This window comes from Kitasatospora sp. NPDC048298 (assembly GCF_043201465.1).
GTDB lineage: Bacteria > Actinomycetota > Actinomycetes > Streptomycetales > Streptomycetaceae > Kitasatospora.
On sequence record NZ_JBICYZ010000031.1, the window covers coordinates 1 to 101,780 of the forward strand.

Consider the following 101,780-nt stretch of genomic DNA (forward strand, 5'->3'; position numbering starts at 1 on the left):
TCTCAACACCCCACCGCCAGGGTTGGCAGTCTGAAAATCATCCAGCCCCCGGAGCACCCCCCCCCGGAGCCGCCCCGGCCCCCCACCCTCCCGAAAGCCCCCGTCCACCCCCAGCACCCCAGCACCCCCCGTTGCCCACCCCACCCCCAGGGCGCAGGCTGGAACACAGGGAGGTGCACCGCACCATGAGCACCCTTGAGGAACAGATCGACATCGCCGTCCCCGTCCTCGCCGCCTGGGAGCAGCTGCACCGGGTGCACGAGTACCCCCAGTTCGTCGACGGCATCCGCAGCGCCCACCCGCACGGCCGGAACCTCGCGCACCTCGGGGTGGAGATCGACGGCGACGAGCGCTCGGTCGACGCCGAGATCACCGACCGCGGGCGGGGCCGGGTGATGTCCTGGCGGACCACGGACGCCCCCCGGCTGCGTGGCACCTTCGCGCTGCTGCCGCTCGACGCCGAACACACCCGGGTGCAGATCCGGGTGGAGTACGACCCGGACGCGGTGCACCGGGAGTTCGGCGGGCCGCGCGGCTTCGCCCAGGCCGGGGCGATCGAGCGGGCGGTGCGCGAGGATCTGGACCACTTCCGGGAGCTGGTCGAGGCGCGGGTGAACGAGGCCGAGGCCCACCCGGAACCGTCGGGCACCCCCGCCCCAGCCCCCGACCACCACCGCCCGTAAGCGCTGCATAAGCCCAGCTCAGGACGGGTGGTGAGGCTCTTCACAGCTCACCACCCGGCAGACCGTTCCAGTTTCAACCTGTGGCAGACTCGGGTCCCATGGACATCGGCCCGGCCACCAGGACGCTCCGCGCGGCGGTCTTCGCCGCGCTGGTCGTGCTGCTCGCCGGGCTCGGCCAGGTGCTGGTGACCGGCCGTGCGCTGCCGGTCGGCCCGATGCTGCCGGCCTTCGCCGGCGTCTTCGCGGTGGCCTTCGCGCTGGCCGGCCGCGAGCGCGGCTACCCGGCGATCGCGGCGGTGTTCCTGCCGCTGCAGCTGGGCACCGGCGCGCTGTTCGACCTCGCGCAGAGCACCTGTCCCTCGCTGCCGCCCGGTGCCGGGCACGGCCTGCGGCCGCTGCTGTGCGGCGGCGGCTCGCTCGGCGGGTTCCTGCTCGGCCACGGCGCCTCCGCGCAGACCGGCGTACTGCTGCTCCTGCTCGTGCTGCACACGGTGATCGCGCTGGCCGGCGCCTACTGGCTGCGCCGCGCGGACGCCGCGCTGTGCTGCCTGGCCGGTGCCGTCCGGATGCTGGGCGAGTTCCTGCACCGCCACCTGCCCGCCGCCGCCCGCTGGCTGCGGCTGCTGTTCGCCCCGCTGCCGGCCCGTCCGCCGGCGCGGGTGCCGTTTCCCCGGGCCAGCCGCACGCTGGTCCCCGCCGAGGACGTCGTCGTCCGTCCGGCCGTCCGGCGCGGTCCGCCGGTGTTCGCCCTGGCCGCCTGAGCGACGGCGCTCCCGCCCGCTCGACCGGCTGTTCTCTCCCCTCCACGCGGTCCCCGACCGACCGCGTGCCTCCCCGTACGCCCGAGAGCACAGGACGACACCCCATGAGCAACACCCGCAAGGCCGACAAGAAGGCCTCCGCCACCGACCGCATGCGCGCCGCCCGGGCCCAGGCCGAGCGCTCCGACCGGATCCGCCGCCGGGTGGTGGTCGGCGGCGCCTGCGCCGCCGTGCTCGCCCTGGCGGCGGGCGTGGCCTTCGCCGTCGGCGGCTCCTCCGGCTCCGGCTCGGGCGCCGCGAACGGCCCGCTGGTCGTGCCGGCCAACGCGAGCGGCACCGGCGGCACCGTGATCACCTACGGCAAGGCCGACGCCCCGCACACCCTGGAGGTCTACGAGGACTTCCGCTGCCCGTTCTGCGAGCAGCTGGAGACGACCACCGGCAAGGCGATCCAGCAGCTCGCCGACGAGGGCACCTACAAGGTCGAGTACCACCTGGCGACGTTCCTGGACAACAACCTCGGCGGCAAGGGCTCGCGTACCGCGCTGGCCGCCGCCGGCGCCGCGCTGAACGAGGGCGTGGACAAGTTCAAGGCCTTCCACGACGTGCTGTACGCCAACCAGCCGGACGAGCGCAGCGACGCCTTCGGCGACGTCAACCACATCCTGGACCTGGCGGGCCAGGTGCCCGGTCTGAAGACCGACGCCTTCGTGAAGGCGGTCACCGACCAGACCTACGCCCCGTGGGCGGCCAAGGTCAACGAGGAGTTCAACAAGAGCGACGTGACCGGCACCCCGACCGTCAAGCTGGACGGCAGGAAGCTGGATGTCCTCAGCAACGGCAAGGCCGTCTCCCCCGAGCAGTTCACCGCGATGGTCAAGCAGGTGACCGGATGACGGCCGGCTCCCCCGCCGTACGGCCCACGTACGGCGCGAGCCGCCCGTTCGCCTGGCTGCTGCTGATCGGCGGCGCGGTCGGCCTGTTCGCCTCGACGGTCCTCACGCTGGACAAGATCCGGCTGCTGGAGGACCCGTCGTACGTCCCCAACTGCAACATCAACCCGATCATCAGCTGCGGTTCGATCATGCGCAGCGAGCAGGCGGAGGCCTTCGGCTTCCCCAACTCGCTGATCGGGCTGGTCGCCTTCGGGGTGGTCGTCGCGGTCGGTGCCGGGCTGCTCTCGGGCGCGGCGTTCCGGCGCTGGTTCTGGCTGGGCCTGCAGGCCGGGACGGTGTTCGGGGTCGGCTTCGTGACCTGGCTGATGTACCAGGCGCTGTACCGGATCGGCGCGCTCTGCCCGTACTGCATGGTGGTGTGGGCCGCGGTGATCCCGCTGTTCTGGTACACCACGCTGCACAACCTGCGTTCGGGTGTGCTCCCGGTGGGCCCGCGGCTGCGGGTGGCCGTCCGGGAGGCGGCCCGCTACCACTGGGTCGTCCCGGCGCTCTGGTACGCGGTGATCGCGCTGCTGGTCCTCAACCGGTTCTGGTACTACTGGAGCACCCTGATCTGATCCCCGTCCGCCGCCCTGCCCGCTCCGGCGGGAGGGCGGCGGACCGTCCTCCCCGTGGGGTGCCATGCGTCGCAGGATCGTTCTCTTCGTCTCCGTGTCGGTCGACGGCTACTTCGAGGGCCCGGATCACGACCTCGGCTGGAACCTCGTCGACGACGAGGTGCACACCCACTTCAACCGGGTGCTCGCCCGGATGGGTGGTTTCGTCTCCGGCCGGGTGACGCACGAGCTGATGGCCTCCGTCTGGCCCACCGCCGACCAGGACCCGGACGCCGACGCCGTGACGGCCGAGTTCGCGGGCATCTGGCGCGACATGCCGAAGACCGTCTTCTCCCGCACCCTCGACCACGCCGACTGGAACACCACCGTCGTCCGCGAGGTCACCCCGGAGTCGGTCGCCGCCCTCACCGCCGGTCCCGGCGGCGACCTCGCCCTCAGCGGCGCGAACCTGGCGGCGTCCTTCCTGGCCCAGGACCTCGTCGACGAGTTCCGCTGCTACGTCCACCCCGTCGTTCTCGGCCGCGGCACCCTCTTCTTCCGCCCCGCCGACCACCCCGTCCCGCTCACCTTCAAGGACACCCACCGCTTCACCAACGGCGTCACCCTGCTCCACTACGAGCGCGGCGGCCCGTCCCCGCTGGACGGGTGACGGGCCGCCGCTGCGCTCGGGTCAGAAGGTGTACGCCTCGACCTCGGCGAGGAGTTCGGCGCGGCGCTCCTCGCTGATGAAGGAGGCGCGGAAGGAGTTCGCGGCCAGGCGGCGCTGGGCCTCCTGGTCGAGGCCGAGGGCCTCGCGGACGGCGCGGAAGTTGTCCTCGACGTAGCCGCCGAAGTAGGCCGGGTCGTCGGAGTTGACGGTGACCAGCAGGCCGGCGTCCAGCATCTCGCCCAGCGGGTGGTCGGCGAGGGTGTCGACGCAGCGCAGCCGGACGTTGGAGAGCGGGCAGACGGTCAGCGGGATCTGCTCGCGCACCAGGCGGGCGACCAGCTCGCCGTCCTCCAGGCAGCGCAGCCCGTGGTCGATCCGCTCGACGCCGAGGACGTCCAGCGCCTCGGTGATGTACGCGGCCGGGCCCTCCTCGCCCGCGTGGGCGACCCGGCGCAGCCCGGCCTCTGCGGCCCGGCGGTACACCTCGCGGAACTTCACCGGCGGGTGGCCGACCTCGGCGGAGTCCAGGCCGATGCCGGCGATCCGGTCGAAGTAGGGGCGGGCGGCCTCGAAGGTCTCCAGCGCGGACTCGGCGGACTCGTCCCGCAGGAAGCACATGATCAGCTGGGTGCTGACGCCGTGCCGTTCCTCGCTGCGCTCCAGTGCCCGGGTCAGGCCGTCCACCACCACGCCCAGCGGGACGCCTCGGGCGGTGTGCGCCTGCGGGTCGAAGAAGATCTCCGCGTGGCGCACGCCCTGCTCGGCGGCGCGGGCGAGGTAGGCGTCGGCGAGGTCGGCGAAGTCGTCCTCGGTGCGCAGCACGGCCATCAGCGCGTAGTAGAGGTCCAGGAAGGACTGGAGGTCGCTGAAGGAGTACGCCTCGCGCAGCGCCTCGGTGTCGGCGTACGGCAGCTCGACGCCGTTGCGGGCGGCGAGCTCGAAGGCGAGCTCGGGCTCCAGGGTGCCTTCGATGTGCAGGTGGAGTTCGGCCTTGGGAAGCGGCATGTGCGATCTGTCCAGCGGTAGCGGGTGGACCCGGAGGTGACGGAAGGATCATCCTATGAGCTTGTCGACGTTGGGGCTCGGCGGGCGGCCCGCCCGGACCTGCCCGGCCGGACCCGACCGGGTGCACCGGCCACGCTCCGCGGGCACCCTGTAGGAGGGGACTTCCGCCGAGGAGGCACCGAGATGCGGCACGCCGAAGACCCGCACATCCGGCCCGCGGGCATCTCTCCGCACGCCCTGGGCAACGACACGCTCCTGCACGAGCTGGAACAGCTGCACCGCACCCGCCACGAGACCTTCCTGTACGGCTCGGAGGACGCGCTGAAGCGGCACACGCTGCGCACCGGCGAGCTGGAGGCCGAGTACCTGCACCGCTTCCCCAACCGGCAGGTCACCGCGGCCCGGACCAGGGCCGGGGCCAGGGCCAGGGAGGCGGCCGCCCGGGTGGAGTCGCTGCCGGAGTGACCGGAGCGGGCCGCGCGCCCGCCGGGACACGCCGGGCGCGCGGTGGTGTGCCCGGAGCCGGGCCGTCGGAGAGGGTGTGAGGGCAGACGCACCGGACCCGAACCTCCTGGGAGCCCCGCATGCCCATCGCCAGCGTCAACCCCGCGACCGGCGAGACCGTCCAGACCTTCGAGCCGCTCGACGCGGCCGGCATCGAACGGCGGCTGGCCCGCGCCGAGGCCGCCTTCCACAGCTACCGCGGCACCTCCTTCGCGGCCCGCGCCGAACTGCTGCGCCGCGCCGCCGACCTGCTGGACCAGGAGCAGGAGGCGGTCGCCCGCACCATGACCGAGGAGATGGGCAAGCCGCTCGCCGGGGCCCGCGCCGAGACCGCCAAGTGCGCCAAGGCGATGCGCTGGTACGCGGACAACGCCGAGGCGCTGCTCGCCGACGAGCACCCGGCCCCGGCCGACGTCGCCGACTCCGGCGCCGCCCACGCCTACGTCCGCTACCGCCCGCTCGGCCCCGTGCTGGCCGTGATGCCGTGGAACTTCCCGCTGTGGCAGGTCGTCCGGTTCGCCGCACCGGCGCTGATGGCGGGCAACGTCGGCCTGCTCAAGCACGCCTCCAACGTGCCGCGCACCGCGCTGGTGATCGAGGAGCTGTTCCAGCGGGCCGGCTTCCCCGAGGGCTGCTTCCAGACGCTGCTGATCGGCTCGGGCGCGGTCGAGGGCGTGATCCGGGACCCCAGGGTCGCCGCCGTCACCCTCACCGGCAGCGAGCCGGCCGGGCGGGCGGTCGCGGCCACCGCGGCGGACGTGGTGAAGAAGGCCGTGCTGGAGCTGGGCGGCAGCGACCCGTTCGTCGTCCTGCCGAGCGCCGACGTGGACGAGGCGGCGCGCACCGCCGTCCGGGCCCGGGTGCAGAACAACGGCCAGTCCTGCATCGCCGCCAAGCGCTTCATCGTGCACACCGACGTGTACGACCGCTTCACCTCCGCCTTCACCGAGGCGATGCGCGCGCTGAAGGTCGGCGACCCGATGGACGAGGGCACCGACGTCGGCCCGCTGGCCAGCCGCCAGGGCCGGGACGACCTGGAGGAACTGGTCGAGGACGCCCGCACCCGGGGCGCCCGGGTGGAGTGCGGCGGCGGGCGGCCGACCGGCTGGGACTCCGGCTGGTTCTTCGAGCCGACGGTGCTCACCGGCATCACCCCGGCGATGCGGATCCACCACGAGGAGACCTTCGGCCCGGTCGCCACCGTCTACCGGGTGGCCGACCTGGACGAGGCGGTGGCCGTCGCCAACGACACCCCGTTCGGGCTCAGCGCCAACGTCTGGACCACCGACGAGGCCGAGCGGGAGCGCTTCGTGCGGGACATCCAGGCCGGCGGGGTGTTCTTCAACGGGATGACGGCCTCCCACCCGGCGCTGCCGTTCGGCGGGGTCAAGCGTTCCGGGTTCGGGCGGGAGCTGTCCGGGCACGGGATCCGGGAGTTCTGCAACGTCACCACGGTGTGGATCGGCTGAGCCCTCCCGGGCCCGCGCCCGCCCCGGGCCGGTCAGGATGCCACGCGGTGGCGGCCCGGCCCGGGGGTCATCCAGCGGGCGATCACGCCGCCCAGCGCGATGAGCGTCAGCCCCCAGAAGATCGCCATCGGTATCAGCACCGGCAGCAGGCTCACCTGGACGGCCACCATGCAGAGGCCGATCGAGAGCGCGACCATGAACGTCACCACGGTGGGGCTGAGGCTGAGCAGCCAGTGCCAGGCGCGGTGCCCGAAGCCCCGGTTCCGCTGGGCTTCGGGCTCGGCCTGTTCCTTGGCGTCGAATTCCTGGTAGGTCAGCAGGTCCATCGGGATCGCCTCCAATGCTGGACGGCTGGACGGGAGGAACGCCTGGCCCGGGAGGGTCAGGAGGCCTTGCGGGGAGCCGAGGACTTCCGAGCGGTGGTCTTCTTCGCGGCCGGACCCTTCGCCGAGCCCTTCGCCGAACCCCCTGCGGAGCCGCCGGTGGTGGTCTTCGCGGTCGCCTTCGGGGCGGCGTTCGGGGCCGACTTCGCGCCGGTCCGCTTCGCCGGGGCGCGCCTGCGCGGCGCCGGCTCCTCCCCCTCGGCGTCCTCGGCGCCGCCCGGCCCACCGCCCCGCCCGCCCTTGGCCTGCTTGAGGCTGCTGCGCAGCGCCTCCATCAGGTCGATCACGTTGTCCGGCGCCTCGCCCGGCTCCTCCTCGTGCGGGACCTCCACACCCTCCAGCCGCGCGGTGATCACCTGCTGCAGCGCCTGCTGGTAGTCGTCGTGCAGCTGGGAGAGGTCGAAGTCCTCGGAGAGGGTGTCCATCAGCGACCGCGCCATCTTGAGCTCCTGCGGCCGGACGGTGACGTCCCCCTCCGGCGCGATGCCGGCCGCCGGGCGGACCTCGTCGGGCCAGATGCAGGTCTGGAGCACCAGGGTGTTGTCGTGCACCCGCAGCACCGCGGGCGACTCCCGGGTGCGCAGCGCGATCTTGGTGACGGCGATCTGCCCGGACTCGGTGAGCGCGTCGCGCAGCAGCGCGTACGGCTTGGCGGCGGCCTTGTCGGCGACGCCGACGTAGTAGGCCTTGGAGAACATCAGCGGGTCGATCTCGTTCTCGTCCACGAAGGCCAGTACGTCGATGATCTTCTTGCTGGGCAGCGGCAGGTCGGCGAGGTCCTCGTCGGAGAGCGTGACGGTCCGCCCGTCGGGGGACTCGTACCCCTTGGCGATCTCCGCGTACGGGATCTCCTTCTCCTCCCGCTCGCAGTACCGCTTCATCCGCACCCGGCCGCCGTCCTTCTCGTGCACCTGGTGCAGCGGGACGTCGTGCTCCTGGGTCGCGGAGTACAGGTGGACGGGGATGCTGACCAGCCCGAAGCTGATCGTCCCCTTCCAGGTGGTCTGCATGGGGTCGCTCCTGACCGGCGCCGGGAGCCGGCCGGCGCCGCGAACGCTCGGGATGCTCCTGCGGCATGCCCCGAGAGTCCCACTGTGCCTGGATTTGCGAGGATCGGCCACACCGCGCCGACAATGGGCCGAGGAGGTCGATGCGGATGACCGCCCGTAGCCGGGAGGACCGGCAGGACCGGGCCGGGCCGCCCCCACCGGAGCGGTACGGCTACCTGGTGACGTACGCGGTGCGGGGCGAGCCCGGCACCCGGCGCGCGGAGGTGGCCGTCCTGCCCGGATACTCACAGGAGGAGGACATCCCCCGGATCCTGGCCGCCCGGCTGACCGGGCGACCGGCGGACGAGACCTCGATCACCGTCCTCGACGTGCGGCCGATCTGACCGCCCACCCACGGGCGATTTGAGCCCCAACAGAGCTTGGAAACCTCTCAAAAGGCTGACGAGGCGTCAGATTTGAGGTTTTCATGCCACCTTTCCACCCACCCCGACCAGGTCTTTTGCGTTCGTTGAGCGAACAGTTACCAAAAAATTGTTCCGATCATCGGTGCGTAGAAGTTAGGTTGCGACGCAATGCGCGGGCAAGTCCCCCACCCTCCGGCACGACGAGTCGAGGGTCACACCGCGCTGGAAAGGCACAGGGTCCCGAGATGAGTGCGGACACCACCAGGCCCACCACGGCCACCAAGCTCCCCCAGCAGACCGGTCCGGTCGGACACGGCGGCGACGGCCACCTGAAGGCCGGGCTCAAGAACCGCCATCTGTCGATGATCGCCATCGGCGGCGTGATCGGCGCCGGCCTGTTCGTCGGCTCCGGCGCGGGCATCGCGACCACCGGCCCCGGCATCCTGCTCTCCTACGCCCTGGCCGGCGCGCTGGTCGTGCTGGTGATGCGGATGCTCGGCGAGATGGCCGCGGCCGACCCGCAGAGCGGCTCGTTCTCGGCGTACGCGGACCGCGCGCTGGGCCGCTGGGCCGGCTTCTCCATCGGCTGGCTGTACTGGTTCTTCTGGGTCGTGGTTCTCGCGGTCGAGGCGACGGCCGGTGCGAAGATCCTCAACAACTGGGTGCCCGGCGTGCCGCAGTGGGGGTGGGCGCTGATAGTGATGGCGGTGCTGACCGCCACCAACCTCTTCTCCGTGGCCTCCTACGGCGAGTTCGAGTTCTGGTTCGCCGGGATCAAGGTGGTCGCGATCGCCGCATTCCTGGTGATCGGCACCCTCGCCGCCTTCGGCCTGCTGCCCGGCACCCACGCGGTCGGCGCCAGCAACCTCACCGGCCACGGCGGCTTCCTGCCGCACGGGGTGGGCGCGGTGTTCACCGGAATGCTCACCGTGGTCTTCGCCTTCATGGGCAGCGAGATCGTCACCCTGGCCGCCGGAGAGTCGGAGGACCCGGAGAAGGCGGTCAGCAAGGCCACCAACAGCGTCATCTGGCGCATCGGGATCTTCTACCTGGGCTCGATCCTGCTCGTGGTCACCCTGCTGCCGTGGGACTCCGCCGACGTCAAGGCGAGCCCGTACGTGGCGGTGCTGGACCACATCGGCATCCCGGGCGCCGGCCAGGTGATGGACGTGATCGTGCTGACGGCGGTGCTGTCCTGCCTCAACTCCGGGATGTACACGGCCTCCCGGATGGCCTTCTCGCTGGGCCAGCGCGGGGACGCGCCCAAGGCCTTCGCCACGGTGACCTCGCGCGGCGTGCCGCGGGTGGCGATCCTCTCCTCGGTGGTCTTCGGCTTCGTCGCGGTCTTCTTCAACTACACCTCGCCGGACACCGTGTTCGCCTTCCTGCTCAACTCCTCCGGCGCCGTCGCGCTCTTCGTCTGGCTGGTGATCTGCGCCACCCAGCTGCGGATGCGGAAGATCATCGAGCGTGAGATGCCCGAGCGGCACACCGTCCGGATGTGGCTGTACCCGTACCTGACCTGGACGGCCATGGGCATGATCGGGTTCGTCATGGCGTACATGTTCACCGACGCCGACGGGCGCAAGCAGATGTACCTGTCGCTGGTCGCCGCAGCCATCGTGCTGACGGCCTCGGCCGTGGTGGGCCGACGGCGGCGGGCCGCGGTGGCGGCGGGCTCCTGACCCGCCCGCCCCGTGCGGGAACGCCGGGCCCGGGAGCCGATGTGGAGGCTCCCGGGCCCGGTGCCGTTTCTCCGGCGCCGTCCCGCCGGGCGTCCCGTTGGCCGGTCGGCTCGACGCCCCGCCGGGCGTCCCGCTCGCCGCCCCGTTCGCCCTCCCTGTTCGCCCTCCCCAGTTTGACCAAGGCACGTCAAGGGGGATACCTGGGCCAGCGCTCCCCCACGAGCACTTCCCGACCCTCACCGGGAGACCCCGTGCCGATCCCGCCCGCCCCCACGCCGCCCTCCCCGCCACCGCCCCGTGCGGAACCCGAGTCCGCACGCCTGCGCTTCGGCCGTCGGCTGCGCCACTGGCGCGAAGCCCGCGGCCTCAGCCAGGCCGAGCTCGGCCGGCTGCTCGGCTACCACGACTCGCTGATCAGCCGGGTGGAGAACGCCCGCCGCTGGCCGCCGCCGGGGATGCCCGACCGGGCCGACGAACTCCTCCTCGCCGACGGCGAGCTGGCACAGCTGTGGCAGGCCCTCCAACGGGAACGCCGACGCCTCGGCGAACTCGCCGCCGCCGCCCGGAAACCGCTCGCCGCCGACACCGCCCCACCGGACGCCGCCACCGTCGAGGTGCTCGCCCAACTGCTCGCCGTCTACCGCGCCGCCGTCGGCCGGATCGGCGGCGAGGAGCTGGCCGCCGTCCTGGAGCACCACGCCCGCACCCTGGCCGGCCGGCCACGCACCGGCCCGCGCGAGAGCCCCGCCGCCGACCGTTCGCTCGCCGCCCAGTACGCCGAGCTCGCCGGCTGGGCCCACTTCGAGGGAGACCGCCACGCCCACGCGCTCGGCTGGTACGCCACCGGGCTGGAGTGGGCCCGCGCGAGCGACGACCGGGCCACCACGGCCGCCCTGCTCGCCCGCCAGAGCACCCTGTACTGGTGGCACGGGGACGCGGCCACCGCGCTCACCCTGGCGGAGGCCGCCCGGAGCACCGCCCCTCCCCTGCCGGAGCTGTGGGCCTGGGCCGCCGTCGTCCAGGCCCACGCCCACGCACTGGCCGGACAGGCACCGCAGGTCCACCGAACCCTGGCGGACGCCCGGCGGCTGACCGGCGCCGCACTGCGCTCCGGCGCGCCGACGCCCTGGACGGAGCGCGCCGAGCTGGTCCTGGCCGTCGCCCATGGCACCTGCCACCGGGACCTCGCCCTCCACACCGGCCGCACCGCCCACGCCCACGCCGCGGCGGACCGGCTGGAGGCGGCCCTGCGACTACTCGACCGGGCCGCCCGCCCGCGCGACCACGCCCTGATCACCGCCCGCCTCGCCGGCGCCCGCGCCCTCGCCGGTCACCCCGACGCCGCGGCCGCTCTGCTCTCCCGGCTGCCCCCGAACACCACCGGCCGCATCGCCCGCGAGCAGCGGCGGGCCGGGGAGTGGCTGCGCCGGTGAACGCCCGGACTCCGCGGCCCCGGCCCGGACTCCGCGGCCCCGGCCCGGATGCCGCCGCCGGTGAAAGCCAGGACGCCGCGCGGGCGCCCGGACGCACGGCAGCGGGGCCGGCCACCACCTGCGGGAGTGGTGGCCGGCCCCGCCGGACCGGTCCGGCGGCCCCTGCGGGTCGGCTCAGAGGCCGGCCGCCGCCGAGGCGATGGCCGCCGCGTACGTGCTCACCTGGGAGTAGACGCCCGGGTAGCCCGCGCGGGCACAGCCGTTGCCCCAGCTGACGATGCCGACCTGGACCCAGCGGCCCACCGCGTCCTGGCGGACCATCGGGCCGCCCGAGTCACCCTGGCAGGTGTCGACGCCGCCCTGGGAGACGTAGCCCGCGCAGAGCGAGCCGGCCTTGTTCAGGCCCGGGTAGGCGCCGGCGCAGGTGGCGTCGTCGACGAACGGCACGGTGGCCTTGAGCAGGTACCGCTGCTGGGCGCCGCCCTCGCTCGCGGCGCCCCAGCCCATGATGGTGAAGGTGCCGTTGTCGTAGGCGGTGGAGGTGGCGATCGGCAGGGTGCTGACCAGGCTGCCGCTGATCGGCGAGGCCAGCTTGATCAGCGCCCAGTCGTCGCCGTTCTCGGCGCCGGTGAAGGCGGGCGCCTGGTAGACGTACGAGGAACGGACCTTGATCGCGGTGCCGCTGCGCAGGTCGACCGCTCCCGCGGTGACGGTGATGCTGCTGTCGGCGCCGGTGCCGTCGACGCAGTGGGCGGCGGTGAGCACGATCTGCGAGGTGTAGAGCGCGCCGCCGCAGCCCATCGAGAGCCGCACCATGAACGGGAACTCGCCCTGCGCGGCCCGCGTGCCGCCGACCACGCTCGGCGACGGCGCGGGCGAGGCGGCGGCGGGCAGCACGAGTGTGCCGACGCCGAGCACCAGACCGACCAACAGGCTCATCAGCCTGCCTAGTTGACGCTTCATCGGACTCCTCCTTGCAGGTGGGGGAAGACCGAGAGTGGCCCGGCGGGCGGCGCTACAGGAGGGGGGCGCCCTTGCCGGTCGAAACTGGCAGGAACACGGCAATGCGAGGTTCCGGGCCGGGAGGCCCTAGGGTGATCGCCCATGCGGGATCTTGTGGCGGGGATGAAGTACCTGGTCGAGGGCCAGAGATGGGTGGGCCGGCACGGCCGCTGGTGGGGCTTCGGGATGCTGCCGGCCCTGCTCACACTGGTCGGCTACGTCATCGCGCTCGCCTTCCTCGGCGCCTGGGCCAAGGACCTCGCGGACTGGGCCACCCCGTTCGCCGACCACTGGGGCTCACCCTGGCGGGAACTGCTGCGCGACGCGCTCGCGGCGATCGTCTTCGGCGGCGGACTGCTGCTCTCCCTGCTCACCTTCACCGCGGTCACCCTGGTGGTCGGGCAGCCCTTCTACGAGGCGCTCTGCGCCGAGGTCGACGAGACCGAGGGCGACGCGCCCGCCGCACCGGACACCGCGCTCTGGCGCGAGCTGCTGACCGCGGTGCGCGACAGCCTGTACGTGCTGGTGCGGGTGGCCGCGTTCGGCGTGGTGCTGTTCGCCTGCGGGTTCATCCCGGTGGTCGGGCAGACGGTGGTCCCGGCGCTCGGCTTCCTGGTGTCCGGCTTCTTCATGACCGTCGAGCTGACGGCCGTCGCCCTGCAGCGGCGCCGGGTGCCGCAGCCCGAGCGAATCCGGCTGCTGCGCGCCCGGCTCGGGCTGGCGCTGGGTTTCGGCACACCGCTGATACTGGCCTTCCTGGTGCCACTGGTCACGGTGCTCGCCATGCCGGGGGCCGTCGCCGGCGCCACTCTGCTGGCCCGCGACCTCGTCCCGACCGCACCGCAGGAGGAGCGGGAGAGGCCGGCCCCCGACGTCTCCGCCCCCGACGTCCCCACCCCCACCGGGTCGCCCGTCCCGGGCAATCCGTACGCGACCCCCTGAGGCCGTGACCCTCCGCTCACGCTGCGCCGACATCGGGTGGGTAAACGTGTGAGCCCGCCCACAGGGGGATCGCCATCCACGATCCCCGATAGTGGACGCGCGCCCCGGTGCCCCCATCCCGACGCCGTCGAGGCGCCCCGGGCGGACCGTCCACGACCGCGCTCCGCCTGAAGAACACAGGCCACCGTCGGTGTCGACGCTGCGATCCCTCACCGCCTCCCGGGCTCTGCCGTCGGATGGGCAATTCGGGCAAATACTCACAAACCAACCGCCGATCCTCGCCACGCCGACTCCGCAGCCACGATCCGGCGTAGTAGAGAACGCCTTTGCCACCCGTCCTCGGCCCTGCCAAGAATGGCCCGTCGCCAGGCAGCGCAGCCTCACCTCCTCCGCCGCCGCGCTGCCCGCCCGCCCCCGCCTCTCCGGCCGGGGCGCAACGGCCGTCCAGGGCGGCCGCAGCAGGCCCCGCTCACCCGGAGCCCGCGCGATGCCCCGCCCCCGGTGCCCACCGGCACGGCCCCCGACGGAGAAGGATCGTCCGCCCGATGCAGCTCAGCCAGCTCAGCCATGCCCGCCGCAACTCCCTGATCACCGGTGTCGCCACCCTCGTGGTCGCGAGCGCCGCCACCGCCGCCCTCGCCATCCCGCAGGCCGGGAACAACACCGAGGCCGCCCCGGTGGCCGCCGTGTCGGCGGACGGCCGGCCGGTCACCGAGCCGGGCCAGGCCGACACCGCTGCCGCTGCCGCTGCCGCCGACGCGCAGGCCGCCCAGGAGGCCCAGGCCAAGGCCGAGGCGGACGCCGCCGCCCAGGCCGAGGCCCAGGCGCAGGCGCAGGCCGACGCCAAGGCCAAGGCCGACGCCGAGGCCGCCGCCTCCCGCTCCCAGGAGCGCCAGAACCTCGACAGCGCGCCGGCCGCCTACTCCGGCACCCCGCAGCAGATCGCCGCGCAGATCGTCCCGGCCGGCCAGCTCCAGTGCTTCAGCAACATCGTGTTCCGCGAGAGCAGCTGGAACCCGCTCGCGGTCAACGCCTCCTCCGGCGCGTACGGTCTGGTCCAGGCCCTGCCCGGCTCCAAGATGGCCTCCGCGGGCGCCGACTGGCGCACCAACCCGGCCACCCAGATCAAGTGGGGCCTGAACTACATGAACACCCGCTACGGCAGCCCCTGCGCCGCCTGGTCGTTCTGGCAGGCCCACCACTGGTACTAAGCCGGACCCGTTCGGCCCACCGGGGCCCGCGACGCACCTCGCGTCGCGGGCCCCGGCGCACATCGCCGCAGGTCGGGACGGGCGTGGACACGTCCGGCAGGCGGCGTGAAGATATGGCGCACGCTCGTACGATTTGCCACCGATTGCTCGGAATTACGGACCGTCAGGGCTTTGCCACGGTCCGCAGGCCCACTTACGCTCCGGCGTCATGCCCTCACCCCTGATCAGCGTCGTGGTCCCCGCCTACGACCAGCACGGACAGCTCGCCGACTGCCTGGACTCGCTGCTCGCGCAGTCCCTGGCCGACATCGAGGTGATCGTGGTCGCCGACCGCTCCCCCGAGACCGCGGGTGGGCTCGCCGACGCGTACGCCGCCCGGCACCCGCGGGTGTCGGTGCTGCACCTGAACGCGGCGGTCGGGGTCGGGGCGAGCCGGAACGCGGGGGCGGCGCGGGCGGCCGGCGAGTACCTGCTGTTCCTGGACGCCGACCACCTGCTGCCCCGGGACGCCCTGCGGACGCTCGCCGACCGGCTCAAGCAGACCGGGCCGGTGGACGTGCTGCTGTTCGGCCACTCCCGCCGCCACCAGGACCGGGACTGGCCGGGCGGGGCCGAGGCGCTGCTCGCCGAGGCCGGCCCCGAGCCGTTCGCGCCCTTCGACCGGCCCGAGCTGTTCGGCGCGCCGCCGCTGATCTGGGACCGGCTGCTCCGCCGCGGCCACTGGGCCGAGCTGGGCCTGGCCTTCCCGCCCGGCCGCTACGAGGAGGTCCCGGTGGCGCACGCGGCGCTGCTCGGCGCCCGGAGCGCCGCCGTGCTGGCGCGCGAGTGCGTCCAGCTGCGACGCCGGGAGACCGTCCACCCGGCGGGCGGGCCCGGCAGCAGCGTCTTCGACCTGTTCGAACAGTACGAGCGCAGCTTCGCCCTGCTGGAGGACCAGCCGCACCTGTACGCGGTGCGCGACGCGCTGTTCGTCCGGATGATCCGGCACTACCTGTTCGTCTTCGACCTGGCCGGCTGCGTCCCCCGCACCGAGCGGCCGCAGTTCTTCCACCGCGCCGCCGAGCACCACCGGCGCTTCCAGCCGCCCGGCCACCGCCGGCCCGGCGGCCGCGAGGGGATCAAGTTCTCGCTGCTGGCGGGCGGCGCCTACCCGGCGTTCGAGGTGGCCAAGCTCTCCCACATCGCGCGCGGCACGCTCACCGGGCGGAAATAGCTCAGCGGGCGTGCGCGGTGCCGCCCTCGGCGGCCATCGCCACCGCGATCCGGCGGGCCCGCTCGGCCCTCACCCCGGCGGGCTGCGGCGGCAGCACGTCCATCCACAGGGGCAGAGTCGAGCCGCGCAGCTGGGCCACCCCCTCGGGGCGGGCGAGCAACCACAGGTGCAGGTGCGCCGAGCCGTCGCCCCAGCGGTTGACGTGGACCCGGCCGACGCCGCCGAGCGACCGTACCGCCCGCTCCACCCTCTGCAGCATCGGGCCCAGCTGCGCGGACAGTCCGGCCGGCAGGTCCAGCAGGTCGTGGTGGGCGCGCGGCCAGAGGAGCAGGGTGGCGGGCAGGCCGTCCGGCTCGTCGGTGGTGCCGAGCCGCCAGTGCTCGTCCGTCCACAGGAAGTCGGCGTCCGGGCGGGCGCAGTCCGGGCAGCTCTCCGGGCCGTCCTCGCCGTTGCGGGGCGGCTCCGGCAGCTCGGGCGCGCGCAGTTCCCGGACGGTCAGCTCGCCCTCGTACGGGAAGATCTCCCAGGACGGCGCGCCGTCCGCCGGGAAGGGCAGCGGCTCGCCGATCGGGAGGTGGGCGAGGTAGGCCTCGGGGCCGGCCGGGTCAACGGGCACGGGTTCGTCGATCATGACCGCCGAGGGTGCCACATGACACCCCGTCGGCGGTACCCCCGTCGTGCCCGGTACCGGTCCGGCCGGGTGCCTGCGATCATCGGCGGAGCCGTCGCCACACCCGCCCGGGAGGTCCCTGGTGAGCCGTCCGTCCGCCGTACCCGGGGCCGCGCTGGCCCGTGAGCTGGCCGCCGTGCTGCGCGGCGAGGTCCGCTTCGGCGCCGCCGAGCGCACCGTCTACAGTCAGGACGCCTCCAACTACCGGCAGTTGCCGCTGGGCGTGGTCAAACCCGCCGACCTCGACGACGTGCGCACGGCACTGGCGCTGTGCCGAGAGCACCGGGTGCCGGTGGTGGCGCGCGGGGCCGGGACCAGCATCGGCGGGCAGGCGATCGGCCCGGGCGCGGTGGTGCTGGACTTCCGCCGCCACCTCGGCGCGGTGCTGGAGCTCGACCCGCAGGCCCGCACCGCGCGCGTCCAGCCCGGCACCGTACTGGACGACCTCCAGCGCGCCGCCGGACCGTACGGGCTGCGCTTCGGCCCCGACCCGTCCACGCACAGCCGCTGCACCATCGGCGGCATGATCGGCAACGACTCCTGCGGCTCGCACTCGCTCGCCTGGGGGCGCACCGCCGACAACGTCGAGCGGCTGGAGCTGCTGCTCGCGGACGGCACCGAGCTGACCGTCGGCGGACGGCTCACCTCCCGGGAGCGCGCCGCGCTCGCCGCGCGACCCGGAAGGGTCGGTCGACTCCATGCCGAGCTGCAGGATTTCACCGACCGCAACCTCGCCGTCATCCGGCAGGGCATGCCACAGCTGCCCCGCCGAACCTCCGGCTACCCGCTGGACGCGCTGCTGCCCGAGCACGGCCACAACCTGGCCCGGGCGCTCACCGGCACCGAGGGCACCTGCGCGCTGCTGCTCGGCGCCACCGTCCGACTGGTCGAGGACCCGCCCGCGCGGGCCCTGGTGGTGGCCGGCTACCCCGACGAGGGCGCCGCCGCCGACGCCGTCCCGGCGCTGCTGCCCCACGGCCCGCTGACCGCCGAGGGCATGGCGGCCGACCTGATCGCCGCGCTGCTCGCCGCCGGGCCCCGCCCGCCCGCACTGGACCGGCTGCCCGCCGGCGAGTGCTGGCTGTTCCTGGAGACCGGCGGCGACACCCCGCTGGCCGCCTACCAGGCCGCCCGCCGACTCGCCGACGAGGTGCGCCGCGAACGCTCGGCCACCGTCGCGCTGGTCACCGACCCGGTCGAGCAGCGCCAGCTGTGGGCCGTCCGGGAGGCGGGCGCGGGGATCGTCACCCGGCTGCCCGGAGGCGGCGAGGCCTGGCCCGGCTGGGAGGACTCCGCCGTCCCGCCCGAGCGGCTCGGCGACTACCTCCGGGACCTGCGCGCCCTGCTGCGCCGGCACAGCCTGCGCGGTGTCCCGTACGGGCACTTCGGCGACGGCTGCGTGCACCTGCGGATCGACTTCCCGCTCGACGAGCCCCAAGGGGTGCTGGTCTTCCGGGAGTTCCTGGAGCAGGCGGCCGACCTGGCGGTCTCGTACGGCGGTTCGCTCTCCGGCGAGCACGGCGACGGGCAGGCCAGGGCGGAGCTGCTGCCGCGCATGTACCCGCCCGAAGTCATCGGCCTGTTCGGCGAGTTCAAGCGGATCTGGGACCCGGAGAAACTGCTCAACCCGGGCGCCCTGGTCGACCCCCGCCCGCTCGACGCCGACCTGCGCTTCGTCACCGCCCCGCGCCGCACACTGCCGCTGGCGCTCCCGTACGAGCAGGACGGCGGCAGCCTGGTCAAAGCGGTGCACCGCTGCGTGGGCGTGGCCAAGTGCGTGGCCCCGGGCAGCGGGGTGATGTGCCCGAGCTACCTGGCCACCGGCGAGGAGCGGCACTCCACCCGGGGGCGGGCCCGGCTGCTCGCCGAGATGCTGCGGGGGGACGCGGTCGCGGACGGCTGGCGCTCGCAGGAGGTCCGCGAGGCGCTGGACCTCTGCCTGAGCTGCAAGGGCTGCGCGAGCGACTGCCCGGTGCACGTCGATATGGCAACGTACAAGTCCGAGTTCCTGTACCAGCACTACCGGCACCGGCCGCGTCCGCTCGCGCACTACTCGATGGGCTGGCTGCCGCTCTGGCTGCGGGCCGTCGCGCTCGCGCCAGGGGCCGCCAACACGCTCGCCCGCTCCCGGGCCGGCGCTCTGCTCAAGCGGCTCGGCGGGATCGACCGGCGCCGGGTGCTGCCGGTCTTCCCGCCGGAGACCTTCACCGCCTGGTACCGGCGGCACCGCGCCGGCGGCGGCGCCCCGGACCGGCCGGCCCCGGCGGACGCCCGGCCGGTGCTGCTGTGGCCGGACACCTTCTCCGAGCACCTCCAGCCGAACGTGCTGCGCTCGGCCGTCGAGGTGCTGGAGCACCTGGGCTTCGACGTCCGACTGCCCTCGGGCCCGGTCTGCTGCGGGCTCACCTGGTACTCCACCGGCCAACTCGACACCGCCCGATGGGTGTTGCGGCGCAGCCTGCGGACGCTGGACGGAACCGGGCTCCCGGCCGACACCCCCGTGGTCGGCCTGGACCCGAGCTGCACCGCGACCCTGCGCGAGGACCTGCCCCGACTGCTCGGCACGGAGGGCCGCCCGCTCGCCGACCGCACCCGCACCTTCGCCGAGTTCCTCGACGAGTACGCCCCCGACGCCCCGCTCCCCCGGATCCGGCTGGACGCCCTCACCCAGACCCACTGCCACCAGCACGCGGTGCTCGGCAGCGCCGCCGACCGCCGGGTGGAGGCCCGGCTCGGGCTGAACAACCGGGTGCTGGAGGCCGGTTGCTGCGGGCTGGCGGGCAACTTCGGCTTCGAGCAAGGGCACTTCGAGGTGTCCGAGGCGATCGCGGAGCGGGTGCTGCTGCCCGAGGTCCGCGCCGCCGGGCCGGAGACGGTGGTGCTGGCGGACGGCTTCAGCTGCCGAACCCAGATCGCCCAACTCGCCGACGGGCGGCAGGCCCTGCACCTGGCGGAGCTGATCGCCCGGGAGCTGCGCCGCTAACGCGCGTGCCCGGCGAGGAAGGCCCCGGCGTGTGCCGCGGCCTCCTCCCGGGTCCGGTGGCCGGTGGCCGCCTCGCCGGCCGCGCCGTCGGCGCCGGTGGCGGTCCAGCGCCAGCCGTCGGAACCCTCCACCAACTCGGCTTCACCACCGAAGAGTTCCAGCGACCCCGGCCGCGTCGCCGGACGACTGACGGCCTCCGGCCACTTCTTCCGGGCGCCCTGCCGGGTGATGCCCCAGACGGCACCGAGCTGCTCGTAGCTGGCACCGTAGGAGCCCGCGGTGGCGGCCGCGCCCGCGGTGAGCCGCTTGACCTCGGCGTCCACCAGCTTCCAGGCGGACAGCACGGAGAGGGCCACCTCGACCGGCTCGGCGTTCCACATCCGCTCCGCGGGCAGGCCGGTCGCGCGGGCGCGCACGGCGGCGGCAAGGGGGTCGAGGGCATCGAGAAGGGCCTTGGCCAGCTCGGCCCGTTCCTCATGGGTGATCTCCGCGATCGTCATGGCGACAACTTTAGTTACCGGATCCGATTTCGACAACAAAAGTTACCGACGAAGCCGATCCCCGAGTGACGGGCTCGAACCCCGCCGCTCCGGCGCGAAAGGGATCCCCGAGGAGAGCCCCCGCCGGCCGACCACCAGGGCCTCCCCCAGGAAGCCCACGCCGATCGACAGCTGGACCGGCCGGGCGTCCGCAGCCAGGCCGAAGTGCGCGGCGAGCGCGGCGAAGCCGGCCATCAGGGCCAGCGACAGCGCCGCCACGAGGAAGGTCCACCCGGTGTAGCGCTGCCAGAGCACTCCCTCCCGCCCGTAGACCCGTACGGTCGCGCCGCGCGCCGCCCCCAGCGCGACGCCGAGCGCGGCGCCCGCCACGATCCATCCGTAGTCGGCAGCCCGGAGCTGATGATCTTCGCGATGGGCGAGCTGGCCCACCGGATCGAGGCCCGCATCCGCGTCCACGCCGCCGCCCTGCTCGACCCTGCCGCCGCCGGGACCGACCGGCGCGAGCGGACCGTCCGACTGCTCGCCGAGACCCTCCCGCTGGACGCCGAGCGCCGGGAGGAGTCCGCACTCTGGCTCTCCTTCGTCACCGCCGCCCGCACCCGGCCCGGCCTGCGACCCCGCGCCGCCGAACTGCAGGCCGGACTCGACGACTTGGTCAGCCGCATCCTCGCCGAGTCCGCACGCGCCGGCGGCCTGGCCCCCGGCCTCGACCTCGACCTCGAGACCCGCCGACTCTCCGCCCTGCTGGACGGCCTCGCCCTCCAGGCCGTCCAGCACCCCGACCTGGTCGGCCCGGACGAACTGCGCGGGGTGCTGCGCCGCCACCTCGACACCCTTGCCGCGCCGCACTCCTGACGGAACGTCGACTCCCCCGGCACAATGGCGCGATGACCCTCACCACCGCCGACGCGGACAAGCTGTTGACCGAGCACTTCGCCCCCTGGGTGCGGGACCTGGGGCTGTCGACCGTCGAGACCGGCGAGCGCCACGCCGTACTGCGGCTGCCCTGGACCGACCGGCTCGCCCGCGAGGGCGGCGCGCTGTCCGGCCAGGCGCTGATGGCCGCCGCCGACACGGCCTGCGTGATCGCCCTCTCGGCGGCCCGCGGCGGCTTCGGCCCGATGACCACCGTCCAGCAGTCCACCACCTTCCAGCGGGCCGTGCTCGCCCAGGACGTCCTGGTGCACGCCCGGATCACCAAGCTCGGCCGCCGGATCGCCTTCCTCGACATCACCCTCATCCCCGAGGGCGCCGAAAGCCCCGAGGACACCGGCGACCCGGCCGCCCACGCCACCGCCGTCTACGCCCTGGGGTGACCCGACCACCACCCGGGTGTCACACCGCCGTGCCCGCCGGTGTCCTCATGCCGCCAGGTCATCGGGACCCCGTCATCGGACACAGTGGAGCGCACACATGAGCAAGGTCTGGTTCGTCACCGGTTCCTCCCGCGGCCTCGGCCGCGCCTTCGTCGAGGCGGCCCTGTCCCGCGGCGACAAGGTGGCCGCGACCGCCCGCGACACCTCACGGCTCGCCGACCTGGTCGCCGCCCACGGGGACGCGGTGCTCCCGCTCCCGCTGGACGTCGCCGACCGGGACGCCGTCCACCGCGCCGTCCAGCGGGCCCACCGGCACTTCGGCCGGCTCGACGTCCTCGTGAACAACGCCGGCTACGGCCTGTCCGGCGCCGTCGAGGAACTCTCCGAGGAGCAGCTGCGCGACCAGCTGGACACCAACCTGTTCGGCCCGCTGCGGGTCGTCCAGGCCGCACTGCCCCTGCTGCGCGCCCAGGGCTCCGGGCACATCGTCCAGATCTCCTCGGTCGCCGGCGTCGCCGCGTTCCCGCTCGGCGGCGGGTACTGCGCCTCCAAGTGGGCCCTGGAGGGCCTGAGCGAGACGCTCGCCCAGGAGGTCGCCGGGTTCGGCGTCAAGGTGACCGTGGTCGAGCCGGGCAGCTACGCCACCGACGCGGTCGCCTCCGCCGTACGCGCCGAGGCCGACCGGCACTACGACGGGCTGCGCGCGGCCTTCGCCGCCCACGCCGCCTCACTCGATGTCGGCGACCCGGCCGCGGCGGGCCGGGCCCTGCTCCGGCTCGTCGACGCCGAGCGGCCGCCGCTGCGGGTGTTCTTCGGCACCCAGGGCCGACCGATGCTCCAGCAGGTCTACGCCGACCGGCTGGCCGGCTGGGCCGAGTGGGCCGAACTCTCCGTCGAGGCGCACGGCCCCGCCGCCCCGGCCGCCTGACCGGCACGACCGCGACCGTGGCTCCACCCCGGCGGGGGCCGGGGCGGGGCCACGGCCCACGTTTGCACGACGGTGTCAGCCCTGGGCGATCAGCCCTGGGCGGCCCCCGCGGGCGCCTCCTCCGCGCAGACCGCCGCCACGAACTCGGCCACCCGCGCCTGCGGCAGACCGCGTGCGATGTCCGCCTCGCTGATCATGCCGACCAGCTTGTGCTCCGGGTGGTTGATCACCGGCAGCCGGCGCACCTGGTACTGCTCCATCACCCGCAGCACCTGCTCGCAGTCCTCGTCCGCCTCCACCGTCATCGGCCGCCCCTGAGCCAGTTCGCCCGCCGTCACCGACGCCGGGTCGCGACCCTCGGCGACGCAGCGCAGCACGATGTCCCGGTCGGTCAAGATCCCCAACAGCTTGTCGCCCGGCCCGCAGATGGGCAGGGCGCCCACATGGCGTTCCCGCATGATCCGGGCGGCAGCCGCGAGCGTCTCGTGCTCGCGGATGCACTCCGCGCCCGGGTGCATGATGTCGCTGGCTATGGTCATGGTCCGCCTCCTGACCTGGCTTCCCTTCCCACGTCCATCGTGGTCCGGGTGGATCGCCGACGCCACCGGGGCCGTCCCGCCCGTCCCGCCCGGGCGGTGTGCTCAGCCCCCTCCGCCCGGCCCGGTGGCCTCGTCCGGCTCGACCCGACCGTCCGGCGACTCCGTACGGTTCAGCGGCGAGCGATCCAGCACCTCCTCCAGCGGCGGGAGTTCGTGCCGGGGCTGGTCCGGTTCGAGCTCCTCCTCCGGGACCTCGCCGCTCTCCACCGCGTCCTCCGCGGCCTTCGCCCCGGCCGCGGCCGCGGCGGCCGTGAGCAGGTTCCGCTGCTGGACCTCCGTCGCGCTGTCCAGGAAGCGCAGCAGCTCCACCGGGAAGGGCAGCACCAGCGTCGAGTTCTTCTCCGCGGCCACCTCCACCACGGTCTGCAACAGCCGCAGTTGGAGCGCGGTCGGGGTCGCGCTCATCACCGCGGCGGCCTCCGACAGCCGCTCCGAGGCCTGGTACTCGCCGTCCGCGGTGATGATCCGGGCCCGCCGCTCCCGCTCGGCCTCCGCCTGCCGGGCGATCGAACGCTTCATCGACTCCGGCAGCGCGACGTCCTTGATCTCCACCCGGTCGATCTCGATGCCCCAGCCCAGCGCCGGGCTGTCGATCATCAACTCCAGCCCCTGGTTGATCGGTTCCCGGTTGGCCAGCAGGTCGTCCAGCTCGCTCTTGCCGATGATCGAGCGCAGCGAGGTCTGCGCGACCTGGGAGATCGCGAAGTTGTAGTCCTGCACGTTGACGGTGGCCTTCACCGGGTCCACCACCCGGAAGTAGACCACCGCGTCCACCCGCACGGTCACGTTGTCCCGGGTGATGCCCTCCTGCGCCGGGATCGGCATCGTCACGATCTGCACGTTCACCCTGTGCAGCCGGTCCGCGACCGGCATCAGCGCCACCAGCCCGGGATCGCGCACCTCGTCGCGCACCTTCCCGAAGCGGAACACCACGCCCTTCTGGAACTGCTGGACGACCCTGATGCTCGTGATCGCCCAGATCGCCCCCAGCCCGGCGAGCCCCGCGAGGGCACCCAGCACCGAATCGACGATCATCGCGGCCTCCTTGCGGCCTGCGCGCACACCGGCACGTCCGGCCGCCGCCGACCCGGACCGGCCGGGGACCGCCGGAGCAACTGATTCCACGCTACGCCTGCCCGGCCGGGGCCGGAACGAACGTCCGGGAGCCCCTAGGATCTCGGCCATGCCGACCGTGGCCGCACCCTCCTCCCCCGCCGACGACCCCGACGACCCCCGGCACCCCGCCGAGGCGGCCGCCCGGGCCGGCACGCTCGCCGCGATGGACCGCGTCGTCACCGGCTGCCGGGCCTGCCCGCGCCTGGTCGAGTGGCGCGAGGAGACCGCCCGCACCAAGCGCCGCGCCTACCAGGACTGGGACTACTGGGCCCGCCCCATCCCCGGCTTCGGCCCCCCGGACGCCCCGCTCGTCCTGGTCGGCCTCGCCCCCGCCGCCCACGGCGCCAACCGCACCGGCCGGATCTTCACCGGCGACCCCTCCGGCGACCTGCTCTACGCCGCCCTGTACGAGCTCGGGTTCGCCAACCGCGCCGAGTCCGTCCGCCACGGCGACGGACTGGAGCTGTCCGGCGTCCGGATCACCGACCCGGTCCGCTGCGCCCCGCCGGACAACAAGCCCAGCACCGCGGAACGCGACACCTGCCGGCCCTGGATCAGCCGGGAGCTGGAGCTGATGCGCCCCACCGTGCGCACCGTCGTCGCCCTCGGCGGCTTCGCCTGGCAGGCGATGCTGCCGGTGATCGCGGACGCCGGCTGGCAGGTCCCGCGGCCCCGCCCCGCCTTCGGCCACGCCGCCCTGGCCACCTTCCCGGCCCGCGACGGCGGCCCGGAGCTGCGGATGTACGGCTGCTACCACGTGAGCCCCCGCAACACGAACACCGGTCGGCTGACCACCACGATGCTCCGCGACCTGCTGCGCGAGGCGGCCCGCTCGGCCGGGCTCGACCCCCGGTAGCCCCAAGCGCCGCCGCGCCCGCAGGTGCACCCGGGCGCCGACCGACCACGACACCGCAAGGCGCGCCTGTGCCCCGGGGCACGCCGCCCGGGCGGTCCCACGCCGCCCGGGCGCTAGCCGAACCGGGCCAGCTTGCGCTTGCCCGCCCGCCGCCAGACGTCCGGCAGCCGTCGCCGGGCGGCTTCCTCGGTGGCCAGCTGGCGGCCGTACAGGACCCCGTATCCGAACGGCTCGCCGCTGCCCGCCGCGCGGGCGGCGAGCGCGCCGGCGGCGACCACCGCGTCCTGGTGCTCGCCCAGGACGTCCTGGACGGCCTTCATCCGCCGCGCGTAGCGCTCGGCCCGGGCGCCGATCGCCGCGGCGGCGGTCTCACCGGCGTAGCGGGCGCGCTTGGCCGCCTTGCGGGCCTCGTGGAGGGCGACGGCCCGGTCCGCGGGCGCGGCGGCGAGGGCGGTGCGGACGCGCTCGGCGGTGCGGTGCTGCTCGCGGGCGGCGATCCGGGAGAGCTCCGGGACTGCGCTGCGGGCGGCGCGCGGTTGCAGCGGCGGGTCGGCGAGCAGGGTGGTGAGGGCCTCGCCGAGGGCGCGGCGGCGGGGGCTGTCGAGGGCGGCGACCACCTCGGGCCACACCTCGCGGTACTCGGCCCGGCCCCACCGCTCCAGCGCGGCGGCGACCCGCTGCGGCTCGCACTCGGCGGGCAGCTCGCGGGCCTCGGCGGCCAGGCGCTCGGCCAGCACCTCGCGGTCCCGCGCCGCGCCGAGGGCGGCGGCGAGCCAGCGCAGGTCGGCGACCAGCTCGTCGGTGGCACCGGGGGTGAAAAGCCGTCGGAAGGTCCGCAGGGCGCTGCGCAGCCGGCGGCAGGCGACCCGCATCCGGTGCACGGCGTCCGGCTCGTCCGCCCGGACGGCGTCGTCCAGGCCGGCCAGCTCCGCCGTCTGCGCCTCGATGCGGGCCAGCAGCACCTCCCCCACCGTGGGCTCGGGTCTCGCCATGCGTGCTCGCCCCCTCGTCGGGTCAGCGGGAACGTCTTCCAGGCTAATCCGCGGACGGCCGCTGTCGACCGGGCGGCAGCCCGGCGAGTGACCCCCGGCCGAACTCGTGGCCGACCTCGCAGGCTACTGAGCGCGCGTCAGCCGCACCAGGGACCTACGGGCCCTCGTGCCGGGTACGGACCCCATGACATACTCCGGAGCGTGACGACCTCCTCCCCCACGACCAGGGCCCTGCGGGCCGCGGTGTTCACCGCGCTCGCCGTGCCCATGGCCGCGCTGGGCCAGGTCGTCATCACGGGCCGCCCGCTGCCGCTGACGCTGGTGGCCTCGGCCGGTGCCGTCGTCTTCCTGGTCGCCGCCGTGCTGGCCGGCGGGGAGCGGCGGATGCTGCACATCTCCGGCGTGATGGTGCCGGTCGAGCTGCTGCTCAACACCACGTTCAACCTGGGCCAGGCCGGCTGTTCGCCGGTGCTGACCGGTCAGGTGCCCGCACGCGGGGTGAACCTGCTGGTCTGTGGCGGCGGTTCGGTGGACGGCTCACTGCTGGCAGGCCCGCTGGGCCACGCCGGGCAGCTGGCCCCCGCCGCGACCCAGCTGCTGCTCCTGCTGGTGCACGTGGTGATCGCCCTGGCCGCCTCGGCCTGGCTGCGGATGGGCGACGCCGCCCTGTCGGGTCTGGCCCGGGCGCTGTGCGCACTGCGCCAGTCGCTGGCCGCCCCGCTGCACGCCCTGGTCGTCCTGCTGGTCCCGGCTCCGGTGCGTCCGGTGCTGCGGGTGCCGCTGCCGGAGTCGGACCGTACCCGGCCGCGCCGCGAGGACGTGGTGCTGAGCCCGGCGCCCCGGCGTGGCCCGCCCGCCTTCGCGCCTGCCTGCTGATCACCTCTCCCGGCTGATCCCCTCTCCGGGCTGATCACCCCCGTACCCGGCCGAACGGCCCCGGTACGCCCGCAGGCAGTGCGCACGACTCCCGCGTTCACCGACCCCGCCGCACCCGGTGCGGCTCCCCGCGCGCACCCGCGCGCCGCGTACAGGAGTTGACTTCCCCATGTCGCAGGACAAGAACAAGAAGCGCGTCAGTGCCCGTGAGCGGATCCAGGAGGCGCAGCGCCGCGAGAAGCAGGCCGCCAAGCGCCGTCAGCGGATCGTGGTGACGGTCTCCGCCGTCGTCGTCCTGGCCCTCGCGGGCGGCGTGGCCGTCGCGATCGGCTCGGCCTCGGACAAGAACGACAAGTCCTCCGCGGCCGCCTCGGCTCCGCTGGTCGTGCCCGCCAACGCCTCCGGCCCGAACGGCACGGTGATCACCTACGGCAAGGCGGACGCCCCGCACACCATGGAGATCTACGAGGACTTCCGCTGCCCGGTCTGCAAGCACTTCGAGGCGGCGAACGGCGAGACCGTCAAGAAGCTCACCGAGGACGGTCAGATCAAGGTGAACTTCCACCTGGCGGCCTTCCTGGACAAGAACCTCGGCGGCAAGGGTTCGCGCACCGCGCTGGCCGCCGTCGGCGCCGCGCTGAACGAGGGCGTGGACCAGTTCAAGGCGTTCCACGACGTGCTGTACGCCAACCAGCCGGACGAGCGCGAGGACGGCTTCGGCGACGTCAACCACATCCTGGACCTGGCCGGCCAGGTGCCGGGCCTGAAGACGGACGCCTTCGTGAAGGCGGTCACCGACCGGACCTACGCCCCGTGGGCGGCCAAGGTCTCCGACGCGTTCAACGACAGCGGGGTGACCGGCACGCCGACCGTCAAGGTCGACGGCAAGCAGATCAACCTGTTCGCCGGCAACGCGTCGGTCTCGCCCGAGCAGTTCACCGCGCAGGTGAAGCAGGCCGCCGGCCTCCAGTAGGCCGCGGCCCCGCACGTACGGCACCACCTGGCCCGGCCGAACTCCCGGCCGGGCCGGCTCCTCCCAGCCAGCCACCGGAGTGTGCTGCCATGTCCGCCGCTACCACCGTGCACCCGCCCCGCTCCGCCCCTGACGACGCCCGCCGGGCCCCGGTCGCCGCCGGCCGGGCCTACGCCTTCCTGCTGTTCCTCGGCGGGCTGGTCGGGCTGGCCGCCTCGGCCGTCCTGACCTTCGACAAGCTCCGCCTCCTGGAGAACCCCTCCTACGTCCCCAACTGCAACATCAACCCGATCATCAGTTGCGGTTCGGTGATGCGCACCGAGCAGGCGGAGGTCTTCGGCTTCCCGAACCCGCTGCTCGGGCTGGCCGCCTTCGGCGCGCTGGCGGCGATCGGCGCGGGGCTGGTCGCCGGTGCCGCGTACCGTCGCTGGTTCTGGCTGGGGCTGAACGCGGGCACCGCGGTGGGCGTGGTGTTCGCGCACTGGCTGATCTACCAGGCGCTGTACGACATCGGCGCGCTCTGCCCGTACTGCATGGTGGTGTGGGCGACGGTGGTGGTGGTGTTCTGGTACACCACGCTGCACAACCTGCGCTCGGGCGTGATTCCGGTGGGCCCGGGGCTGCGGGCGGCCGTCCGGGAGGCGGCCCGGTACCACTGGGCGCTGCCGGTGCTGTGGGCGGCGGTGATCGCGCTGCTGGTCCTCAACCGGTTCTGGTACTACTGGAGCACCCTCCTCTGACCGGCCCTCACCCGACGTACCCGTGCGAGTGCAGCAGCGCGGCGGCGCCGGTCCGCCGGGCCTCCAGGGCCCCGGTGAGCCGGCGCGCCGCACCGGGCTGCAGCAGGACGGCCGCCTGGGCCGGGGTGAAGTACCCGTGGTCGGCGATCTCCTCGGCCTGGGCCCGGATCACCGCGCCGGCCGCGACCGTTCCGCCGTCGAACATGAACTGCACGGCGGGGTGGGCGTGTTCGCCCTGGTCCGGGATCGCGTCGCGCCACTCCACGACGAGCAGCCGCAGCGGACCGGCCAACAGGCCCGTCTCCTCGTACAGTTCGCGGGCCGCACACTCGGCGGGCCCCTCCCCCGGATCCATCCCGCCGCCGGGGAACTGCCACTGGTCGCGGTAACTGGCCTTCAGCAGCAGGACCTTGCCAGCCTCGTCGGTGAGCAGCACACTGCACCCGACATAGGCGCGCACCAGCCCGGCGAGCCACTCCTGCTCCGAGAGTGCCCAGGTGTCCGTCATCGCGCCTCCTCCGCCGGCTGCCGCCCTCGGAGGACAATCTGCCGCAATCCCCCTCCACGAAACGGCGGTTCGCGCCGAATCCACCCGAATGAGTGCCGCCGGCTTGCCTCGGACGCGCGTCAGCCGAACACGGCCCGCCGGAAGGCGTTGCGCAGTTCGGTGAGCCGCTCGGTGCCCCGGTCGTAGTGCACCTTGTTGGTGAGCAGCAGGGCCCAGCGGCCGAGCCGCCGGGAGACCCAGAAGCCGGTGCCGGTGAAGCCGTAGTGGACGAAGGTGCCCTCGGCCGGGTCGGTGCCGGGGGCGTACAGCCAGGACAGGCCGCGGGCGGGGAGCAGGCCGCCGGTCTGCTCGCGCAGCGACTCGTCGATCCACGCCCCGCCCCAGCGGAGCCCGGGCGGCGGGGCGAGCACCGCGGCGAGGAAGCGGGCGAGGTCGCGGGCGGTGGAGAAGGCCCCGGCGTTGCCGGAGACCCCGCCGAGCAGCCGGGCGGAGGGGTCGTGGACGACGCCGCACAGGTGGGTGCCGGCCGCCTCCTGGTACTCGGTGGGCGCGGTACGAACGGCGAGCGCCGCGTCGAGCGGGCCGTAGCGGGTGTCGGCCATGCCGAGCGGCACCCAGACCAGGCGCGCGGCGAGCTCGTCCAGCGGCGCGCCGCCGAGATCCTCCACCAGGTGGGTGAGCAGGACGGCGGCCCGGTCGGTGTACTCGACAGCCGTGCCCGGCGTCCGGTGCAGCGGCGCGGCGAGGACCCCGGCCCGGATCGCCGCGGGCTCCCGCCCGTAGAGCTGCTCGAAGCGGGTGTACGGGAGCATTCCCGCGGTGTGGGCGAGGAGTTGACGGGCCGTCACAACCCCGGCGGGGCGCCCGGCGGCCGGCGGCCACCAGCGGCCGAGCGGTTCGTCCAGCGGAAGTCGGCCGGACTGCCACAGCACCCCGGCGCAGGGCCAGAGCGCGACGACCTTGGTGAGGCTGGCGAGGTCGTACAGCGTGTCCGGCCCGGGCCGCAGCCGCGCGTACGGGCCCTGCCCGAGCACGCCGTGGGCACCCCCGCCGAGCGTGCCGCCGGCATCGCCGACGGCCCAGACGGCGCCCGCGCCGACGGTGCGGGCGCCGTCCCCGACCAGCCGGTCCAGCTCCCCGCCGGGCGCGGCCAGGCCGGGGAGCCGGTCCGCTCCGGGCGCCTTGGGTCCAGGTGCTCGCTGACTCATCCGTCCCCTCCTCGGCCCGGGCCGAGGGAAGCCTTCCCCACGCGGCGGCGGCTCAGACCGCCGGAGTCAGCTCCTTGCCGAGGCAGATGCTCTGCGGGTGGTCCTTGTAGATGCCGAACTTCCGGATCGCGGCGTAGCCCTCGGACTGGTAGAGCGCGACGGCCTCGGGCTGCTCGGTGCCGGTCTCCAGGACGAAACGGCCCCGCCCGGCCTCGATCGCGGTCCGCTCCAGGCGGCGCAGCACCGCGCGGGCCAGGCCGCGGCCGCGGGCCTCGGGGATCACGAACATCCGCTTCACCTCGGCGTCACCGTCGCGCAGGTCGTCCGGGCCGGCCTGCTTGGCCCGCCAGCCGCCGCAGGCGACCGGGCGGCCGTCCAGGTAGGCGATCATGAACAGTCCGGCCGGCGCCTCGAAGTCCTCGGGGTGCATGACGGTCTCGTCCGGGTCGCCGTAGCGGCGCACGTACTCCTGCTGCACCTCCGCCGACAGGGCCTGGGCGTCGGGGTGGGCGTAGCCGGTGATGCGGAACTCGACGGTGCCGATGTCCCGGGTGGTGCTGGTGCTCATGGTCGAAGAGCCTACGGTCCCCGCTCAGCCGACCTCGAACCGGGCGACCAGGTCGTCCTTGCCGAACATCCGCGCGGTGTCCACGGCGCTCGGGGCACCGGCCCGCGGGTCGGCGCCGCCGGCCAGCAGGACGTCGAGCACGTCCGTGGCGCCCTTGAAGACGGCGCCGGCCAGCGGGGTCTGGCCGTGGTCGTTGGCGAGGTTCGGGTCGGCGCCGTGCCGGAGCAGCTCCGCCACGGTGGCGGCGTGGCCGTGGTAGGCGGCCAGCATGAGCAGGGTGTCGCCGCGGCCGTTGGTCAGGTCGGCCGGGGCGCCGGCGTCCAGGTAGGCGGACAGCGTGTCGGTCTCCCCGGCCCGGGCGGCGTCGAAGAGCTTCCCGGCGAGCGCGATCACCTCGGCGTCGGGGGCGTCGGCGGGCTGCTGGCTGGCGGCGTCGGTCATGGCGGCGGCCTTTCCGGTCGGGTCGTCGGACGGTTCGGGACTGCGCCCAGGGCACGGTAACGGCCGGCGCCGGGGCGGACCAGCGGGCGTCCGGAATCCGGATGACGGCCCGCGACCGCCACGACACGCGGCCGCGCGCGTTGCGCAGCCATTCGAGCGAACTTCCCGGACCCCCCGGAAACTTCCCGCCCGCCGCCCGGGAATGTCTCGGCACACCGAATCCCCGCGACGCCCGGCCCCCACCCCGGCCGGTCCGCATACCGCCGCCCGGCCGCCGGAACGGTATTGAACGGCAGAACCACCCATTTGCACCGTTCCATCATCTATTACTTTTTGTCACGATTAGTGCACTTTCCGTAACACCCCCGCTTGTCCCCCCTTCCTGAGGAGCGGAACGTGATCCTCTCGATTTCCGGCATCGTCCTGTTCGGCACCATCGCCTTTCTCTTCTTCCGCCGGGACGGACTAAAGGTCTCCCACGCCATCGTCTGCTCCCTCCTCGGCTTCTACATCGCCGGCTCCTCGATCGCGCCGAGCATCACCGCGGGCGGCGCCAGCCTCGCCAGCCTGCTCAGCGGCATCAAGTTCTAGCCCCGTCCTCCCCCGTACCGGCCCGGGCGCGGATCCCACCGCCCCGGGCCCCGTCGGTCCCCACCCGCGCCACCCCACCCGTCCCACCGCCCGGGGAGTCAAGGAATGCCGCTCCACCGCAACTTCAGCAAGGGCCGCGCGATCGCCCGGACCGCCGGGGACCACGCCTCCGACATGTTCGCCCCGCTCTCCGTCATCGGCCGCGGCCTGCGCCACCACGTCGACTGGGCCAAGGCCCGCTGGCAGGACACCCCGAAGGATCGCCGCGGCCCGACGCTGTTCCTGACCGCCGCCATGCTGATCGGCGTCTACCTGCTGCCGCACGGCCTGCTGTTCGCCCTGATCGCCCTGATGGCCAGCGCCGCCTGGGCCGGCCGGGCCCCCAAGGCGGCGCCCGCACCGCCCGCACCGAACGTCGCCGACGTCAAGCTCGCGGCCCTCTACGCGGCGCTCACCCCGTACCTGTGCGGCCCCGAGGACGCCAACCCGCTGTACCACTTCGCGGGCAGCCACAAGAACGCCTTCAGCGCGTGGGAGTTCGACGGCGAGGGCCGGCTCGCCCGGCTGGACATGAGCTACCCGGCCTACTTCACCGACACCGAGCCGACCGCCCGGGCCCGGATCGAGCAGGTGGTCCAGGGGAAGGCCGGCCGGGCCCGCGAGTACCGCTTCGACTGGGACGAGGAGTCCAACCGGCTGCGGATCGCCGCGCTCGCCCCGCTCCCGGCCGACATCGCCGCCCAGCGCTTCGTGGCCGCGCCCGGCGAGATCGTGCTGGGCTTCACCGACGAGGACGGCACCGCCCGGACCATCCCGGTCATCCGGCGCGGTGCCACCGTCCAGCAGCCGCCGGTGGTCTGGCGCACCGGCCCGCGCTCCTCCGAGCCGCACCTGCTGGTGCTCGGCGTCACCGGCTACGGCACCTCCAGCCTGCTGCGCTCGGTCGCGCTCCAGGCCCTCCCGTACGCCGACCTGGTGGTGGTCGACGGTGCGGGCACCGGCGAGCACGCCTGCCTGGTGAACCGGCCCGGCGTGCACACCGTGGAGACCAGCCTGCACGGCGCGCTGGCCGCCCTGGACTGGGCCGTCGGCGAGACCGAGCGCCGGCTGGCCGCGCTCAACGCCGCCCGGCACGCGGGCAGCGCCCCGCCCGAGGACGCCACCCGGCCGCTGTGGCTGCTGCTGGACCACCCGACCGAGCTGAGCGAGCTCGCCCGGGCCGAGGGACGCCCCGACCCGCAGGACCTGCTGGAGCTCCCGCTGCGGCACGGCCGGGCCGCCCGGGTCACCGTGGTGGTCGCCGACGACCTCGACGCCCGGGACCGGATCACCGCCACCGTCCGCGCCACCACCCGGGCCCGGGTGGTGCTCGGCCCGGCCGGCCCCGACGAGGCGCACGACGCGCTCGGCGCGCCACTGGACATCGCACCCGCCGCCCACGCCCCGATCGGCCGCGGCTACGCCCGGATCGGCAACGGCGCCCCCGTCCGGCTCCAGGTGCCCGCCACCATCGACCCACTGGACGACGAGGCCCCGGCCCCGCTGCGGGACGCGGTGATCGCCCTGCTGCCGCACCGGGACACCCGCACCGAGGCCGCCGCCGTGCCGCCCCGCCCGGAGCACCCGCCGACGGTCCCCGCGGTCGACCCGGCCGCCGCGGCCCACCCGGTCGAGCTGGCCAAGGGCGAGCCGATGATCCGCTCACGGCCGATCTCCTGACCGCCGGGCCGACCCGCCTCCCGGAGCCGGTTCTCCGGCCTCCGCCCGGGGGGCGGCCCTCGCCGTCGAATCCCGGCCCGGTAGGCTCGTCACGGAAAGCCCGCACGATCACCAGATGTGAAATAGGTGACACCTAGGGTGATATCACCGGCCAGATGTGACAAATCGGGCGCAGGTGGGTACAAACAGGGGCGGCACTACAGACGACGCATGTCCCGGGACGGGAATCTTCGTCGGAAGCCGAGCGTTGACCGAACGACGAAGAACAGCGACCACTAGTCCTGTGGGCCATAAGCCCGGGAGGCACGATTCATGAGCGAGCGAGCTCTCCGCGGCACGCGACTCGGGGCCACTAGCTACGAGACCGACCGTGGTATCGATCTGGCTCCCCGCCAGACCGTCGAGTACGCATGTCAGAACGGACACCGTTTCGAGGTTCCTTTCTCGGTCGAGGCGGAGATCCCCGCGACCTGGGAATGTCGCTTCTGTGGCCAGGAGGCGGCGCTTCTCGACGGCGACGAGCCGGAAGAGAAGAAGATCAAGCCGACGCGCACCCATTGGGACATGCTGATGGAGCGCCGGACGCGCGAGGAGCTGGAGGAGGTGCTGGCCGAACGGCTGGCCGTGCTCCGCTCCGGTGGGATGAACCTCGCGGTGCACCCGCGGGACACCCGTAAGAGCGCCTGACACCTCGCTCCCGCCCCGAGCGGGAGGACGCGAAAAGGGACCCTGGTCACCAGGGTCCCTTTCGCGTTGTCCGACCGGTCCGCTGGCCGGTCCCGGTCCGTTGTCCGACCGGTCGGCTGCCCGGCACGGGCCGGGAGCCGTCGCCGGGCGAAGGACGGGCCGCCCGGGGCGGCGTGCGCCCCGGGCGGCCCGGTGGGAACGGTCGGATCAGCCCGAGATCGGCGGGCGGTAGGTGGTGTCCGGGCCCTGCGGGCCGCGCGGGCCGGAGTCCTGGTCCACGACCTCGCCCTGGATCACCTTGCCGTCCGGGCGGTGGATGCGCAGCTGCTCCTGGAGCCGCATCGCGTCCGCGAGCGGGTCGGTGCCGGCCGGCGGGGCGCTGCGCAGCGCCTTGTCCGCGACCCGGCGCCCGACCGCCCGCCACAGCGCCCGGGTGGGCGGGAAGAGCAGGGTCAGGGCGACCAGGTCCGACAGGAAGCCGGGGACGATCAGCAGCACGCCGGCCAGCACCGTCATGCTGGTGCCGGTCTGCGGCTGCTCGGACTGCGGGTTCTTGCTCTGCTCGACCGCCGCCGAGAACGCCTTCAGACCGGCCCGCTTGATCAGCGAGCCGCCGATCAGGGCGCCCCCGATGAGCAGCAGCAGGACGGTGAAGCCGCCCAGCCACGAGCCGACCTGGACCAGCAGCCAGATCTCCAGCACCAGCCAGGCGGTGATCAGCAGCGGCAGCACCCGGCGGAGCCTGCTACGCGGGGCCGGACGGGTGGGGGTAGCTTGCTGGGTCACGGTACGAATCCACTCCAGGCGGTGCTCTGCGCGCCGCACGGGAGGTCCGGGCCGGCTACGGCACCACCTGGTCCAACGATTCCTACTCGGCCGGTGTTCCGGCAGCGTCCTTCTTGCGGCGGCCGATGAGCACGGCCGCGCCGCAGGCCAGCAGGCCTCCGAGGGCCAGCGTCCACTCCGGGGCGGCACCGACCCGGTCGGCCACCGTGGTGCCGTCGCGCAGCGGGACGGTGGCCGACAGCTCGGCCGCCGTCAGCTCCTCGGTGCGCTGCTGGACGCTGCCGTCCGGAGCGATCACCGCGCTGATGCCGCTGGTGGCGGCGATCAGCACCGCCCGGCCGTGCTCGACGGCCCGCAGCCGGCTCATCGCCAGCTGCTGCTCGGGCTGGCCGGTCTTGGCGTACGTCGCGTTGTTGGTCTGGACGACCAGCACCCGGGCGCCGCTGTCCACGGTGTCGCGGACGATCTCGTCGTACGCGACCTCGAAGCAGATCACGTCGCCGATCCGGGCCGGACCGAGCTGCATCACGCCGTTGTGGTCGCCGGGGTAGAAGTCCCGGGCGACCCGCTGGAGGCGGGTGATCACCGTCATCAGCTGGGCGCGGAAGGGGACGTACTCGCCGAACGGGACGGGGTGCTGCTTGGTGTAGGAGGCGCCGGGGCCGGTGACCGGGTCCCAGACGATGCCCTCGTTCTGGACGTGCTGCGCGTCCGGTCCGTCCACCAGGGTGCCGACCAGGGTGGGCACGCCGATCGCCTTGACCGCCTCGTCGATCCGCTGGCGGGCCAGCGGGTCGCTGAACGGGTCGAGGTCGGAGGAGTTCTCCGGCCAGATCACGATGTCGGGGCGCTCGACCTTGCCGGCCCTGATGTCGGCGGCGAGCCGCTCGGTGGCCGAGGCGTGGTTGTTGAGGACCATCATCGGGCGGCCCAGGAAGTCCATGCCCGGGTTGGGCACGTTGCCCTGGACGATGGCGACCTTGACGGTGTCGGCGGCGGCCGTGGGCACCGGGACGAGGTAGCCGGCCAGCAGCGCGGCCACCGCGCCGAGCGCCGCCAGCGCGGCGGCCTTCGGGGCCTTCGCCGGCCCGCGCAGGCGCAGCGCGGCCCAGGCCAGCAGGGCGCCGGACAGGGCGACCGCGAAGGTCACCAGCGGGGCGCCGCCGAGCGCGGCCAGCGGGGTGTACGGGGTGGCGGTGTTGGCGAAGGCGAGCCGGCCCCAGGGGAACCCGCCGAGCGGCAGCCGGTCGCGGGCCCACTCCTGGGTGATCCACAGGCAGGCCGCCCAGAGCGGCCAGCCGGGCAGCCGGGAGGTGACGGCCAGCGCGCCGCCGAGCAGGGCCAGGAACAGCGCCTCCACGACGGACAGGCCGATCGTGGCGTCCCAGCCGACCACCCGCAGCCAGCTGAGCAGCATCAGGAAGAACGGCAGGCCGAACGTGAAGCCGGTCCACAGCCCCTGGCGGAAGGTGCGGCCCCGGGTGAGCAGCGAGAGCGCGGCGACGCCGAGCAGCGACAGCGGCCACAGGTCGTACGGCGGGAAGGCGAGGGCCAGCAGCAGGCCGGCCAGCGCGGCGAGGCCGGTGCGGGGCAGCCCTGCGCGGACCTTGGCGAGCGCGCGGGCTCCGCGGCTCGGTCGGGGCGCCGGCTCCTGCGGCTCGGGGACGGCCTCGGACCGTTCCTGGGTGACGGGAGTGGCCACCGGCGCACCATCTTCCTGGGGCTTGCTGTTCGGACGCTGTGCGAAGAAGGTACCCCGGAACGTCGGTGGCCCGTGAGGTGAGGGTGGTAGGGCCGTCCCACCGGTCGGCTCGGACCCGGGAGCCCGGTGGTACGGCACCCGGGGTCAGCGCGGGGCGTAGCGGAACTCCCGTAGGGGCCACCGGGTGGTGAGCCAGTCGGAGACGGCGCGGTACAGCGGCGCGTCCAGGTGGGCGCGGTCGGCCCGGACCCAGGAGCTGACGGAGACCGCGGACGGGTCCTCGCGGTCCGGGTAGACGTAGACGCAGCCGATCACCTCGTCGCGGTCGGGTTCCAGGACGGTGTAGGTGAAGCCGGTGCGGGCCTCGAAGTCGGCGGCGTGTCGGCGCAGGTCGGCGAGGTTCCGCTCCAGGTGCATCCCGGCGGCGGGCGGCCAGTGGCGGCCGGCCCAGCCGGGGGTGGCGCGGATGTGCTCCACACTCCCCGTCCAGGCGGCGTGGTCGGAGGCGTTGTGCCGCTCGCCCAGGGGTTCCAGGCGGAACTCCGGGGCGAGCAGCTCGCGCGGGACGGTGAAGTCGGCGGGCACCGGTTCGGTCATGGCGGTCAACCTGGGGCCTGTCTCTTGGGTCCTTACCGGGTCCGCGACGCCGGGGCACGCACCTCGCCGCGTTGTCGTCGGTCGCCAATGCTCCGCAGTGGCTCCCTCCTCCGCCTTGCGATGCACGCACCCCAACGCCGCGCCCTGATCCGACAAAACCCAAGAGACAGGCCCCAGGGCGCGGCGGCCCGCCGCTCCACGGGGTTTACCGCTGGTGCACCGTGCGGCCGCGGACCACGGTGCGCAGGCAGGTCGGCAGCGGGTGGCCCGGGGTGAGGTCGGGCAGGCCGGGGGTACCGGAGCGCGGGTCGGTGGACCAGCCGGCCACCCGGGAGTCCGGGGCCTGGACGACCAGCTCGCCGGCCGCCCAGATCGCGAAGCTGGCGACCGCGCCGGGGACGAGGACGCCGTCCTGGTCCCGGCCGATGGCGCGCCAGCCGCCCCGGGTGTGGGCGGTGAAGGCGGCCCGCACCGAGATCCGGTGGTCCAGGGTCTGGTGGAAGGCGGCGGCCCGTACGGTGCCCCAGGGGTCGAGCGGGGTGACCGGGGCGTCCGAGCCGAAGGCCAGCGGGACGCCGGCCCGCAGCAGCCCGGCGAAGGGGTTGAGGGCGGCCGCCCGCTCGGCGCCCAGGCGCTGGACGTACATGCCCTCGGGGCCGCCCCAGGCGGCGTCGAAGGCGGGCTGGACGGAGGCGGTCAGGCCGAGTTCGGCGAAGGCGGCGACGGCCTCGTCGTCCAGGGCCTCGGCGTGCTCGACGCGGTGGCGCAGGGCCTTGACCCGGTCGGCGCCGACCCGGGCGCCGGCCGCCCGGACGCCCTCGATCACCGCGGCGACGGCCGCGTCGCCGATGGCGTGGAAGCCGGCCTGGAGCCCGGCCTCGGTGCAGGCGGCGACGTGGTCGGCGACCTGCTCGGCGGTCAGGTAGGCGGTGCCGGTGTGCTCCGCGTCGGAGTACGGGTGGTGCAGGCAGGCGGTGTGCGAGCCGAGCGCGCCGTCCACGAAGAGGTCTCCGCCGGCGCCCACCGCGCCGAGCCTGCGGGCGGTCTCGACGCCGCCCAACTCGCCCCAGTACCCGAAGACTTCGGGCCCCTCGTGCTCGGCGGCCAGGGCCAGCAGGGCGGCCAGGTCGGTCTCCGAGGAGATCTCCGGGCCGGCGCACTCGTGCAGGGCGCCGATGCCGAGTTCGGCGGCGCGGGCCAGGGTGGCGCGCTGGGCGCGGCGGCGCTGCTCGGGGGTGAGGTGGGCCAGCGCGGTCTGCCGGACGGCGTGGTGGGCGTCCTTGGTGAGCGGGCCCTCGGGGTCGAACCCGGGCGCCTCTGCCAGTCCCTCGGTGAGGGTGCGCAGCGCGGTGGTGGCGAGCGCGGAGTGCACGTCGGTGCGGGAGAGGTAGAGCGCGGCACCGCGGGCGGCGGCGTCGAGTTCGGCCGGCGTGGGCGGGCGGCCCTCGGGCCAGCCGGTCTCGTCCCAGCCGTGGCCGATCAGCACCCCGCCGGGCTCGGGCCGGGCGTCCACGAAGGCGGTGACGGCCTCCAGGGCGGCGGCCAGCGAGGGGCTGCCGGTGAGGTCCAGACCGGTGAGTGCCAGACCGGCGGCGGTGACGTGCACGTGGGCGTCCACGAAGGCGGGGGTGACCAGGGCGCCGTCCAGCTCGACGATCTCGTCGGCGGTCGCGGCGTACGCCTCGGCGGCGCCGTCACTGCCGACCCAGGCGACGTGCTCGCCCTCCACGAGCATCGCGGTGGCGAAGGGGTCGGCGGGACTGTAGACGGCGCCGCCGCGCAGCAGGACGGTCCGGAGATTGCGTTCGGTCATGCGGCCAAGTCTGCACGTCACCGGTTCCTCCGCGGAGACCGGCCCGCGGTTCAGAGCTTCGGGGGACGCGCCTCGTACGGGGTGGACAGTACGACGGTGGTGCGGGTGGAGACGCCGGCGGCGCTGCGGATGCGGGCGAGGAGGTCCTCGAGGTCGCCTGGGGCGCCGACGCGGACCTTCAGTATGTAGTTCTCGTCGCCTGCGACGCTGTGGCAGGCCTCGATCTCGGGCAGGCCGGCCAGCCGCTCGGGGGTGTCGTCCGGGGCGCTCGGGTCGAAGGGCTTGACCGAGATGAACGCGGTCAGTGCCAGGTCGACGGCGTCGGGGTCGATGATCGCGGTGTAGCCGCGGATCACCCCGCGCTGTTCGAGGCGGCGCACCCGCTGGTGCACCGCCGAGGTGGACAGGCCGGTGGCCTTGCCCAGGTCCGTGTAGCTCATCCGGCCGTCTTCGAGGAGCAGCTGGACGATGCGTTGGTCGAGATCCTCCACAGTGCGCAAACCTACCCGGTCGGGAGCACGGGGGGCGCACGAGGTGGCACAGGACAGGACCGCAGGTGCCGGGCGGGCACATGCCGGGCGAATGTGGCATCCGGTGTGGCCAAGGACACACCCGGTGCATCACGGTGCACGGGAGCGCAGGGTTATGAGTCCGGATCACAGGGAATTGCTGGTTGTGGCCCTGGACGACCACGCCGGGCCCGATCCTAGGGGGATCCTCATGCCTGCTACTGACCAGCGCGTGCTGGGCGCCGACGAGACCGACGATATGACCGACCGCGAGGACCTCGCGGTCGACCACATGCCGGGCACCGACCCGGGCGAGGCGGAGAACTGGGACATCTTCCGGGTCGACTGCCCCGAGTGCCGCCGCCCGATCGCCCTGGTCGCGGACGAGGAGCGGCTGCCGCAGCACGCGCTGCTGCCGACCGCCTGGAACCCCTTCTCCCCCGCGATCTGCCCGGGTTCCGGCACGCCGACGGACGACCTGGCCGAGGTCGAGGTCCCGGAGGACGCCGAGCCGGCCCGGTTCGACGCGCTGTTCAAGCTCCCGACCGGGCTGGACTGGCGGACCCAGCCGTTCTCGCACGCGGTCGCGCACCGGCCGGTGCGGCTCGCCGCGGTCGCCCCCGCTCCGGCGGCGCCCGCCCTCCCGACCGTCGCCGCGCTGCGGGCCGCGATCCCCGAGCAGCGCCGCCGCCGTCCGGCGCTGGCCGGCCGCACCGCCAAGGCGAGCTGACACGCCACCGGGAACGCCTCCGGCCGTCACTCCGCACCCTGGAGTGACGGCCGGAGGCCGTGTGGAGGAAAGGCCTCAGGCCTTCGTGAGGTGGCGGCCGATCACCAGCCGCTGGATCTGGTTGGTGCCCTCGACGATCTGCAGCACCTTGGCCTCGCGCATGTACCGCTCGGCCGGGAAGTCCTGGGTGTAGCCGTAGCCGCCGAGCACCTGGACGGCGTCGGTGGTCACCCGCATCGCCGCGTCGGTGCAGAACAGCTTGGCCATCGCCGCCTCCTTGGAGAACGGCCGACCTGCGTCCTTCAGCCGTGCCGCGGCCAGGTAGAGCGAGCGGCCGGCCTCGATCTGGGTGGCCATGTCGGCGAGCATGAAGGACAGGCCCTGGAACTCGGCGATCGGGCGCCCGAACTGGCGCCGGGTGCGGGCGTAGTCGACGGCGAGGTCGAGCGCGGCCTGGGCGACGCCTATCGCGCAGGCGGCGATGCCGAGGCGGCCGGAGTCCAGCGCGGCGAGCGCGATCTGGAAGCCCTGCCCCTCCTCGCCTATCAGCCGCTCGCGGGGCACGCGGGCGCCGTCGAAGTGCAGCTGCGCGGTCGGCGAGGAGCGCATGCCCATCTTGTGCTCAGGCGGGGCCGCGGAGAGGCCCTGCTGGTCGCCGGGGACCAGCAGGCAGCTGATGCCCTTGGGGCCGTCACCGCCGGTGCGCACCAGGGCGCTGTAAAAGTCGGCCCGGCCGCCGTGGGTGATCCAGGCCTTGGTGCCGTTCATCACGTACACGTCGCCGTCGAGGTCGGCGCGGGTGCGCAGCGCGGCCGCGTCGGAGCCGGACTGCGGCTCGGAGAGGCAGTAGGCGCCGAGCTGCTCGCCGGAGAGCATGGCGGGCAGCCAGGTGTCGCGCTGCTCGGCGGTGCCGAAGGTGGCCAGCGCGTGGCAGGAGAGGGTGTGCACGCTGACGCCGAGGCCGACGGCCAGCCAGCCGGCCGCGAGCTCCTCCAGCACCTGCAGGTACACCTCGTAGGGCTGTTCGCCGCCTCCGTGCTTCTCGTCGTACGGGAGGGAGAGCAGGCCGGCCTCGCCGAGGGTGCGGAAGACCTCTCGCGGGAAGCGGCCCGCGGCCTCGTCCTCCGCCGCACGGGGCTGGAGCTCGCGCTGGACCAGGTCGCGGGTGAGGCTCAGCAGCTCGCGGGCCTCCTCGCTGGGCAGCTGGCGCTCCACGGCTTTCACAGGGGAGGGGGTCATGGCGGTGGTCGCCTCCTCGATCGGGCGCCGGACCGAGGTGTCGGCTGACCCGGCGTGGGTGTGGCTGGTCGGACCGACCGGCACCGGGTTGCGGTGAACGGCCGTTCACAGTCGTGGCGAAGGCGAGTATGCCCGAAACCCGCGTCGGCGTCACGACCTGCACAGATGATCTGTCCGCAGTGGCGGGCTACGGCACCGTAGGGTTGACGTTGTGGCTGCATCCGAACCCTTCCCGCCCCGCCCCCGGCCCGCTCCGGACGACCGGCTGACCGCGCTCGCGGCGGAGCTGCGCGCGCTGCCGCCCTCCTGCGGGCCGGTGCGGCTGGTCGCGGTGGACGGGCACGCGGGCTCGGGCAAGACCACCTTCGCCGGACGGCTGGCGGCGGCGCTCGGCGGGGCCCCGGTGGTCCACCTCGACGACCTGGCCACCCACAGCGAGCTCTTCGGCTGGACCGGACGGCTGCGCGAGCAGGTGCTGGAGCCGCTGACGGCCGGGCAGGACGCCGAGTACCGGGTGTACGACTGGACGCTGCGCCGCTTCGCGGGCACGGCGCGGGTGCCGGCCGCCCCGGTGGTGCTGGTGGAGGGGGTCGGCGCCGGGCGGCGGGCGGTGCGGCCCTGGCTGGCCCGGGTGATCTGGATGGAGCTGGACGCGGCCTCGGCCCGGCGGCGCGGCGAGGAGCGGGACGGTCCGGATCTGGCCGAGTTCTGGGCGGGCTGGGCCCGGGCCGAATCGGCGCATTTCGCCGCCGATCCGAGCCGTCCGTACGCCGCGACGCGGGTCGACGGGGTGACCGGCCGGATCGCCCCGGGCACCGTGGGTGAACCTTCAATCATCGCCTTGACCTGCGACGTCGCCAGGATCTAGGTTCTCCCCAGCCGCCGGAACCACAGCTTCCGGCCGCCTCGGACCCGGCGCCCCCGGCTTGTTCCCCCGTGAGCCGGGGACGCCGTCCGGTCCGTTTCCGAAACTCGCTCCCCCACCGCCCGTTTCCTCGTCCGAGCGCTCAAGAGCCGCTCGCGCGTTCACATTTGACCCTGTACGGCACCCTTCCGGATCAGCCCCGCGCCGGTACGATTCCTGGCAGGCGCATATGCGCGACAGGGGGTCGACGACCACCGGCCAGGCTGGGCGCAGGCGACTCGCCGGCCGAGCCCCGGCCGCACCGCGGGGGGCGTGAGTGACGACGGTGGACAGTTCCGACAGCACGGCGGGTGGGCCGGACCGGCTTGCCGACCGCGCCTGGCTGCGCGCCATGGACGCGTACACGGCCGGTGCGTACACCCGGGCCGAGGAGGAGTTCCGGGCCGCCGTCCGGCTGGACCCGGGCATGGCCGACGCCTGGCTCGGACTGCACGCGCTGCGCAGCGACACCTCGGCCGCCCTGCTGGCCATGTACCGCCACCAGAAGCGGTTCGGCGAGCAGCGGCGGCTGCACCGACGGCCGCTCAGCTCCTGGTACTGGCTGGGCTGGTGGGTCCAGCCGGTGCTGGAGGACGCCCGCGACCTCGCGCTGGCACACGCCTCGCACTGGCTGGACGGCCGCCACCTGGCCGAGCTGGACGGGGCGCTGGAGCAGTGCCCGGCACCCGGCGAGGACCCGTCCGCCCGCTTCCTGTACGCCTGCCGGTCCTACCTGCTCAAGGACTGGGAGCAGTTGATCCGGGACACCGACCGGCTGCTGGACGACCCGCTGCTCGGCATCGAGGCCGGGCTGTTCGCCGGCATGGCGCGGGTGCGCCTCGACATGTGCGCCCAGGCGCAGGCCCCGCTGGCCGCCTCGCTGGCCCGCTGCCGCTCCGAGCAGCCGCAGCGCAAGGAGCTGCGGTACTGGCTGGCCCGGGCGTACGAGGGGGCCGGGCGCAGCGCCGCGGCGCTGCCGCTCTACCGGGCGGTACACCGGGCGGATCCGGCGTTCATGGACGCCGCGGCCCGGCTGACGGCCATCTCGGCCGAGGACGGGCTGGCGGACGGACTCACCGACGTGCTCGCGGACGGGCTGCCGACGGGCGGGCGCCCGGGTGCGGGCGACGCCGCGGGACCGGGCGGGCCGGGTGTCGACGCCGGGTTTCCGGAGGAGGCCGGGTTCGCCGGACTGCCCGGGTACGGCGAGGAGTTCGGGGACGCGGCGGGCGGGCCGAGCGGCGCGACCGTCTCCGGCGACGGGGTGTCGAACGGCACCGTACCGACCGGCGGGTTCCCCGACGGCGGGCCCTCGGTGAACGCCACCCTGGCGGAGGCCGGACTGGTCGACGCCGGACTGATGGACGCCGGATCGGTCGACGGCCCCCCGGCGGACGGGGCCCTGAACGGTGGCGGCCCGACCGGCGGCGCCCTGCTGGACGGCTCGCCGGCCGACGGCGCGCCGCAGGCCGCCGGGGAGCGCTCCGGCTCGGGCGCGCCGCCCGGCGGCGCCGCCGTACCACCGTCACTGCCCGCCCTCGGCCGGGTACAGCCCCGCGCCGCCGCCGTGCCCGAGCCCCGGGCCGGCGGCGACGAGCGGGAGCTGGACGCGGCCCTGACGGAACTCTCGCTGATGGTCGGCATGGAGCCGGTCAAGCGCCAGGTACGGGCACTGTCCGCCCAGTTGAGAATGTCCCGACTGCGGGCCGAACAGGGCCTGCCGGTCCAGCCGCCGAAGCGCCACTTCGTCTTCTCCGGCCCCTCGGGCACCGGGAAGACGACCGTGGCCCGCATCCTCGGCCGGGTCTTCCACGCCCTCGGGCTGCTCTCCGGCGACCACCTGGTGGAGGCCCAGCGCGCCGACCTGGTGGGCGAGTTCCTCGGCCAGACCGCCGTGAAGGCGAACGAGCTGATCGACTCCGCGCTGGACGGCGTGCTGTTCATCGACGAGGCGTACAGCCTCTCCAACTCCGGCTACACCAAGGGCGACGCGTACGGCGACGAGGCGCTCCAGGTGCTGCTCAAGCGCGCCGAGGACAACCGGGACCGGCTGGTGGTGATCCTGGCCGGCTACCCCGAGGGGATGAACCGGCTGCTCGCCACCAACCCCGGCCTCAACTCCCGCTTCACCACCAGGGTCGACTTCCCCAGCTACCGCCCCGGCGAGCTGACCGCGATCGGCGCGGCGCTGGCCGGCCGGGACGGCGACGGCTGGGACGAGGACGCCGCCGAGGAGCTGGCCAGCATCTGCACCCACGTCGTGCGCGAGGGCTGGATCGACGAGCTGGGCAACGGCCGCTTCATCCGCACCCTGTACGAGAAGTCCTGCGCGTACCGGGACCTGCGGCTGTCGCTGCTGCGGGAGCCGCCGGGCCGGGAGGACCTGGCCACTCTGCGGCTGCCGGACCTGGTCCAGGCGTACGGGGAGCTGATCGACGGCCGGGGCTGAGCGGCGGCCGGGGCCGAGCGGCCGAGCGGGCGGGCAAACCGTTCAGCCCTGGAGGAGCGCGGCCTCCCGCGCCCGGTCCAGCCCGACCGTGGCCCGGTCGGCCCGCTGCGGCGCGCTGCCGCCGATCGACCGCAGCCAGGCCCAGGTGTCCTCGACGGTCTCGGCGACCGGGCGGCAGCGCAGCCCGGCACCCAGCGCGCGCTCGACCGAGCCGGTGTGCAGGAAGTCGTACAGCTCGCCGGGCGCCAGCCAGATCGGCAGCTCGGTCCATGGCTCGACGCCCGCCGCGAGGATCCGCTCCGGGTCCGTCCAGCGCAGTTCGGCGTCCGAGCCGGTCGCCCGTACGCAGGCCTCCAACAGCTCGCCCATGGTGGCGTGGCCGGACGGGCCGACCAGGTTGTACGGGCCGCCGAGCCGGGCGACCACGGCGTCCAGGGTCCAGGCCGCGAGGTCGCGCACGTCGATGTACTGGAGGGGGAGCTCGCGCGGGCCCGGGGCGAGCACCGGGCCGCCCTCGGCGATCCGGTCGAGCCACCAGGGCAGCCGGCCGATGTCCTCGTACGGGCCGATGATCAGCCCGGCGCGGGCCAGCAGCGCCCGCCCGCCGAACTCCGCCTCCAACGCCAGTTCCGCGCCGCGCTTGGTCTCGGCGTAGGGCACCTCGCCGGTGAGGTCCGGGGAGGAGTCGACCACCGGCGCGGCCTCGCCGGCTCCCGGCACCAGCGGGTAGTCGTACACCGACCGGCTGGAGACGTACGCGTAGTGGCCGACCCTGCCGTTGAGGAAGCGGGCGCTGTCGCGCACCGCCGCGGGCGCCCAGGACCAGGTGTCCACCACCGCGTCCCACTCCCCCGTGCCGAGCGCCGCGAGGCCGTCCTCGGCGGTGCGGTCGCCCGTCAGCTGCCGGACGCCCTCGGGCGCGGGCCGCGTGCCGCGGTTGAGGGCCGTCACCTCCCAGCCCCTGGCCAGCGCCTCCTCGGCGACGGCCCGTCCGACGAACTTGGTTCCACCCAGCAGGAGAAGTCTCATGCCCACCACCCTGGTGTCAGGGTGGTGGGCATGGAACGGCTGCCTGCTGTCAGCAGAATCGCCGGGAGCGAACACTCGTCGGTGAGGGCCCGCGCGGGGGCGGTCGTCAGGCCGTGGCGCGGTGGTCCGGGTCGTGCATCTCGCCGACCAGCTCCTCCAGCACGTCCTCCAGCATGACCACGCCGAGCGTGCGCCCGTCCTGGTCCAGCACGGCGGCCTGGTGGCAGGTGGCCCGGCGCATCGCCCCGAGGGCGTCGTCCAGCGGGAGGCTGCCGCGCAGCACCGTGATCGGCCGCCACAGGCGGGCCGGAACGGGCGCCGACGGGTCCTCCACGTCGAGGATGTCCTTGAGGTGGACGTAGCCGAGGTAGCCGTGGCCGGCCGGGTCCCCGTCGGTGACCGGGAAGCGCGAGAAGCCGGTGCGCAGCGCCAGCTCCTCGACCTCGGCGGCGGTCGCCTTGGTGTCCACGGTGACCAGCTGCTCGGGCTTGAGCAGCACCTCGGTGACCGGGCGTTGGCCCAGCTCCAGGGCGTCCTCCAGTCGCTCCTGGCGGCTCTCGTCGAGCAGGCCGGCGTCCCGGGAGTCCACCAGCAGGTACATCAGCTGCTCGGTGGTGAAGACCGACTCGACCTCGTCCTTGGCATCCACCCGGAACAGCTTCAGGATGCCGTTGGCGAAGGCGTTCAGCACCCGGATCACCGGGGCGAGCCAGCGGGCCAGCCGGTCCAGCGGCGGGCCGAGCCAGAGCGCGGCCCGCTCGGGGCCGGCCATGGCCATGTTCTTCGGCACCATCTCGCCCATCACCATGTGCAGGAAGACCACGACGGCGAGCGAGATCCCGTACGAGAGCGGGTGCATCAGGCCGGACGGGACGCCGATCGCGTGGAACGGGCCCTCCAGCAGGGAGGCAATGGTCGGCTCGGCGAGGGCACCGAGGCCCAGCGAGCAGACGGTGATGCCGAGCTGGGCGGCGGCCAGCATCGCGGAGACGTTGGACAGCGCGTGCAGCACGGTGCGGGCACGCTTGTGCCCGGCCTCGGCGAGCGGCTCGATCTGGCTGCGGCGCACCGACACCACGGCGAACTCGGCGCCGACGAAGAAGGCGTTGCCGAGCAGGAGCAGCAGCGCGACGGCCAGTTGCAGGGCGGTCACCGGCTCTCCTCCCGGTCCTCGTCGAACAGCACGGGCGCGGTGGTGCGCTCCACCCGGACCGCGGTGGTGCGGTGGCGGTCGACACCGGTCACGGTGAAGCGCCAGCCGGGCAGCTCGGCCCGCTCGCCCACCTCGGGGAGCTTGCCGAGCAGGTCGGAGACCAGGCCGGCCAGGGTCTCGTACGGCCCGTCCGGGGCGTTCAGGCCGATCCGCTCCAGCTGGTCGATCCGGGCGCGGCCGTCGGCCTCCCAGACCGGCAGGCCGTCGACGGGCGGCAGCGGCAGCAGCTCGGGGTGGTCCTCGGGGTCGTGCTCGTCCTGCACCTCGCCGACGATCTCCTCCACGATGTCCTCGACGGTGACGACGCCGGCGGTGCCGCCGTACTCGTCGACCACGATGGCCATCGGCTGGAGCCGGCGCAGCCGGTCGAGCAGCCGCTCGGCGGGCAGCGTCTCGGGCACCAGCAGCGGCGGCGAGGACAGCTCGCCGACCGGGACCAGGCCGCGCCGGTCGGCCGGGACGGACAGGGCGTCCTTGAGCGTGACGATGCCGGTGACCTCGTCCAGGCTGTCGGTGTAGACCGGGAAGCGGGACAGGCCGGTGGCCCGGGTCAGGTTGATGACGTCGGAGGCGGTGGCGTTGCGCTGGAGCGCGGCCACGTCCACGCGCGGGGTCATCACGGACTCGGCGGTCAGCTCGCTCAGGGCCAGGGTGCGGACGAACAGGGTCGCCGACTCCTCGTCTATCGCGCCGGCCTTGGCCGAGTGGCGGGCCAGCGAAACCAGCTCGTCCGGGGTACGGGCGTGCCCCAGCTCCTCCTGCGGCTCGATGCCGAAGGCCCGGACGGTCCGGTCGGCGGTGCCGTTCAGGAAGCTGATCAGCGGGCGGCAGACGAAGGAGAACGCCATGTGCGGGGCGGCGACCGCGCGGGCCACCTGGAGCGGGCGGGAGATCGCCCAGTTCTTCGGCACCAGCTCGCCGATCACCATCTGGACGACGGTGGCCAGCACCATGCCGACGACCACGGAGACCCCGCGGGCGGCCGAGTCGGGCACGCCGATGCCGGACATGACGGGTGCGAGCAGGGTGGACAGGGCCGGCTCGGCGAGCATGCCGACCACCAGCGAGGTGACGGTGATGCCGAGCTGGGCGCCGGAGAGTTCGAAGGAGAGGTGCCGCAGGGCCCTGGCGACGCGGTGGGACTTGGCGTCGCCCGCCTCGGCGGAGCGCTGCACCTCGCCGCGCTCGACGGTCACGAAGGCGAACTCGGCGGCCACGAACAGGCCGTTGGCGAGGATCAGGAGAACGGCTGCGAGCAACAGCAGCCAGGCGGTGATCACAGTGCCGCCTTCCTTCCGGAGGTCGGAAGCGAGGCGGCGCAGGTACTACCGGACGGATCGTCCATCGAGGGGGAGTGTCACTCCTCAGGTCGGGTTCGGGCACTCGATTCGGGGCAGGGTGAACTTTGCCCCGCTTTTACCAGCGTAGACCATACCCGGATGGGCGAAAGAAGGCCGTTCGGCCTGCCGGGGCCACGGAACCGCAGGTGGGAGGCGGCCCCGGGCCCGGATCAGGGCTCGCTTCCGGGCTCGTTCAGACTCAGCCCCGGGCTCAGACCCGGCTCGCTTCCGGGCTCGGAGCCGGGTGTGGGCTCAGGCCTGGGCGTGCTGTTCGACCAGGTCGCGCAGCGCGCGGGCGTCCGCGATCGCCTGGGCCTTGCCGACGCCGGGCTGGATGCCCACCGCGGCGAGCGAGGTGCCGTCGGAGAGGTCGAGGGTGGCCCACGGGTCGCCCTGGCGGAGGTTGACCCGGACGATCTCGGCCCAGGCGAGCCGGCGGCGGCGGACGAAGTTGACCACGGTCACGCCGTCCGCGTCGGCGCTCACCCGCGGGCGGGCCAGCATCAGGCCGACGGCGGCGAACAGGACCCCGCTGGCCGTCATCATGATCCGGTCGTTCAGCTGCCAGTTCTCCGGGAGCAGCACGGCCATCGCGGAGAACAGCACCACCAGCAGCACGCAGACCGGGAGCAGCACGGCGCGGGTGCGGCGCGGGGCCCAGGTGACGGGGAACTGGACGGGCGGCGTGGACACGTGGGGTCTCCGGGGGTGGATCTGGTTGCGGCAGCACGAGGGGCGGGGACGCGGTCGGCGTCCCCGCCCCATTGAACCGTTCTTTACCCGCGGACCGGCGGGCAGGTCACCCGGGCGCGCCGGTCACCGCGCGCCGGGCGCCCGGCGCGCGGGCAGGTCAGAGGCGGCAGGCGTGGATGTTGGTGACCAGGATGGCCCGGGCGCCGATGCCCCACAGGTCGTCCATGATCTGCTGGGCCTCCTTGCGGAGCACCATCGAGCGCACCGCGACCCAGCCCTCGGTGTGCAGCGGCGAGACGGTCGGCGACTCCAGGCCCGGGGTCAGCGCGACGGCGGCGCCCACCTTCTCGGCGCGGATGTCGTAGTCCATCAGCACGTAGCGGCGGGCCACCAGCACGCCCTGGAGGCGGCGCAGGAACTGCTCCACCCGGGCGTCCTCGCCCGCGCCCTTGGGCCGGATCACCACCGCGTCGGAGACCAGGATCGGGTCGCCGAACACCTCCAGGCCGGCGTTGCGCAGGCTGGTGCCGGTCTCCACCACGTCGGCGATCACGTCGGCGACGCCCAGCTGCACCGCGGTCTCGACCGCGCCGTCCAGCTTGGTGACCGTCGCCTTCACGCCGTGGTCGGCCAGGTGCTGCTCGACCAGGCCGGTGTACGAGGTGGCGATCCGCAGGCCCTCCAGGCCCTTGACGTCCTCGACGTCCACGCCCTCGGGACGGGCGAAGCGGAAGGTCGACCCGGCGAAGCCGAGGGCGAGCACCTCCTCGGCGTTGGAGTGCGAGTCCAGCAGCAGGTCGCGGCCGGTGATGCCGACGTCGAGGCGGCCGGAGCCGACGTAGACGGCGATGTCGCGCGGGCGCAGGAAGAAGAACTCCACCTCGTTGTTCGGGTCGACGAGGACGAGCTCCTTGGGGTCCTTCCGCTGGCGGTAGCCGGCCTCATGGAGCATCTCCGCCGCGGGACCCGAGAGAGAACCCTTGTTGGGGACGGCGATGCGCAGCATGGGAGGTTGCTTCCTTACCTGTTGGGAGGACGGGTGTGCTCGGGCGAGCGGGGGGTGTCTAGAGGTACTTGTAGACGTCGTCGAGCGTCAGGCCGCGGGCGATCATCATCACCTGCAAGTGGTAGAGGAGCTGCGAGATCTCCTCCGCCGTCTGCTCGTCCGACTGGAACTCGGCGGCCATCCACACCTCGGCGGCCTCCTCGACGACCTTCTTGCCGATCGCATGGACGCCCTGCTGGACGAGCTGCGCGGTACGGGAGGACGAGGGGTCGCCGGTGGCGGCCTTCTGCTGGAGCTCGGCGAAGAGCTCCTCGAATGTCTTCGAAGCCATGATGGGGCCACCTTACGGCGTGCGGGCGGACAGACGGTAAACGGTCCCGGAGCGTGGACAGTCCAGTGGACGTTCCGCGCTCCGGGACCGGGGCGGCCGGGGTCAGCGCGCGGCGCGCAGCACCACGGCGGTGGCGACGGCGGCGGTGACGGCCTCGTGGCCCTTGTCCTCGGCGGAGCCCGGCAGGCCCGCGCGGTCGATCGCCTGCTCCTCGTTGTCGCAGGTCAGCACGCCGAAGCCGACCGGGACGCCGGTGTCCACGCTGACCTGGGTGAGGCCCGAGGTGGCGGCCTGGCAGACGTAGTCGAAGTGCGGGGTGCCACCGCGGATCACCACGCCGAGGGCCACCACGGCGTCGTAGCCGCGCTCGGCAAGGCGCTTGGCGGCGACCGGCAGCTCGAAGGTGCCGGGCACCCGCAGCACGGTCGGCTCGGCGACCCCCAGCTCCTTGAGCGCGCGGTGGGCGCCGTCCAGCAGGCCGTTCATCACGGTGTCGTGCCACTGGGCGGCGACGACGGCGACCTTGAGGTCGGCGGCGCCGTCGATGGTCAGCTGGGGGGCTCCGTGGCCGCTCATGTCTCGTACTTCCTGTCTGTGCGGTCTGTCGCTGGCTGTCTTCGGTCGGGGTTGGCTCGGACCCGGTCGGGGTCGGTTCGGACCCGGTCGGGGTCGGTCAGGCGCGGTCGGGGTCGGTTCAGGAACCGAGGCCGGGCAGGTCGTGGCCCATCCGGTCGCGCTTGGTCCGCAGGTAGCGCACGTTGTGCTCGCCGGGCGCGATCTCGACGGCTTCGCGCCCCTTGACCTTGAGCCCGTGGTCGGTGAGCGCGGTCAGCTTCCGCGGGTTGTTGGTGAGCAGGGTGAGCGAGCGGACGCCGAGGTCCACCAGCATCTGGGCCGCGATGCTGTAGTCCCGGGCGTCGGCGGGCAGGCCGAGGTCCAGGTTGGCGTCGACGGTGTCCCGGCCCTGCTCCTGGAGCTCGTACGCGCGCAGCTTGTGCGCCAGGCCGATCCCCCGGCCCTCGTGGCCGCGCAGGTACAGCACCACGCCGCGCCCGGCCTCGGCGACCCGCCGCAGCGAGGCCTCCAGCTGCGGGCCGCAGTCGCAGCGCAGCGAGCCGAAGACGTCACCGGTCAGGCACTCGGAGTGGACCCGCACCAGGACGTCCTCGTCCTGCGGCAGCCGCCCCTCCGCGTCCAGGCCGCCGGCCACCAGCGCGAGGTGCTCGACGCCGTCGATGGTGCCCTTGTAGCCGACGGCGGTGAACTCCCCGTGCACGGTGGGCAGGGCGGTGACGGCGGCCCGGTCGACGTGCAGCTCGGTGCGGCGGCGGTAGGCGATCAGGTCCTCGATGGAGATGATCGCGAGGCCGTGCTCGCGGGCGAAGGCGACCAGCTCGGGCAGCCGGGCCATGGTGCCGTCGTCGTTGACCACCTCGGCGATCGCGCCGGCCGGCGGCAGCCCGGCGAGCCGGGCCAGGTCGACGGCGGCCTCGGTGTGGCCGGGGCGGACCAGCACGCCGCCCTCGACGGCGCGCAGCGGGAAGACGTGCCCGGGGCGGGTGAGGTCGCCGGGCTCGGTGCCGGGCGAGGAGAGCAGCCGTACGGTGCGGGCGCGGTCGGCGGCGGAGATGCCGGTGTCGACCCCCTCCCGGGCGTCCACCGAGACGGTGTACGCGGTGCCCTTGCGGTCCTCGTTGACCTGGGTCATCGGCGGGAGCCTGAGGCGGTCCAGCTCCTCGCCGGTCATCGGGGCGCAGATCACGCCGGAGCTGTAGCGGATGGTGAAGGCCATCAGCTCGGCCGTCGCGGCGGAGGCGGCGAAGACGAGGTCGCCCTCGTTCTCCCGGTCCTCGTCGTCGACCACGACCACGGCGCGGCCGAGGGCGATGTCGGCGATCGCGCGCTCGACCGGGTCGAGGACGAGCTCGGGCTCGGGCTGGGATTCGGACTGGGCTTCGGGCCGGGTGGCGCCGCTGCTGCTGGACGGGTTCTCGGTCATCTCGGTCATGCCGTGGCTCCCTGGGGGACGGAGGCGGACTTGGCGCGCGACTCACGGGTGCTCAGCCACCAGGAGCGCAGGCCGAGCAGCACCAGGACGAAGTAGACGGAGTAGGTGAGGCCGGAGAAGGTGTAGCCGCTGTTGAAGGCGAACGGGACGCCGACCACGTCGACCGCGATCCAGGCGAACCAGAACTCCACCCAGCCGCGGGCCTGGGCGACCATCGCGGCCAGCGTGCCGACGAAGATGTAGGCGTCCGACCAGGGGCTCCAGGACAGGCTGGGGAAGGACGTGAAGAGCAGGGCGAGCGCGACCGTGCCGACCGCCGTGCCCGCCACCAGCACGAGCCGCTCGGGCCAGCGCGCGAACCGTACGGCGATCGTGCCGCCCTCGCGGCGGCCCCGCTGCCACTGCGCCCAGCCCCAGGAGGCGGTGGCGATCACGATCAGCTGCTTGCCGATCAGGCCGGGGACGTGGCCGCCGAGGTACGCGGTGATCAGCACCGCGCCGGACAGCAGCTGGACCGGCCAGCTCCAGACCGAGCGGCGCCAGCCGAGCGCGAGCCCGCCGAGGCCGAGGATGTTGCCGATCATGTCGGCCCACTTGACGTGTTCGCCGAGGACGGTGAACGCCTCGCCGCTGAGCCAGCTCACTGGGACTCCCCCGGGGTTCCGCCGACCGGGAGGTCGGACGGGTCGGACTGGTTGGACTGGTCGGGCTGGTTGGACGCGCTGGACGGGTTGGGCAGGTCCGACAGATGGGGCAGGCCGGGCAGGGTGCGGGACTCCAGGAGTCGCTCGACGTACTTCGCGAGCACGTCCACCTCCAGGTTCACGCCCTCCCCGACGCCCTTGGCGCCGAGCGTGGTCAGCGCGAGGGTGGTCGGGATGAGGCTGACGGTGAAGCTGTCCTTCGCGGCCTCCACCACGGTGAGGCTGACGCCGTCGACGGTGATCGAGCCCTTCTCCACCAGGTAGCGGGAGATGGTCTCGGGCAGCGAGAACCTCAGTACCTCCCAGCGCAGGTTGCCCGCCGCGTCGCGCTCGCCGGGCTCGCGGCTCAACAGCCGCCCGGTGGCGTCGACATGGCCCTGGACGAGGTGGCCGCCCAGTCGGGCGCCGAGCGCCATGGCGCGCTCCAGGTTGACCCGGGAGCCGGGCGCCAGCTCGCCGAGGCTGGAGCGGTGCAGCGTCTCGGCCATCACGTCGGCGCTGAACTCGCCGGTGCCGGCGGCCAGTTCGTCCGGGCTGTCGACGACGGTCAGGCACACGCCGTTGACCGCGATGGAGTCGCCGTGCCTGGCACCCGTACAGACCACCGGGCCGCGCAGACGGATCCGCGAGGAGTCGCCGATCTCCTGGATCGACACGACCTCGCCGAGCTCTTCGATGATGCCGGTGAACACCCGGGTTCTCCTCGCGCTTGGGGCGCGGACTCCGGGGCGGCATGGGAGATGACACGGACGGGCACCGGCGCACGGGCCCGGGGCACGACCCGTCGCCGGGGATGCCGAGGCCGCCGGGAGATCGCTCGCCCGGCACGGGAGACACCGCTCCCGTCGTTCACCTGACCGGGGGACCGGGAAGCAGTCTCCTGCCGCTGGACCCACGGGTACTGCTCTTCGTCCGCCCGCGCACGCCTCCCATCCGGACTTTAACCGTCGGTCCAGGAATTTCACCTGGTCAACCGGCCGCTGGCTGCGGACGGGTCGCGGACTGTAACCGCCGGTTCGGATTTTCACCGACCCCGGAGTGCGCTGAACGTCACTGCTTGATGCCGTCATTGTGCCACGGACGGCGCAACGGCAGGGAGACCCTCGTGCTGTGGCCTGTTTCACGGGCCTGCGGGGAATGCGCGGCAAGCAGCGAGGTGCGGCCGGCGCCCCGGGGTGGGCGGGCGCTCACGGGGAGGTGGGGTCGGTGATCGAGGTGAAGTGGGTGACCTCCGGCGGGTGGGCGAGGTAGCTCAGCTCGCCCTCCGACCCGACCGGCCGGATCCGCCACATCGGCCCCGCGTACCCGCGCAGGGCCTCCTCGTCGCGCCAGCGGCTCAGCACCAGCACCCTGTGCCCGTCCTCGGACACCGAACGCAGCAACTCGCCGCCGAAGCAGCCGTCGGTCCGCCCGAGCTGCGGGATCACCTGGGCGGCCAGGTGCGCGCAGAACTCCTCGATGCGCCCGGCCAGGACCTGCCCGGTCCAGATTCTGACGATCACGACCACCACCTCCGGCTGCGGCTGGCGTCCCTCGCCCGGGCCCGCTGGCCCTCGGCCCGGTGGTCTCCCTGACCGGCTGGTCGCCGACCTGTTGGTCGCTGATCTGCCGGTCCCTGACCTGTTGGTCGCTGACCTGCTGGTCCCTGATCTGCTGGTCGCTGACGTGGTGGGCTCCGACCCAGTGGTCCCTGGCCCCCATTATGAGCGTAAAACCGCTGGTGGGGAGGGGTGGGCAGAGGATTTCGCGAAGGGCGGCGGCGGGGCGCCGGAGGGTGACGGGGGCACCGGCGGGACGGGGACCGCCGGGCGGCCTCGACTACATTCCCGGTATGACGACCACACCGGAATCTGCCGTTTCGTCAACCACCGTGCCGAACCTGCCGGGCAGCCTGTTCGACGCCCTCCACGCGGGCGCGCTCAGCGACCCCGCCCAGCTGCGCGAGATCTACGAGCGGCCGAGCGACCAGGCGCGCCGCAAGCAGGTCGACCACCTGCACGACGTTGCCCGGCGCCTGATCGCCTGCTCCCCGCTGGTGTTCGTGGCCAGCTCGGACGCCGCCGGGCGCTGCGACGTCTCCCCGCGCGGCGGGCCGGCCGGGCTGGTCTCGGTGCTCGACGAGTACACCCTGGCCATTCCGGACGCCACCGGCAACAAGCGGTTGGACACCCTGCACAACATCCTGGAGACCGGCCGGATCGGGCTGCTCTTCGTCGTCCCCGGCCGGGACGCCACGCTGCGGGTCAACGGGCGGGCCTGCGTCTCGACCGACCCGGAGCTGCTGCGGCAGCTGACGGCCGTCGGCAAGCCGCCGCGCAGCGCGATCGTGGTCGCCGTCGAGGAGGTGTACGGGCACTGCCCGAAGGCCTTCCTGCGGTCCTCGGCGTGGAAACCGGAGAACTGGCTCGCCACGGACGCGCAGCCGAGTTCGGCGGAGGTCACGCTCTCGCACCTGCGGGACGAGTCGCTGACGTTGGAGATCATCGAGCGGTACGAGCGGGAGGCGCTGCTGTACCGGTACGAGTGAGGCAGCGGGGGCTGCGGGGGTGGCGGGGGGCTTCGCTCGTCGCGGGTGCCCGGCGGCCGGTCCGGACGGGCCGGGGGCCGGGCGGCGGGGGCCGGGCGGCGCGCTCGGGCCGCGTTGGGGCCCGGCCGCGTCGGGTCCAGGTCGCGCCGGGGCTCAGACCGCCTTGGGAACGTCCACCACGGCCGCGCCGTCGGCGGCCCGCTGGACCGCCTGGACGCCCTTGTGGGCGGCGTCCTTGCTGGCGTAGCCCTGGCCGGTGGCGACGATCTCGCCGTTGACCGCCTTGAGCCGGAACCGGTACTTGCCACCGGCGTCCTGGTAGATCTCGAACTTGCCCGACATCCGGGCCACCTCCTCGCGGGGCCTCCCCGCGGACGCTCGGTGCGCCCGCCGTCGGCCCCCGGCGCCACCGTGCGCCCGGCACCGGGGCGGCCGCACCCGGGCGACAGCCGGACGGGTGAAGCGGGATCCACGGCGGTTTGCGGGGGTGCCGGGACAGCTACCGGTGGTTTGAATGGACGGATGGACTGCGTCTTCTGTGCGGTCGTGGCGGGCGAGGAGCCGGCGCACCGGGTGCTGGACGACGAGGCGGCGGTGGCCTTCCTGGACCGTCGGCCGCTCTTCCCCGGACACGTCCTGGTCGTCCCGCGCACCCACCACCCGACGCTGGCCGACCTGCCGACCGCCGAGGTCGGGCCGTTCTTCCTGCGGGTGCAGCGGGTGGCGGCGGCCGTCGAGCGCGGTCTGGGGGCCGCGGGCACCTTCGTGGCGGCGAACAACCGGATCAGCCAGTCGGTGCCGCACCTGCACGTCCACGTGGTGCCGCGCAATCCGAAGGACGGACTGCGCGGGTTCTTCTGGCCGCGTCGGCGGTACCCGGACGAGGCGGGGGCGGCGGAGGTCGCGGCCCGGCTGCGGGCGGCGCTGGAGGACTGAGCGAGGACCGAGGGGGTACCGGAGGGCGACCGACAGGGGGACCGGAGGGGGACGGGCGAGGCGCCGAGGGTGTACGGGCTCCGGCGGGGCGTACGTCCGCGGGAGCATCGGCGGGGGTGGATATCGTTTTCCGGGCGGACGATCCGGCCGGTCGGGGCGCCTAGGCTCGCGACCATGAACGAACTCGCCTGCCTCGTGCAGCAGACGGCCGACCGGCTCGCGAACCGACACGTCGGGGCGGTGGTCGCCGGGCTGGCCGGCGGCGAGGTGGAGATCCGTGGCGCCGGGCGGACGGGGCCGGGCGGCGGGGTGCCCGGGCCGCACACCCTGTTCGACATAGGCTCCGTCACCAAGGTGTTCACCTCTCTGGTGCTCGCGCGGCTGGCCCTCGACGGTGCGGTCCGGCTGGACGAGCCGCTCGCCGAGGTGCTCACCGGGGCCTCGGACGGGCGGGCCGTCGTCCCGGCCAAGGGCCCGCAGCCGATCACCCTGCGGCACCTCGCCACCCACACCTCGGGGCTCCCCCGGCTTCCCCGGGGCATGGCGAGGCAGTCGCTGCTGTCCCCCAACAAGGCCGATCCGTACGCCGACTGCACCGTCGAGCGGGTGCTCGACGGGCTCGCCCGGACACGGCTGCGGGCAGCACCCGGGCGGAGCTTCCGCTACTCCAACCTCGGCGCGGGCCTGCTCGGCCTGGCCCTCGCGCAGCGCTCCGGCGTCGGGTACGAGGAGTTGGTGGCGCGCGAGGTCTGCGCACCGCTGGGCCTGGTGGACACCTGTGTGCGGCCGGACGGGGAGCGGTCCGCGCGGCTGGCGCACGGGCACACCCCGGGCGGCCGGCCGGTGCCGCACTGGAGCTTCGCGGCCGTGCCCGGCATGGGCGGGCTCCGGTCGACCGCCGCCGACCTCGTGGTGTTCCTGCGCGCCCAACTGGCCGCCGAACGCTCGCCGGACGCGCCGTTGTCGCCGGCGATCGCGCTCACCCGGGAGACCCGCCACCGGGTCAACCCGTTCGCCTGGACGCACCTGGGGTGGCTCGGGCACCGGCTGCACACCCAGCAGGGCGGGCACCTCCAGGTCTGGCACAACGGGGGCACGGGCGGGTTCCGTTCGTTCGTGGCCTTCGACCCGGAGAAGCAGGTGGGCGTGGTGGTGCTGGTCAACACCCGCCGGTCGGCCGATCCGGCGGGCACGGCGCTGCTGCGCAGGCTGCAGAACGGGTTCGCGCCGACGGGGTGAGGGCGCGGGGGTCCGCCCTTCCGCCGGATGTGCCGATCGGCACTGTCGCCGGGCCCGGCGAGGAGTCGATCCTGAGCATCCGATGGTTGCGGCTCCCCCGAGGGGCCCGTGCAGCGGAAGGAGCTCGGTGTGACGGTTGTGCTGCCGGCGGTTGTGCTGTCGATGGTTGCGCTGTCGACGGTTGTGCTGCGGCCCGGGCGGGCGTTGGCATCCGGGTGGGGGTTGGTGCCCTGGCAGGCGTTGGCGCCCGGCCAGGGAGGCGCCGGTCCCGTTCGTCACCACCCCAGTGACGGGAGCTCTCGGCCGGGGCGCGATGATGGCGGGGGCGATTCGGGCCAAAAGGTGCTGATTGGCACTGTCGCCAGGGGCGGCGGGCGGTCGATGCTGGGGATCCGTCAGTCGCGGTTCCGACAGGGGAATCCACCGAGCGAAAGGGGGCCGACATGGCGGTGACGTGGTCGCCGACTCAGGCGTGGTCGGCCGGTGCCACCGATGCGGCCGAGATGGTCGGCCCGGCCGGTTCGGCCGGCCCAGTCGGTTCCGCCGGTCGGCTCGGCCCGGTGGTGCGGGTGTACCGGCGCTTCCGGCCGCTGTCTCGGTCGGCACGGGTGTGGTTGCACTCCTGCGGGGTGGCCCTCTCCCTGGCGGTCTGCCTGACACTCGGCGACTGGTGGCCCGCGCCCCTGCTGGCCGCCGTCGCGGTGGTGGCGGTGACGGGGTACGAACGGCTGCGGCCGTCGCGCGGGCCGCGGTCCGTACGGGTCCACGAGGGCGGGCTGGTGCTGGTCTCGGCCGGTGGCTGCGAGGAGTCGCTGCCCTGGTCCGCGGTGGAGGCCATGGAGTACTCCCCCGGAGGGCCGCGCGAAGTGCACGAGTACGGGCGAATATGGCCGGCGGGCGCGGACGAGCCGCTGGTGCTGGCGCACCTGCGTGGGCTGGGCGGGCTGTTCCGGGAGCTGGAGGAGCGCCTCTCCCCCGGATTCCGGTCCGCGCTGCACGAGACGCTGCGCACCGAGGGGAGCGTCCGCTTCGGACGGGGGCGGCTGACGGTGACGGCCCACGGGCTGGTGTACCGGCCACCGCACCCGCTCGCCGCGACGGAGGCCCACCGGTGGACGGAGGTGTGCTCGGCCCGGGCGTCCGGACTCGGCGAGTTGGAGATCCGGACGCACTCGGCCGGCCTGCCGCTCACCTTCCCGGTGCCCAACGCCCGTGCGGCCGCGGACTTCCTGGAGGACCTCCGGACGGCTTCCCCGGCTGACCCACCATCGGACGACCGCCCCCGGACGACCGCCCTCGGATGGCCCCCGCCCGAGCCCGCCGCTCCTCAAGGCCACCCCTAAGGGGCGCCATGGACCCATCCCGGAAGGGATCAGTACACCGCTGAGTGGAGGTCAACTCCCTTTCCCGCCGCCTACCGTCACTCACATGAGCCGACTTCGTACGACCGCCGCTGCGGCGGCCCTGCTGCTCGCGCTGCCACTGTCCGTCGCCGCTGCCGCGCCCGCCCTGGCCGCGCCGCCCGCCGCCACCGCTTCGGCCGCACCGACCGACCAGGTCACCACCCGGATCGAACTCCCCCGCCCGACGGGGCCGTTCGCGGTCGGGCAGGAGGTCCTGCACCTGGTGGACCGGAACCGTCCGGACCCGTGGGTGCCCTCCGCCGGTCCGCGCCAGCTGATGGTCTCGATGTACTACCCCGCGCACGCCGGGACGGGCACCCCCGCCCCGTACATGACGCCCGCCGCCGCCCGGGCGCTGCTCGACGGGAAGCTGCCGGGCAACACCATCCCGACCGAGGCGGTGTCCGGCACCCGGACGTGGGCCGAGACCGGGGCGCGCCCACAGGGCGGCCACTACCCGCTGGTGGTCCTGTCGCCCGGCTTCACCATGCCCCGGGCCTCGCTCAGCAGCCTCGCCGAGGACCTGACCAGCCGCGGCTACGTCGTCGCACTGGTCGACCACACCTACGAGAACACCGGAACCACCTTCCCCGACGGGCGGACGCTCCCCTGCGACCTGTGCGGGAAACTGAGGACCCAGGAGGCCTGGGCGGCCCTGGACGCGAGCCGGGCCAAGGACGTCTCCTTCGTCATCGACCAGCTGACCGACCGCCCGCACCCGGCCTGGCGCTACGCCCGCCTGATCGACCGCGACCGGATCGCCATGGCCGGGCACTCCGCCGGCGGCGCCGCCACCGTCCCGGCCCTGCTCACCGACGACCGCATCCGGGCCGGGGTGGACCTGGACGGCAGCATGGACTACCTGGTGCCCGAGTCCGGCATCGGCGGCAAGCCGTACCTGATGGTCGGCCACCCGCTCCCCGACGGCGCCGAGGACGACAGCTGGATCAAGAGCTGGCCGCGGCTGGACGGCTGGAAGCGCTGGCTGACCATCGACGGCACCGACCACGGCAGCTTCACCGACTTCCCGATCTTCTTCGACGGGCTCGGCATCCCCAAGGGCCCGGACACCACCATCGCCGGTCAGCGCGCCGTCGCCCTGACCCGGCAGTACGTCGGGGCGTTCCTCGACCTCCAGCTGAAGGGCGTCCCGCAGCCACTGCTCGACGGCCCGAGCGCCGCCAACCCGGAGGTGCGCTTCACCCGGTGACGGACACCCCCTGGACGGGGTCGTCGGCCCAAGCGTCGGCGGCCCCGCCGACGCTCGGGCCCCGGAGTCGGGCCGCTCCGTGGTCTGCGGCACCCACCCGCTCCCCTGGTTCGGTCCTCGCCGTGGCGCCAGGAGCCACCGTCGCCGGACCAACCCACCCGACGTGCCGGCTGCCGCCCTCCCCCGTCCCTACCGCCCGCGCCGTCGAAGCCCGCTCTGGTCCGGGGGCACCCGGAAAGTCGGCCCACCCGACTTCCCGTGTCCCGGACCCAACTCCAACCACAGCCCTGCATGCACATCGGCACAGCCGACGCCCCGCCCCCATCCGGCACCACCCGCCCCCGGAGGCGGGCGCGGCCCAACCTGCGGCCCCGGCCCACCCGGCCGACCCACACGACCATCCACGTGCCGCGCCCCACGGACACCCCGCCGACGCCGCGCACCGAACCAGGCCCGACCACCGACCGCCATTCCCCCCCGGCGCGCTCACCCCTCCAGCCCGGACGCCCACAGCCCTACGGTGATACGCGAGAAGTCGGCCGGGCCGACTTCTCGCGCGCGGCCCGCTCCGCCCGCACACCACGGTCGCCCCGAAGGGCCCCGCCGTAGGTGCTGCCACCGGCCAGGCCCGGCCCGTGGTGGCGGTGACGTGCGAGGATGCCCGCGTGATCACGGTGGAGCAGGGCTGGCTGGACGGGACCGACTCGGGGTTCTTCGTGCTGTGTCCCGAGGGTGCGGTCGAGGGGTGGGCGGGCTGCGAGGAGGCGGTGGTGGACGCGGCCGCGGAGTACGCGGTCGGCCATCCGGTGCCCGGGCACGGGGACGTGCTGGTGCTGGGCGGGGAGCCGTTGCCGGTCGGCTGGCTGGCGGAGGAGCGGGTGTTCGTGCGGCCGCTGTTCGCCGAGTGCTCGGACGCCGTCCGGCCGCTGGTGCGTGAGGCGCTGCGCTCCGGGATCTGGGAGGACGGGCCGGTCCTCGAGCTGGCCGCCGGGCGGTACCTGCTCGTGGACGTGTTCCAGGACGGTACGGACGCCCTGGAGAGTGGCGAGTACCTGACCGTCGAGGTGCCGCCCGGGCGCTACCTGGTCCAGTCGCTGCGGGCCGAACCCGAGCGGTGGCAGGAGTTCCTCCTGGAGCGGCTGCTGCCACGGTGAGCGGTCGCCCGGGGCCGCGTGCGAAGATGGCAGGGCTGGTGGGAACGATCTCCGGACGGTTTCTGGGACGGTTCTCTGGCCATGGTGGACGACTACGCGCAGCGCGCGGGGCAGCCGCAGCAGGACGCCCTGCTGATGGTTCCGATCGCCACGGCGCTGATCGACGCCGACGGGCGGATCCTGCACTGGAGCAGTGACGCGGAGGCGCTGCTCGGACACCCCGCGCAGGAGGCGGTGGGTGCCCGGGCGGCGACGCTGCTGGCTGCCGAGGAGCAGCGGTCGGAGGTGCTCGAGCTGTTCCAGGAGATCCTGGCGGGCCGGTCGTGGTCCGGGGTGTTCCCGGTGCGGCACCGGGACGGGCACCTGGTGAACCTGGAGTTCCGCACCCATCCGATCCGCGGCCCGGGCGGCGCCCGGATGGTGCTGGCGATCGCCTCCGAGGTGACCACGCTGCACCGGCTCCAGGCCGACCTGGCCCTGCTGGACGGGTTCTTCACCCAGTCCCCGGTCGGCATGGCGGTGTTCGACACCGATCTGCGGTTCGTCCGGCTGAACGACGCGCTGGCGGAGGCGAACGGCCTGGGCATGGAGGATCCGCTGGGCCGGCGGCTCACCGAGGTGTTGCCGAGGATCAACGGCCCCGAGTCCGAGGCGGTGATGCGCCGGGTGCTGGAGAGCGGCGAGCCGGTGGTCGACGACCTCGCGCACGGCCGTACCCCGGGTGATCCGAACCACGACCACGCCTGGTCGGCCTCCTACTTCCGGTTGAAGGACCGTGGCGGCCGGGTGCTCGGGGTGTGCGCCACGGTCATCGACATCACCGAGCGGTTCCACGCCGACGCCAGGGCGGCCCGCGCCCAGGAGCGGCTGTCGCTGCTGGTCGACGCGACCGCCTCGATCGGCACCACGCTGGACCTGCGGCAGACCGCCCGGGAGCTGGTCGACGCGATGGTGCCGAGGGTCGCCGACATCAGCGCGGTGTTCGGGCTGGAGGAGCTGGCGGCCGGTCTGAGCGTCGAGCCGCCCGCGCCGGACGCCCCGGTACGGGTGCGCCGACTGGCGATCGCCTCCGCCGACGCGTTCTACCCGGCCGAGGCGCTGCCGGTGGACGCCGTGTACGAGCTGCTTCCGGACTCCCCGTACGCCCGGGCGCTGACCGGCGGGCGCACGGTGGTGGTGCCGTCCTGGGAGCTGCCGATGCTGGGCGAGCGCGTCGACGAGAGCCACCGCCAGGCCTACCTCGGCGACCGCCCGCGCTCGGTGCGGATCACCCCGTTGGTGGCACGAGGGACGACGCTCGGCATGGTGGTGTACTCGCGGCGCGGCGCGCGGGAGTCCTTCGCGGCGGCGGACATCACGCTCGGCGACGAGCTGTCCTCGCGCGCGGCCGTCGCGCTCGACAACGCCCGGCTGTACCTGCGCCAGCACCAGACCGTGCTGGCCCGGCAGCAGGCGCTGCGCGAGGCCAAGGCCGCGCAGGAGCGTCTGGCGCTGGTCAACGAGGCCTCCGCCCGGATCGGCACCACGCTCGATCTCGCCCAGACCGCCATGGAGTTGGCCGAGGTCGCGACGCCGACGCTGGCGGACACGGTGGTGGTGGAGGTGCTGGAGGATCTGGTCCGCGGCGAGCGCGAGGCGACAGCCCCGGCGGACGGTTCGGCGCTGCTGCGGCGGATGGCCTTCCACTCGGTGCCCGGCTCGACCATGGCGCCGATCAATCGCACCGGCAACCTGCACCGCTTCCTGCCCGGTTCGCCGTACGCGTGGAGCCTGGCTCACCGCAAGCCGGTGCTGGTACCGCGGATGGACGAGGAGGGGATGGCCTGGTTCGCCGATGACCCGGTGCGCACGGCGGCCGTACGGGAGCAGAACGTGCTGTCGTTCATGGTGGTCCCGCTGATCGCGCGCGGCACCGCGGTCGGCGTGGCGGGCTTCTACCGCACCCTGGTCGAGCGCCCGTACGAGGAGGACGACGTGGCGCTGGCCGGGGAGTTGGCGGTGCGGGCGGCCGTGTCGATCGACAACGCGCTGCTGTTCACCCGCGAGCGTGACGCGGCCGCCGCCCGGCAGCGGGCGCTGGACGAGGCCTGGGCCGCCCAGCAGCGGCTGTCGCTGCTGAACGAGGCCAGCAACCGGATCGGCACGACACTCGATCTGCACCGCACCGCCCGGGAGTTGGTGGAGGTGGTGCTCCCCCGCTTCGCCGACTTCGCGACCGTGGACCTGCGCGAGGCGGTGCTCAGCGGCGAGGAACCCGGGGCGGTCCCGGCGGCGGGCCCGGTGCTGATGCGGGCGGTGGCGGTCGGAGGCACCGGCCAGGACGGCAGGCTGCAGGGGGCGGCCGACCTGGTGGGCGAGACCTCGGAGTCGGCCGACCTGTACGCGCAGAGCCTGCGCACCCGGCGTTCGATCCTGGTCGCCGAGGTGACCGAGGAGGAGTTGCGCCCGATCGTCGCCTCGCCGGACCGGGTGCAGCCGAGCCTGGACGCCGGGGTGCACTCGTACCTGATGGTGCCGCTGGTGGCGCGCGGGCACGTGCTGGGCGGCGCGGAGTTCGTCCGTACCCGCAACCCGGTGCCGTTCGGGCCGGCGGACCGCTCGCTGGCCGAGGAGCTGGCCGCCCGCACCGCGCTGGCGATCGACAACGGCCGGCTCTACCGCCGCGAGCGGGACACCGCGCTCACCCTCCAGCGCAGTCTGCTGCCGCAGGAGGTGCACCGCACGCTCGGGCTGGACCTCGCCTACCGCTACCTGCCGAGCAGCGTGGTCAGCGAGGTCGGCGGCGACTGGTTCGACGTGGTGCCGCTGTCCTCCGGGCGGGTCGCGCTGATCGTCGGCGACGTGATGGGCCACGGCATCCGGGCTGCCGCGACCATGGGCCAACTCCGCACAGCGGCACGGACGTTGATCACCCTTGACCTGGACCCGGAGCGGGTGCTGTACCGCCTGGACGAGGCGACCGCGACGGTCGGCGAGGGCCAGTTCGCCACCTGTGTCTGTGTCGTGTACGACCCCGTGGACCGCCGCTGCACCGCGGCCAGCGCCGGGCACCTGCCGCCCGTGGTCGCCGACACCGAGGGGCGGGCGCGCCTGGTCGAACTGCCGTCCGGCACACCGCTGGGGGTCGGCGGAGTCGCCTTCGAGAGCGCCGAGTTCACCCTCCCCGAGGAGGGCATCCTGACCCTCTACACGGACGGGCTGGTCGAACGCCGCGGCCAGGACCTGGACGAGGGGCTGGAGTTGCTCTGCCGGACCGTCGCCGACCGGCGCGGCTCGCTGGAGCAGACCTGCGACGCCGTCCTGTCCCGGCTCACCGAGACCACCGGCGAGGACGACATCGCCGTCATCATGGCGCAGGTCCGCCCGCACGGCGCGGACCGGATCGCCACCCTGCCGCTCACCGGCGACCACGCGATGGTCGCCCACTCGCGCCGCTTCACCCGCGAGACGCTGGCCGCCTGGGGGCTCGAAGCACTCACCGACTGGGCCGAGTTGCTCACCAGCGAACTGATCACCAACGCCCTGGTGCACGCCGGATCACCCACCCAGCTGCGGCTGTACTGCAACCGGGTGCTCACCGTCGAGGTCGCCGACCAGGAGACCGAGGTGCCGCGGATCCGCCGCGCCCGCGGCGAGGACGAGGGCGGGCGGGGCATCCACCTGGTCAACGAGCTCGCGCACCGCTGGGGCAGCCGCCGGACCCAGGACGGCAAGGTGGTCTGGTTCGAGCTGGAACTGCCCCCGGGGGTCACACCGCCTTTGTGAACGGCCTCCCGCGTGAACGGCTGCCCGCGTGAACAGCCTCCCGTGTGAACGACGGACGGACGTCGGGCCGCCGCGACGGCCGCCGGCCCGGTCCCGCCCGTGGTGAGCGGCCCGGACCAGTCCGGCAGCAGCAGATTGACGTCGCCGAACTCGTGCCAGAGGTAGCGGTGTTGCACCGCCTCGCGGTAGCAGGCCGCCGGCAGCGGGCGGCCCGCGACGGCGGCGAGCATCAGCAGGTGGGAGGCCCGGGGCTCGTGCCAGCCGGTGAGCAGTCCGTCCACGGCGTGCACGCCGCGTTCCGGGGTGACGACCAACTCCGTCCAGCCGTGGGCCTCCTGGACGGTGCCGTCCGGGGCGGCGGCCGACTCCAGGGCACGGACCACAGTGGTGCCGACGGCGACCACCCGGCCACCCTCGGCCCGGACGTGGCTCACCAGACGGGCGGTGGCGGCCGGGACCTGGAACCATTCGGCGTACGGGGCCTCGTGGACCTCCGGCGAGGCCACCCCGGTGTGCAGGGTGACCGGCGCGAGGAGCACGCCACGGCCGGCCAGCCGGGCCACCACCTCCGGGCTGAACGGGCGGGCGGCGCTGGGCATTTCGCTGCTGCCGGGGACGGTCGCGAAGACCGTCCGGTAGGCCTTGATCGGCCAGTCGCGGTCCACGTAGCCGTAGCGGATCGCCCGGCCGTGCAGCTCAAGGTACGGCAACAGCTGCACGGGCAGAGCAAATTCGGCACGCCAGAGGCGGGCGGTGAAGGGCCGGGTCAGCACCGCCGCGCCGCCCGCGGGCAGCGAGACCGGCAGACCCGGGCGGGCCGGCGACTCCTCCGGCAGGTAGTAGGCCGCCGCCTCCCCCGGCACCACCCGACGCAACTCGACCAGGTGGGCTCCTGATTCGTCCGGCTGGGCGGAGGAGAGGTGCAGCACGACCGGGGTGCCGTCGGGCAGCCGGCCGGGCAGCGCGGCCGGGACGGTGGCCGAGTTGTTGACCACCAGCAGGTCCCCCGGGCGCAGCACCTCGGGCAGGTCGGTGAAGCGGCGGTGCTCGACTCCGCCGGTGGCGCGTCGGCCGACCAGCATCCGGACGCCGTCCCGGGCTGCTCCGCACGCCTCGGCCGGTGCGCGGACGGAGAGTTCGGGCGGGACGACGAGGTCGGGGCCGAGGGAGAGGTCGGCGGGGTCGAGGTCGGCGGGTGCCGTCATCGCCCGCCCCGGTCCTCGGCGGGGACGGCCAGGTCTGCGGCGGGGCCGGCGAGGTCCGCGGACGGAGCGGCCAGGTCCGCGGCGCGGTAGCGCCCGGAGGGCCTGCGGTCGCGCAGCAGGCCGAGCAGGACCGGCGCCACCTGCTCGGGCAGCGGCTCGCCGGAGATGTCCTCGCCGGGGCCGGCCTCCTGGAGCATCCGGGTGCGCATGTTCCCCGGGTCCACCGCCCAGACCCGCAACTCCGTCTCCTCCCGGGCGAGTACCCCGCTGGCGAGGTCCAGGGCGGCCTTGCTGGCGCCGTAGCCGCCCCAGCCGCGGTAGGGCACCACGGCGGCGTCGGAGCTGACGTTGAGAACGGCGCCGGCGTGGGCGCGCAGCTGGGGCAGGACGAGCTGGGTGAGGGCGATCGGGGCGAGCACGTTGACCTCGAAGGTCTCCGACAGGTCCGGCAGCGGGAAGTCGGCCAGCCGGGGCAGCGGCTCCCTGCCGGGGCCGGGGGCGCCGTTGAGCGTTCCGGCGTTGTTGACCAGCAGGCTCGCGCCGCCGAGGTCCTCGGTGGCCTCGGCCAGGTGGGCGCGGTGGTCGTCGTCGACGACGGAGCCGGACAGGGCGACGACCTTGGTGACGGCGGCCAGGTCGGCCGCGGCGGCGGCGAGTTCGGCCGCGTCCCGGGCGGTGATCACCAGCTGCCAGCCGTCGGCGGCGAGGGCGCGTGCGAGGGCCAGGCCCAGGCCGCGAGAGGCTCCGGTGACCAGGGCGACGGGGGCGGCGTGCGGTGCGGCGGTGCGCTGTGCTGCGTTCATGCCCCCACGATCGCGCCGCGGGCTCGGGCGGCGGATCGGCCACCGGGCCGGGGATCCCGTCGTTCGTTGGGCCTAGTACTGCGACGGTGTCCACGTGACGGGGTTCGGTTCCAGGACTGTGGCCTCGGCGTTTGCCGTGGGTGGTGCGGGCCTGGTGTCGGCGTCGGCGGCGCCGCCGAGACCGGTGCGGGACGTGGTCGATGCCGCGGCGGACCGGCGCCCGGCGGCCAGGGCGACATCGTGCGTGGAGGGCAGGGCCACCCGGGCCGGGTCGGCCGGACGGGGACGCCGTACCCGGCGGCCGTGATCGCCGGATCGTCCGCTGCCGGATCGCCGTCCGCGGGGTACCGGCGCTCCTGCCGCTGATCAGCCCGGATGAATTACCGGCGGTCCCGCACGTCCACCAGTGTGTACGGCCGACCGAGCGGGTACCGGTGCTCCGCCCGTTCCATCCACCTTCCCATCCGGCCTGCACGGCCCAGACCCGGAGGTCCGCATGTCCACCGACTCCAGCCCACGGAACTGCCCGTTCGACTTCGCCGAGGCCCTCGAGTTCGACCCGACGCTCCGGCAGCTCATGAACGAGGCACCGGTCAGCCGCATCCGCCTCCCCTACGGCGAGGGGGAGGCTTGGCTCGTCACGGGGTACGACGACGTGCGTACGGTGACCACCGACCGGCGTTTCAGCCGGCACGCCGTCGTCGGCCGGGACTTTCCGCGCATGACTCCCGAGCCGATCGTCCAGGCCGAGGCGATCAACGTCATGGACCCGCCTGCCAGCGCCCGCCTGCGCAGCCTGGTGTCCAAGGGCTTCACGGCCGACCACATCGAGCGGATGAGGGACCGTACCCGGCACGTGGTGAACGAGCTGCTGGACCGCATGCGGGACCAGGGCTCCCCGGCCGACCTCATGGAGCACCTGGCCCACCCGCTCCCGCTGATCACGATCTGCGAGGTCCTGGAGATCCCCGAGGCCGACAGCGCACAACTGCGCGCCAACGCCCGGACGATGATGAACGTGGGCCTGGCCAACAAGCCGGACGCGGTGCGGGCCAAAGCCGACCTGCGGGCGTACTTCGCCGAGCTGACGGCCGAACGGCGCAGGAACCCCGGTGACGACCTGATCAGCGCCCTGGCCACGGCCCGCGACGGCGACGAGGTCCTCGACGAGAAGGAACTCACCGTGATGGCCATGGTCCTGCTGATCACCGGCCAGGACACCACGACGTACGAGCTCGGCAACCTCTCGTACACCATCCTCACCCGGCCCGACGTGCGCGCCGTCCTGCGCGAGCGGCCCGAGATGCTCACCCAGGTGATCCACGAGATGCTGCGCTTCATCCCCTTCCGCAAGGGCGTCGGCATCCCCCGGGTGGCCCTTGAGGACGTGGAGCTGAGCGGGGTGACGATCCCGGCGGGGGACATCGTGCACGTCTCCTACCTGACCGCCAACCGGGACGGCCGCAGGTTCGACCGGCCTGACGAGCTGGACCTGGAGCGGACCAGCCCCTCCCACATGACCTTCGGCTGGGGCGCGCACCACTGCCTCGGCCAACCGCTGGCCATCACCGAACTCGAAGTCGCCCTCGGGACCCTGCTGGAGCGCTTCCCCAGGATCGCGCTGGCGAAGCCGGCCGCGGAGCTGGCGTGGAACACCACGTCGATCTGGCGCTATCCGCTGGCGCTGCCCGTCACCTGGTGACGGTGCCCCCACGCTCCGGCGCCGGTCTGCCGCCACCCCGCTTCCGGCATCGCCGCGCACGTCGGCCCGCGCACCTCGGAGGTGCGCGGGCCGACGTGCGCGCCGAACCCACCTTCCGTACATTGGGATGACGTGGCTCGAACCAACTCGCGGCCGACACGACCGCCCGCACGGCGAGCATCCGATCCTCGCCCTGCCGGCTCGTCCGCCGTGCTGTTGGGCCCCGCCCGGTGAGTCCCGCCGCCTCGCCGTCTCGACGCGTCCGGCTCGCAGCGGCTGCCGTCGAGTGATGAACTCCCCGCCCGGCCGGGGTCGCACCGGGAACTCCGCCCGTCAGGAGGCAGTCCCATGGCCGTTCTGTGCAAACCGGCGATAGCTGTGCCAGAGCACGTCATCACCAACGAGGAAACCCTCGAACTGGCACGCCGACTCCACCCCGACCATCCCCAGCTCGATCTGGCGTTGCGCCTCATCAAGAACACCAGAGTGCGGAAGCGGCATCTGATCCAACCCATCGACGTGGTGCTGAAGCACCCGGGGCTGGACGAGCGGAGCGCCGTCTTCGAGGCCGAGTCCAGGGCCCGCGTCCCGACGGTCGTGCTCAGGGCCCTCGAACATGCCCAAGTGGAGCCGTCACAGATCGACCTGATCGTCTATGTGTCGTGCACCGGTTTCATGATGCCGTCGCTCACGGCGTGGCTGATCAACAAGCTGGGCTTCCGGCCGGAGACCCGGCAGCTGCCGATCGCACAACTGGGCTGTGCGGCCGGCGGTGCGGCGGTGAACCGGGCCCATGACTTCTGTTCGGCCTACCCGGGCGCCAACGTGCTGATCGTCGCCTGCGAGTTCTGCTCGCTGTGCTACCAGCCCACCGACCTGGGCGTGGGATCGCTGCTGTCCAACGGCCTGTTCGGCGACGGGATCGCCGCCGCCGTGGTCCGGGGCGAGGGCGGGACCGGGATCCGGTTGGAGCGTAACGGCTCCTACCTCATCCCGCACACCGAGGAGTGGATCTCCTACGCGGTCCGCTCCACCGGGTTCCACTTCCAGCTGGACAGACGGGTGCCGGGGACGATGGAGCCCCTCAGCCCGGCCCTGCGTGCGGTGGCGGAGCAGCACCACTGGGACGTGGGCATGCTGGACTTCTACATCGTCCACGCCGGCGGCCCACGGATCCTGGACGACCTGAGCCACTTCCTGGAGGTGCCGTCCGAGGCGTTCCGCTTCAGCCGGGCCACCCTCACCGAGTACGGCAACATCGCCAGTGCGGTCGTGCTCGACGCCCTGGCCCGGATGTTCGACGAGAGGTCGGCTCTCGACGGCCACCACGGGCTGCTGGCCGGGTTCGGCCCGGGTATCACCGCCGAGATGTCCCTGGGCACCTGGGCATCGCCCGATTCCTGACGCGCGAAGGAGAGCGCTCCACCTTCCGGGGCCGGGCCGGTCGAGGCCGTCGTGGGTCCGATCGCCCAGGGTGCCGGGTGGCGCTGTCGGGTGGCTACCGTCCCGTGCCCCCGCTCCTCCATCCGGCCGCCCGTCCGGCCGCCGGCGTACTCCGACCGGTCGATCCGGACGGGGGTCGGTGCCGGCGCACCGCCGTGGCAACAACGCGGGGACCGACTCCTGTGTTTGCCTTCGGCTCTGGAGGTGTGCCTGTGAAGATCGGAGACGGAACGCCCGGGAAGAGTATTCCCCCCACTGTCCCACGACGGCCGCTGCTGGCGGCGGCCGGGCTGGCGCCGGTGCTGGTCGGCCTGGGATGTGACACCGCCGCACAGTCGGCTACAGCCCGTGCTCCCGGCGGTGGTCAGCCGGCCGTGCCGGTGCCCACCCCGGTGCCCACCACCGAGGCGGACTGGGTCGACGTCGTGCGGGCTCTCGGCCGGCCGGGCCGGCTCATCCGCGGGACCTACCACCACACGCCCTTCCCCCGGCACGACCTGCACGTGGTCAGCCGCGGCGTCGTCGTCAGCCCCGGGCTCGCACTGGGCTCGCACGTCTCCTTCGCCCAGTACGACGACGGCGGCACGCTGCTGATGGGCGATCTGGTGGTCACCGCAGATGAACTGCCGGCCCTGACCGACGCCCTCCATGCCCACGGGATCGCCCAGACCGCCATCCACAAACACCTGCCGGCCCAGACTCCTGACGTCTGGTGGACCCATGTCTGCGCACACGGCCATGATGCCGCGGCACTGGCCCGCGGGCTGCGGACCGCGCTCGACTCCACCGGCACTCCACCGCCCCACCCGTACCGGCCCCACCCGCCCTGCCCCCTCGATCTGGACACCGCCGGCATCGATGCCGCGCTGGGCGCCAAGGGCACGAGCAGCGAGGACGTCTACGCCTGCGTCTTCGTCCGCCGCGAGACCATCATGGAGGAGGGGCACGTCCTGCCGGCCGGCCTGGGCGCGACCTCGGCCTTCAACTTCCAGCCGCTCGGCGGGGGACGGGCCGCGCTCAGCGGCGACCTCTCCATGGTCGCCGCCGAGGTCCAGGAGGCGCACGCGGCGCTGCGGCGGGGCGGTATCGACCTGGTCGAACTCCACAACCACGGTCTGACGGACGAACCGCGCCTCTTCTTCACCCACATCTGGGCCGAGGGCGATGCCGTGGCCCTGGCCAGAGCGGTCCGCCCCGCGGTCGCCGCCACCAATGTCGTGCCGGCCACCGCCTGACCGACCGGCGCCGGTGGCAAGCCTCGGCCATGTCCGACGAGCGCGGCCGGCTGCCGGGAGCGCACCCGGGACTCCCCCCGCCCCCGCGCCAAGTGGCCGCCGGCCGTCCCGAGGGGGGCGCCCTGGTTCCCGGCAGGTTCGGTCGCGATGCGGAGCGCACGAAGCTCACTGATACTGAGCCCGATGGGCGGTGACGGAGCGCAGCACTGTTGCCACGATCCGCAACGCCCGGCCGTGCGCCGTCGTGGGCGCAGCAGCCGCTGGGCGGGGCGGACGGAGGCCACGACCGGCGACCACCCGCTTGGCGGCGTACCGACCGCCGAGTCCTGGACGGAGAAACCGAGGATGCTGAACCGACGAGACCTCCTCAGGGCCGCCACCATAGGCGGCCCTGTGGTCGCCCTCTTCCCATGGGGCCTCACACCGAGCCCGGCCCATGCCGCGCCGGCCGCACTGCCGGCCGGTCCGGCCAGGTCGGGGCCCAGGAGGCGGGCCGCCCGGATCGTCCCCTTCGAACACGCCATGCGGGTGCCCCCGGTGCTGAGTCCGGTGTCGCGGACAGACTCCTCGGACCTGTACCGGCTGCGGATGGCCGAGACGGAGGTGGAGATCGTCAAGGGGCTGCTGACCACCGTCCGGACCTACGGCGACTGCTTCCCCGGTCCGACCATCCGGGCGGTCAAGGGCCGGGAGGTGGTGGTCCAGCAGACCAACGACCTGAGCGTGCACACCTCCGTCCACCTGCACGGCGGCAATGTGCCGTCGCGGTACGACGGCCTGCCGATGGACCTCGTCGAGCCCGGCGAGACCCGCGAGTACCGCTACCCCAACGAACAGGTGGCCGCCTCGCTCTGGTACCACGACCACGCGCACCAGCTGGAGGCCGAGAACGTCTACCGCGGTCTGGCCGGCGCCTACCTGCTCAGCGACCCGCACGAGAGCGGCCTGCCGCTGCCGAGCGGCGAGTTCGACATCCCGCTGCTGATCCGGGACGCCCGGATCGAGACGGACGGCAGGCTGGTCTACACCGACCCGTACGAGTGCCCGCACATGCTGGTCAACGGCAAGGAGCGGCCCTACTTCGAGGTGGCGGCGCGCAAGTACCGCCTGCGGGTCTTCAACGTCTCACCCAACCGCCACGTATCGCTGCGCCTCGCCGACGGCGAGCCGTTCACCCAGATCGCCTCCGACGGCGGGCTGCTCGCCGGGCCGGTGCAGTTGGAGGAACTGACCCTGGCCGGCGCCGAACGCGCCGAGATCGTGGTGGACTTCGCCCGCTACCCGGTCGGCGAATCGGTGGTACTGGAGAACACGGCCGCGCTGGAGACCGAGCGGTCCGAGGTGCTGCGCTTCGACATCACCCGGGAGGCCGAGGACCGTAGCCGGATCCCGGACGTCCTGGCCACCCTGCCGCCGGTCCCGGAGGCGACGGTGCACCGGGAGTTCTGGCTGACGACCTTCCCGGACACCAGGATCAACGGGCGCAAGTACGACCCGGACCGGACCGACGTGCGGACCACCCTCGGCTCCAGCGAGATCTGGACGATCCACAACCATCTCACCCGCAAGCCGGCCGGGGTCTTCCACGCCCCCCACTCCTTCCACACCCATCTGGTGCGGTTCCGGGTGCTGGACCGCGACGGGGAGCCGGTCGGCCCGGCCGAGGCCGGGCTGAAGGACACCGTCCCGATCAATCCGGGCGAGACCGTCCGGATCGCCATGACCTGGGGCGACTACCCGGGCCAGTACGTCTATCACTGCCACCACATGGTGCACTCCTCGCACGGCCAGATGGGCCGGATCGACGTGCTGGCCTCAGCGCCGGAAGACTCCGACCAGGAGTCGGACGAGACCGACTCGTCCTCGGATGCCTCCGGGTTCGGAGCCGGCCGGTCCGGATCGTCGGCGTCCGGAACGGGTCGACGGCGGCAGCGGCAGCACGGTCGATACCGCCACGGGCACCGCGTCGGCGTCCGGGCCTGACCCTGTCGGGCATCCCGGCGTTCGACTTCCTGTGATCACGGTCGTGAGCCGGTCTCGCGGGCACCCGGGGCCCGCGAGACTCCCGAGGAGTGCGGAGCGGTGGGCAGTGCCGCGTTCACGGCCCCGCGATCGCGCCACGGGCCGGGCGGCGGATCGGCCACCGGGCCCAGGGGCCCGTCGTTCGCCGAACCTAGGACGCGCCGAGAGCCCAGCCCTCCGGGTCGGTCCAGGCGGACAGGGTGCGGCGGCTCTCGAAACGGCACTCGCGGCCGGTCAGCGGGTCGGTGAACTCGACAGCGGAGGCGAGGAGCTGGAGCGGGCGGCGGAAGTCGTCCGGAGCCGGTTCGGGCAGCACCACCGGGTAGACCGGGTCGCCGAGGATCGGCACGCCGAGCCCGCACATGTGCAGGCGCAGCTGGTGGGTGCGTCCGGTGAGCGGGCGGAGCCGGTAGCGGGCGAGGCCGTCGCGGTGGTCGAGCAGATCGATCCGGCTCTCGCTGTTCGGCGGGGCGTCGACCTCGCGGGCCGCGATCACGCCCCGTTCCTTGACGATGTGGCTGCGGACGGTGCGCGGCAGGCTCAGCGCCGGGTCGTAGGGGGCGACGGCCCGGTACTCCTTGCGGACCAGCCGGTCGTGGAAGAGGGTCTGGTAGGCGCCGCGGTCCTCCGGCCTGACCACGAACATGGCCAGGCCGGCGGTGAGCCGGTCGAGCCGGTGGGCGGGGCTCAGCGCGGGCAGGTCGAGGGCGTGCCGCAGCCGGGAGAGGGCCGTCTCGACGACGTGCCTGCCGCGCGGGGTGGTGGCCAGGAAGTGCGGCTTGTCGACGATGACCAGGTGATCGTCCCGGTGCAGCACCTCCAGGTCGAACGGGACGCGGACCTCGTCCGGCAGGTCCCGGTAGAACCACAGGTGCGCGCCGGGCCGGAACGGCGCGTCGGGCGCGACCGGCCCGTCCTCGCCGACGATCTCCCGCCCGTGCAACGCCGCGTCGATCCGCTCGGCCGCCACGGCCGGCAGCCGCTCGACCAGGTGGGCGCGAACGGTCGGCCAGGGACCCTCGGCCGGCAGCCGCAGGTGCACCGGGTCCACGCCGTTGCGCTGTGGGAGGGGGGAGGCCGGGCGGCGGCTCTTTCGTCTCATCTCGCGGCCCAGCCTAGTCGGGTGCGCCCGGCCGTCCTCGTCCGAGGTGCCGCCCGCGGGGGCGCAGAGCAGAGTGGACGGTAGGCCCGCTCAGCCGCTCAGCTCTGGAGGACGCGTGACCGCCGCCGACGGCTCGGCCGGTATGCCGCCGCTGCACGTGCCGCGACGCGCCCGGCTGCTGCTGTACGCCTCGTTCGCGCTGCTGGTCGGCGCCGTCGTGGCCGATCTGGTGACCGGCCCCGGCACGACGCTCTCCCCCGTCCTCGCGGTGGCGCCGGTGCTGGCCGGAGCGGCCACCCGCACGGCCCGGGTGCCGCTGATCGCCGGGGCGATCGCCGTCCTCGCGGTCGGGCTGCTGGAGTCCACCAACACCGATCTGCCGACCGGGGTGCACGTCACCGCGCTGATCACGGTGCTCGCCGCGACCCTGGCCAGCGCGGCCAGCGTCGTCCTGGTGGCGGCCCGCGAGCGCGAGCTGTTCCAGGTCCGGACGGTGGCCGAGGCGGCGCAGCGGGCCCTGCTGCGCCCGCCACCGGAGCGGATCGGGCCGCTGCGCCTGGCCGTGCGGTACGTGGCGGCGGCCGCCGAGGCCCGGATCGGCGGGGACCTGTACGCCGTGGAGGAGACCCGCTTCGGGGTGCGCATCCTGCTCGGGGACGTCCAGGGGCACGGCCTCCCGGCGGTGGAGACGGCGGCGGACGTCCTCGGGGTGTTCCGGGAGGCCGCACGGACCGAGCCCGACCCCGGGCGGCTCGCCGAGCGGCTGGACGCGGCGCTCGCCGCCCGGCAGCGGGACGAGGGACGGTTCGCCACCGCGCTGCTGCTCGACGTGGCGCCGGACCGGGGGCCCGTGCGACTGGTGAACTGCGGCCATCCGCCCCCGCTGCTGCGCCGGGCGGGCCGGGTGAGCGAGCTGGGGCCCCCTTTCCCGGCGCCGCCGCTGGGGCTGCTCGGGCTCACCGGCGACGCGTACCCGGACCGGCGGTTCGACCCGGAGCCGGGCGACCTGCTGCTCCTGCACACCGACGGGGTGTCGGAGGCCCGGGACGCCGGGGGCCGCTTCTACCCGATCACGGAACAGCTGCCCGGCCTGCACGGCAGCACCCCGGCGGACCTGCTGGACTCCGTGCTGGCGGACGTCGGCGGCTGGGTCGGGGACGCCGGGCTGGCCGACGACGCGGCGGTGCTGGCGATCCGCTGGGAGCCGTGACCGGGCCGCGCCGGCGGCTCCGGGAAGCGGCCGGACGCGATTGTCAGTGCCGTGTGCAAGGCTCGGTTCACGGTCGGCGGGGAGCCGGCCGCCCAGGATGTCGACGGTCGACGAGGGGACGGTGTCATGGGGAGCAGGGCAAGCGGGTCGTTCGAGTTGACGGCGTTCGAGCCGGTGGAGACGGAGGAGCGGGAGGGCGCGTCCTTCGGGCGGGTCGGCATCGCCAGGACCTTCACCGGCGGGCTGAGCGGGGCGAGCGAGGTGCGGATGCTCTCGGTCGCGGGCCCCACCGGCAGCCCGGCCTCGTACGTCGCGGTGGAGCACGTGACGGGTGAACTGGGCGGGCGCGAGGGCTCGTTCGTGCTCCAGCACGCGGCCTGGGGCACGACCGGCACGACGATACGCGTGGTGCCGGGCACGGGCACGGGCGAGCCGGCCGGGATCACCGGGGAGTTCCGGCTCACCGTCGACGAGTCCGGCACCCACACCTACGTCCTGGAGTACGAGCTGGGCTGACGCCGGCTGCGGCGCGCGCAGCCGGCTGCCCGAGCCGTCAGAGGACGGGCTGGCCCGCCTCCAGCCGCTGGATCGCGGTCCGGACCGCGTTCGTGTAGCTCCAGAACAGCGGCAGGGTGTTGGTCGCCCGCTCGGCGCGGGTGTTCTTGCCCGGCGCGAACATCGCGACCCGCAGGTCGGTGGTCATCTCCAGCTGGGCGCCCATACCGAGCAGGCTGCGGTTGCAGATGTTGTCCGGGGAGATGCCCGCGATCTCCTCCTCGCCGGAGGCGGTCACGGCCCGGATGCCCGCCGCCGCGAACTCCTCCATCAGGTACTGCCGGAGGGTGGCGTTCAGGCCGCCGACGAGCACGGCCTGGGCGCCGGCCTCCAGGCCGGCCTGGGCGGCGGTGCAGCCGTGCAGCGACACCACGTTGCGGCTGCCGGCGCACATGGCGCGGGCCACCGCGTCGTCGCAGTGGGTCGAGGTGACGTGCAGTTCGCTGTTGTTGGAGGAGCGCAGGCCCTCGAACATCCAGAAGTCGTGCACCGGCCCGGCGGCCGGGGTCGGGGTGAGGTCGGCCGGGTGGTAGCCGGCGATGGCCAGGCACAGTTCGGAGGTGCCGACCTCGATGCCGCCGCCGTGCGGGGCGATGACGGTGGTCCGGACGAACGGCGTACGGCTCTGCAGGCTCTGATCGTCGATCAGGTGCCTGCGGTAGCGGCGGCCGTAGTCCACGCCCTCGACCACGGTCGAGCTGGCGTAGAGGGCCGTGTTGGAGGGGTAGAGGTCGGCGGCGGCGCTCGCGGGGGTGCTTCCCACGGCGGCGCCGAGGGTGCTGAGGGCCGGGGCCGCGGCGAGCGCGGCGATCAGGGTTCGACGATTGATCACGGTCAGGGATCATGACAGGAGGTGGGCGATAGGCAAAGACCCCGTAACGCCGTCACCAAGTCGACGCCATGTCACGGCGGGATCGGCCTGACGGTGCGACACCGGCTCGACGGACGCGGGCCGCGTCCACTGGAGTGCCCGCCCACGCTGTCACGATGATGCGATCAGTGCACGATCGACATCGGAGGGTGGCACATGCCCGACACGGCGGTGGATCGTACGACGGCGGTGAACGCGGAGGCGGAGACGATCGAGCAGGTGGTCGGCCGACTGCGGGAGATCGGGGCGGCGCTGCCCCCGGCCGACGGGGTGGCGGTCTTCGACCGGCTCTACCTCACCGTGACGGAGGCGGTCCTCGAACGGCTGGGCGCCGGGTACTTCGCCGACCCGTCGGCGGTGGCCGAGCTGGACGTGGTGTTCGCCCGGCGGTACCTGCGGGCCGTGGCCGCCGACGCGGCCGGGCAGGAGCCACCCGCCTGCTGGCGGCCGCTGTTCGCGCTGCGCGCCCACCCGGGCGTGCACCCGCTGCAGTTCGCGATGGCCGGAATGACCGCCCACATCCAGCACGACCTGCCGCTGGCCGTCGTGGACACCTGCCGCCGCCGGGGCTGCGGGCCGGCCGACGTCGAGGAGGACTACCGCCGGATCAACCGGGTGCTGGCCGAGGTGGAGACGGCCGCCCGGGAGCAGCTGATGCCCGGGCCCGACCTGCTGGAGCTCGCCGAGCCGCTCACCCACCTGCTCGGCGCCTGGTCGGTCGGGGCCGCCCGCGAGAGCGCCTGGGGCACCGTCGAGACCCTGTGGGGCCTGCGGCACCTGCCGGGCGCCGCCCGGGCCTTCGCCACCGCGCTGGACGGTTCGGTCGGACTGCTCGGCCGCGCCCTGCTGCTCCCGCTCCGGTCCCTGTTCCCACCCGAGCCGGGCACCGGGGACACCGGGGCCAACGGGGGCACCGGGGACACCGGGCCGGAGGACGGCCAGGACACCCTCCCGGGCACCGGGCACCCCGCCCCCGCACCGGCCGCAACCGCAAGCACAACCGCAGCCGCAACCGTCCGGCTTCCCGAGGCGAGGAACCGGACGGCCCGCGGCAATCAGGCCCAGCTGGAGTGCAGCGGCTTGCCCTCGGCGTAGCCCGCCGCGCTCTGGATGCCCACGATGGCCTTCTCGTGGAACTCCTCCAGGCTGCCGGCGCCCGCGTAGGTGCAGGAGCTGCGGACGCCCGCGATGATCGAGTCGATCAGGTCCTCGACACCCGGCCGGGCCGGGTCGAGGAACATCCGGGAGTGCGAGATGCCCTCCTCGAACAGCGCCTTGCGGGCCCGGTCGTACGAGGAGTCCTGGGCGGTGCGGTTGCTCACCGCGCGGGCCGAGGCCATGCCGAAGCTCTCCTTGTACTGGCGGCCGTCGGCGGCGGTCTGGAGGTCGCCCGGGGACTCGTAGGTCCCGGCGAACCAGGAACCGATCATCACGTTGGAGGCGCCGGCGGCCAGCGCCATCGCGACGTCGCGCGGGTGGCGCACGCCGCCGTCGGCCCAGACGTGCTTGCCGAGCCGGCGGGCCTCGGCGGCGCACTCCAGGACGGCGGAGAACTGCGGCCGGCCGACGCCGGTCATCATCCGGGTGGTGCACATGGCGCCGGGGCCGACGCCGACCTTGAGGATGTCGGCACCCGCCTCGACCAGGTCGCGGACGCCGGCGGCGGAGACCACGTTGCCGGCCACGATCGGGATCTGCGGGTCCAGGCCGCGCACCGCGCGCAGCGCGCTGATCATGGACTCCTGGTGGCCGTGCGCGGTGTCGACGACCAGCACGTCGGCACCGGCGTCGATCAGCGCCTTGGCCTTGCCCGCGACGTCGCCGTTGATGCCGACGGTGGCGGCGATCCGCAGCTTGCCGGCCGCGTCCACGGCCGGGGTGTACAGGGTGGCGCGCAGCGCGCCCTTGCGGGTGAGGATGCCGACCAGCCGGCCCTCGCCGTCCACGACGGGGGCGAGCTTGCGGTGCGCCTCGGTGAGCTTGTCGAAGGCGGTCCGCGGGTCGATGCCCTCGTCCAGCACCAGCAGCTCGCGGGACATGATGTCGGCCAGGCTGGTGAAGCGGTCCACGCCCTGGCAGTCGGAGTCGGTGACCACGCCGACCGGCCTGCCGTCCTCGACCACCACGAGGGCGCCGTGCGCGCGCTTGGGCAGCAGCGACATCGCCTCGGCCACGGTGGCGCCGGGGGCGAGCGTGATCGGGGTGTCGAAGACGAGGTGGCGCTGCTTGACCCAGGAGACGACCTCGGCGATGACCTCGGTGGGGATGTCCTGCGGGATGGCGACCAGGCCGCCGCGGCGGGCCACGGTCTCGGCCATCCGGCGGCCGGCGATGGCGGTCATGTTGGCCACGACCAGCGGGATGGTGGTGCCGGTGCCGTCGTTGGAGGAGAGGTCGACGCCCTGCCGGGAGCCCACGGCGGAACGGCTGGGGACCATGAAGACGTCGTCGTACGTGAGGTCGTACGAGGGCTTGAGGTCGTTCAGGAAGCGCATGAAGAAGGGCTCTCTGGCTGGGGGGATACACCTCGGGTGCGGTTGCGGCGATGCCGCCGGAGCGCACTCGGGCGCCCGGCACCCAGCGTTCGATTCTCCGTGAGGGTGGAGGCAAAAGCCAGTTCGAGGAGCATTGCTGGGGCTGTCCACAAACCGTGATCAATGCTCCGCGCGTAGACATGGAGGATCATCCAAAGACCCCCTCCGACGTCCGGTTTTCGCCCCGGTCCGGAGCGCTCCCGTAGCATTCACGCGGTAACGGGCATGGCTTCACGCGTGTGGGCGTGGCGAACGGGAAAGCGACAGCAGGCGTGGGCATCGGGCAGACCGACATCGGGCAGACGGACATCGAGCAGGACCGGATCGAGGGCGGCGAGGAGGAGATCGACTACGGTCCCGGCCTCGACCCCGAGCGGCTGAGGCTCTGCCTGGAGGTGCTCGCCGAGCTGGACGAGCTGCACGTGGACCACCCGGACGCGATCACCGTCCGCCAGGCCGTCGGCGGCATATTCCGCACCCTCAAGCAGCGCCGCCGCCAGGAGACCCGAGCCCGCAAGACCGCCAACGACCGGGCGGTCACCGCCCGCACCGCCACCGGTGCGCCCACCCGGATCGACGACGAGACGGCCGGCGCCTTCGGCCTGACCACCGTCACCACCACCGAGATCGCCGGCATCCTGGAGCGCCCGCGCTCCTGCTACACCTGCAAGCAGCGGTACGTCGAGGTCGACGCCTTCTACCACAACCTCTGCCAGGACTGCGCGGTCAAGAACCGCTCCCGCCGGGACGCCCGCGCCGACCTCACCGGCAAGCGCGCGCTGCTCACCGGCGGCCGCGCCAAGATCGGGATGTACATCGCGCTGATGCTGCTGCGCGACGGCGCCCACACCACCATCACCACCCGCTTCCCCAACGACGCGATCCGCCGCTTCAAGGCGATGCCGGACAGCGCCGAGTGGATCCACCGTCTCAAGATCGTCGGCATCGACCTGCGCGACCCGGCCCAGGTGATGGCGCTGGCCGACGAGGTCGCCGCCGACGGCCCGCTGGACATCCTGATCAACAACGCCGCGCAGACCGTGCGCCGCCCGCCGGAGTCCTACCGCGAGCTGGTCAACGCCGAGTCCGCACCGCTGCCGGCCGGCGAGCTGCCGCAGGCCACCACGATCGGCCGCTTCGGCAGCGGCAGCGTCGACCTGCCCGCCCTCCCCCACCAGGCGAGCGGCGACCCGCAGCGGATGGCCGCCGAGGACGTCACCTCGCTCGCCCTGGTCACCGGCTCCGCCACGCCCGCCCGGATCGCGGCCGGCACCGCGATCGACGCCGGCGGCCTGGTGCCCGACCTCGCCGACACCAACAGCTGGGTGCAGACCGTCTCGGAGGTCGGCCCGATGGAGCTGCTGGAGGTCCAGCTCTGCAACTCCACCGCGCCGTTCATCCTGATCAGCCGGCTGCGTCCGGCGATGGCCGCCTCCGGCTCCCGCCGCAAGTACGTCGTCAACGTCTCCGCCATGGAGGGCGTGTTCTCCCGCGGCTACAAGGGCGCCGGCCACCCGCACACCAACATGGCCAAGGCCGCGCTCAACATGCTCACCCGCACCAGCGCGCTGGAGATGTTCCAGACCGACGGCATCCTGATGACCGCCGTCGACACCGGCTGGATCACCGACGAGCGCCCGCACCCGGACAAGATGCGTCTCGCCGACGAGGGCTTCCACGCCCCGCTCGACCTGGTCGACGGCGCGGCCCGGGTGTACGACCCGATCGTGCGCGGCGAGGCGGGCGAGGACCTGTACGGCTGCTTCCTCAAGGACTACGAGCGCGCCAACTGGTAACCGACTGAAGGAGATGGCGAGTTGAGCACAGCACCGACCGTACCCACCGCACCGTCCCCGCCGACCGCGCCACTGCTCGGAGCCGGGATCGTCGTGCCCACCGGGGACGGCCGGGTGCTGCTCGGCCGCCGGATCACCGCCGGCGAGCCGCCCACCTGGAGCCTGCCCGGCGGCAAGGTCGACCTCGGCGAGTCCTTCGAGCAGACCGCGGCCCGCGAACTCGCCGAGGAGACCGGCATCGTGCTGCCCGCCGCGGCGATGCGGGTGCTCGCCGTCCACCTCGACCACGAACTCGGCCGGCCCCGGCTGACCGCCGCCGTGCTGGCGCCGCCCAGCCTGGCCGAGGCGCTGGTCACCGAGCCGCACGCCTGCGCCGGCTGGGAGCGCTTCCCGGTGGACGCGCTGCCGGAGCCGATGTTCTACCCGTCCGCGCTGGTCCTCGGCAGCTGGCTGCCCGGGCTGGACGTGGCGCGGGCGGACGGGACGCACGGCTACCCCGTCGCCCGCTGACGGCGGGCGACGGGGCGGCACGGGGCAGCGGGCAGCGGGCAGCGGGCAGCGGGCCGGCCGGAGCCGGGATCAGCCGTTACGGGCCGCCTCTGGCCCGGTGATCCGCTTCAGCAGCGGCAGCGTCGAGGCGATGATCCCGAGCGAGGCGGCCAGCCCGAAGCCGGTCAGCCCGTAGTACACCGCGCCCGGGGACACCAGGTCGTACTGCATCTGCGACTTGAGGAACATCGCCGCCGCCGCGAAGCCGGTGCCGATCGCGATCGCCGACACCGCCAGCAGCGGCAGCGCGCTCTCCAGCCCGATCACCCGCTGGAGCAGCCGCAGCGGTGCCCCGGTGAGCCGCAGCATCGCGAACGGGCGGCGGCGGTCCGAGAGCCCGGCCACCACGCTCACCGCGAGGCTGCACCCGGCGATCGGCACGGTGGTCAGCAGCACCACGTGCGCCAGCTGCCGCCAGGCCTGGAGCCGCTTCTGGGCCTCGGTGCCCCAGTCCTCGGCCATCCTGGCCTCGTACCTCGGGTAGGCCTCGGCGAACAGGGTCCGCAGTCGTTCCTTGGCCGAGGAGGAGCCGTCGGTGGTCGCGTAGAGCAGCTTCACCGGAAGCGCGGCGGCCTCCGCGGCCGGGACCGGCGCGGTCGGCCACTCCTGGTTCGCGCCCTCCCGGAGGTCGAGGAACTGCTGGACGGGGACGGCCGCCACCGCCGCTCCGGGCGCGCAGTGCCCCAGCACCGGCACCTGTGCCAGATCCGAGCAGAGCACCAACGCGGGTGCGGGAAAGCGGGGTCGGGCCGGGTCGGCACCGATCCGCGTCGGGTTGTCGTGTGCCGACACCAGCCCCCGGTAGCCCGGGACGGCCCGGGCGGAGGCCACCAGGGAGTCCGGTACGGCGCCGAGCGTCTCCGCGGAGTCCAGCCGGTGCGGGAGGTCGACGACCGACTTGCGGACCTCCGGGTCGCCACTCAGCTCGGCTCCCCGGTTGGCGTCGATGGTCCCGATGATGCCGATGGTCGCACTGGTCACGAACAGGGCCACCACCAGGCCCGCCACCGCGCGGAAGCCCGCCCTCGGATCGTCGGCCAGTCGGCGCACCGCGATCAGCGCGGCCGGCCGGCTGGTGCGCAGGGCCACCGCCCGGGCCGCCGCCATGGTCAGCCACGGCCCGGCGATCACCAGGCCGAGCATCACCAGCACGAACCCGGTGAGGTAGGCGGCGGCCTGCCCGTCGGAGGTCGACGGCCGGTTGTCGACGAAGTAGCCCAGCTCGGCGAGGCCGAGCAGCAGCGGGACCAGCCGCCAGGCCCGCGGCGGCTTCGGGGTGACCCTCCGGCTGACCCCGAGCGGGGAGATGGTGACCCGGCGCAGCGCGAACCGCGCGGCCAGCGCCGCCGCCACCGGCACGCCCAGCGCGACCACGAGTGCCTGGTCCAGGTGCAGGCCCAGGTCCGCGAGGTAGAACCGCTCCCCGGTGAGCCGCATGTCGGCGACCGGCGGGCGCAGCGCGAGGTGGACGCCGAAGCCCGCGACCGTACCGATCACCGAGGCGAGCGTGGACTCGACCGCCGACATCACCGACACCTGCCGGGGCGTCGCCCCCACCAGCCGCATCGCGGCGAAGCGCTGCTCCCGGGTGGCGGCGGAGAGTCGGGTCGCGGTGCCGATGAAGACCAGCACCGGGAAGATCAGCGCGCCGATCACCACGCTGAGGACGAGGGTCACGGCGTCGCCGTGGACGCCGAAGCCGAAGCAGTCGGCCTCGCACGCGGTCGGCATCGCCGTCGCGATCGCCGTGACCGGCCTGGCTTCCGGATTGCCCTTGAGCTCGTCCACGGTGCGACCGGCCACCATGGCCAGGGTGTCCGGGGAGGTCAGCGCCTCGGGCCCGATGGTGCCGGCCGGCCGGCCCTCGAAGCGGTCGCCCAGTTCGACGGCCGGGGCCTGGCGCAGCAGCTCCGCCAGGGCGGGCGAGGCGTAGTACTCCCCGGGGGCCGGCAGCCTGCTGAGGCCCGGCGGCAGCGGCGAGGTGGGGCCGGTCGGGGCGACGTCGAACTCGACGATCCGCTTGCCCTGGTAGTAGTGGTCGTGGCCGTACCACCAGAGCGGGTCCGCCCGGGCCGTCCCGGTCCAGCCCTTGGAGCCGGTGTTCATCCAGAGCAGCCGCCCGTTGGAGTGGTCGACCGCGTTGAGGCTGGCGAGGCTCGACAGCAGCAGCCCGACCCCGATCGCGACCGCCGCCGCGATCATCAGCAGCCGGGCCACCGCCTCCCGGCCGCCGCTGACGGCCAGTCGGAGCGAGAAGGGGATCACGAGGCCACCGTTCCGGCGGAGAGGGTGCGGGCCCGGCCGTCGCGGACGACCGCCTCGCGGTCGGCGTAGGCGGCAACCCTGGCCTCGTGGGTGACCAGGATGACGGTGGTGCCCTGCTCCCTGGCCGAACCGACCATCAGCTCCATCACCTGTTCGCCGGTCAGCGAGTCCAGCGCGCCGGTCGGCTCGTCGGCGAACAGCACCTGCGGACGGGCCACCAGGCCGCGGGCCAGGGCGACCCGCTGGGCCTGACCGCCCGACAGCTCGCCGGAGCGGCGCCTCTCCAGGCCGTCCAGGCCGAGCCGGGCGAACCACGGACGGGTCTCGGCCAGCGCGGCGGCACGGCGTACACCGTTCAGCAGCAGCGGCAGGGCGACGTTCTCCTCGGCCGTCAACTCCGGCACCAGCTGGCCGAACTGGAAGACGAAGCCGAACCGGTCCCGGCGCAGGGCGCTGCGCCGGGCCTCCGGCATGGTGTCCAGGCGCTGCCCGTCGAACAGCACCTCTCCCTCGTCGGGCACCAGGATGCCGGCCAGGCAGTGGAGTAACGTCGACTTGCCCGAGCCGCTGGGGCCCATGATGGCGAGCACCTCGCCGGCTTCCACGGACAGGTCGGCCCCGCGCAGGGCGGGGGTCTCGCCGAAGGAGAGGGCGACGCCGCGGGCCTCCAGGATCGTGGTCATGCCTTCACCTCCGCGGCGAGCGCGTCCAGTCGGGCGGCGGTGAGGTCGATCCAGCGCAGGTCGGCCTCCAGGTGGAACAGGCCGTGGTCGGCGAGCAGGGCGTCCACCAGCGCGCCGGTGCGGCGCAGTTCGGTGAGTTCGCGCATCCGGCGCAGGTGGGCGGCGCGCTGGGTGTCCAGGTAGTGCTCGGCGTCGCGGCCCAGCATCAGGGCCAGCACCACCTTGGTGAACAGCACGGACTGGAGGTTGGGCTCGGGTGCGACCGGCTCCTGGAGCCAGGTCTCGAACTCGGTCGCCCCGGTCTCGGTGATGACGTAGCGCTTGCGCTCGGGCCCGTCGCCGGGCTCCGCCTCGCCGGCCACCACCTTGCCGTCGCGGGCCAGTCGGCCGAGGGTCGCGTAGACCTGGCCGTACGGAAGGGGCTTGCCGCGGCCGAAGAGGGAGTCGTAGTCGCGCTTGAGGTCGTAGCCGTGGCTCGGCTCACGCTCCAGCAGCCCCAGGAGGGTCAAGGGAACACTCATGGGGGAAACATACACCCGGCGTATACCCCGAGTGTATAGCTGGGCAGAATACGGTCCCGACCTGGGAGTTCGTCAGCTTCGCCGCAGGGAACGGGCGCAGAGCGGGCGGAGGACCGGCACGGAACAGGCAGGGGGTGACCCCACGACCACCCCCTGCCCCATACCTCGACCCGGCGCCCCCACGGCCGAACCGGGCCACGGCCGCGCCCAAGCACCGGGAGGACGCCGCCGATCTCCAGCCTGCCCGGTCCGCACCGTCGGTGCCGAGGGCCGAACGTCCCGGCGGCGGGGCCGAGCGGCCCTGGCGGTCCTACGGGCGCGCACGAGTCTTGTGCACGAGGGGTCGCCGGGTGGACATTTGGGCGTAACCGCCTCGCGTCCCCGCGCCCCTGAGGAGCCCTCACCGTGTCCAGCACCCCCCGTCCGGCCCGGCCCGCGTCGCTCCCCCGACGTGTCGGCCGACAGCTGCGGCGGGCCGTCGGCACCCGGCACGAGCCGCTCGCCCGCCCCCTTGACCGCTCCCGGGCCCGCGCCTGGCTCTGCGCCGTCCTCGGCGCGGTGCTCGCGCTCGTCCTGGCCACGGGCGGCTCCCTGCTCCTCTACCGCGGCACCGAGCACCAGGTCGGCGCGGACCGCGGACGGCTGCGGCAGGTCGACGCCGTGGTCCGCGGCCTGCCCGACCGCGCCACCGCCGCCGGCAGCCGCTTCTCCGGCGGCTACAGCAGCCGGGTGGACGTCGACGCGACGTGGACCGCCCCCGACGGCACCCAGCACCTCGGCACCGTCCAGGCCCCGCGCTCCGCCGTCCCCGGCAGCCACGTCGCCGTCTGGGTCGACCCGGCCGGCGCCGCCTCCGCTCCCCCGGCCGACCGGGTGGCCCTCGCCGTCTCCGCCGCCTGCACCGGCGCCGGCGCCCTCCTCGCCCTGCTGGCCCTGCTCGTCCTCGCCCTCCGCCTGCGCCTCCACACCCTCGACCGCCGCGGCGAGGCCGCCTGGACCGCCGACTGGGCGCGCCTCGAACCCCGCTGGAGCGGCCGCGCCGGCCACCGCAGCGAGGACTGACCGGGCCCGGGGCCCGGCCCGTCAGTCGCCGGTGACGCCCCAGAAGCAGAGGGGACGACGGCGCACCGGCGAGGCGGCTCAGCGGGGGTGGGTCCAGGCGGGGGCGGGGGTGGCTCGGGCGGCGCGGTGGGTGAGGACGGCGACGGCGAGGAGGAGGGCCAGGGCCAGGGCGAGGGCGACGGGGACACTGGTGCGCAGGACGAGGAGGGCGCCGAGGAGGGCCCCGGCGAACATCCAGACGGCGGAGGCGAGGCGGCGCAGGCCGGTGCGGTCGGCGGCGAGGGCCGTGATGGTCATGGTGAGCACGGTGGTGGTGAGGTCGGGCACCTTCAGGGCGCGGACCACCGCGTTCTGGCCGCCCATGGCGAAGCCGAGCAGCCCGATCAGGGTGTAGCGGGCCGGGTCGGAGGTGTGGCCGGCCACGGCCGCCAGCACCGTGGCCGCCGCGACCAGCGCCGACTGGGCGGCGACGGCGGCGGTCAGCAGGTGCCCGCGGTGGCCGGGCAGCCGGCGGGCGAGGTGGCCGCCGGTCAGGGCACCGAGCAGGAAGGCGACGAGGGCGGCCAGCGAGGCGGTGGCGGAGAGGTTGGCCGCACCGGCCAGGGCGAAGCCGAGGAACACCACGTTGCCGGTCATGTTGGCGACGAAGACGTGGCCGAGTTCGAGGTAGCTGACCGCGTCCACCACTCCGGTGACCACGGTCAGCGCCAGCAGCATCGGCACCAGCGGCCCGTGTTCGGGGTCGGGGGTCGGCATCGGGCCTCCAGCGGGATCGGACGGGGTTCGGACGACGGGCGAACGACGGCGGACGACGGCGGACGACGGCGGACGACGAGAGCGGGTGACGGCCCTCCGCTCAGGCGAGCGCCGGGTTGCCGGGCTCCTCCGGCTCCTCGTCCAGGTGCCAGTGCAGATCGCGCACGCCGGGCTCCAACGACAGCCGGGTGACGACCTGTTCGAGCGCCGGGGCCACCCGGCCGGTGATCGCGACGGTGGCCCGCAGGCTGGTGGCGTCGCCGCTGTCGGTGCGGCGGGCGCGCAGGCCGGTCGGTGCGAGGCCGGAGGCGGCGAGGGCCTGGAGCAGCAGGGCCCTGATGTGGGTCTCGGACTTGCGGTCGCATTCCAGGTGGACGGTGGCGCGGCAGGTGGAGTCCGGGTCGCTGCCGGACTGCGGGGCCCGGTCGAGGAGCCGGCCGGCCGGGCGCAGCACCAGGTGGACGCCGAGCACGGCGAGCGTGCCGAGGACGGCGAACTCCAGCTTGCCGGAGGCGGCCAGCACCCCGACGGCGGCCGAACACCACAGCGTGGCAGCGGTGTTGAGGCCGCGCACGCCGGCGCCGTCGCGCAGGATGACGCCACCGCCGAGGAAGCCGATGCCGGAGACGACGTACGAGGCGACCCTGGTGGGGCTGCCGGTGTCGCCGACGGCCTCGCTGTACAGCACGAACAGGGTGGCGCCGGCGGCGACCAGGGCGTTGGTGCGCAGGCCGGCCATCCTGGCCCGCCACTGGCGTTCGATGCCGATCAGTGCGCCGCAGGCGACGCCGGTGGCGAGTCGGACCAGGAACTCGACGGTGGTCAGGGTGTGCACGACGGCACCTCCTTCGCGGGAGGAGGGTACGAACAGGTGGCGGTCGGTCTGACGACCTCGATGATGGCCATCGCCGCCGCGGCCGAGGGGGAGGCGCGCGCGACGGCCGCACGGGCCCTGAGGCCTGCCGCGCTCCGGATCTGACCGCACGTCGGGTGCCGCGCCTTCCGGCACGGCGGGAGGCCCACCCCCGGGGCCGTGAACCTTCCCGAGCATAGACCGCCCCCGAACGATCCGGCCCGGGTTTCCGCCCACATCCTCGACAGCTTTGTAGAAGTTTGACCGAATCCGACCACCCAGCCCCCGGAACCATCTCGCCTTGCATCACGTCCTCCGGCATATATAGTTCACCGACATATGCAGTTGAGCAGCTCACGAGGGGGAAGTGTGTCCCACACCGATCCGACCCGGCCCGCACCCGTCCTGCACCTGACCGACGTCACCCGGGTGCACGGGCGGGGCGCCGCCGAGGTACACGCCCTGCGCGGCGTCGACCTGGCCGTCCACCCCGGCGAGTTCGTCGCCGTCATGGGCCCGTCCGGCTCCGGGAAGTCCACCCTGCTGACCCTGGCCGGCGGGCTGGACCAGCCCAGCGGCGGCGAGGTGCTGGTGGAGGGGGTCGCGCTCGGCGGCCTCGGCCGCGGAAAGCTCGCCGACCTGCGGCGACGCTCGATCGGGTACGTCTTCCAGGACTACAACCTGATCCCGGCCCTCACCGCCGCCGAGAACATCGCCCTGCCGCGCGAACTCGACGGCGTCCCGGGGCGCCGGGCCCGCCGGGAGGCGCTGGCCGCGCTGGAGGAACTGGGCATCGGCGAGCTCGCCGACCGCTTCCCCGACGACATGTCCGGCGGCCAGCAGCAGCGCGTCGCGATCGCCCGCGCCCTGATCGGCGACCGCCGGCTGGTCCTCGCCGACGAGCCGACCGGCGCCCTCGACTCGGCCACCGGCGAGGCGGTGCTCGCCGTGCTGCGCGCCCGGTGCGACGCCGGCGCCGCCGCCATGATGGTCACCCACGAGGCGACCCACGCCAGTTGGGCGGACCGGGTGGTCCACCTGCGGGACGGCGCGATCGCCTCGGAGACCCCGGGCCGCCGCGCCTCCGCCCGCCTCACGGCCGTGCAGCCGTCCGACGCGCTGCACAGGTCCGGCGCGGCGTTCCCGTCGGGCCCGGCCGGCGAGGTGGCGCGGTGAGGCTCGGAGCCTGGCGGGTCGCCCTGCGCATCGCCCGCCGTGACGCACTGCGCGCCAAGGGCCGCAGCGCGCTGATCGCCGCCATGATCGCGCTGCCCGTCCTCGGCGTCACCGGCGCCGACGTGGTCCACCGCAGCGGTCAACTGACCCCGGCCGAACGGGTCGAGCGGGTGGTGGGCGGCGCGGACGCCCTGGTCACCTCGCTCGATCCGGGCCGGCCGGTCGAACAGGCCCCGATCGCCGAGGACGGCGCCTTCTCCGTCCAGCCCCGCCCCGGGGATCAGCCCACCGCCGAACAGCAGAAGGGCGCGAGCACCGATCCGGCCGTCCTGGTCGCCTCGCTGCTGCCGCCCGGCAGCTCGCTCACCCCGGCCCGGCCCGGCCCTGAGGCCGGCGCGACCTCGCCCGAGGGCCTGGTCCGCACCCTCACCACCGAGGCCGACCTCGCCGACCCGGTCTGGCGCGGCCGGCTCGACCTGGTCGAGGGCCGCGCCCCGGAAGCCCCGCACGAAGTGGCCGTCACCCGGGCCTTCCTGGACCGCTCCGGACTCGCGCCCGGCGCCACCACGACCCTCCAGGGCCTGGAGCACACCACCTACACCATCACCGGCATGGTGGAGCGCCCGGGCGAGCTGGGCAGGGTCGAACTCGTCGCCCGGCCGGGCGAGTTGATCGACCCGCTGAGCGCCGCCCTGGCGGCCGGCGGGCCGGCGGCGGCGAAGCCCACGGCCGTCCGGCCCGCCTGGCTGGTCCGGCTGCCGTCCGGGGCCGCCCTCGACTGGGCCGCGGTCCAGCGGTTCAACGCCCACGGCTACACCCTGACCGCTCGTTCGGTGGCGCTCGCCCCGCCACCCGAGCTGGCCGTCCCCTACTACCGCGACGCGTACCGCTACAGCGACCCGACGGCCGCCAACAACACCAAAATGGTCGTCGCCACCGTCAGCGGCATGGCGCTGCTGGAGGTCGCGCTGCTCGCCGGGCCCGCCTTCGCGGTCGGCGCCCGCCGCTCGCGCCGCCAGCTCGCCCTGCTCGGCGCGGCCGGCGGCAGCCGTGCCCACGTCGGCGCGGTGGTGCTCGGCGGCGGTGTGGTCCTCGGCGCGACCGGAGCGGTGGTCGGCGTGGTGCTCGGCACCGCGGCGGTCGCGGTGCTGCGGCCGTGGATCGAGCAGTTCGGCGGGGCGCGCTTCGGCCACTTCGCCGTACCGCCACTGGACCTGCTCGCGATCGCCGGGATCGGCCTGGTCACCGCGCTGCTCGCGGCCGCGCTGCCCGCGCTGCAGGCCGCCCGGCGCAGCGTCACCGCCGGGCTCACCGGCCGGGACACCGTCCGCGGGCCCAGCCGCTGGGTCACCGTCGCCGGTGTGGCGCTGCTCGCCCTCGGCGCCGTGCTCGCGATGTACGGGGCGGGCGCGGTACAGCGCGACCAGCCGGGCGTGGGCGGCTACGACACCCGCACGCTGACCGTGCTCGGCGGCTCGGTGGTCGCCGAACTCGGCCTGCTGCTGTGCACCCCGATGCTGGTCGCCCTGATCGGCCGGGCCGCCGGCCGGCTGCCGCTCGGGCCCCGGCTCGCCCTGCGCGACTCCGCCCGGCACCGCTCGCGCACCGCCCCGGCGGTGGCCGCGGTGATGGCCGCGGTGGCCGGCGCCGTCGCCATCGGCGTCTACACCACCAGCACCGACGCCGAGAACCGGCGCGACTACCGGCCACAGGCCCCGTACGGCGCCGTCCAGTTGATCAGCCACATCGACGGGCCCCGGCTCGCCGACGAACGCACCGAGTTGGAGGGGCAGCTGAGCGGGCTCGGCCCGCGCGGCGACCTCGGCCAGGTGGAGTACCGCTGGTGCGAGAACTGCTCCAGCACCGTCCAGCTCAAGGGCCCGGTCGAGCGGCGCGGCCTCGGCGCGCCGCCGCGGGTGGCCGCCGGTGACGTGACCGTGCTGCACAACCTGTTCGCGGTCCACGACCAGGCCGCGGAGCAGGCGCTGGCCGCCGGGAAGCTGCTGGTCTTCGACCGGGCCCTGGTGGGCGCCGACGGCAAGGCCGTGCTGCTGCTGCGCGGCGGGGGCGGCGCGCCGCTGGAGCCGGGCCAGGTGCCCAAGCCGGAGCTCCAGGAGGTCCCGGTCGACGCGGTGCTGGTGGACGACCCGGCCGCCGCCGACTTCGCCCAGGGCCTGGTGCTTCCCTCCGCACTGCCCGGGCTCGGGCTCGCCGCCCGGCCGACCGGCTCGGTCTGGCTGCCCGCTACCCCACCCGACCGCAAGGCGCAGCAGCGCGCCGAGGCCGCCGCCATCCGACTGGACCGCCTCGCCCAGCTGACCGTGGAGCGCGGTTACCAGCCGAAGGGCGACGCGCTCACCCTGGCGCTCACCGGCTTCGCCGGGCTGGTCGTGCTCGGCGCGGCCGGGATCGCCACCGGCCTGGCGGCCGCCGACTCCCGGCAGGACCAGGCCACCCTGGCCGCCGTGGGCGCGCCGCCGCGGATCCGGCGGACCATGGCGGGCCTCCAGTGCACGCTGATCGCCCTGCTGGGCGCGCTGCTCGGGGCGGTCAACGGGTTCGTGCCGGCGGTGGGGCTGCTGAAGTCCCGGGCCAGTGGGTTCGGGGCCAAGCCGGCGCTGATCACCGCGCCCTGGGGCGAGCTGCTGCTGATCGTGCTGGCGCTGCCGCTGGTCGCGGGGCTGCTCGCGGCGCTGCTCACCCGCTCCCGCGTCCCGCTCGGGCGGCGGCTGTCCTGAGCGCGGCGCGCGCCCCGGCCAACGGCTGCGCGTGCGCTGGACACCGGCGGCACGTGCCCCGAGCAGTGGCGGCACCTGCCCCGGGCGCCGGTGGCCGGCCTCGGACACGGCTTGGACACCGGCCGACCACCACCCGGGCACCAGCCGGGCGTCCGCCCCCCTTCACCCGGGGGCGGGCGCCCGGCGCTCGCCGTACCATGGGCCGCGTTCCGGCGGGCGAAGGGCGCCGACGGTCGGCTCGGCGAGGGAGAAGAGGGCGGTGCTACGGGGGTTCGGCGATCTGGAGGCCGAGATCATGAACCGCTTCTGGTCCTGGGGCCGGCCCGCCACGGTGCGCGAGGTGGTGGACGACCTCCAGCGGGAGCGGGCGGTCGCGTACACCACCGTCACCACGGTCGCGGACATCCTGCACACCAAGGGCTGGCTGCGCCGCGACAAGGTCGGCCGCGCCTGGGTGTACGAGCCGACCTGCACCCGCGAGGAGTACACCGCCCAGCTGATGCACCAAGCGCTGGAGACCACCGCCGACCGGGCGGGCGCGCTGTTCCACTTCGTCGACCGGATCAGCGGGGACGAGGCATCGGCCCTGCTCAGGGCCCTGGAGCAGGTGAAGTCCCGGGGCGCCGAGTGACCCTCGCGCTGCTCTGCCTCCACCTGGTGGTGACCGGCGTCCTGCTGCCCCGCCGACTGGCCGGCTCCGCCCGGCTCCAGGCCCGTCCGCTGGCGGGCGCGGCGCTCTGGCTCGCGCTGATGGCCTCGTTCACGGTGGGCCTGCTGCTCACCGCCCACCACGCGGTCGAACCCTTCGCCCACCGCCCCGCCGGACTGCTCGGCCTGCTCGACCTGTCCGGTCTGCTCGGCCGCTCCGGTCTCCTCCCCGGCGCCGCGCCGGCCGGGCCGGTGCCGCCGCACACCCACGACTGGTGGCTGCTCACCGCCGGCGGGGCGCTGCTCGGCGCCCTGGTGACGGCCGTCGGCCTGCGCGCCGGGCGGGCCAGGCGGCGGCACCAGGCGGTGCTGGACGTGGTCGCTGTACGGGACCGGCGCTGGGACGCGCTGGTGCTGGAGCACGCGCATCCGACCGTCTACTGCCTGCCCGGGCGCCGTTCCCGGGTGGTGCTGTCGCGCGGGGCGCTGCGGCTGCTGGACGAGCGGCAGCTCGCCGCGGCCGTCGCGCACGAGCACGGCCACATCCGCGGCCGCCACCACCTGTTCCGGATGCCGGCCGACACCTTCGCGCTGCTGCTCGGGCCGCTGCCGCTGGCCCGGCTGGGGCGCTCCGAGGTGGGGCTGCTGCTGGAGATGGCGGCGGACGACGCGGCGCTGGAGCAGGTGTCGCGGGGCGAACTGGCCTCCGCGCTCTGCGCGTTGGCGACCGGCGGCGCTCCCGGCCGGGGAGCCCCGGCGGGCGGCGCCGCGCTGGGTGCGACGTCCACCGGGGTGCTCGCCCGGGTGCGGCGGCTGGCGCGTCCGGGGAGCGGACGGATCCGGCCGGCCTGGCGCTTCGGGGTGTCGGTGCTGCCGCTGCTCCCGTACCTGCTGGTCTGCGCGCCGCACCCGTGAGGCGCCCGGCGGGACACCGCGCCCGGACAGCTGCCGGGAGGCCCGCCGAGACGCCCGCGGGCCCGTCGGCGTGGGGGTGCCGACGGGCCCGCCGTGGGGGCGGGGTGGGGGTCCGTGAGATTTGCCGGGACCTTGACCCGCGCGCCTGAACGCGCGGGCCCGGGGCCGCGTTGTCCCCGGCGTCGCACTGTCACCGGGCCGCGCTGTCACCGGGGGCCGCGCTGTCACCGGCGCCGCGTGTCACCGGTGCCGCAGGTACGCCCCGGCGGTCTCGCGCAGCCGGTCGTGCAGCCCGTCGTAGGCGCGGGCCCGGCCCAGCAGGCTCTTCGGCAGCTTGGCGACCATCGTGTAGTTGGTGTCGCAGACGTTGGCCGCCGGCGCCAAACCGGCCTGGCTGACCAGCTGGTAGGCGTCGAGCTGGTCCAGGCCGAGCAGTTCGCCGGTCCAGCCGACCAGGTCGTGCTGGCTGATCCGGAACGCGTCCTCCAGCGGACGGGCGGAGCCGGTACTGATCAGGAAGTCGTCGTTCTCCAGCCGGGGCCAGGCCGGGCCGCCGCCCTTGACCAGGTCGACGATCACGGTGGTGCGCATCGCCGCCTCCACCGCCGTGCCGCACACCTCGCCCTCGCCCTGGCGGGCGTGGCCGTCACCGATGGCGACCAGACCGCCCTCGACGTTGACCCCGAAGTAGGCGGTGGTGCCGGCCCGCATCTCGGGGGTGTCCAGGTTGCCGCCGTGCGCGCCCGGGGTGATCGAGGCCAGCACCTCGCCGGCCGCCGGGGCGACGCCGACCGTGCCGTGCATCGGGTCCAGCGGCAGCTCCGCCGTGAACTCGCTGTTGCGGGCCCGGAACCGGCAGACGCCCGCCTTGACGTCCAGGTCGTAGACCCAGACCCGCTCCTCCAGCGCCGGGTGCAGCATCGCGGTGGTGTGGGTCGGGGTCAGCGCGCCGAAGTGCGGGAAGGTGCTGGAGATCCCGTACTCCCGGGCCGGGGTGATCTCCACGAAGTGCACCGCGAGGACGTCCCCCGGCTCGGCGCCCGCCACCGCGATCGGACCGGTGACCGGGTTGAGGTAGGGGAAGACGCACACCTGGCTGGGCAGGTCGCCGGTGCCGCGCACCTTGCCGCCGAAGCAGTCCTCGGTGGTCAGCTCGATGACGGTGCCGGGCTGGACGGTGACCAGCGGGGCGCGGCCGCCGAAGGTGTAGGCGTAGTCCTCCGGGGTCGGGCTCAGCTTGACGATCTCGGGCAGGCTCACTTCTTCTCCTCGGGGGTGGTGGCGGCGTTCGCGGCGTTCGCGGGGTTCGTAGCGTTCGTGGCGTTCGCGGCGGAGGCTTCGGGGCCCGACTCGGCCTCGGCGACGGCCAGTCGGGGCTTGCGCCCGGTCGCCATCAGCCCGGCGAGCACGATCCCGCCGACGAGCAGCCAGACGAAGCCGAGCCGCTGGGCCGCGATGTTGGCGTTGACCACCACGTACGCGAGGATCGCGAAGCCGAGCGCCGGGGCGATCAGGTGCCGCCAGTAGTCCCTGCTGCGCTTGCGGACCAGGTAGTGGACGACCACGGCGACGTGCAGGACCAGGAAGGTGGTCAGCGCACCGAAGTTGACCAGGGTGCTCAGCAGGGTGATGCCGTCCTCGCGCGAGGCCATGTAGAGGCCGAGCACCAGCGAGATCCCGGCGGTCAGCAGGGTCGCGTTGACCGGCACCCGGCGGGTGGGGTGGATCCGGGACAGGAAGGCGGGCAGCTGGCGGTCGCGGGCCATCGCGTACAGCAGCCGGGAGGTGGCCGCCTGGGCGACCAGCGAGTTGGCGAAGCCCCAGGCCACGGCGGTGGAGGCGGCGGTCAGCGTGGCGAGCCAGCCGCCGGCGGCGGTGCGGGCCGCGTCGTAGAAGGCGGTGCCGTTCGGGTCACCGTCCCGGATCAGCGCGTCGGGGTCGGCGACCAGCAGCGAGGCGACCCAGGTCTGCACGATGAACAGTGTGCCCGCGAGCAGCAGCGCGGCCACCATGGACCGGCCGATGGCCTTGGCGGAGTCCCGGTTCTCCTCCGAGAGGGTAGAGATCCCGTCGAAGCCCAGGAAGCTGAGCACCGCGATCGAGACCGCCCCGAAGGCCAGGCTCCACGAGAAGGTGTGCGAGTCGTACAGCGGGGTGAAGTCGAAGCCCCGGCCCTTGCCGTTGGCCAGGGCGATCACGCCGACCACCACGAACAGGGCCAGCACGACGAGTTCGCCGATCAGCATCGCCTTGTTGACCCGGTTGGTGGTCTCGATGCCGAGGTAGTTGACCACGGTGTTGAGCAGCACGAAGCCGATCAGCCAGAGCCAGACCGGGATGGACGGCACCAGCGAGTTCATCGCGACGCCGGCGATCAGGTACAGCAGTCCGGGCACCAGCACGTAGTCGAGCAGGATCATCCAGCCGGACAGGAAGCCGACCGGTGCGGCGATGCCGCGGCCGGCGTAGGTGTAGACCGAGCCGGCCATCGGGAAGGCCCGGGACATCTGGGCGTACGACAGGGCGGTGAACATCATCGCCACCATGCCGAGGACGTAGGCCAGGGCGACCATGCCGCCGGAGCCCTGGAAGACGCCGCCGAAGATGCCGAAGGGCGCGATCGGCACCATGAACACCAGCCCGTAGACGAGCAGGTCGGTGAAGCCGAGCGAACGGCGCAGTTCCTGCTGGTAGCCGTAGCTCTCGATGCCCTGGGGTGCGGGTGTGTCAGCCATGGTGCTCTCTCTCCGTGACGACCCTGCGGGGTGTGTGGAGAGACTGTAGGGGCAAGTATTTCCAGATGGAAGGGTTTTGTCGCGCCATCCCGACTGGCGAGAAGGAGCGGCCCGGGTTACCGCGACAGGACGGCGAAGCCGAGGCCCTCGGCCCGGGCGAGGTGGACCGGCGCCCGGCCCGCGCCCTCGCGGTGCAGCAGCCGGCCCGCGGCCGCCCGCAGACCGTCCGGGGCCAGGGCCCGACGGGCCGCCAGGTCGGCGAGCAGGTGCAGGCCCTCGTACAGCCCCACCGCGTAGGCGTCCAGGACGGGCGCCCACGGGCCGCACAGCGCCCGGTGCCGCTCGGCGAGGCTCTGCCGGCGCTCCTCGGGCAGCGTCGCGAAGGAGGGCATCGCGGCGTACAGCGTCCCGGTGTCGTCGCCGCCGAGCGCGAGCAGGCCGTTCTCCTCCAGGGCGCCGGAGAGCCGCACCAGCCCGCGGTCCAGCCCGCTGCGCCGCAGCGCCCGGTTGAAGTGCACCTGGTCCCGCCCGATCAGGCTGAGCAGCAGGGCGTCCGCGCGGGCGGCGCGCAGCGCGTCCAGCAGCGGTTCGAGCGCCTCCTCGACCGCCCCGAAGGGGATCCGCCGCTCCAGCACCACCCGGGCGCCGGCCCGCGCCGCCAGCCCTTCGGCGGCCCGGTGGACAGAGCGCGGCCAGATGTAGTCGTTGCCAATCAGCGCCCAGCGGGAGAGTTGATGACGGTGCGTCAGTTCCGCCATGGCGGCGCCGAGTTGACGGGACGGGTCGATGCCGGTGCAGAGCACCCCGGGCAGTCGGGAGCCACCCTCGTGCGGCGGGGTGAAGACGTACGCGACGCGGCCCGCGGCGACGGTCTCGACCGCCCGGTGCACGTCGCTGGTGTGGCACCCGGCGAGCGCGTCCAGCGCCCCGGCGTCCAGCAGCCGCCGCACCTCGCCGGCGACCGGGCCCGGCGCACCGCCGCCGTCCACCAGCACCAGCTCCAGGACGCGGCCGAGGACCCCGCCGCCCGCGTTGACCTCGTGCGCGGCGAGCAGCGCGCCGTCCAGCGCGGACGGGCCGGTGAGCCCGAGCGGGCCGGACTGGGGCACGACGAGGCCCACCCGAAACGCCGGCTCCTCCCGCACGGAGTGCAGCGCGTCGAGCGGATCGATCAACCTCACCTCGGCACTCACAGTGCGAGTATCGTCGTACTGCCGATATCGGGAAAGGCCGGAACGGGAGGGTCCGATGACCGCAGTTGGTGCCGCACCGCAGATCGAGGGCCACTCCCCCGACACCACCGGATCCTCGGCCGCCGCGGAGCCGCTGCTGGTCGAGTTGGTCACGCTGGCCCACCGCAGACTCTCCGGCGGCCTCGCCGCCGCCCTGGCCGAGGAGGACTGCACCGTCGACCAGTGGCGGCTGCTGCGCGTCCTCGCGGACGGCCGGGGGCACGCGATGGGCGAGCTGGCCCAGGCGCTGCTGATCCCGCAGGCGAGCCTGAGCCGACTGGTGGACTCGCTGGCCGACTCGGGCTGGGTCTACCGGCGCCAGGACGAGCAGGACCGCCGCCGGATCACCGCCCACCTCTCCCGCCAGGGCCGCACCCGGCTGACCCGTCTCGACGCCCTCGCCGCCGCCCACGACGCCGCCGTCCGCCGCGCCTGCGGCCTCACCGACCCCTCGCACCTGCTGCAACGGCTCGCCGCGCTCTGACCGTCGGCCTCTCCCGCACAGCCCCTGCTGCACGGCCGGGCGCCACCCCTCCGGGAGGGGTGACGCCCGGCCGGCCGCCCGTCGGTCAGGCGAGCTTCTGGCAGAGCAGCGCGTACGGCCGCGCCGCCCACAGCTGCCACCAGGGCTGGCTGTAGGCCACACCGGCGACGAACTCGTCGTTCGCGCACTGGCCCTTGGCGAAGCCGTACGCGAAGTCGCCGCTTGAGGCGATCACGGGCCGGTTGTCACCCTTGTCGAACCAGAGCGTGCGGACCGAAGTCCCGAGCGGTGACGCCGACTTGGCACACAGCACACTCATCGTCCGGCCGTTGCGGCCGTATCCGGAGACGAAGGAGCCGGCGGGGCACTGGGCCTTGGCGTAGCCCGGCGCCCAGTCGGTGGTCACATAGGTGCCGCCGTGGTCGACGACGTACCCACGGCCGGCGTCCCAGAGGTCCGCCTTGGTGACGTCCGTGCACAGGCCGTCGTCACCGCCGTGGCTGAGCCCGATCAGCCGGCTGCCGTCCGGGCAGGACGCCTTGTGGGCCGACGGGTCCCAGTCCGGCCGGGTCTTCAGGTAGGCGGAGTGGGCGTCGTCGGACAGGCCGGAGCTGAGCGAGGTCCAGTCCACCAGGCGCGGCGGGTTCGGGCCGGTGCTCACCGAGGCGAGCAGCCACTCGCGGTGGAACGCGAGGAAGGGCAGGTCGCCCGAGAGGATCGGGGTGCCGAGGATGGCGAGCTGCGCCATCAGTGCCCCGTTGATGTCGATTCCGCCGTAGAGCGCGGCCGTGCCGTTGATGTCCGGCGTGCTGCCCGCACCATTGAGCACGATCGAGCCGTTGACGGCGGCGCGCAGGTACGGCTCGATCGACGCCTTCACGCCGACCGTGTCGTACAGGGCGATCGAGCCTTCGGCGAGCAGGCCGGCCTTCGCCGAGGCGGAGCCCTTGAGGTTGAGGCGCAGCGGGGCGACGGTGGAGGTGCCGGGCTCGGTCGTGGTGGTCCAGCCCGGGCCCTTGACGTAGTCGGAGTGGACGCCCCACTGGCCGTCGTACGACTGCTCGGCGTCGAGGGTGACGGTGCCGTCGGCGCCGATGTCGGCGGACAGGGTGAAGTTCAGGTTGATGACGACGGGCAGGGGGCCCACCATCACCACGGGGCTGGCGCTGTACTTGGCCAGCGGTATCCGGACGGCCCCGGTGCTCGCGGTGAGGTCCGCGCTGACGCGCCAGTCGGCGTGGGCGCCCAGGGAGAAGCCGATCCGGGCCTGCTGGGGGTCGATCAGGCCGAGGCCGCCCTGGTAGGAGAAGTCCACCGACGGGGTGATCGAGACCGAGCCGGAGAGCGTCGCCGAGGAGCCGTTCGGGAGCGGGACGGTGGCGTTGGCGCTGAGGCCCAGGCTCCCGGAGACGGAGCCCTGGCCCGAGGTCGCGCCGAGGTCGGTGGTGACCTCGATGCCGCCGATCTGGGGCTGGACCTGGAAGGCGCTCGGGCTGACGGCGCTGCGCAGGCTGGTGCTGGTCGCACCGAGCAGCTCGGGGAGGGTGGCCGGCCGGGTGGTGACGGCGACCTTCCCGTCGGCGGTCGGCTGCACGCCGGTGACGGCGACCAGCGCGCCGTGCGGGGCGGCCGGGGTGGGCGGGCTGTCGATCAGCTGCCCGGGCTGGAGCGCGGCGACGGCCGCAGGGGCCGCTGCCCGGGCGGACGGCGACTGCTGACCGGCGACGGCCGGCGCGAGCACGGCGGTGCCGGTGGCCGCGTCGTAGGAGGAGAGCGCGAGGCCGGAGGCGGCGGTGGCGGTCGCCGGCGCGCTGCCCTGCGCCGGCGCCGCGACGACGACCGCGGCCTCGGCGGTGCCGGGCGCCGGGGGCGCCAGCGTCGCCGTGGTGGTGGTCGTCGTGGTCGTCGTGGTCGTGGTCGCAGCGGCCGGTAGCGCCGCTCCGTTCAGGATGGCGCCGCACAGGAGGAGCACGGTCGTTGTCGCGGCGGCTGACGACGTCAGCTTGCGCACGGTCACGTGGAGGGTCCCTTCGGGTCAACGATGTTGGAACGATGGTGACTTGTGGCTGAGCGCATGGCCCGGAGCCGTCGCACCGACTCCTGACCGACGGGTAACTTAGCATTCGCCGACGGCCTTTCTGAATGGTTCGTGCGTTCTCGGATCTCGATCACCGGGACTTCACGAGCACGGAACTGGGCTTTTCCCCACGGTTAATGCGGCGCTCGGCGATCCGAGCCCGAGAGGATTCGATGAACCGCACCCCCGGAGCATCCGACCCACCGTCACATCCGGTCGGCCGCGCGGACAACCGGCAGCATGACCCAGGTGGCGGACGACCCGCCGGAGAGCGCCCGACCACCCGTTCTTCCCACCTGCCGCACCCAGGGAACCGGGCACGCCCCCGGATTGACCGGACCGGCCGGGGAATGCTTGGCTGGGCGCGCCGGGTCCGCCGGTGCCATTCGGCGCGAATTCCGGAATCCATCGATCCGAAACCCGCGCCCCCTCCGGCATTCCCCCGCGCTCCCGGGACCGCCATCCGCGTCCGGCCGCTCGGTCCCTGTTCCCGGACGTCGATCCGACGTACCGTCAACCCCCCTGCCCCCGCTCCGCACCATGGAGACCCCGTGAACCCCAGCAGTCCATCCCGCCCACCGCGGATACACCGTCGATTCCTCGTGGCCACCGTCGCGACGGCGGCCCTCCTGGCCGGGCCGGCCGCCGCCGCAGCCCCGGCCCCCGTCGGCCCGCCGGCTCCCGTGACCGCCGCACCGGCCCAGAGCGGCGCCGGGCTCGCCGCCTCCTGGACCGGCCCGCTGAGCACCCGCGGCCGCTACATCGTCGACGCGAACGGCGACCGGTTCAAGCTGAAGGCCGGCAACTGGGCGGGTGCCCAGGGCACTTGGGAGGGCAGCGGCTCTACGACCGACCCGGCGAACAACCAGGCCCGCCAGGTCTCGTACAACATCCCGCTGGGCCTGGACCGGGCGCCGATCAGCCGGATCATCGCCGACTTCCACGGCCTGGGCCTGAACAGCGTCCGGCTGCCGTTCGCCAACGCGCTGATCCACGACACCGTCCCCGTCCCGGATGCCGCCGTCGCCGCCAACCCGCAGCTCAGGGGCAAGACCCCGCTCCAGGTGTTCGACGCCGTGGTGGCCGCACTGACCGCCGACGGCTTCGCGGTGATCCTCAACAACCACACCACCGGCTACCGCTTCTGCTGCGGCCTGGACGGCAACGAGCGCTGGAACAGCGG

The 101,780-nt window shown here is 74.1% G+C and carries 96 protein-coding genes, 1 pseudogene and 1 riboswitch; of the genes and pseudogenes, 51 read left to right on the top strand and 46 right to left on the bottom strand.

Annotated features, from left to right (window positions below; translation table 11 throughout):
* Positions 1 to 185: 185 nt before the first annotated feature.
* From ACGF0D_RS22605 to ACGF0D_RS22625, 5 genes are all read left to right on the top strand, one after another.
* The gene (locus tag ACGF0D_RS22605; protein WP_392918895.1) at positions 186 to 683 is read left to right on the top strand and encodes an SRPBCC family protein; all 498 of its coding nucleotides are present in this window, start codon (positions 186 to 188) and stop codon (positions 681 to 683) included.
* A 98-nt stretch (positions 684 to 781) separates the two neighbouring features.
* Positions 782 to 1,444 (top strand): hypothetical protein, encoded by a 663-nt coding sequence (locus ACGF0D_RS22610; RefSeq protein WP_392879834.1) that lies wholly within the window; start codon positions 782 to 784, stop codon positions 1,442 to 1,444.
* 104 nt (positions 1,445 to 1,548) lie between these two features.
* On the top strand, positions 1,549 to 2,340 hold the full coding sequence (locus ACGF0D_RS22615) for a DsbA family protein (protein WP_392918898.1): 792 nt from the start codon (positions 1,549 to 1,551) through the stop codon (positions 2,338 to 2,340).
* Complete coding sequence (locus ACGF0D_RS22620; RefSeq protein ID WP_392918901.1) at positions 2,337 to 2,957, top strand: vitamin K epoxide reductase family protein; 621 nt, start codon at positions 2,337 to 2,339, stop codon at positions 2,955 to 2,957. Before ACGF0D_RS22615 ends, ACGF0D_RS22620 begins: the two co-directional genes overlap by 4 nt.
* Positions 2,958 to 3,021: 64 nt before the next feature.
* Positions 3,022 to 3,606, top strand: coding sequence for a dihydrofolate reductase family protein (locus ACGF0D_RS22625; RefSeq protein ID WP_392879841.1), 585 nt, complete (start codon positions 3,022 to 3,024; stop codon positions 3,604 to 3,606).
* 21 nt (positions 3,607 to 3,627) lie between these two features.
* Here ACGF0D_RS22625 and ACGF0D_RS22630 read toward each other — a convergent pair whose 3' ends face one another.
* Positions 3,628 to 4,611: an adenosine deaminase gene (locus ACGF0D_RS22630; protein ID WP_392918904.1), complete on the bottom strand. Its 984-nt coding sequence runs from the start codon at positions 4,609 to 4,611 to the stop codon at positions 3,628 to 3,630.
* Positions 4,612 to 4,794: 183 nt separating this feature from the next.
* Between ACGF0D_RS22630 and ACGF0D_RS22635 the strand changes: the two genes are divergently transcribed.
* Complete coding sequence (locus ACGF0D_RS22635) at positions 4,795 to 5,076, top strand: DUF6158 family protein (protein WP_392879845.1); 282 nt, start codon at positions 4,795 to 4,797, stop codon at positions 5,074 to 5,076.
* Positions 5,077 to 5,195: 119 nt separating this feature from the next.
* Entirely contained in the window at positions 5,196 to 6,584 is a 1,389-nt protein-coding gene (locus ACGF0D_RS22640; protein ID WP_392879847.1) for an NADP-dependent succinic semialdehyde dehydrogenase, read from the top strand.
* 32 nt (positions 6,585 to 6,616) lie between these two features.
* Here ACGF0D_RS22640 and ACGF0D_RS22645 read toward each other — a convergent pair whose 3' ends face one another.
* Positions 6,617 to 6,910 carry a hypothetical protein gene (locus ACGF0D_RS22645; RefSeq protein WP_392918906.1) on the bottom strand — a complete coding sequence of 98 codons (294 nt, stop codon included), beginning with the start codon at positions 6,908 to 6,910 and terminating at the stop codon, positions 6,617 to 6,619.
* Between the two features lie 56 nt (positions 6,911 to 6,966).
* Positions 6,967 to 7,977 (bottom strand): Ku protein, encoded by a 1,011-nt coding sequence (locus ACGF0D_RS22650; protein ID WP_392918907.1) that lies wholly within the window; start codon positions 7,975 to 7,977, stop codon positions 6,967 to 6,969.
* Between the two features lie 146 nt (positions 7,978 to 8,123).
* On the opposite strand from ACGF0D_RS22650, the gene ACGF0D_RS22655 reads away from it, so the two are divergent.
* The 3 genes from ACGF0D_RS22655 to ACGF0D_RS22665 all read left to right on the top strand — a co-directional run bounded on the left by ACGF0D_RS22655 (position 8,124) and on the right by ACGF0D_RS22665 (position 11,499).
* A complete protein-coding gene (locus tag ACGF0D_RS22655) occupies positions 8,124 to 8,360 on the top strand; it encodes a hypothetical protein (RefSeq protein WP_392879854.1) in 237 nt (78 codons plus the stop codon).
* A 266-nt stretch (positions 8,361 to 8,626) separates the two neighbouring features.
* Positions 8,627 to 10,066 (top strand): amino acid permease, encoded by a 1,440-nt coding sequence (locus ACGF0D_RS22660; protein WP_392879856.1) that lies wholly within the window; start codon positions 8,627 to 8,629, stop codon positions 10,064 to 10,066.
* Between the two features lie 251 nt (positions 10,067 to 10,317).
* Positions 10,318 to 11,499, top strand: coding sequence for a helix-turn-helix domain-containing protein (locus ACGF0D_RS22665; protein WP_392918909.1), 1,182 nt, complete (start codon positions 10,318 to 10,320; stop codon positions 11,497 to 11,499).
* 174 nt (positions 11,500 to 11,673) lie between these two features.
* On the opposite strand, the gene ACGF0D_RS22670 is transcribed toward ACGF0D_RS22665, so the two are convergent.
* Positions 11,674 to 12,462: a S1 family peptidase gene (locus ACGF0D_RS22670; RefSeq protein ID WP_392918911.1), complete on the bottom strand. Its 789-nt coding sequence runs from the start codon at positions 12,460 to 12,462 to the stop codon at positions 11,674 to 11,676.
* A gap of 141 nt (positions 12,463 to 12,603) precedes the next feature.
* On the opposite strand from ACGF0D_RS22670, the gene ACGF0D_RS22675 reads away from it, so the two are divergent.
* From ACGF0D_RS22675 to ACGF0D_RS22685, 3 genes are all read left to right on the top strand, one after another.
* Positions 12,604 to 13,443 (top strand): EI24 domain-containing protein, encoded by an 840-nt coding sequence (locus tag ACGF0D_RS22675; RefSeq protein WP_392918913.1) that lies wholly within the window; start codon positions 12,604 to 12,606, stop codon positions 13,441 to 13,443.
* Positions 13,444 to 13,988: 545 nt separating this feature from the next.
* Positions 13,989 to 14,654: a transglycosylase SLT domain-containing protein gene (locus ACGF0D_RS22680; protein ID WP_392918915.1), complete on the top strand. Its 666-nt coding sequence runs from the start codon at positions 13,989 to 13,991 to the stop codon at positions 14,652 to 14,654.
* Positions 14,655 to 14,862: 208 nt separating this feature from the next.
* Positions 14,863 to 15,867, top strand: a complete 1,005-nt coding sequence (locus ACGF0D_RS22685; RefSeq protein WP_392879868.1) for a glycosyltransferase family 2 protein — start codon at positions 14,863 to 14,865, stop codon at positions 15,865 to 15,867.
* 1 nt (position 15,868) lies between these two features.
* On the opposite strand, the gene ACGF0D_RS22690 is transcribed toward ACGF0D_RS22685, so the two are convergent.
* Positions 15,869 to 16,498 carry a hypothetical protein gene (locus ACGF0D_RS22690; protein WP_392918916.1) on the bottom strand — a complete coding sequence of 210 codons (630 nt, stop codon included), beginning with the start codon at positions 16,496 to 16,498 and terminating at the stop codon, positions 15,869 to 15,871.
* Between the two features lie 121 nt (positions 16,499 to 16,619).
* Here ACGF0D_RS22690 and ACGF0D_RS22695 point away from each other — a divergent pair, with 121 nt between their 5' ends.
* Positions 16,620 to 19,520 (top strand): FAD-binding and (Fe-S)-binding domain-containing protein, encoded by a 2,901-nt coding sequence (locus ACGF0D_RS22695; protein WP_392918919.1) that lies wholly within the window; start codon positions 16,620 to 16,622, stop codon positions 19,518 to 19,520.
* Here ACGF0D_RS22695 and ACGF0D_RS22700 read toward each other — a convergent pair.
* Together ACGF0D_RS22700 and ACGF0D_RS22705 are read right to left on the bottom strand one after the other, a co-directional pair.
* A complete protein-coding gene (locus ACGF0D_RS22700) occupies positions 19,517 to 20,020 on the bottom strand; it encodes a hypothetical protein (RefSeq protein ID WP_392879874.1) in 504 nt (167 codons plus the stop codon). The genes ACGF0D_RS22695 and ACGF0D_RS22700 overlap by 4 nt on opposite strands.
* A 42-nt stretch (positions 20,021 to 20,062) precedes the next feature.
* A complete protein-coding gene (locus ACGF0D_RS22705) occupies positions 20,063 to 20,389 on the bottom strand; it encodes a hypothetical protein (protein WP_392918922.1) in 327 nt (108 codons plus the stop codon).
* A 30-nt stretch (positions 20,390 to 20,419) separates the two neighbouring features.
* Between ACGF0D_RS22705 and ACGF0D_RS22710 the strand changes: the two genes are divergently transcribed.
* The 3 genes from ACGF0D_RS22710 to ACGF0D_RS22720 all read left to right on the top strand — a co-directional run bounded on the left by ACGF0D_RS22710 (position 20,420) and on the right by ACGF0D_RS22720 (position 22,264).
* On the top strand, positions 20,420 to 20,875 hold the full coding sequence (locus tag ACGF0D_RS22710; RefSeq protein WP_392918925.1) for a TetR family transcriptional regulator C-terminal domain-containing protein: 456 nt from the start codon (positions 20,420 to 20,422) through the stop codon (positions 20,873 to 20,875).
* A gap of 32 nt (positions 20,876 to 20,907) precedes the next feature.
* Positions 20,908 to 21,336 (top strand): PaaI family thioesterase, encoded by a 429-nt coding sequence (locus tag ACGF0D_RS22715; protein WP_392879881.1) that lies wholly within the window; start codon positions 20,908 to 20,910, stop codon positions 21,334 to 21,336.
* Between the two features lie 97 nt (positions 21,337 to 21,433).
* On the top strand, positions 21,434 to 22,264 hold the full coding sequence (locus tag ACGF0D_RS22720) for an SDR family NAD(P)-dependent oxidoreductase (RefSeq protein WP_392918927.1): 831 nt from the start codon (positions 21,434 to 21,436) through the stop codon (positions 22,262 to 22,264).
* Positions 22,265 to 22,353: 89 nt separating this feature from the next.
* On the opposite strand, the gene ACGF0D_RS22725 is transcribed toward ACGF0D_RS22720, so the two are convergent.
* Positions 22,354 to 22,803, bottom strand: coding sequence for a CBS domain-containing protein (locus ACGF0D_RS22725; protein ID WP_392879887.1), 450 nt, complete (start codon positions 22,801 to 22,803; stop codon positions 22,354 to 22,356).
* Between the two features lie 102 nt (positions 22,804 to 22,905).
* On the bottom strand, positions 22,906 to 23,898 hold the full coding sequence (locus ACGF0D_RS22730; RefSeq protein WP_392879889.1) for a slipin family protein: 993 nt from the start codon (positions 23,896 to 23,898) through the stop codon (positions 22,906 to 22,908).
* Positions 23,899 to 24,046: 148 nt separating this feature from the next.
* Here ACGF0D_RS22730 and ACGF0D_RS22735 point away from each other — a divergent pair, with 148 nt between their 5' ends.
* Entirely contained in the window at positions 24,047 to 24,835 is a 789-nt protein-coding gene (locus ACGF0D_RS22735; RefSeq protein ID WP_392879891.1) for a uracil-DNA glycosylase, read from the top strand.
* A 113-nt stretch (positions 24,836 to 24,948) separates the two neighbouring features.
* Here ACGF0D_RS22735 and ACGF0D_RS22740 read toward each other — a convergent pair whose 3' ends face one another.
* Positions 24,949 to 25,827: a CHAD domain-containing protein gene (locus tag ACGF0D_RS22740; RefSeq protein ID WP_392918930.1), complete on the bottom strand. Its 879-nt coding sequence runs from the start codon at positions 25,825 to 25,827 to the stop codon at positions 24,949 to 24,951.
* A gap of 201 nt (positions 25,828 to 26,028) precedes the next feature.
* Here ACGF0D_RS22740 and ACGF0D_RS22745 point away from each other — a divergent pair, with 201 nt between their 5' ends.
* The 3 genes from ACGF0D_RS22745 (at position 26,029) to ACGF0D_RS22755 (ending at position 28,416) form a co-directional block, all read left to right on the top strand.
* Positions 26,029 to 26,703, top strand: coding sequence for a hypothetical protein (locus ACGF0D_RS22745; protein WP_392918932.1), 675 nt, complete (start codon positions 26,029 to 26,031; stop codon positions 26,701 to 26,703).
* 169 nt (positions 26,704 to 26,872) lie between these two features.
* Positions 26,873 to 27,676 carry a DsbA family protein gene (locus tag ACGF0D_RS22750; RefSeq protein WP_392879898.1) on the top strand — a complete coding sequence of 268 codons (804 nt, stop codon included), beginning with the start codon at positions 26,873 to 26,875 and terminating at the stop codon, positions 27,674 to 27,676.
* 89 nt (positions 27,677 to 27,765) lie between these two features.
* Positions 27,766 to 28,416 carry a vitamin K epoxide reductase family protein gene (locus tag ACGF0D_RS22755; protein ID WP_392918935.1) on the top strand — a complete coding sequence of 217 codons (651 nt, stop codon included), beginning with the start codon at positions 27,766 to 27,768 and terminating at the stop codon, positions 28,414 to 28,416.
* 7 nt (positions 28,417 to 28,423) lie between these two features.
* On the opposite strand, the gene ACGF0D_RS22760 is transcribed toward ACGF0D_RS22755, so the two are convergent.
* From ACGF0D_RS22760 to ACGF0D_RS22775, 4 genes are all read right to left on the bottom strand, one after another.
* Positions 28,424 to 28,924, bottom strand: a complete 501-nt coding sequence (locus ACGF0D_RS22760) for an NUDIX domain-containing protein (RefSeq protein ID WP_392879902.1) — start codon at positions 28,922 to 28,924, stop codon at positions 28,424 to 28,426.
* 119 nt (positions 28,925 to 29,043) lie between these two features.
* Positions 29,044 to 30,132 (bottom strand): serine hydrolase domain-containing protein, encoded by a 1,089-nt coding sequence (locus ACGF0D_RS22765; RefSeq protein WP_392918937.1) that lies wholly within the window; start codon positions 30,130 to 30,132, stop codon positions 29,044 to 29,046.
* A gap of 52 nt (positions 30,133 to 30,184) precedes the next feature.
* On the bottom strand, positions 30,185 to 30,700 hold the full coding sequence (locus tag ACGF0D_RS22770) for a GNAT family N-acetyltransferase (RefSeq protein ID WP_392879906.1): 516 nt from the start codon (positions 30,698 to 30,700) through the stop codon (positions 30,185 to 30,187).
* Between the two features lie 24 nt (positions 30,701 to 30,724).
* Positions 30,725 to 31,141 (bottom strand): ankyrin repeat domain-containing protein, encoded by a 417-nt coding sequence (locus ACGF0D_RS22775; RefSeq protein WP_392879909.1) that lies wholly within the window; start codon positions 31,139 to 31,141, stop codon positions 30,725 to 30,727.
* A gap of 396 nt (positions 31,142 to 31,537) precedes the next feature.
* Between ACGF0D_RS22775 and ACGF0D_RS22780 the strand changes: the two genes are divergently transcribed.
* From ACGF0D_RS22780 to ACGF0D_RS22790, 3 genes are all read left to right on the top strand, one after another.
* The gene (locus ACGF0D_RS22780; protein ID WP_392879911.1) at positions 31,538 to 31,732 is read left to right on the top strand and encodes a hypothetical protein; all 195 of its coding nucleotides are present in this window, start codon (positions 31,538 to 31,540) and stop codon (positions 31,730 to 31,732) included.
* 105 nt (positions 31,733 to 31,837) lie between these two features.
* Positions 31,838 to 33,451 (top strand): hypothetical protein, encoded by a 1,614-nt coding sequence (locus ACGF0D_RS22785; protein WP_392918939.1) that lies wholly within the window; start codon positions 31,838 to 31,840, stop codon positions 33,449 to 33,451.
* Between the two features lie 312 nt (positions 33,452 to 33,763).
* Positions 33,764 to 34,138 carry an RNA polymerase-binding protein RbpA gene (locus ACGF0D_RS22790; RefSeq protein WP_049655293.1) on the top strand — a complete coding sequence of 125 codons (375 nt, stop codon included), beginning with the start codon at positions 33,764 to 33,766 and terminating at the stop codon, positions 34,136 to 34,138.
* Between the two features lie 207 nt (positions 34,139 to 34,345).
* Here the strand turns inward: ACGF0D_RS22790 and fxsA are convergent, their stop codons facing one another.
* The 5 genes from fxsA to ACGF0D_RS22815 form a co-directional block, all read right to left on the bottom strand.
* Positions 34,346 to 34,924 (bottom strand): FxsA family membrane protein, encoded by a 579-nt coding sequence (gene fxsA, locus ACGF0D_RS22795; RefSeq protein ID WP_392918941.1) that lies wholly within the window; start codon positions 34,922 to 34,924, stop codon positions 34,346 to 34,348.
* An 82-nt stretch (positions 34,925 to 35,006) separates the two neighbouring features.
* Positions 35,007 to 36,626: an apolipoprotein N-acyltransferase gene (lnt, locus tag ACGF0D_RS22800; protein ID WP_392918943.1), complete on the bottom strand. Its 1,620-nt coding sequence runs from the start codon at positions 36,624 to 36,626 to the stop codon at positions 35,007 to 35,009.
* Between the two features lie 144 nt (positions 36,627 to 36,770).
* Complete coding sequence (locus ACGF0D_RS22805) at positions 36,771 to 37,223, bottom strand: N-acetyltransferase (protein ID WP_392918946.1); 453 nt, start codon at positions 37,221 to 37,223, stop codon at positions 36,771 to 36,773.
* Positions 37,224 to 37,428: 205 nt separating this feature from the next.
* Positions 37,429 to 39,036, bottom strand: coding sequence for an amidohydrolase (locus ACGF0D_RS22810; RefSeq protein WP_392879922.1), 1,608 nt, complete (start codon positions 39,034 to 39,036; stop codon positions 37,429 to 37,431).
* Between the two features lie 50 nt (positions 39,037 to 39,086).
* Complete coding sequence (locus tag ACGF0D_RS22815; RefSeq protein WP_045694655.1) at positions 39,087 to 39,527, bottom strand: Lrp/AsnC family transcriptional regulator; 441 nt, start codon at positions 39,525 to 39,527, stop codon at positions 39,087 to 39,089.
* A gap of 229 nt (positions 39,528 to 39,756) precedes the next feature.
* On the opposite strand from ACGF0D_RS22815, the gene ACGF0D_RS22820 reads away from it, so the two are divergent.
* Positions 39,757 to 40,275, top strand: a complete 519-nt coding sequence (locus ACGF0D_RS22820; protein ID WP_392918948.1) for a hypothetical protein — start codon at positions 39,757 to 39,759, stop codon at positions 40,273 to 40,275.
* Positions 40,276 to 40,350: 75 nt separating this feature from the next.
* On the opposite strand, the gene ACGF0D_RS22825 is transcribed toward ACGF0D_RS22820, so the two are convergent.
* Positions 40,351 to 41,514: an acyl-CoA dehydrogenase family protein gene (locus ACGF0D_RS22825; RefSeq protein WP_392918951.1), complete on the bottom strand. Its 1,164-nt coding sequence runs from the start codon at positions 41,512 to 41,514 to the stop codon at positions 40,351 to 40,353.
* Positions 41,515 to 41,725: 211 nt separating this feature from the next.
* On the opposite strand from ACGF0D_RS22825, the gene ACGF0D_RS22830 reads away from it, so the two are divergent.
* Positions 41,726 to 42,382 (top strand): uridine kinase, encoded by a 657-nt coding sequence (locus ACGF0D_RS22830; protein WP_392918954.1) that lies wholly within the window; start codon positions 41,726 to 41,728, stop codon positions 42,380 to 42,382.
* 388 nt (positions 42,383 to 42,770) lie between these two features.
* Entirely contained in the window at positions 42,771 to 44,867 is a 2,097-nt protein-coding gene (locus ACGF0D_RS22835; RefSeq protein ID WP_392919044.1) for an AAA family ATPase, read from the top strand.
* Between the two features lie 42 nt (positions 44,868 to 44,909).
* Here ACGF0D_RS22835 and ACGF0D_RS22840 read toward each other — a convergent pair whose 3' ends face one another.
* The 11 genes from ACGF0D_RS22840 to ACGF0D_RS22890 form a co-directional block, all read right to left on the bottom strand.
* The gene (locus ACGF0D_RS22840) at positions 44,910 to 45,896 is read right to left on the bottom strand and encodes an NAD-dependent epimerase/dehydratase family protein (protein ID WP_392918957.1); all 987 of its coding nucleotides are present in this window, start codon (positions 45,894 to 45,896) and stop codon (positions 44,910 to 44,912) included.
* A gap of 106 nt (positions 45,897 to 46,002) precedes the next feature.
* Complete coding sequence (locus tag ACGF0D_RS22845; protein WP_392879934.1) at positions 46,003 to 47,049, bottom strand: hemolysin family protein; 1,047 nt, start codon at positions 47,047 to 47,049, stop codon at positions 46,003 to 46,005.
* Positions 47,046 to 48,386, bottom strand: coding sequence for a hemolysin family protein (locus ACGF0D_RS22850; RefSeq protein ID WP_392919047.1), 1,341 nt, complete (start codon positions 48,384 to 48,386; stop codon positions 47,046 to 47,048). The genes ACGF0D_RS22845 and ACGF0D_RS22850 overlap by 4 nt, the downstream gene beginning before the upstream one ends.
* A 315-nt stretch (positions 48,387 to 48,701) precedes the next feature.
* Positions 48,702 to 49,142 carry a PH domain-containing protein gene (locus ACGF0D_RS22855; protein ID WP_392918960.1) on the bottom strand — a complete coding sequence of 147 codons (441 nt, stop codon included), beginning with the start codon at positions 49,140 to 49,142 and terminating at the stop codon, positions 48,702 to 48,704.
* Between the two features lie 157 nt (positions 49,143 to 49,299).
* The gene (gene hisG, locus ACGF0D_RS22860) at positions 49,300 to 50,148 is read right to left on the bottom strand and encodes an ATP phosphoribosyltransferase (protein WP_392879938.1); all 849 of its coding nucleotides are present in this window, start codon (positions 50,146 to 50,148) and stop codon (positions 49,300 to 49,302) included.
* A gap of 58 nt (positions 50,149 to 50,206) precedes the next feature.
* Positions 50,207 to 50,479, bottom strand: coding sequence for a phosphoribosyl-ATP diphosphatase (locus ACGF0D_RS22865; RefSeq protein ID WP_097238956.1), 273 nt, complete (start codon positions 50,477 to 50,479; stop codon positions 50,207 to 50,209).
* 102 nt (positions 50,480 to 50,581) lie between these two features.
* A complete protein-coding gene (gene ribH, locus ACGF0D_RS22870) occupies positions 50,582 to 51,055 on the bottom strand; it encodes a 6,7-dimethyl-8-ribityllumazine synthase (RefSeq protein WP_392879939.1) in 474 nt (157 codons plus the stop codon).
* 118 nt (positions 51,056 to 51,173) lie between these two features.
* On the bottom strand, positions 51,174 to 52,487 hold the full coding sequence (locus ACGF0D_RS22875) for a bifunctional 3,4-dihydroxy-2-butanone-4-phosphate synthase/GTP cyclohydrolase II (RefSeq protein WP_392918962.1): 1,314 nt from the start codon (positions 52,485 to 52,487) through the stop codon (positions 51,174 to 51,176).
* Positions 52,484 to 53,131, bottom strand: a complete 648-nt coding sequence (locus tag ACGF0D_RS22880) for a nicotinamide riboside transporter PnuC (protein WP_392879941.1) — start codon at positions 53,129 to 53,131, stop codon at positions 52,484 to 52,486. Before ACGF0D_RS22880 ends, ACGF0D_RS22875 begins: the two co-directional genes overlap by 4 nt.
* Complete coding sequence (locus ACGF0D_RS22885; RefSeq protein WP_392879942.1) at positions 53,128 to 53,883, bottom strand: riboflavin synthase; 756 nt, start codon at positions 53,881 to 53,883, stop codon at positions 53,128 to 53,130. Before ACGF0D_RS22885 ends, ACGF0D_RS22880 begins: the two co-directional genes overlap by 4 nt.
* Positions 53,884 to 54,108: 225 nt before the next feature.
* Positions 54,109 to 54,236: riboswitch (FMN riboswitch) on the bottom strand.
* A 142-nt stretch (positions 54,237 to 54,378) separates the two neighbouring features.
* Positions 54,379 to 54,693: an antibiotic biosynthesis monooxygenase family protein gene (locus ACGF0D_RS22890; RefSeq protein WP_392918965.1), complete on the bottom strand. Its 315-nt coding sequence runs from the start codon at positions 54,691 to 54,693 to the stop codon at positions 54,379 to 54,381.
* Between the two features lie 329 nt (positions 54,694 to 55,022).
* Between ACGF0D_RS22890 and ACGF0D_RS22895 the strand changes: the two genes are divergently transcribed.
* Entirely contained in the window at positions 55,023 to 55,718 is a 696-nt protein-coding gene (locus ACGF0D_RS22895; protein WP_392918967.1) for an MSMEG_1061 family FMN-dependent PPOX-type flavoprotein, read from the top strand.
* 153 nt (positions 55,719 to 55,871) lie between these two features.
* On the opposite strand, the gene ACGF0D_RS22900 is transcribed toward ACGF0D_RS22895, so the two are convergent.
* Positions 55,872 to 56,060 carry a YegP family protein gene (locus ACGF0D_RS22900; protein WP_392918969.1) on the bottom strand — a complete coding sequence of 63 codons (189 nt, stop codon included), beginning with the start codon at positions 56,058 to 56,060 and terminating at the stop codon, positions 55,872 to 55,874.
* Between the two features lie 180 nt (positions 56,061 to 56,240).
* Between ACGF0D_RS22900 and ACGF0D_RS22905 the strand changes: the two genes are divergently transcribed.
* The 6 genes from ACGF0D_RS22905 to ACGF0D_RS22930 all read left to right on the top strand — a co-directional run bounded on the left by ACGF0D_RS22905 (position 56,241) and on the right by ACGF0D_RS22930 (position 65,425).
* A complete protein-coding gene (locus ACGF0D_RS22905) occupies positions 56,241 to 56,654 on the top strand; it encodes an HIT family protein (RefSeq protein ID WP_392918971.1) in 414 nt (137 codons plus the stop codon).
* Positions 56,655 to 56,828: 174 nt separating this feature from the next.
* Positions 56,829 to 57,893, top strand: coding sequence for a serine hydrolase domain-containing protein (locus tag ACGF0D_RS22910; RefSeq protein WP_392918973.1), 1,065 nt, complete (start codon positions 56,829 to 56,831; stop codon positions 57,891 to 57,893).
* 629 nt (positions 57,894 to 58,522) lie between these two features.
* Positions 58,523 to 59,236 carry a hypothetical protein gene (locus ACGF0D_RS22915; protein ID WP_392918975.1) on the top strand — a complete coding sequence of 238 codons (714 nt, stop codon included), beginning with the start codon at positions 58,523 to 58,525 and terminating at the stop codon, positions 59,234 to 59,236.
* A gap of 85 nt (positions 59,237 to 59,321) precedes the next feature.
* Complete coding sequence (locus ACGF0D_RS22920) at positions 59,322 to 60,506, top strand: alpha/beta hydrolase family protein (protein WP_392918978.1); 1,185 nt, start codon at positions 59,322 to 59,324, stop codon at positions 60,504 to 60,506.
* 665 nt (positions 60,507 to 61,171) lie between these two features.
* Positions 61,172 to 61,660: an Imm21 family immunity protein gene (locus ACGF0D_RS22925; protein ID WP_392918981.1), complete on the top strand. Its 489-nt coding sequence runs from the start codon at positions 61,172 to 61,174 to the stop codon at positions 61,658 to 61,660.
* 81 nt (positions 61,661 to 61,741) lie between these two features.
* Positions 61,742 to 65,425 (top strand): SpoIIE family protein phosphatase, encoded by a 3,684-nt coding sequence (locus ACGF0D_RS22930; protein ID WP_392918984.1) that lies wholly within the window; start codon positions 61,742 to 61,744, stop codon positions 65,423 to 65,425.
* Between the two features lie 188 nt (positions 65,426 to 65,613).
* On the opposite strand, the pseudogene ACGF0D_RS22935 reads toward ACGF0D_RS22930, so the two are convergent.
* Positions 65,614 to 66,630 (bottom strand): annotated as a pseudogene (locus ACGF0D_RS22935) (S-adenosylmethionine:tRNA ribosyltransferase-isomerase); the annotation flags it as partial.
* Positions 66,627 to 67,433 carry an SDR family NAD(P)-dependent oxidoreductase gene (locus ACGF0D_RS22940; RefSeq protein ID WP_392918987.1) on the bottom strand — a complete coding sequence of 269 codons (807 nt, stop codon included), beginning with the start codon at positions 67,431 to 67,433 and terminating at the stop codon, positions 66,627 to 66,629. The gene ACGF0D_RS22940 and the pseudogene ACGF0D_RS22935, both read right to left, overlap by 4 nt.
* Positions 67,434 to 67,929: 496 nt before the next feature.
* On the opposite strand from ACGF0D_RS22940, the gene ACGF0D_RS22945 reads away from it, so the two are divergent.
* From ACGF0D_RS22945 to ACGF0D_RS22960, 4 genes are all read left to right on the top strand, one after another.
* Positions 67,930 to 69,135, top strand: coding sequence for a cytochrome P450 (locus tag ACGF0D_RS22945; RefSeq protein WP_392918990.1), 1,206 nt, complete (start codon positions 67,930 to 67,932; stop codon positions 69,133 to 69,135).
* A 348-nt stretch (positions 69,136 to 69,483) separates the two neighbouring features.
* On the top strand, positions 69,484 to 70,539 hold the full coding sequence (locus ACGF0D_RS22950; protein WP_392918993.1) for a type III polyketide synthase: 1,056 nt from the start codon (positions 69,484 to 69,486) through the stop codon (positions 70,537 to 70,539).
* Positions 70,540 to 70,970: 431 nt separating this feature from the next.
* Positions 70,971 to 71,813: a DUF1259 domain-containing protein gene (locus tag ACGF0D_RS22955; protein ID WP_392918996.1), complete on the top strand. Its 843-nt coding sequence runs from the start codon at positions 70,971 to 70,973 to the stop codon at positions 71,811 to 71,813.
* 345 nt (positions 71,814 to 72,158) lie between these two features.
* Entirely contained in the window at positions 72,159 to 73,796 is a 1,638-nt protein-coding gene (locus ACGF0D_RS22960) for a multicopper oxidase family protein (protein WP_392918998.1), read from the top strand.
* A 190-nt stretch (positions 73,797 to 73,986) separates the two neighbouring features.
* Here the strand turns inward: ACGF0D_RS22960 and ACGF0D_RS22965 are convergent, their stop codons facing one another.
* Entirely contained in the window at positions 73,987 to 74,937 is a 951-nt protein-coding gene (locus tag ACGF0D_RS22965; protein ID WP_392919001.1) for a pseudouridine synthase, read from the bottom strand.
* A gap of 115 nt (positions 74,938 to 75,052) precedes the next feature.
* Between ACGF0D_RS22965 and ACGF0D_RS22970 the strand changes: the two genes are divergently transcribed.
* Both ACGF0D_RS22970 and ACGF0D_RS22975 read left to right on the top strand, forming a co-directional pair.
* A complete protein-coding gene (locus ACGF0D_RS22970) occupies positions 75,053 to 76,147 on the top strand; it encodes a PP2C family protein-serine/threonine phosphatase (RefSeq protein ID WP_392879968.1) in 1,095 nt (364 codons plus the stop codon).
* 126 nt (positions 76,148 to 76,273) lie between these two features.
* Positions 76,274 to 76,663 carry a DUF3224 domain-containing protein gene (locus ACGF0D_RS22975; RefSeq protein ID WP_392879970.1) on the top strand — a complete coding sequence of 130 codons (390 nt, stop codon included), beginning with the start codon at positions 76,274 to 76,276 and terminating at the stop codon, positions 76,661 to 76,663.
* A 37-nt stretch (positions 76,664 to 76,700) separates the two neighbouring features.
* Here the strand turns inward: ACGF0D_RS22975 and ACGF0D_RS22980 are convergent, their stop codons facing one another.
* Complete coding sequence (locus ACGF0D_RS22980) at positions 76,701 to 77,540, bottom strand: poly-gamma-glutamate hydrolase family protein (RefSeq protein WP_392880289.1); 840 nt, start codon at positions 77,538 to 77,540, stop codon at positions 76,701 to 76,703.
* 189 nt (positions 77,541 to 77,729) lie between these two features.
* Here ACGF0D_RS22980 and ACGF0D_RS22985 point away from each other — a divergent pair, with 189 nt between their 5' ends.
* A complete protein-coding gene (locus ACGF0D_RS22985) occupies positions 77,730 to 78,668 on the top strand; it encodes a DUF5995 family protein (protein ID WP_392919004.1) in 939 nt (312 codons plus the stop codon).
* Here the strand turns inward: ACGF0D_RS22985 and ACGF0D_RS22990 are convergent.
* The gene (locus ACGF0D_RS22990; protein WP_392879972.1) at positions 78,629 to 80,068 is read right to left on the bottom strand and encodes a GuaB1 family IMP dehydrogenase-related protein; all 1,440 of its coding nucleotides are present in this window, start codon (positions 80,066 to 80,068) and stop codon (positions 78,629 to 78,631) included. The two genes, ACGF0D_RS22985 and ACGF0D_RS22990, sit on opposite strands and share 40 nt — an antisense overlap.
* A 347-nt stretch (positions 80,069 to 80,415) precedes the next feature.
* On the opposite strand from ACGF0D_RS22990, the gene ACGF0D_RS22995 reads away from it, so the two are divergent.
* Entirely contained in the window at positions 80,416 to 81,903 is a 1,488-nt protein-coding gene (locus ACGF0D_RS22995) for an SDR family NAD(P)-dependent oxidoreductase (RefSeq protein WP_392880291.1), read from the top strand.
* 21 nt (positions 81,904 to 81,924) lie between these two features.
* Positions 81,925 to 82,413 (top strand): NUDIX hydrolase, encoded by a 489-nt coding sequence (locus ACGF0D_RS23000; protein ID WP_392879974.1) that lies wholly within the window; start codon positions 81,925 to 81,927, stop codon positions 82,411 to 82,413.
* A 69-nt stretch (positions 82,414 to 82,482) separates the two neighbouring features.
* On the opposite strand, the gene ACGF0D_RS23005 is transcribed toward ACGF0D_RS23000, so the two are convergent.
* Genes ACGF0D_RS23005 through ACGF0D_RS23015 form a run of 3 tightly spaced genes read right to left on the bottom strand, consistent with a single transcriptional unit; the run spans position 82,483 to position 85,921 of the window.
* Complete coding sequence (locus tag ACGF0D_RS23005) at positions 82,483 to 84,717, bottom strand: FtsX-like permease family protein (RefSeq protein ID WP_392919005.1); 2,235 nt, start codon at positions 84,715 to 84,717, stop codon at positions 82,483 to 82,485.
* Positions 84,714 to 85,400, bottom strand: a complete 687-nt coding sequence (locus ACGF0D_RS23010) for an ABC transporter ATP-binding protein (RefSeq protein WP_392919008.1) — start codon at positions 85,398 to 85,400, stop codon at positions 84,714 to 84,716. The genes ACGF0D_RS23005 and ACGF0D_RS23010 overlap by 4 nt, the downstream gene beginning before the upstream one ends.
* Positions 85,397 to 85,921 carry a PadR family transcriptional regulator gene (locus ACGF0D_RS23015; protein ID WP_392879981.1) on the bottom strand — a complete coding sequence of 175 codons (525 nt, stop codon included), beginning with the start codon at positions 85,919 to 85,921 and terminating at the stop codon, positions 85,397 to 85,399. The genes ACGF0D_RS23010 and ACGF0D_RS23015 overlap by 4 nt, the downstream gene beginning before the upstream one ends.
* A gap of 405 nt (positions 85,922 to 86,326) precedes the next feature.
* On the opposite strand from ACGF0D_RS23015, the gene ACGF0D_RS23020 reads away from it, so the two are divergent.
* Positions 86,327 to 86,983, top strand: a complete 657-nt coding sequence (locus ACGF0D_RS23020) for a DUF3592 domain-containing protein (RefSeq protein WP_392919011.1) — start codon at positions 86,327 to 86,329, stop codon at positions 86,981 to 86,983.
* A gap of 78 nt (positions 86,984 to 87,061) precedes the next feature.
* Here ACGF0D_RS23020 and ACGF0D_RS23025 read toward each other — a convergent pair whose 3' ends face one another.
* Together ACGF0D_RS23025 and ACGF0D_RS23030 are read right to left on the bottom strand one after the other, a co-directional pair.
* Positions 87,062 to 87,739 carry a YoaK family protein gene (locus ACGF0D_RS23025; protein ID WP_392919014.1) on the bottom strand — a complete coding sequence of 226 codons (678 nt, stop codon included), beginning with the start codon at positions 87,737 to 87,739 and terminating at the stop codon, positions 87,062 to 87,064.
* Between the two features lie 100 nt (positions 87,740 to 87,839).
* Positions 87,840 to 88,574: an MgtC/SapB family protein gene (locus tag ACGF0D_RS23030; RefSeq protein WP_392879987.1), complete on the bottom strand. Its 735-nt coding sequence runs from the start codon at positions 88,572 to 88,574 to the stop codon at positions 87,840 to 87,842.
* Here ACGF0D_RS23030 and ACGF0D_RS23035 point away from each other — a divergent pair.
* From ACGF0D_RS23035 to ACGF0D_RS23055, 5 genes are all read left to right on the top strand, one after another.
* Positions 88,569 to 88,718 carry a hypothetical protein gene (locus ACGF0D_RS23035; RefSeq protein ID WP_392919016.1) on the top strand — a complete coding sequence of 50 codons (150 nt, stop codon included), beginning with the start codon at positions 88,569 to 88,571 and terminating at the stop codon, positions 88,716 to 88,718. The two genes, ACGF0D_RS23030 and ACGF0D_RS23035, sit on opposite strands and share 6 nt — an antisense overlap.
* A 243-nt stretch (positions 88,719 to 88,961) precedes the next feature.
* Complete coding sequence (locus ACGF0D_RS23040; protein ID WP_392919019.1) at positions 88,962 to 89,768, top strand: ABC transporter ATP-binding protein; 807 nt, start codon at positions 88,962 to 88,964, stop codon at positions 89,766 to 89,768.
* The gene (locus ACGF0D_RS23045; RefSeq protein ID WP_392919022.1) at positions 89,765 to 92,506 is read left to right on the top strand and encodes an FtsX-like permease family protein; all 2,742 of its coding nucleotides are present in this window, start codon (positions 89,765 to 89,767) and stop codon (positions 92,504 to 92,506) included. The genes ACGF0D_RS23040 and ACGF0D_RS23045 overlap by 4 nt, the downstream gene beginning before the upstream one ends.
* Positions 92,507 to 92,765: 259 nt before the next feature.
* Positions 92,766 to 93,137, top strand: a complete 372-nt coding sequence (locus tag ACGF0D_RS23050; RefSeq protein WP_392879993.1) for a BlaI/MecI/CopY family transcriptional regulator — start codon at positions 92,766 to 92,768, stop codon at positions 93,135 to 93,137.
* Complete coding sequence (locus ACGF0D_RS23055; RefSeq protein ID WP_392919024.1) at positions 93,134 to 94,069, top strand: M56 family metallopeptidase; 936 nt, start codon at positions 93,134 to 93,136, stop codon at positions 94,067 to 94,069. The genes ACGF0D_RS23050 and ACGF0D_RS23055 overlap by 4 nt, the downstream gene beginning before the upstream one ends.
* 240 nt (positions 94,070 to 94,309) lie before the next feature.
* On the opposite strand, the gene ACGF0D_RS23060 is transcribed toward ACGF0D_RS23055, so the two are convergent.
* From ACGF0D_RS23060 to ACGF0D_RS23070, 3 genes are all read right to left on the bottom strand, one after another.
* On the bottom strand, positions 94,310 to 95,329 hold the full coding sequence (locus ACGF0D_RS23060) for an acetamidase/formamidase family protein (RefSeq protein ID WP_392919027.1): 1,020 nt from the start codon (positions 95,327 to 95,329) through the stop codon (positions 94,310 to 94,312).
* Positions 95,326 to 96,804: an APC family permease gene (locus ACGF0D_RS23065; RefSeq protein ID WP_392919029.1), complete on the bottom strand. Its 1,479-nt coding sequence runs from the start codon at positions 96,802 to 96,804 to the stop codon at positions 95,326 to 95,328. The genes ACGF0D_RS23060 and ACGF0D_RS23065 overlap by 4 nt, the downstream gene beginning before the upstream one ends.
* 116 nt (positions 96,805 to 96,920) lie before the next feature.
* A complete protein-coding gene (locus tag ACGF0D_RS23070) occupies positions 96,921 to 97,997 on the bottom strand; it encodes an ABC transporter substrate-binding protein (RefSeq protein ID WP_392919032.1) in 1,077 nt (358 codons plus the stop codon).
* 55 nt (positions 97,998 to 98,052) lie between these two features.
* Between ACGF0D_RS23070 and ACGF0D_RS23075 the strand changes: the two genes are divergently transcribed.
* Positions 98,053 to 98,520 carry a MarR family winged helix-turn-helix transcriptional regulator gene (locus ACGF0D_RS23075; protein ID WP_392919035.1) on the top strand — a complete coding sequence of 156 codons (468 nt, stop codon included), beginning with the start codon at positions 98,053 to 98,055 and terminating at the stop codon, positions 98,518 to 98,520.
* 85 nt (positions 98,521 to 98,605) lie between these two features.
* Here the strand turns inward: ACGF0D_RS23075 and ACGF0D_RS23080 are convergent, their stop codons facing one another.
* Positions 98,606 to 100,537 carry a hypothetical protein gene (locus ACGF0D_RS23080; protein WP_392919038.1) on the bottom strand — a complete coding sequence of 644 codons (1,932 nt, stop codon included), beginning with the start codon at positions 100,535 to 100,537 and terminating at the stop codon, positions 98,606 to 98,608.
* 662 nt (positions 100,538 to 101,199) lie between these two features.
* Here ACGF0D_RS23080 and ACGF0D_RS23085 point away from each other — a divergent pair.
* Positions 101,200 to 101,780: cellulase family glycosylhydrolase (locus tag ACGF0D_RS23085; protein WP_392919041.1), on the top strand; the 581-nt coding region annotated here is incomplete at its 3' end.

Excerpts from the sequence above, each read along its gene's own strand:
- ACGF0D_RS23015 (WP_392879981.1), bottom strand. The coding sequence starts at position 85,921 with ATGAGTGTTCCCTTGACCCTCCTGGGGCTGCTGGAGCGTGAGCCGAGC.
- ACGF0D_RS22950 (WP_392918993.1), top strand. The coding sequence starts at position 69,484 with ATGGCCGTTCTGTGCAAACCGGCGATAGCTGTGCCAGAGCACGTCATC.
- ACGF0D_RS22990 (WP_392879972.1), bottom strand. The coding sequence starts at position 80,068 with ATGCGCTTCCTGAACGACCTCAAGCCCTCGTACGACCTCACGTACGAC.
- ACGF0D_RS22750 (WP_392879898.1), top strand. The coding sequence starts at position 26,873 with ATGTCGCAGGACAAGAACAAGAAGCGCGTCAGTGCCCGTGAGCGGATC.
- ACGF0D_RS22940 (WP_392918987.1), bottom strand. The coding sequence starts at position 67,433 with ATGAACGCAGCACAGCGCACCGCCGCACCGCACGCCGCCCCCGTCGCC.
- hisG (WP_392879938.1), bottom strand. The coding sequence starts at position 50,148 with ATGCTGCGCATCGCCGTCCCCAACAAGGGTTCTCTCTCGGGTCCCGCG.
- ACGF0D_RS23025 (WP_392919014.1), bottom strand. The coding sequence starts at position 87,739 with ATGCCGACCCCCGACCCCGAACACGGGCCGCTGGTGCCGATGCTGCTG.
- ACGF0D_RS22625 (WP_392879841.1), top strand. The coding sequence starts at position 3,022 with ATGCGTCGCAGGATCGTTCTCTTCGTCTCCGTGTCGGTCGACGGCTAC.
- ACGF0D_RS22975 (WP_392879970.1), top strand. The coding sequence starts at position 76,274 with ATGGGGAGCAGGGCAAGCGGGTCGTTCGAGTTGACGGCGTTCGAGCCG.
- ACGF0D_RS22820 (WP_392918948.1), top strand. The coding sequence starts at position 39,757 with ATGCCTGCTACTGACCAGCGCGTGCTGGGCGCCGACGAGACCGACGAT.
- ACGF0D_RS22865 (WP_097238956.1), bottom strand. The coding sequence starts at position 50,479 with ATGGCTTCGAAGACATTCGAGGAGCTCTTCGCCGAGCTCCAGCAGAAG.
- ACGF0D_RS22765 (WP_392918937.1), bottom strand. The coding sequence starts at position 30,132 with ATGAGTCAGCGAGCACCTGGACCCAAGGCGCCCGGAGCGGACCGGCTC.
- ACGF0D_RS22645 (WP_392918906.1), bottom strand. The coding sequence starts at position 6,910 with ATGGACCTGCTGACCTACCAGGAATTCGACGCCAAGGAACAGGCCGAG.
- ACGF0D_RS22605 (WP_392918895.1), top strand. The coding sequence starts at position 186 with ATGAGCACCCTTGAGGAACAGATCGACATCGCCGTCCCCGTCCTCGCC.
- ACGF0D_RS22620 (WP_392918901.1), top strand. The coding sequence starts at position 2,337 with ATGACGGCCGGCTCCCCCGCCGTACGGCCCACGTACGGCGCGAGCCGC.
- ACGF0D_RS22685 (WP_392879868.1), top strand. The coding sequence starts at position 14,863 with ATGCCCTCACCCCTGATCAGCGTCGTGGTCCCCGCCTACGACCAGCAC.
- ACGF0D_RS22755 (WP_392918935.1), top strand. The coding sequence starts at position 27,766 with ATGTCCGCCGCTACCACCGTGCACCCGCCCCGCTCCGCCCCTGACGAC.
- ACGF0D_RS22905 (WP_392918971.1), top strand. The coding sequence starts at position 56,241 with ATGGACTGCGTCTTCTGTGCGGTCGTGGCGGGCGAGGAGCCGGCGCAC.
- ACGF0D_RS22875 (WP_392918962.1), bottom strand. The coding sequence starts at position 52,487 with ATGACCGAGATGACCGAGAACCCGTCCAGCAGCAGCGGCGCCACCCGG.
- ACGF0D_RS22635 (WP_392879845.1), top strand. The coding sequence starts at position 4,795 with ATGCGGCACGCCGAAGACCCGCACATCCGGCCCGCGGGCATCTCTCCG.
- ACGF0D_RS22610 (WP_392879834.1), top strand. The coding sequence starts at position 782 with ATGGACATCGGCCCGGCCACCAGGACGCTCCGCGCGGCGGTCTTCGCC.
- ACGF0D_RS22920 (WP_392918978.1), top strand. The coding sequence starts at position 59,322 with ATGAGCCGACTTCGTACGACCGCCGCTGCGGCGGCCCTGCTGCTCGCG.
- ACGF0D_RS22900 (WP_392918969.1), bottom strand. The coding sequence starts at position 56,060 with ATGTCGGGCAAGTTCGAGATCTACCAGGACGCCGGTGGCAAGTACCGG.
- ACGF0D_RS22730 (WP_392879889.1), bottom strand. The coding sequence starts at position 23,898 with ATGATCGTCGATTCGGTGCTGGGTGCCCTCGCGGGGCTCGCCGGGCTG.
- ACGF0D_RS22660 (WP_392879856.1), top strand. The coding sequence starts at position 8,627 with ATGAGTGCGGACACCACCAGGCCCACCACGGCCACCAAGCTCCCCCAG.
- ACGF0D_RS22785 (WP_392918939.1), top strand. The coding sequence starts at position 31,838 with ATGCCGCTCCACCGCAACTTCAGCAAGGGCCGCGCGATCGCCCGGACC.
- ACGF0D_RS22810 (WP_392879922.1), bottom strand. The coding sequence starts at position 39,036 with ATGACCGAACGCAATCTCCGGACCGTCCTGCTGCGCGGCGGCGCCGTC.
- ACGF0D_RS22805 (WP_392918946.1), bottom strand. The coding sequence starts at position 37,223 with ATGACCGAACCGGTGCCCGCCGACTTCACCGTCCCGCGCGAGCTGCTC.
- ACGF0D_RS22615 (WP_392918898.1), top strand. The coding sequence starts at position 1,549 with ATGAGCAACACCCGCAAGGCCGACAAGAAGGCCTCCGCCACCGACCGC.
- ACGF0D_RS23075 (WP_392919035.1), top strand. The coding sequence starts at position 98,053 with ATGACCGCAGTTGGTGCCGCACCGCAGATCGAGGGCCACTCCCCCGAC.
- ACGF0D_RS22680 (WP_392918915.1), top strand. The coding sequence starts at position 13,989 with ATGCAGCTCAGCCAGCTCAGCCATGCCCGCCGCAACTCCCTGATCACC.
- ACGF0D_RS22760 (WP_392879902.1), bottom strand. The coding sequence starts at position 28,924 with ATGACGGACACCTGGGCACTCTCGGAGCAGGAGTGGCTCGCCGGGCTG.
- ACGF0D_RS22710 (WP_392918925.1), top strand. The coding sequence starts at position 20,420 with ATGATCTTCGCGATGGGCGAGCTGGCCCACCGGATCGAGGCCCGCATC.
- ACGF0D_RS23010 (WP_392919008.1), bottom strand. The coding sequence starts at position 85,400 with ATGACCACGATCCTGGAGGCCCGCGGCGTCGCCCTCTCCTTCGGCGAG.
- ACGF0D_RS22895 (WP_392918967.1), top strand. The coding sequence starts at position 55,023 with ATGACGACCACACCGGAATCTGCCGTTTCGTCAACCACCGTGCCGAAC.
- ACGF0D_RS22985 (WP_392919004.1), top strand. The coding sequence starts at position 77,730 with ATGCCCGACACGGCGGTGGATCGTACGACGGCGGTGAACGCGGAGGCG.
- ACGF0D_RS22670 (WP_392918911.1), bottom strand. The coding sequence starts at position 12,462 with ATGAAGCGTCAACTAGGCAGGCTGATGAGCCTGTTGGTCGGTCTGGTG.
- ACGF0D_RS22840 (WP_392918957.1), bottom strand. The coding sequence starts at position 45,896 with ATGAGACTTCTCCTGCTGGGTGGAACCAAGTTCGTCGGACGGGCCGTC.
- ACGF0D_RS22640 (WP_392879847.1), top strand. The coding sequence starts at position 5,196 with ATGCCCATCGCCAGCGTCAACCCCGCGACCGGCGAGACCGTCCAGACC.
- ACGF0D_RS22965 (WP_392919001.1), bottom strand. The coding sequence starts at position 74,937 with ATGAGACGAAAGAGCCGCCGCCCGGCCTCCCCCCTCCCACAGCGCAAC.
- ACGF0D_RS22715 (WP_392879881.1), top strand. The coding sequence starts at position 20,908 with ATGACCCTCACCACCGCCGACGCGGACAAGCTGTTGACCGAGCACTTC.
- ACGF0D_RS22960 (WP_392918998.1), top strand. The coding sequence starts at position 72,159 with ATGCTGAACCGACGAGACCTCCTCAGGGCCGCCACCATAGGCGGCCCT.
- ACGF0D_RS22770 (WP_392879906.1), bottom strand. The coding sequence starts at position 30,700 with ATGAGCACCAGCACCACCCGGGACATCGGCACCGTCGAGTTCCGCATC.
- ACGF0D_RS22825 (WP_392918951.1), bottom strand. The coding sequence starts at position 41,514 with ATGACCCCCTCCCCTGTGAAAGCCGTGGAGCGCCAGCTGCCCAGCGAG.
- ACGF0D_RS22735 (WP_392879891.1), top strand. The coding sequence starts at position 24,047 with ATGCCGACCGTGGCCGCACCCTCCTCCCCCGCCGACGACCCCGACGAC.
- ACGF0D_RS22910 (WP_392918973.1), top strand. The coding sequence starts at position 56,829 with ATGAACGAACTCGCCTGCCTCGTGCAGCAGACGGCCGACCGGCTCGCG.
- ACGF0D_RS22790 (WP_049655293.1), top strand. The coding sequence starts at position 33,764 with ATGAGCGAGCGAGCTCTCCGCGGCACGCGACTCGGGGCCACTAGCTAC.
- ACGF0D_RS22945 (WP_392918990.1), top strand. The coding sequence starts at position 67,930 with ATGTCCACCGACTCCAGCCCACGGAACTGCCCGTTCGACTTCGCCGAG.
- ACGF0D_RS22720 (WP_392918927.1), top strand. The coding sequence starts at position 21,434 with ATGAGCAAGGTCTGGTTCGTCACCGGTTCCTCCCGCGGCCTCGGCCGC.
- ACGF0D_RS22740 (WP_392918930.1), bottom strand. The coding sequence starts at position 25,827 with ATGGCGAGACCCGAGCCCACGGTGGGGGAGGTGCTGCTGGCCCGCATC.
- ACGF0D_RS23065 (WP_392919029.1), bottom strand. The coding sequence starts at position 96,804 with ATGGCTGACACACCCGCACCCCAGGGCATCGAGAGCTACGGCTACCAG.
- ACGF0D_RS22675 (WP_392918913.1), top strand. The coding sequence starts at position 12,604 with ATGCGGGATCTTGTGGCGGGGATGAAGTACCTGGTCGAGGGCCAGAGA.
- ACGF0D_RS22775 (WP_392879909.1), bottom strand. The coding sequence starts at position 31,141 with ATGACCGACGCCGCCAGCCAGCAGCCCGCCGACGCCCCCGACGCCGAG.
- ACGF0D_RS22630 (WP_392918904.1), bottom strand. The coding sequence starts at position 4,611 with ATGCCGCTTCCCAAGGCCGAACTCCACCTGCACATCGAAGGCACCCTG.
- ACGF0D_RS22690 (WP_392918916.1), bottom strand. The coding sequence starts at position 16,498 with ATGATCGACGAACCCGTGCCCGTTGACCCGGCCGGCCCCGAGGCCTAC.
- ACGF0D_RS22725 (WP_392879887.1), bottom strand. The coding sequence starts at position 22,803 with ATGACCATAGCCAGCGACATCATGCACCCGGGCGCGGAGTGCATCCGC.
- ACGF0D_RS22655 (WP_392879854.1), top strand. The coding sequence starts at position 8,124 with ATGACCGCCCGTAGCCGGGAGGACCGGCAGGACCGGGCCGGGCCGCCC.
- ACGF0D_RS22930 (WP_392918984.1), top strand. The coding sequence starts at position 61,742 with ATGGTGGACGACTACGCGCAGCGCGCGGGGCAGCCGCAGCAGGACGCC.
- ACGF0D_RS22835 (WP_392919044.1), top strand. The coding sequence starts at position 42,771 with ATGGACGCGTACACGGCCGGTGCGTACACCCGGGCCGAGGAGGAGTTC.
- ACGF0D_RS22700 (WP_392879874.1), bottom strand. The coding sequence starts at position 20,020 with ATGACGATCGCGGAGATCACCCATGAGGAACGGGCCGAGCTGGCCAAG.
- ribH (WP_392879939.1), bottom strand. The coding sequence starts at position 51,055 with ATGAGCGGCCACGGAGCCCCCCAGCTGACCATCGACGGCGCCGCCGAC.
- ACGF0D_RS22650 (WP_392918907.1), bottom strand. The coding sequence starts at position 7,977 with ATGCAGACCACCTGGAAGGGGACGATCAGCTTCGGGCTGGTCAGCATC.